Here is a 115343-nt window from a genome sequence, read left to right as displayed (position 1 = left end):
ATTGCAAAACATAAATGGCGTTCGTCCGCAGTTGAATTGCGGGGTTTGTAATACGGGAGATATTCATATTAATGGTTTGGAAGGACCTTATACATTGGTTATGATTGATGGAATGCCAATTGTAAGCAGCCTTTCGACGGTTTATGGTTTATCTGGAATTCCGAATTCTTTAGTGGAACGAATTGAAATCGTAAAAGGTCCGGCTTCGTCTCTTTACGGAAGTGAAGCGGTTGGAGGTTTAATCAATATTATTACCAAGAATCCGACAAATGCACCAGTGTTTTCTGCTGATTATTTTACCACAACTTATTTGGAAAACAATCTTGATTTGGGAATGAAGTTCAATGTTGGCAAAAAAGCGACTTCTCTTTTGGGAATCAATTATTTCAATTACGATCAGGTTATTGATAAGGATAACGACAATTTTACAGATGTAACGCTTTCTGACCGTGTTTCGGTTTTTAATAAATGGAGTTTTCAGCGAAATCATAATCGCCTTTTTACTATTGCAGCACGCGGAATGTATGAAGACCGCTGGGGAGGAGACATTCGTTGGGAGAAAAAATACCGTGGCGGAGATGAAATTTATGGCGAAAGCATTTATACGAAAAGAGCTGAATTAATTGGAAGTTACCAATTGCCATTCGAAGAAAAACTGATGCTTTCGTTTTCAGGAAACGTGCATTATCAGGACAGCCGTTATGGAACAACTTCGTACATCGCCAATCAAAAAATAGGTTTTCTGCAATTGACTTGGGATAAAAAAATAGGTCGAAATGATTTATTAGCAGGAATTGCAAGCCGATATACTTATTATGATGATAACACGCCTGCAACAAATGAAGCTGAAAAAACCTGGCTTCCGGGAATTTTTGTTCAGGACGAAATAACCTTTTCTCCAAAAAGTCAGGTTTTGCTGGGAGCGAGATACGATTATAACTCCATTCATGGTTCAATATTTACGCCGAGATTTGCTTATCGTTTCAAAGCCAATGAAAACACGATTTTCAGGCTGAATGCAGGAACAGGGTTTAGAGTCGTTAATCTTTTTACTGAAGATCACGCCGCTTTGACTGGCTCTAGAGATGTTGTTATAGAAAATGATTTGAAACCCGAGAAATCGGTAAATGTGAATTTGAATTATATTCAGAAGATCAACTTTGGAAACGGAACTTTTATGGGAATAGAAACAACAGCTTTTTATACCAGATTCAGTAATAAGATTATTTCAGATTACGAAACAGATCCAAATAAAATTATTTATGATAATATTGATGGTTACGCAATCAGTCAAGGAATTAGCACCAATGTAGATTTAAACTTTACGAATGGTTTGAAGTTTATTCTTGGAGCAACAGTTTTGGACAATAAAAATGTGGAAGACGGAATTTCAGAAAGACCTTTTTTAACCGAAAGATTCACGGGAACCTGGAGCATTTCATATAAAATAGAGCCTTGGAATTTATTGTTGGATTATACAGGAAATGTTTATAGTCCGATGAAATTGCCTTTACTGAATGAATATGATCCGAGAAATCCAAATTCGCCTTGGTACAGCATTCAGAATATTCAGTTTACCTTTACGGGATGGAAGAACTTTGAATTATATGGCGGAGTTAAAAACTTACTGAACTTTACACCAAAACAAAATAATCCGTTTTTGATTTCAAGAACCAACGATCCTTTTGATAAAAATGTACAATACGATACAAACGGAAAAGTAATGGTTACGCCTGATAATCCGTACGGTTTGACTTTTGACACAACTTATGTTTACGGACAGAATCAAACGATTCGTGGGTTTTTGGGATTGCGATATACTTTGAGGTAAGAATTTATTAGCCACAGATTTTATGGATTAAAACGATTGTTTTTGGATTGTCACCCTGAGCGAAGTCGAAGGGCGCTCCAATAGGACGAGTGCTTCGACTTCGCTCAGCCTGACAAATTCAATACAATCTGTGGCAAAACACAAAAAATAATGAAAAAGCTAATTCTATTCATTTTCTTCTTCGGGATTTCAGCAACAGGTTTTGGTCAGCTGAAAAGCCATTCTTTTGAAGAAATAGATAGCTTACAGCAAATTCAAAAGCGAAAAATCATTGTTTTTATTCATACCGATTGGTGTCAGTTTTGTCAAAGAATGAAAACCACCACTTTCAAAGACAAAGAAATCATGGATAAGCTTAATTCAGATTTCTATTTTATTGATTTTAATGCCGAAGAAAAACGAGATATAATCTTCCATAAACAAACCTTTAAATATCTTCCATCAGGAAATAATGTTGGAGTTCATGAGCTCGCTTTACAGCTTGGAACAACCAATAATCAAATTGTCTATCCAGTTTTGTGTGTTTTGAATGAGAAGAATGAAATAATCTTTCAGTATTCGAGCTATTTGTCTCCAAAAGATTTTCAGTTTTTGCTAGAGAAACTGCTTAAGTCAAAGTAGTATTAAATTGTTTTTTCCCGATAATATTATTCTTCCTGTAATTTTTATTAAAGTTTTTTTTAGAATAATCATTTTTAAAAATGTTTACATCGTACGTTTAATCATTATGATAAAACGTATTGAAAAACAGTTAGTTATGATTTTTTTTTGATTTTATTTTTATAACTTTAAGAGTTTTAGAATAATAAAGAAAAAACAAATTGAGTTTTAGTTTAAAATAAAAAGCATTTTTTTTTAAAGAAACGCAACCAAATCCATTTTTGGTTATCTATAATTTATAGTCAGACTTGTAAGAAATAGGGACAAAACAGAATAGATATGGGGATATTTAAAAACATTAAAACTTATTATAGAAGAAAAAAGATAATCAAGAATCAAATCGATCAATCTATTCCAAACTACGAAACTTATGATTTGGATAAGAGAACGATTGTTTTTTTTGATATTAATCTACCATCATTAGATTTAGATTCTGGTTCTAATAGACTAAGGGAGATTATTATGCTTTTTAAAAATAAAGATTATAATTGTATTATTTGCTCAAAAAATACATTTAGAGATAACCCATATGTTAAAGGGTTTAATGATTTGGGGGTCATTGTTTATGTAGAAACCAGTCAGTATCAGAATTATTTTGATTTTGTAAAAAAAATTCCAAAAGTTGATTTTTTATGGTATCACGGAGCAAGAAGTTTAAAGTATAATTTTAAGAAACTAAGAAAATCTCTTCCAGATGCGATATCTATTTTTGATATGGTTGATATTCATTTTCTTCGTTACAAAAGGGCTATTAAAATTGATCCGACGAGAATTTCACTCACAAAAAATTATATTAGATTCTTCAATATTGAAACCAAACTGGCTCAAAATGCAGATTATGTTGTCACTATTTCTGATATTGAGAAAGAAATTATGGCGAAATATATTGATAATAAAAAACTGATTACCATTTCGAATATTCATTATCAGAAAATTAAAAAAGAAGAAGCGCTGCCTTTTGAAAATCGAAAAGATATATTATTTATAGGCTCAAAACACGAGCCGAATGTCGATGCTGTTTATTATTTATATAATGAAATTATGCCAATTGTCTGGCAGCATAATCCAGAAGCAAGAGTGAATATTGTGGGTAATGTAAATGAAAAGATTAAGAATATTTCTGACCCAAGATTTATCTTTCATGGATATGTTTCAGATATAAACCGTCTTTTTACAGAAAATAAAATAATGATAGCACCTTTACGCTACGGAGCCGGAGTAAAGGGAAAAATAGGGCAGGCTTTTGAATATTATCTGCCCGTTATAACGTCTTCTGTAGGTGCGGAAGGAATGCAATTAACGCATCAAAAAAATGCTTTGATTTGTAATACTACAGAGGAATTCGCATCGTCTATAATGGAGTTGTACCATAATAAAGCTCTTTGGCTTAAATTACAGCAAAGTTCTGAAAAAAGTCTTGAACCGTTTTCTATGCGGGCTTTAGAATCTACTTTTTCAAGAATTGATAACCTTTAGTGAAAATACAGTATCCAACAATTTGTAATTTGCATCAAGACTATGATAACTGTTAAAGAATGAGGTGGCTTCCGTGCTAATTTTGGTATAGAAATCCTCATCGGTTAATAATTTCTTGATGTAATTTGCAAATTCGTCTGGATCATTAGAAACCAAACATCCATTGTTTGTTTTATTTAATAATCCGTCTACACCTCTTTCATTGCAAACTACCGGAAGTCCAAAAGATAAAGCTTCGATTACTTTGATTTTAACACCAGTTCCGCTTAACATCGGACAGATCGCAATTTTAGATTGCTGATATACGGAGTTTAAATCTTCAACAAAAGGAATTTTTTCGACATTGTCAAATTCGCCAATATAACCGCCAATTTTTCCAATCACAGCAATCTTTATTGATTTTGATAATAAAGGATACACAGCATCAAAAAACCATTTTGCAGATTTGATATTGTGTTCATTATTGCTGGCAACATAAACTAAGTCGTATTGAGGTGCGGTTTTAGAACTACTGTTTTGCGGTAATGCATGTGTTACCAAAGTAATTTCTTTATTGATAAATTGGGAGAAAACATATTTTTCTTCAGGCGAGATAACAAAAACGTTATCAAATGAACTTAAGATTTCGATTTCTTTCTGAAAGAATCTGCCTAAACGGAATTTCTTTTCTTTTTGAAATTGAGAAGTTAAAAAATCATGTGTGTCAATCATCAGTTTTGCATTTTTAAGATTCAAACCGTTTTTGACTAATTTTGACCAATAGACATAGGAAATTAAGACAACATCGTATTCATTTGCTTTTAAAATAGCATTAAAAGCATCGTAATGTCCTATTCGGGTTCTGTCAAACAGACCAATTTTTCGAGTAATTTTATTCGGAAGAGACTGGTAGAAGAAGTACTTTAATTTGTTTTTCTTTCTAATAAAAATGGGAAGTAAATAACCATTAGAAATTAGCTTTTCGTTTTTAAGATTATCTATTTCTTCTGAAGTAAATACGGTTGTAGCTACTCCAACAAAATCAACTTCAATTTTTCGATCTTTAAAATATTCCAGCAATGCCAAAGCTCTGGCGTTGTTGCCTTGAGTTTTATGAAGAGGATTTTCAGGATAGAAGTATAAAATTTTCATAGATAAAAATGACTTTTTTTAGAATAAAATAGTTTTAGAAATTAATTGGTTTTGAAGAATTGTTGATCCATTTGCTCAAAATAAGATTCAATACTAAACTTTTTCATGGCTTGTTGGTGAATTTCTTCAGGACTGAATTTGTTTGAATCCTCAATACAATTATCAAAAAAACGGAAAATATCCTCGTTTATTAGTTTTGGAAGTAAATAAGCGCCAGGCTGTTTTTCCTCAACCAATTTAGGTAAAACTCCAACTGCATTTCCTGCAATTGGCTTTCCGCAGGCAAGAGCTTCGATTGTTACCATTCCAAAACTTTCAGAATAGGAAGGATAAAAAATAATATCGGCTTTTGAATAGGCTAATTCATTAATCGTATCAATTGTTAGTCCAACCAAAACCTGAGTTTTGTTGAGGTTTGTAAAAAGCTCTGTGTTTGAAGAATTATTACAGGTAATGAGCAGTTTCCAGTCGTGTTGCATTTCGACAAGTTTTGCCAATTCTTGTAATTCGGCAATACCTTTTCCGTATTCCAATCTTCCGATGTATGCTATTGTTTTAAAATCGGTTGTTTGTTTCTTAATCGGGTAGAAATTATTCCTGTCAATACAATTCGGAACAACGGTGATTTTGTCTTTATTTATACCGTAATATTTTATAAGATCATTCTTGACGTTCGATTCTACGGCTATTATTTTCCTGGCATTTCTGCATGCAATCATTTGTAATTTTGCAACTCTGCTGAATTTGGAATCTTTTCTGCCATAATCCAATTCCATTTTATGAAAACAGCCATGCGAAATAACATAATCCGTAGGATAATAAGCCGTTGGCTCTCCATTGCTGATTACGATTTTATTTGGGCGATAATTTAACCACAGGTATGCAGTGATAAATCGAGCGATATATTTAGCTCTACGTTTTTCAAAGTGTCTGCGATTAAATAATTTCCAGTATAATTTTCCAACAAAGGTGTTTTTTAGGAAATCCTCATCGATGATTTGAGTCTGGATTTCTCTGCTTTTAAGATATTCGTCAAGATAATGAACCATGCGTTCGGCTCCACCGGCATTAGATTTTCCGTTGAGAAATACCAAATAGACTTTGCTCGTTTTTTTCATTTGAAGAAATTCTTTAGAATAAAAACCACTTTTTTTTCTCTTTCTGCCAATTGCTCTGATAAATTACTCCAAGATAAATATTGCGTAATTGCTCAATATTTAGCTGTTTTCTCTCGATTTTATATTGTTTTTTGTAATGATACACTTTAAAAAGACTTCCAATCGGAAGAATATCAATCAATCTGGTTTTCAATAAATATTCGCCATAAATGACACAATCGCTCGGAGAATAACTCTTTTGGTCTATTTGACTAAAAAATGCATCAAAATCTGTATTTAACTCTTTTAGAAATACCTCATTAAAATGTCGCCAAACATTGCAATTCCAAATATAGGGTGAAGGGCCGTAATCCCATTCCTTGCCCTTATTGCCAAAAAACGGACGGGCGTCTCTTAATGCTCTTTTAAAGAAAATAGTTTTAGAATCCATTTTAAGTCTTTCAGTCATTTCCAGTAAATCCTTCGATTCCTGCATGATGGTGTAAGGCGTATTTTCATCAAACATAAAATCGGAAATGTAAAAATCCTTTATAAAAAGAGAATCAGAATCTATGGCAACATAATTTTCGCAAATATTAAGTTTGTGCACATTACATTTTATAATTTGCTGATACCTCCAGCCTTCGGTAATAGTAGTTTTAGTTATATCAGAATCCTTGTAAACAGTATATTTCTCAAAACAATCTGATTTTAAAAGATCAAAATGTTCATCGTTTACAGAAATAACTACAGGTATATTATCTTTATTAAAATCATCGATAGAATCTAAAAGTTTGTAAGCTCTTTCAAAATCAGGTTGATAAGTTTTAATGAAAAGAATTAACTTGTGCATAGCTGAGGGAATGTTTTTAGAAAAAAGAGTAAAATTAATTGATTATTTAAACTAACGTCCAAAAAGAATAATAAATTATTTGCAAGGTTTAAATTAGTTCTGGAAAAACTATGGAAATAATTTTTCATTATTTTTGAGAATGAATTCTTCGCAAATCCAACATTTCGATTACATTTTTACTGGAACTGGACTGGCTTCTTTGATGACGGTCTACAAAATGACTTTATCTGAAAAATTTGCAGACAAATCTATTTTGTTGTTAGATCAGGATTTAAAGAAAATCAACGACAGAACTTGGTGTTTTTGGGAAAAAAAAGAGTCGGTTTGGAATTCTATTGTTTCAAAAAAATGGGATTTTGCTTTGTTTGCCAACGAAAGTTTTAAACGTAATTTGGAGTTGAATCCTTATGAATACAATCAAATTAGAGGAATTGATTTTTATAATTTTGTTTTTGAAGCAATTGCGAAACATCCAAATATTACTTTTTTGAATGAAAAAGTAACGGACATTAACGAACTCGAAACTCACGTTTTTGTTGGAACTGAAGAAAACAGATATACTTCAGATTATCTTTTCAACAGTATTTATACTAAGGCTTTGGCCGAAAGTCAAACGAAATATCCAATTTTGCAACAGCACTTCATCGGTTGGTTTGTAAAATCTGAAAAAGAAGTTTTTAATCCAGAGCAAGCCACATTTATGGATTTTTCGGTAGAACAAAAGGGAAATACCAGATTTATGTATGTTTTGCCAACTTCTAAAACCGAAGCTTTGGTAGAATATACTTTGTTCTCAGAAAAACTGCTTTCCAAAGAAGAATATGAAAGCGAAATTGAACTTTATCTACAAAAACTTGGGGCAAATCAATTTGAAATTCTGGAAAAAGAGCAAGGAAGCATTCCCATGACATGTTATCCTTTTTGGAAAAAGAACACCAAAAGAGTCTTGAATATTGGAACTGCCGGCGGATGGACAAAAGCTAGCACAGGTTATACTTTTAAAAACTCAGATAAAAAATCTTCACAGTTAATTGAATTTCTTCAAAACGAAAATCTCAGAATGAAAGATTTTCATCAAAAAAGCCGATTTTGGTTTTACGATTTATTGCTTTTGGATATTCTCCATAAAAATAATGAATTGGGAAGTTCTATTTTTTCTTCGTTATTCAAGAAAGGAAGTCCTGATTTAATTTTTAAGTTTTTAGACGAAGAAACTAACTTCATTGAAGATTTAAAGGTGATTTTAAAATGTCCAACGATACCTTTTTTAAAGGCTTTATTTCGAGTGATATTTAAGTAAAAAGAGTCTTAATTAAGGCTTTTTATTTTATAACTTTCCTACTTTCGACTAAATCAATAGAACTATAACAAAACTTTATACTTCAAATTAACTAGTTGCGAGTAAACTTCGTAACTTTGCGGTTCAAAAGTAAAATTTAAAAGACAAGAATATGTATCCACTAGACATGGTAAAACCAATGGAAGCTGAATTAACAGCTGCAGGTTTTCAAGATTTACATAGTGCTGAAGCTGTTGAGAATGCTATCAAAGCTGAAGGTACCACTTTAGTTGTTGTAAACTCTGTTTGCGGTTGTGCTGCAAGAAATGCACGTCCGGGAGCAAAAATGAGTTTAGAAGGAGCTAAAAAACCAGATCACCTTATTACAGTTTTCGCTGGTGTTGACAAAGAAGCTGTTGATGCTGCAAGACAACATATGTTTCCTTTTCCTCCATCATCGCCATCTATGGCTTTGTTCAAAAACGGAGAATTGGTTCACATGTTAGAGCGTCACCACATCGAAGGACGTCCAGCTGAATTAATCGCTGAGAATTTGCAAGATGCGTTTAACGAGTTTTGTTAATTTTTTTAAGAGGCTAAGGTTCTGAGATGCTAAGATTCTAAGGTTTTTTTAGGTTCAAAGTGTCAAAGATACAGAGGTACAAAGATTAAAAAAGAGGTGTTTCATTTTGAAACACCTCTTTTTTAATTTATGTATGTTCCGTAGGAACATCTCGTCGGTAGAAAAAATTGTATTGTTGCGATTTACGTTCCGTAGGAACGTCTGGTTTTGACATCGTTTTTAATGAATCCAATAATATCAAACGTTCCTACGGAACGTAAATGTGGACGATCACCATTTTTTTTTCTACCGACGAAACATTCCTACGGAATGATTGCATGATGTGAAAAATCAAAAAAGCCAAGCTTTTATTAAATATGCTGAGAAACCTTAGAACCTCAGCATCTCAGCATCTCAGAACCTTAGAACCTCAAAACTAAAAACTCCACCCTCCGCCAAGCGCTTTATACAACTGAACCATAGAACTCAATTGTTTCTGAGTTAATTGCGAAAGGCTTAATTGCGCTTCAAACAAAGATCTTTGCGCGTCCAAAACTTCAAGGTATGAAACATAACCGTTATAATATCTCGCATTCGATAAATCATAGTTTTTTTGAGCGGCTACGACTTGTCGGTTTCTGGCGGTCCATTCTTCTTTGTACATCGCTGTGTTTTGAAGTGAGTTTTCCACTTCTGCAATAGCAGTTAAATACGTTTTTTGAAAATTGAACTTCATTTCTTCGGCCAATTTTCGGTTGTAATCCACACGGCGTTTGTTTTTTCCAAAATTGAAAATTGGTCCGGTAATTCCGCCGCCAACATTTTGGATATAAGAACCATCATTAAATAAATCATTAACCATAATGTTGGTAAAACCTGCGATTGCCGAAATATTGAAAGACGGATATCGCATCGCCTGCGCAACACCGATTCTTTCAAAAGCCGCTTTATATAAATATTCCTGACGTTTGACATCGGGTCTGTTTTCTAACAAAGCAGAAGGAACTGAATTTGGAAATTCAGTCAAAATCAATAATTCACTATTGGTTTTTCCTCTCGGAATAGCTTGCGGAACTTGTCCAATCAAAACCGAAATAGCATTTTCTAAAGCCGTAATCTGTCTTTTGATTAACGGAATATTCGCTTCGGCAATAGCAACCTGCTGTTCGATTTGTACTTTATCCAATTCGGCAACATAACCGCTTATAAAACGTTCGTTGATTATATCGTATGCTTTTTGTCTTGATTCTAAAGTATGAACAGTGATTTCCAATTGATTGTCAAAGTCACGCAATTCGAAGTAAGAAATAGCAATATTGCTCACGATGTTGGATAAAATTACCTTTCGGGCTTCGTCGGTAGCTAAAAGTTCATTCTGCAATGCTATTTTCTGGTGGCGGTATTTTCCCCAAAAATCCAATTCCCAAGACATATTGGCTAATGCCGCTGAAGGCCATTGAAAAGTCTGCGCAGTATTAACCTGACCAGAATACTGAAAAGATGGATATAAATCGGCTTTTGCCATTCCGAGATTCGCCTGAACTTGTTCTAAACGAGCAATAGCAATTTTAAGATCATAATTGTTCTGGATTCCTTTTTCGATTAAACCAATTAAAACATCATCATTAAAAATCGTTGACCATTTTATAGTCGTAACCGATTTTGTAGTATCAGCAGGTTGGTTGCTATATCGAAACGAATCTGCCTGAGGCTGTTCTGGTTGGGTATATTTTGGTCCGACCATACATCCGTAAGGAAAAACAGCTATCAAAAAGAGCGCTAAAAATATCTTTAGGGTTTTCATTGTTTTTCTGTTTTAGGTTCATCGGTTTCCTCGGTTTTTTTCTTTCCGAATGTTTCAATAAAAACAAACAACACTGGAATTAAACAAACACCTAGAATGGTCGCCACCAGCATTCCGCTGAATACGGTCATTCCCATAACTTTTCTAGCTTGAGCTCCGGCACCAGTTGCAGTCAATAAAGGAACAACTCCCAAAATGAAAGCAAAAGCAGTCATCAAAATAGGGCGGAAGCGCAGTTTTGCGGCATACAAAGCTGCATCTTTTGCAGGCATTCCTTTTTCGTATTCCTCTTTGGCAAATTCTACAATCAGAATCGCATTTTTCGCCGCCAGTCCAATAAGCATTACCAATCCGATCTGGGCAAAAACGTTGTTTACATAATCGGGACTCAGCAAGCGACAGATGTATAGACCAAGAAAAGCTCCAAAAACAGCAAAAGGCGTTCCGAGTAAAACACTGAAAGGCAGTTTCCAGCTTTCATATTGTGCGGCGAGAATTAAAAACACAAAAAGCAATGCCATCAGGAAAACGGTATTTCCTTTTCCTTCGGCTTGTTTTTCCTGATAACTCATGTTCGCCCATTCATACCCCATACCTGCGGGCAACACTTTTTCAGCAGTTTCCTGTAAAGCAGTCATGGCTTGCGCCGAAGTAAATCCGGGAGCAGGAGTACCGCCAATTTCGGCAGCACGGTACAAATTGAAACGAGTTGTAAATTCTGGTCCGCTCACTTTTCGGATTGTGGCTATACTTGTGATCGGAATCATTTTGTTGTCTTTGCTCCGAACAAATATCTTATTGATATCTTCGGGATTTACAGTATAACTTGGATCAGCCTGAAGCAGTACGATATACTGTCGCCCAAATTTGTTGAATTCATTAATATATTGTCCTCCTAAACTAGCTCCAATGGCGAGATTGACATCAGATAAAGAAAGATTGAGTTCGGTTACTTTTTCCCGATCGATGTCCAGACTAATCTGTGGCACATTCGGATTAAATGTCGTTCGAATCGTTCCAATTTCGGGTCTCTTTTTGGCTTCGGCCATAAATTGCTGTGCATTTGCAAAAAGATACTCTGGCGTATTTCCTTCCCGATCCTGAAGCATCATTGAGAATCCGGCGGCATTTCCAATTCCGGTAATAGGCGGAGGGCCAAAGGCAAAGACAGTAGCTTCGGGAATTCCGAAAACCACTTTTCCGTTGACTTCTTTTAGAATTTGAAAAACATCTTGTTCACGTTCTTTCCATTCTTTTAAGGCGACAAAGAAAAATCCGTTATTGGTGGCAACGGAGTTTTTGATTAAACTGAATCCGGCAACCGAAGTATAATATTCAACACCCTGATTCTGCGATAAAATATGTTCTACTTTCTGAATCACTTTTCCTGTTCTTTCTAAAGAAGATGCACCGGGAAGTTCAATATTCACAAACATATATCCCTGATCTTCTTCGGGTACAAAACCGCCCGGAATTTTTCCTCCCAAAAGAATAATCGCCCCAACGACAATTCCGATGAAAATCAAACTTCGGGCAGTTTTTTTAATTAGAAAACCAGAAAATCCAGTGTATCTGTTAGTGAAAGCTCCAAATTTTTTATTAAACCATCCAAAGAATTTTCCGAGCCAGCCTTTTGCTTCCTGATTGGGTTTTAGTAAAAGAGAACATAAAGCCGGACTTAAAGTTAAAGCACTTAATGCAGAGAAAATCACCGATATAGCAATGGTAATTGCAAATTGCTGGTACAATCTTCCCGTGATTCCGGGTGTCAAAGCTACCGGAATAAATACGGCGGTTAATACAATTGCAATCGCAATTACAGGTCCAGAAACTTCTTTCATTGCCTGATTCGTTGCTTCCCGAGGCGACATTCCCTGTTCGATATGATGCATTACGGCTTCAACCACCACAATGGCATCGTCGACGACAATTCCAATCGCAAGAACTAATCCTAAAAGGGAAAGTACATTTATGGAAAATCCGAGTAACGGAAAAAGCATAAAAACCCCAATCAGCGATACGGGAACAGTCAAAAGCGGAATTAAAGTCGCACGCCAGTTTTGGAGAAAGATAAAAACCACGATAATTACCAGAATAATCGCTTCTACCAAAGTATGCATGATTTCGTTGATTCCCTCAGAAATGGCGAGAGTCGTATCTAATGAAACTCGGTATTTTAAATCCTGCGGAAATCTTTTGCTGAGTCTTTCAATCGTATTTTTTACATTTTCGGCAACTTCGAGTGCATTCGAACCTGGCATTTGTTTGATTCCGATTGTTCCGGCAGGATTTCCGTTTAATTTGGCAATCGAAGCATAACTTTCGGTTCCTAAAGTTACCGTTCCAATATCTTTTAAACGAACCTGTTGATTGCTGATATTCGATTTTAAAATAATGTTTTCAAAATCTTCTGGATTGACCAAACGGTCTTTCAGCATTACGTTATAAGTAAACTCATTATTTTCAGTTGCTGGCGGAGCACCAAATTTTCCTCCGGGCGCAATAGCATTTTGATCCTGAATCGATCTTATAATATCAGGAACAGTCAAATTGTATTTCGCCATGATATCGGGCTTGACCCAAATTCGCATTGCATAATTACTTCCTCCGTAAAGGGTAACTTCTCCAACTCCTTTTATACGTGCCAAGGCATCTACAATGTTGATGTTGGCATAATTGGTCAGGAAGTTTCCGTCGAAAGTTTTGTTAGGAGAATACAAAGACAAAATCAGCATGGGCATGGAGAGCGACTTTTTGGTCGTAACTCCCGTCGTCTTAACGTCGTTTGGAAGTTTGTTGGTTGCTTCGTTAACACGGTTCTGTGTCAGCATGGTGGCGTTATCCAGATCGGTTCCCATATCGAAAGTAATATTTAACGTCATACTCCCATCACCTGTGTTGGTAGATTGCATGTAAAGCATGTTTTCAACTCCGTTTACCTTTTGTTCGATTGGCGTGGCGACAGCTTGCTCAACGTTTAGAGCATTTGCACCACGATAACTTGTTGAAACTTGTACCAAAGGCGGTGCAATTTCAGGATATTGGGCGATAGGAGTCGAAAGGACAGAAAGACCTCCAATTAAAACAATGAAAATGGAGAGAACAATAGCTACGATTGGTCTGCGTACAAAGAAATTATCCATAATCTAGTTGTTTAGAGATGATGCAATCTGCTTTTTATCTTTGTCGGCAACATAAGGAACCGGAACAACTGTCGATCCGGGCTGAATAAACTGATTCCCAATAATGGCTACTTTTTCGTCGGGTTTTAAGCCTTTGGTAATAATCCAGTCGACACCAATTTTCTGACCGACTTCGACCATTCGGGTTTGAATAGTATTTTTATTGTCTATGATGGAAACCTGAAAAAGCCCCTGAATTTCAGTTACGGCTTTTTGCGGTACAACGATAGCATCTTTTTGGGTACGAATTAAAACACGGACTTTTGCAAATTGTCCCGAGCGTAAAGTACCGTCGGGATTTGGAAACTGTGCTTCAATAGTTACAGTTCCAGTTGTGGGATCTATTTTGGTGTCGGAGAAATTTAAAGAACCTTTGTATGGATGTGTGCTTCCGTCTGAAAGAATTAAAGAAAGATCGGTAATACGTTCTCCCGCTTTGACTTGTTTTTGGTAACGAAGGTAGTCGGCTTCGCTTACTGTAAACTGAACTCTGACTTTTTCCAGTTTGGAAACGGTATTGAGTTTAGAATCATTTCCAATTCGGGTAATATAGTCTCCCAATCTGGCATTCGAAAGTCCGATAACGCCATCAATCGGAGATTTAATATCACAATAGCTTCGTTCAATCTGCTGATTTCTTAAACTGGCCTGAACGCTGTTTAAGTTAGAACGTGCAGCTTTGTCTTTCGCGACAGCGGCATCCAGTTCCCGTTTACTTACGGCATTCATATCAGCAAGTGGGCGAATTCTTTTTAGTTCTTCTTCTGCGTTTACCAAATTACTTTGTGCGCCAGCCACTTGTCCGCGAACTTGCTCTACTTTGGTATCATATTCTAACGGGTCGATGGTATACAATAGTTGGCCCTTTTTGACTCTTTGGCCTTCTTTAAAATGAATTCCGGTCAGGATACCATCGACTCTGGCGATTAATTCAATGTCTAAATCTCCAAAAGTTTGCCCCGCAAAATCTTTGTAAATGGGGACATCTTCACTTTTGACCGTGACAAACGGAGCCTGCATTGGAGGCGGCGCTTTGGGTTGTTCTTTTTTACAGGAAATAGTAGTTAAGGTTAAAAGGAAGAAGAGGGGAAGGATTGGTTTTGGTAGTTTTAAAGCATTCATAATCACAAATGTTAAAATTGTACCACATAAATTTAAGGAAAATTTGTAACGAATTGATAAACAGTGGTTGTTTTTTGTTAATGCAATAAAGTTGCGATTTTAAATTTAGTAAACAATTAAATTTAAATGAACTTATATCCCTTATATGGTTTCAAAAGTCAGCCATTTTTATTGTTTTTAAAATTGAAAAGAAAGACTTACCTTTGCGCCCGAATTTATTCCATCTTATAGATTCATAATTAATTTATTCTTAACTTAAAACTGTTTATAGCATGCAACTGTATAACACTTTAAGCGCAGAAGAAAGAGCTATCATGATCGATGATGCTGGTAAACAACGACTAACGTTGTCTTTCTATGCGTATGCCAAAATTCAAGATCCACAAAAATTTCGTAACGATTTATTCATTGCCTGGAATGCACTAGATGCATTGGGAAGAATTTATGTTGCTACGGAAGGAATTAATGCTCAGATGAGTGTTCCTGCCGAAAATTTTGAAGCTTTTAGAGAGACTCTGGAAGTTTACGATTTCATGAAAGACATACGATTGAATGTTGCTGTAGAACAAGACGATCATTCCTTTTTAAAATTGACGATCAAAGTGCGTCATAAAATCGTTGCCGACGGTTTAAATGATGATACTTTTGATGTTACTAATATTGGCGTTCACTTAAAGGCCAAAGAATTCAACGAAATCCTTGATGATCCAAATACGATTGTAGTCGATTTTAGAAATCACTACGAAAGTGAAGTTGGACATTTCAAAGGTGCTATTACTCCAGATGTGGAGACTTTCAGAGAGAGTTTACCAATTATCAACGAACAGCTTAAAGATCACAAAGACGATAAAAATCTGGTAATGTACTGTACTGGAGGAATTCGTTGTGAAAAAGCGAGTGCATATTTCAAACACCAAGGTTTCAAAAACGTTTATCAATTAGAAGGCGGAATTATTAATTACGCTAAACAATTGAAAGAAGAAGGTTTGGAAAGTAAATTCATTGGTAAAAACTTCGTATTTGATAATCGTCTGGGCGAAAGAATTACAGATGATATTATTTCGCAATGCCACCAATGCGGAAAACCTTGCGACAATCACACTAATTGTGAAAATGATGGCTGTCATTTATTGTTCATTCAGTGCGATGACTGTAAAGCCGCAATGGAAAATTGCTGTTCTACAGAATGTCTTGAAATCATCCACATGCCTTTGGTAGATCAGGTTCGTTTAAGAACAGGTAAACAAGTTGGAAACAAAGTGTTCAGAAAAGGTAAATCTGAAAACCTTAAATTCAAACATTCAGGTGAATTGCCGGAGACTGCTTTAGCGACAGCACAAAAACCAGCGGATATTCGTCAGAAAATAAAAGTAAAGAAAGTACTTCTTGGAAAAGCCGAGCATTACTATGTAAAAGCGCAAGTTGGACAGTTTACTATCGAAAACCAAGAGTTAAACAGCGGTGATAAAATCTTAATTTCCGGACCAACTACAGGCGATCAGGAAATGGTTTTGAATAGAATCATTGTTAACGGTGCAGAAACTCAAACTGCTAAAATTGGTGATAAAGTTACTTTTGAGGTTCCTTTCAGAATTAGATTGTCTGATAAAGTATATAAGATTTTAGAATAGTTTATCAATTGTGAATCAAGCACAGAAAAGATATGTTTAGGATATTTTTAGTTTTATTTTTTGCATGTTTTTCAGTAAAAGCTCAACAGAATAAATTACCAATTCCGACAAAATCTTTTATAGAGAAGCTTAAGAATAAAGATAATCCCGAAGAGGAGTATTTTACAAAGTATCTCGGCAAAAAATCGGAGCGTATCTTGAAACGATTTAGTGAATCAAAAGATGTTTGCGCTAAAGAATTTGAATTTAAAACAGGAATCAAACTGAAAAGTGATTCCTGTTCTGAAACTGGTTCAGATGTTGAAATCGTTTTTTTAAACTATCCAAAAAGCGAAGTAATTAAATTTGTCGAGTGGTTTTTCAATACAAATGATAATATTTGGAATAAGTCAAAAACCAAATACCAGCCAAAAGAGGAAGAGGCTGGTTGTTATTTTGAAATCAAGGAATCTAAGAGTAAAATAATTCTTAGTTATTACTGTGGTTGCTAAACCATTGAATAGATAGTCTTACAAAAGCGATAAATATTTAATCTATCATTTTTTTGTAGGATTAGTTTTTCAAAATTGTAAATTAGCGGTTTTAAACCCTAATTTACAATGTCGCATTCTTTTTCCAAATTATGGATTCACACCATTTGGGCAACCAAAAATCGTAAAGAATTAATTGATTTTTCGATTGAGAAACGGGTACACAATTATATTCACGATGAATTAATTGAGCTCGGTTGTCCAGTTAGAATCATAAATGGAATGCCTGATCATGTACATGTTTTATTTTTACTAAATCCACAAAAATCTATTTCAGATGTTATTCGTCAAGCGAAAGGAGGTTCTTCTCATTGCATAAATGGAGAAAATCTAATTCCTGAAAAATTTGCTTGGCAAACTGGTTATGCAGCTTTTGCAGTAAGCGAATCACAGTTAGATGCTGTTTATAATTATATAAAAAATCAAAAGCAGCATCACCTCAAAAAGAACGGACAACAGGAATTTGACGAGTTTGTAAAACTACACGGGTTTGAAAATTCAACCAATATATAGACAAAAATACCACAATACAATATAAACATAGCCCACGGTTGAAACGTGGGTACACAATGCAAATCCTTAACGTTGCATAACGATCAACGTTTCCCACGGTTGAAACCGTGGGCTATGTTTGATAAAGATTGCGCAACGATTTACAAGTAATCTTTTAAAATTAAACTATGATATAAATCATAGAAATCTAGTATAGCTCCACATTATTTTTGTCAATTGTTAGATGACTGATTAAAAAATCATTTCATTGAAATAATAGAATCAAAAATGACAATTAACAATACAATTGAACTCATGTCTCCAGCTGGAGACTTTGAGTCACTTCAGGCGGCCTTAGATAATGGCTGTGATTCCGTATATTTTGGAGTTGAACAACTTAACATGCGTGCACGTTCCACAGCCAATTTTACGATTGATGATTTAAAAGAAATTGCCAGTCGATGTGAAGCCAAAAATGTTCGTAGCTATCTTACCTTAAACACGATTATTTACGATCACGATTTATCAGTCGTAAAAACATTATTGACGAAAGCTAAAGAAGCCAATATTACTGCCGTAATTGCTTCTGATCAAGCTGTCATTGCAATGGCAAGATCTATCGGAATGGAAATACATATTTCAACGCAGTTGAATGTGACCAATATCGAAACAATTAAATTCTATAGTTTGTTTGCCGATACAATGGTTTTAAGCCGTGAATTGAGTTTGCGTCAAGTAAAGAAAATCACTGAACAAATTGAAAAAGAACAGATTAAAGGTCCGAACGGAAATTTAGTCGAAATCGAGATTTTTGGTCATGGTGCTTTGTGTATGGCAGTTTCAGGAAAATGTTATTTGAGTTTACATTCGCATAATTCATCTGCAAATCGTGGCGCCTGCAAACAAAACTGTCGAAAAAAATATACGGTTATCGATCAGGAAACTGGTTTTGAAATTGAATTGGACAACGAATATATGATGTCGCCAAAAGATTTGTGCACTTTGGATTTCTTAGATCAGGTTATCGATTCTGGAATTAAAGTTTTAAAAATTGAAGGCCGTGGCCGTGCGCCCGAATATGTAGCAACGGTAACCAAAACCTATCGCAAAGCTATTGATGCGTATTATGATGGTACTTTTTCAAAAGAAAAAACGTCAGAATGGATGAAATCTTTGGAAACCGTTTACAATCGCGGTTTTTGGTCTGGTTATTATCTGGGACAAGAATTGGGAGAATGGAGCGATATTCCAGGGTCTGCAGCGACGCAGAAAAAGGTTTATGTGGGTAAAGGAACACATTATTTTCCAAAAGCTGAGGTTGGACAATTTAAGATTGAAGCTTACGATATTAAAATTGGTGATAAAATCTTAGTTACAGGACCAAGTACAGGTGCTCAGGAAATGATTATTGATGAAATGTTTGTGAACGATATTGCGGGAGAAAAAGCAACAAAAGGTGATGATTGCAGTTTCAAATTACCTTTCAGAATCAGAATGTCTGACAAACTGTATAAAATTGTTGAGGTATAATGGTTGTTATTACTTTACAAAGAGATAAATGCATTGGCTGTAACTATTGCGTTGAAATGAATCCTGTTCATTTTCAAATGTCCAAAAAAGATGGGAAATCGGTTTTGATTCATTCGCAGAATGCAAAAGGCTTTTTTACTTTGAAATCTCCCAATCGTGCCATTGTTGAAAGTTGTGAATTGGCGGCGAAAGCTTGTCCAGTGAAGATTATTACGGTTAAGGAAATTTAATAAAAACAAACCCTATTTTGTAACGAGACAAAGTAGGGTTTTTTATTTTAGTCTTTTGAAAATTCAAACTCATCAAAATCTTTAATTTCAGATAATTTAATTAGTTTGTTTTTCCTGATTTTGGTAACGGTCTTTTTGAATACTTCACCTTCATTTTCTGCATTTTCGTTAATGTTTTCATTGACTACTTTAGTTCGGGTTAAAAAATTTATACTTAAATCAGAATCAACTACAGGGCCGTTACTGCTGCTAGAATCGAAACCAATTAGTTCAAAATCTGAATTTTGATATCTAAAAGTATAATTCCAATAACCGTATCTTCCATGAGCGTAGTTTACATATAAATTTCCATTTTTTATTTCGAAATCAAGTTCGGGAGCATAATAAACACCGCCCTCTTCGTTTTCAGAAGAAAAACAATCGTAATTTTTAACAGCTAATTCATAACCGTTGTTTTTTTGTAATAATGCTATAATTCCTCTTCGGTTTCGATCTAATTCGCCACGGTATTCATGCTGAATTACTTTGTTTTTATCCGTTCCCTTAATAATCAGAATAATGTCTTCTTTTCCATCTTTGTTTAAATCACCTTTGATCGTGTCGAAAGGAACATAATTTTTAGGTATAAAATCTCCTAAATCTTTTTTAAACTCAACCGTTGATTCTTCCACTTCGGGAATGTCTTTTAATTCGGTAACTTCTGTATTTGATTCTTTGTCATTGGTTTTAGAATCTTTACAGCTGAAAATGATGGAAACTAGCAAAATTGTTCCCATTATTGAAAAGTATTTCTTTTTCATAGTTAGAATTTTTTCAAGATTGCATATTAAAGTTTCTCAATTGCAATAATTGATATTAAAAAAATCAGGCAAATCCTGCCTGATTTTTTTGATTAGATTAATTCAGCCTTGGAAATATTAAATCCCGAATTTAGCATCGATGTTATGTTTTTCAGCATAAGCTTTTCCGGCCGCCATCAATTTGTTAAACTTCGCATCAACTTCGGCTTGAGTTGAAGTATCAAAATCAACAATTGCTTTTTGTATTTGTTCTGGAGTAGCTTTTTCATCTTTCATTTTTGCAATTGGCAAATAACCTTCTTTTTGTTTTGCGATTACATAAGAAAATAAGTCTTTTGAAGCCTGAAGAATTTCTTTATTATCATCATCTTCTGGTATTTCTGAAATAGATTTCAATCGAATTTCTAAATTAGATATGTCATATTTAAAAGCGTTCTGGTAAGAAGAAGCGACCATCTTTTTTTGACTTTCATCATACACCTGAGCTTCATTTTGCAGTTTGTCACTGATTTCTTTTCCGCCAAAGCGTGATAATAAATTCGAATTTAGAACGGCTACATCAAAAGTTTTTTCTGGTGAAAAATCATTACAAGAAGTAAAAACTAAGCTTCCGGTGATTAATATTAAAAAGAGAGCTGTGGCATTTAAGATTTTTTTCATTTTGTATTTATTTATTATTTAACCTTTTAAAATTTTACTTTTTTCTAAATCAAATTCTTCCGAAGTCAAAATTCCGGCATCCAAAAGCTCTTTAATATCTAATAAAGCTTTCTTTTTGGCTTCCATCGAATTTCCAGAATCAGATTTTGGTTCTTCTGTTTTAGTCTGAATTGGCGTTACAACTGTCCCAGAAGGGGCGTATTTCAGAATCAATTCTGTGATTTCGTTAAAGCCTTTTACGTTTGAGTAATCAATTGCTTTTTGTTCTTTCACATTTACAATTGAGGCGTTGGCTTTATTGTCAAGAAGATATTTCACGACATCTTTCTTTCCGTTTGCCGCACTGTAATGCAACGGTGTATTTCCAGATTCATCTTGAATATTGATATTTGCTCCGGCTTCAATAAGCAGTTTTACCATGCTGAGGTTTCCTTTTTTGGTTGCCACGTGTAAAAGGCTTTCTCCGCCATAATTGTAACTGTTGTTTAATGTAAAACTCGAATCATTAGAAATATTCGAAGCACTTACAACCCAATCCAAATAATCATTCATAGATGAAGTATCACCAGCGACAGGTTTGCTGTAATTGACATCAACTCCATTTTCTAAAAACAAAGCCACAATTTCCTTTTGATTATTCGCGCAAGCGTACCAAATTGGAGAATAACCATTGTTGTTTGATGTAAATACATCTGCACCTCTTTCGACCAATAATTTTGCTAGCATTCGATTGGTTTCATAACAAGCAATTAAAAGAGCATTTTCACCAGCATGATTCGCGTGATTAACATTGGCGCCATTGTCCAGAAGTAAAGTTACCATTGGTAATGATTTAGTGTAACAAGCGTAAAGCAATGGCGTATTTCCTTGTTTATCGGTTACATTAATATCAGCGCCTTTATCTAAAAGTAATTGAATAATTTCTCTGTTTAATTTTGCTGAAGCCAATAAGAGCGGTGTTTCTCCATTGTTATTCAATAAATTAACGTCAATTCCTGCTTCAAGCAACTTTGTTGCAATTTCGATCTGAGCCGTTTGTACAGTCAAGTGTAACAAGCTGTTACCCAACTTATCATTGATTTCGATTTTGGCTCCGTTTTCTAAAAGATACAAAGCTGTCTGTTTTTGTTTTTGAAGGCAAGCAAAAAATAAAGGCGTTTCTCCAGCATGATCTTCATAATCGATATCGGCACCATCTTCGCATAATATTTTTACAATATCGAGATAACCTCTGTGTGCAGCGTAATGGAGAGCAGTTCTTCCTCTTTCGTCAGTATATTTTACATCTACTTCTTTATTTTGAAGCAGTAATTCAGCTATTTTTCGGTTGCCGTTTTCGCAGGCAATTATAAATGACATTGACATAGAATCTTAGTTTTAAATAGTTTTTAAACACATAGTAACGTAGTTTATTGAAGATTAAAGGAGGTGTTTCACTAATTTAAATTCACATAGTTTGACTATGTGTGAGAAACTGGTTTCTTTCCAACTCCTTTTATTCACAAACAAAAAACCTATGTTTCTATGTGTTTAAATTGTTTTTTTAATAATAAACAGGATAATTTTAAGCTTTCATTAAAAGCTCAACAGTTTTTATTTTCAAATTATCTGTAGAAGCAAGTGTAAGAGCGGTTTCATCCTTATCGTTGGTAATATTTTTGTCTGCTCCGTTTTCAAGAAGTAATTTTACTTTTCTATAAATTTCTTTTGCAGCTTCAGCATCATAATTGACATTGTAAGCACAGACTTTGTGTAAAATGGTATTTCCTTGATTGTCTTGTTCGTTAACGTCAATCGATCCGCTGTCTAGAGCCGATTTTAGAATACCCGATTTTTTCTCAGCAATATAATCGATGCCTGATTTTGGATTTCCGTAATATTGAGCAGCATGATTTAAGTCGGCACCGTCTGATAATAATCTTTGTAAAGAATTCAGATCATTCTCAGAATCAGACATCATTCTGATAAATTCGGTTAGTAAAGTTCTGCCGTCTTTATTGATGCTATTAAAATCGGCTGATGAAGATTCGGCTAAAAGTTCGTACATCGGAATAGAAAACTGCTCGCCGACCGCATAGTAAAAAGAACTATTTTCCTGATTATCTGTTTCGTTCGGATCTGCACCATTTTCAAGTAAAATCGGAATATATTCTTTTTTGTTTCTTTTTACAGCATACATCAGCGGTGTAGTTCCAACCACATTTTTCTCATTGATGTCAACGCCATTTTCAATAAGTATCTTAATATATTCTTTGCCTTTTTCAGCATTCAAAGAATAATTATTCACGATTTTATGAATCAGATTTTCTTGTGAATTGCTTTTGTATTGGGCATTACAGCCAAAATCGTCTATTAGACTTTTAATCACTTCTGGAACAGCTTCTTTTTCGATGCAATATCCCAATAAGGTCTGATCGCTGATTTCATCATTAGCATTGTCAACTTTTGACATTATTTCTTTGAAGAAAGAAAGAGACTCTTCATCATTTTTTATGTTTCGAGAAAGGGAATTGAAAATAGATTTGTCAAAACTGTCCAATTCGTAGATATCAGTTTCAATAAAACCTGCCTTTATTAAGGCTTCAATAAGATCAATTGCTTTTTCGTCTATTAGTTTTGCTGTTATTTGCGAAAAATTGTTTTTAAGATATTGCTCAGAAAACGGTTCACCATTATTAATCGCTTCTCTGGCAGCTTCAAGATTTCCTTGAAAAATGTACTGTTCAATAATGTTTTGTGTGTGCATGTAAAAAATATTAAAGGGTATATAAAAATATTTTACTGTTATTTAGAATTCAAAATTTCGAAAAACAGAAATAGGATTGTAAGATAAAACATAAAAACGAGAAATATATTTCAGAATTAAAATTAAAAATGACAATTTGTGTTAGTAAATTGACAGATTAAGATTTTTGGTAAAAATTTTGAGTTGTTTTTTCAATGAAAAATTGCAATTAAAATATTTTTTGAGTGAATCAATTAGCAGAACAAAGAGCATTTTTTTATTTAACAACCCTTTACAAGTAATCTATAAATAGCCAAATAAAAAAAATACTATCTTTACCGATCAAACGTTTATGAACTTAAGCTGCGTTTTGGCAGCACTACATATATACTTATGGCATGTACAAGTTGTTCAACCTCAGATGGTGGCGCACCAAAAGGTTGTAAAAATAATGGGACTTGCGGCACCGATAGCTGCAATAAATTGACGGTTTTTGACTGGCTTTCGAACATGAATCCGTTTAATGGAGAGGCAATTTTTGATTGTGTTGAAGTTCGTTTTAAAAACGGACGTAAGGAATTTTTTAGAAATTCAGAAAAATTAACTTTAAGCATTGGTGATATTGTTGCAACTGTAGCATCACCAGGTCATGATATTGGTATTGTAACTCTTACAGGCGAATTGGTAAAGATTCAAATGAAGAAAAAAGGAGTGAATTACGAAAGTAATGATGTACCAAAAATTTACAGAAAAGCATCTCAAAAAGATATTGATATTTGGTCTGTTGCCCGTGATCGTGAAGAACCGATGAAAGTTCGTGCACGTGAATTGGCAATTCAGCATAAATTGGAAATGAAAATTTCTGATATTGAATTTCAAGGAGACGGTTCTAAGGCAACATTTTATTACACTGCAAATGATCGTGTAGATTTTAGAATGCTGATTAAGGATTTTGCTAAAGAATTCAGTACCAGAGTCGAAATGAAACAAGTTGGTTTCCGTCAGGAAGCAGCTCGTTTAGGTGGAGTGGGTTCTTGCGGACGCGAACTTTGCTGTTCAACTTGGCTGACTGACTTTAGAAGTGTAAACACTTCTGCTGCACGTTATCAGCAATTGTCATTGAATCCGCAAAAATTAGCGGGTCAATGTGGAAAGTTAAAATGCTGTCTGAACTATGAGTTAGACACTTACATGGATGCTTTAAAGGATTTTCCAGATTATGATACAAAATTAATCACCGAAAAAGGAGATGCTGTTTGCCAAAAACAAGATATTTTCAAAGGTTTGATGTGGTTTGCTTATACAAACAATTTCGCAAACTGGCATGTTTTGAAAATTGATCAGGTAAAAGAAATCATTGCTGAAAATAAACAAAAAAACAAGGTTTCTTCTTTAGAAGATTTTGCTGTTGAGGTAGTTGCAGAACCAGAAAAAGATTTCAATAACGCAATGGGGCAAGAGAGTTTAACTCGTTTTGATCAGCCAAAAAGGAAGAAAAAACCAAATCGCAAGCGTAAAAATGCTGAACCTGCTGGTGTTGCAACTCCGCAAAAACCACAACAGGAAAAAAACAATAATAATCCGAAACCAGCAGGAAATAATAAACCTTCTGGCGCAGGAAATCCAAATCAGCAGAACAAACAAAATAATCCAAACAAGCAAAATAATCCGAACAAGCAAAATCATAAGAATAAGCAAAATCCGAATAAACAAAACAATAATTCGAACAAGCAAAATTCTAATGAAAACAAATCTGCTGAACCTAGAAAACCAATAATTATTACTAAAAATGAGAATAAAAAATAGCGGAATTCTTCTTTTGGTGGCAATACTTCTTTTTTCCTGTGATAAAAAGCGAGTATTTGATGAGTATAAATCTGTTGGAAGTGCTTGGCACAAAGACAGCATCGTAAGCTTTGATTTGCCAGTTTTAGATTCTACAAAAAAGTACAATTTGTTTGTGAATATAAGAGACAACAACAATTATCCGTTTAATAATTTGTTCTTAATTGTTGCCATAGAAACACCAAGCGGATTTACAAAAGTCGACACCTTGCAGTATCAGATGGCGGCACCAGATGGGACTTTGTTAGGAAATGGATTTACTGATATTAAAGAAAGTAAATTGTATTACAAAGAAGATGTGAAGTTTAAAGGAAAATACAAAGTTCATATCAAACAAGCCGTTAGACAATCAGGAAAAATACCTGGAGTTGAAGCTTTAGAAGGAATTACAGACGTTGGTTTTAGAATAGAACAAAAAGATTAGATAAATAGTTATGGCTGCTACTAAGAAAAACAATCAATCAAATAAGGATATTAATTATTATAAAAAGAAATTCTGGCGCGTTTTTGCCTATACGTTATTAGGGATTTTAGCCTTCTTTTTATTTGCTTCATGGGGATTATTTGGTTCTATGCCTTCATTTGAAGACTTAGAAAATCCAGATTCAAACCTCGCAACAGAAATTATTTCATCTGATGGAGTTGTAATTGGTAAGTATTTTAAAACCAATCGTTCACAATTAAAATACTCAGATTTACCTAAAAATTTAGTTGAAGCTTTAGTGGCAACTGAAGATGCGCGATTCTACGAGCATTCAGGAATTGACGGACGTGGAACGCTTAGAGCAGTTTTTAGTTTAGGAACAAATGGTGGAGCAAGTACCTTAACGCAGCAGCTTGCAAAACAATTATTTCACGGTGAAGGTTCAAAATTTCTTCCTTTTAGAATTGTACAAAAAATAAAAGAATGGATTATTGCCATTCGTCTAGAAAGACAATATACCAAAAATGAAATCTTAGCGATGTACTGCAACGTTTACGATTTCGGAAATTATTCTGTTGGAGTGAGTTCTGCTGCTCAAACGTATTTTTCTAAAGATCCTAAAGATTTAACAGTGGATGAATCGGCTATTTTAGTGGGAATGTTCAAAAACTCAGGATTATATAATCCAGTAAGAAATCCAGAAGGTGTAAAGAATCGTCGTAATGTGGTTTTGTCTCAAATGGCAAAAGCTAAAATGATTTCAGAATCTGAAAAAGAAAGATTGCAGCAGCTTCCGATTACTTTAAAGTTTAAATTAGAAAGCCACCGTGAAGGTATGGCAACTTATTTTAGAGAGTATCTTCGTGATTACATGAAAAAATGGGTTACAGAAAATAAAAAACCAGACGGATCGGAATACGATATTTATAAAGATGGTTTGAAAATTTACACTACTATCGATTCTAGAATGCAATCTTATGCAGAGGAAGCAGTTTCTGAACACATGAAAAACCTACAACAGCAGTTTTTTATTGAACAGAAAACCAATAAAAATGCTCCTTTCGTAAATATCACTCAAGCAGAAACAGATCGAATCATCATGCAGGCAATGAAAAATTCAGTGCGCTGGGCTCAGATGAAAGAAATGGATAAAAGTGAAGATGATATTATTGCTTCTTTCAAAGTAAAAACAAAAATGCGCGTCTTTACTTGGAAAGGCGAGCGTGATACCATAATGACTCCATTAGATTCTATTCGTTATTACAAACACTTTTTGCAATCTGGTTTAATGGCTATGGAGCCGCAAACAGGAGCAATTAAAGCTTGGGTTGGAGGAATTAACTATAAATACTTTCAATACGATCACGTAGGACAAGGGGCAAGACAAGTAGGTTCTACTTTCAAACCTTTTGTTTATGCAACGGCAATTGAAGAATTGAATATGTCACCTTGCGATTCTATTCTTGACGGACCATTTATGATTCACAAAGGACGTCACCACGTAACAGAAGATTGGGAACCTAGAAACTCTGATTACCGATACAGAGGAATGGTAACCTTGAAACAAGCTTTAGCAGCTTCGATTAATACGGTTTCGGCTAAATTAATTGATAGAACAAGTCCAGAAGCTGTTGTAGAATTGACTAAAAAATTGGGAGTAAAAACAGAAATTCCAGTTCAGCCTTCAATTGCTTTAGGAGCGGTTGATATTACAGTTGAAGATATGGTTGCGGCATACAGTACATTTGCCAACCAAGGTGTTTATGTAAAACCACAGTTTTTGAGCAGAATTGAAAACAAAAGCGGAGAGGTTATTTACGAACCAATTCCGGAGTCTCATGACGTTTTAAATAAAGATATTGCTTTTGCTGTAATTAAATTACTTCAAGGAGTTACAGAAAGTGGTTCTGGTGTGCGTTTACGTACTCAAGGCGGCGGAAGTGGAGATAATCGTTGGACAGGTTATCCATATATGTTTACAAATCCTATAGCAGGTAAAACGGGTACAACGCAAAATCAATCAGATGGTTGGTTTATGGGAATGGTTCCGAACTTAGTTACAGGAGTATGGGTTGGATGTGAAGATCGTTCGGCTCGTTTCAAAAGTTTAACTTACGGGCAAGGTGCGACTGCAGCTTTACCAGTTTGGGGTTATTTCATGAAGAAATGTTATGCGGACAAAGACCTTCAGATTTCGAAAGGAGAGTTTGAACGTCCTGCAAACCTTTCTATAAAAGTTGATTGCTATCAAAGGCCAGCTGTTGTAAAAGATACCACACAAACCGAACAAAATACAGATGAATTTGCATTGTAACAATGTTGCAATAATTTATATCTAATTAAATTTTATCCCTTTACGACTCTTTTTTAAGATTAGTAAAGGGATTTTTATTTTGGTTTTATTTTTTACGAAATCGTTATAATTTAATCTAAAAATCTTATTTTTATCAAAAATATACAGCAATAAAGATAGTTTGTTATGATAACAAAAAAAGTAAACAGTGTTCAGGAGGCTATTCAGGGAATTGAAAGCAAGATGACAATTATGTTTGGCGGTTTTGGATTGTGTGGAATTCCTGAAAATACAATTGCGGCTTTAGTAAATACATCAATTTCAGATTTAACTTGTATTTCGAATAATGCAGGAGTAGATGATTTTGGTTTAGGATTATTGCTTCAGAAAAAGCAAATCAAAAAAATGATTTCTTCTTATGTGGGAGAAAATGCCGAGTTTGAGCGTCAGATGCTTTCTGGAGAATTAGAAGTTGAATTGACGCCTCAAGGAACTTTAGCAGAACGCTGTCGTGCAGCTCAAGCTGGAATTCCTGCTTTCTTTACACCAGCAGGATATGGAACAGAAGTAGCTGAAGGAAAAGAAGCGCGTGAGTTCAACGGGAAAATGCATATCATGGAAGAAGCTTTTAAAGCTGATTTTGCTATAGTAAAAGCATGGAAAGGTGACGAAGCAGGAAATTTAATCTTTAAAGGAACGGCGAGAAACTTCAATGCGTGTATGGCTGGTGCAGGTAGAATTACAATTGCAGAAGTTGAAGAATTAGTTCCAGTTGGTTCTTTAGATCCAAATCAGATTCATATTCCGGGAATTATGGTGCAGCGTATTTTTCAAGGAGAGAAATTTGAAAAGAGAATTGAACAACGTACAGTAAGAGTTAAAAATTAGATAATTGAGATAATGAGGCAATTAGATAATTTTTTTGAATTATCTAATTATCAAATTCTCTAATTGACACATTAAATTATGGCACTTAGTAAAGAAGATATAGCAAAACGAATTGCAAAAGAGGTAAAAGACCGATATTTCGTAAATCTTGGCATCGGAATTCCAACTTTGGTTGCAAATTACGTTAGAGAAGATATAGCAGTTGAATTCCAAAGTGAAAATGGAGTTCTCGGAATGGGACCTTTTCCTTTTGAGGGCGAAGAAGATGCCGATATTATCAACGCAGGAAAACAAACTATTACGACGCTTCCGGGCGCCAGTTTCTTTGATTCGGCATTTAGTTTCGGAATGATTCGAAGCCAGAAAGTTGATTTAACTATTTTGGGTGCAATGGAAGTTTCAGAAAATGGAGATATTGCCAATTGGAAAATTCCAGGCAAAATGGTAAAAGGAATGGGAGGCGCGATGGATTTGGTGGCTTCCGCCGAAAATATTATCGTAGCAATGATGCATGTGAACAAAGCAGGAGAATCTAAAATCTTAAAAAGATGTACTTTGCCATTAACAGGCGTAGGATGCGTTAAAAAGGTCGTAACGGAGCTTGCGGTTCTCGAAGTAACAGAAAAAGGTTTTAAGCTCTTAGAACGAGCGCCAGGCGTCTCAGTCGATCACATCATCGCATCAACTGAAGCTGATTTGATTATTGAAGGAGAAATTCCTGAGATGTTAATCTAAAAAGTATTGCCACAAAGGCACAAAGACTCAAAGCGAATTTCTAAAATAAATAAAAAAAACCGCCCAATAAGGCGGTTTTTCTATCTAAAAAAACTTTGTGACTTAGCGCCTTCGCGGCAAACAACAAAGAATTATAAATTAAACGAAGCTCCTAAACTAAAAGTAGCTTGATTATTTAACTTATCAAATACTCCATTATCACTGCTGTATTTTGCAATTGGGAATCCGATTTCTGTGAAAACACCAAATCCGTCTGTAAAAAAGTAACGACCACCAACGTGTCCGCCAAAATTACGAAGTCCTAAGCTTAGACCTGGATAAATATCTAATTGTTCTACTCCAATAACACTACTCAAATTAGCATTAATTCTTGCTTTTGCATCAAAGCGATCGCCAAAATCTGGAGTTCTTGTTTGAATTTGGTTGTTCACATAAATATTACGATCATCTGCACCAAGTAAGTAATTAGCAACAAAACCAAATGAGAAATTTTCTCCTAAACCAAAATCTACAGAGCCCTGAATTCCAGAACCACCATCTTGAAGATTAGCACCAACGTTTACTCTCGTGTCACCTTTACCAGTAAAAGCTTTTTGAGCATTGATAAATCCGAATGATACTAAAAACAAGAGTGTAATAACTTTTTTCATAAACTTTAAATATTAATTATTTTGCGGGACAAATTTAATTTTTAAATAAATTAATTCCTACCTTTTTCATTAAAATACAATTCGTTTAATGGCTCACTTTGCCAATATTCCTTGGTATCAACGTTCAAAATTGTAAGTGGACCTCTAAATGCCGCGCCTGTATCTACATTCCAAACACAAGCTTTATTTATCGGAACCGTTTTTCCAATTCTGGTTACAGGCGTATGACCAATATAAACTTCTTTATAAACGGTAAATCTTTTAGGATAGTGTAAGTCGTCTTCTTTTAAATTAGGATCCAAAGCAAGTGCAGACTCCCAAAGTGTTCTGTCCCAATAAAATAATTTCGGAAAATATTCCCATTTTACGCCATTTAAATTGGTGAAACCGGCATGAACAAATAAACGGTTTTGATCATCAAGATAATAATCTTGAAGACTTTCTAAAAATTCTATATGAGTTCTCTTTTTTTCTGGAGATATTTTGGCATATCCTTCAACAGTAGCTTTTCCGCCATGTTTGTACCACATTTCTTCATCAAAATCGTCATTTCGATCTTCTAGCCAATCTAACGCTAGCTGATCGTGATTTCCTCTTATGCAGATGCAGTTTTGTTTGCTTTTTAAATCAATCAAATAGTCAATCACTTCAACAGACTGGCTCCAGCCGTCAACATAATCGCCCAAAAAGATTAGGGTATCTTCGGTAGTAACTTCGGCTCTTTCCAACACTTGTTCCAGTGCAAGTAATCCGCCATGAATGTCACCTATAACAAATGTTCGCATTATTTAATTTTTCGAGTAGAAGAACAAAAATAAAAAGAATTATTGGTTTGCACTCACCTAATTTATATTCTTTAAAAATTGATACTATTTATAACTATTTACAGTGCTTTTTTATTGCTTTCCAATGTAAATTTGCAAAATGTCAGACACACCAACATATCGCAAAATTATTCACATCGATATGGATGCTTTTTACGCATCGGTGGAGCAGATGGATAATCCGGAATTGCGCGGAAAACCTGTGGCAGTTGGAGGTTCAGAAAATAGAGGAGTGGTTTCTGCAGCGAGTTACGAGGCAAGAAAGTTCGGTGTTAGAAGTGCCATCAGCGGTGTTTTGGCTAAAAAATATTGCCCAGAAATTATTTTTGTCAGACCTCGATTTGATCGTTATAAAGAGATTTCATCCAAAATTCATAAAATCTTCAATGAATATACCGATTTAGTTGAGCCTCTTTCGCTTGACGAAGCTTATTTGGATGTTACAAATAATAAAAAAGGGAATCCGAGCGCAAGTTTACTGGCTGAGGAAATTCGATTAAGAATTTTTAATGAAGTTGGTTTGACTGCCTCTGCAGGAATTTCAATCAATAAATTTGTTGCTAAAATTGCCAGCGATTACAATAAGCCAAACGGACAAAAGACTGTTAATCCTGATGAAGTGGAAGCATTTCTAGAAGAATTGCCAATTCGGAAATTTTATGGCGTTGGAAAAGTAACTACAGAAAAAATGTATCAGTTAGGAATTTTTACTGGAACAGATTTGAAAAGCAAATCGTTAGAATTCCTTGAAAAACATTTCGGAAAATCGGGCGCTTTTTATTATAACGTAGTTCGAGGCATTCATAATAGTGAAGTGAAATCTTCTAGAATTACTAAGTCGGTCGCGGCAGAACATACTTTTGATGTCAACTTATCTTCTGAGATTTTTATGTTGGAACAATTGGAAAGAATAGCAGCTTCTTTAGAAAAACGCTTAGAACGCCACAAACTTTCGGGTAAAACAATTACTTTAAAAATTAAATACAGTGATTTTTCTCAGCAGACCAGAAGTAAAACATTGCCTTATTTTATTTCAGATAAAAAATTAATTATGGAGAATATTCAAGAGCTGTTATATCAAGAAAAAATGAAAGATTCGGTTAGATTATTAGGCATTTCATTAAGTAATTTGAATAATGAAATAAAAAAAGCTGTAGTAGTCCAATTAAAATTTACGTTTTGATAACAGATTTACCCGTAAAAAATGAGAGTTACAATATTCAATAACAAGATTTTTCTTCTATCTTTGAGTAAAGTTTTGTCGATTATCTAAAAAGTTTATTATGAAAAATACTAACTCTGACGATTTTTTACAACGAAATTCAGTTCCAATTTTATCTTGGGACTTTCATTATGAGTACGTTAATGAATTGAAAGCATTGACTGTAGATTTGGAAAAACTAAATGAAATTTCGAATCAGTTTATCTGGGATGATAAAAAGCTTAATATTAAAGAAAGAATTAAAGAAGAAGTTGTTGTTATTACTGATTTGGAATTGAAAATAGTTTTCGCGTCAAGCGGAATAAAAAAAATGACTGGTTTTAAAGCAGATGAAATTTTAGGTAAAACGCCAAAAATGTTTCAGGGACCAGCAACCTCCAAAAAGGATTTAAAAGAAATTAAAGAGGCTATAAAAAAGAGGGTTTCTTTTGTGAAAACGCTTGAAAATTATAGAAAAAACGGAAATACATATAAATGTAAAATTGATGCTTCGCCAGTTTATAATCTAAAAGGAGAAATTTCACATTTTATAGCTTTTGAAAAACAGGACTTAAGTGCTTGATTTGCCACAAAGGCGCTAAGACACAAAGTTTTTTATAAAAATAAAACCGCTCAAAAGAGCGGTTTCTTTATTTCTATACTTAAACAAAACTTAGCGTCTTAGCGCCTTTGTGGCAAGAAATTATAGGTTAGCAAAAAAGTCATTTCCTTTATCATCCGTAATGATAAATGCTGGGAAATCTTTTACGGTAATTTTACGAACAGCTTCCATTCCTAATTCTTCAAAGTCAACAACTTCTACTTTTAAGATATTGTCTTGAGCTAAAATAGCAGCTGGACCTCCAATAGAACCTAAATAGAAACCTCCGTATTTGTTGCAAGCATCTGTAACTTGTTTGGTACGGTTTCCTTTAGCGAGCATAATCATACTTCCGCCATTTTTTTGGAATTCATCTACATAAACGTCCATACGTCCCGCAGTTGTTGGTCCAAAACTTCCAGAAGCCATTCCGTCTGGTGTTTTAGCTGGGCCAGCGTAATAAACAGGGTGATTTTTGAAATAATCAGGCATTGGTTTTCCAGCGTCTAATAATTCTTTGATTTTTGCGTGAGCAATATCTCGGGCAACAATTACAGTTCCGTTTAGTTTTAAACGTGTTTTAACTGGATATTGAGACAATTTTGCTAAAATATCGGCCATTGGCTGATCTAAATCAATTTCTACAGGAGCTTCTAAATGTGGAGCAGTTTCTGGTAAAAATTGTTTCGGATTAACTTCTAACTGTTCAACGAAGATTCCGTCTTTAGTAATTTTTCCTTTAATGTTTCTATCTGCAGAACAAGAAACTCCCAATCCAACTGGACAAGAAGCTGCGTGACGTGGTAAACGAATTACACGAACGTCATGCGTAAAGTATTTTCCGCCAAACTGCGCTCCGATTGCGCTTTCCTGACAGATTTTCTGAACACGTTCTTCCCATTCGTGATCACGAAAAGCCTGACCAGCCATGTTTCCTGTAGTTGGAAGATTGTCATAATATCCTGCGGATGCTTTTTTAACAGCACTTAAGTTCGCCTCGGCAGAAGTTCCACCGATTACTAAAGCTAAGTGATATGGAGGACAAGCAGAAGTTCCTAAATCTTTAATTTTGGTGCGGATAAATTCATCTAATGATTTTTCATTCAACAAAGATTTAGTCTGCTGATATAAATAGGTTTTGTTAGCAGATCCTCCTCCTTTTGCCATAAACAAAAAGTCGTAAGAAGTTCCTTTTTTAGCATAAATATCGATTTGAGCAGGAAGATTTGAACCAGAATTCTTTTCTTCGAACATCGAAATTGGAACAATCTGCGAATAACGTAAGTTTCTTTTTTGGTAAGTATTAAAAATTCCTCGGCTTAACCATTCGGCATCATCAACACCCGTAAAGATGCTTTCTCCTTTTTTAGCCATTACAATTGCCGTTCCGGTATCCTGGCAACTTGGTAATTGACCTTCGGCAGCAACCGAAGCATTTTGAAGCAAATTATAAGCAACAAAACGATCATTGTCTGTAGCTTCTGGATCGTCTAGAATTTTTCTTAGTTTTTGTAAATGTGTCGTTCTAAGCATAAAAGACACATCGGTTAAAGCTTCTTCAGCCAGTAACTCTAAACCTTTTGGATCAACAGTTAAAACTTCACGTTCTCCAAATTGCTCCACTTTCACAAAATCTGAGGTGATTTTGCGATACTGCGTATCGTCCTTTAAGATCGGATAAGGATCTTGGTATATAAAATCAATCATTGCTTTGTTTTTTTTTTACAAATTTAGAAATTATTTACCTAAGAAAGAATTTGAATAAGGGGCGTGTATTGATTATTTAATTTATAAAAATATAGTTGGAGTTTTTTTTAGATTAAAAAAACCAAGTAGCCACAAAAATTGCCGTAATTACACAAATCAAATCAACCAAAAGCATTGTACCCAAAGCATAGCGTGTGTTTTTGATATTTACAGATCCAAAATAAACCGCAATTACATAAAACGTACTTTCGGCACTGCATTGAAAAATACTGCTCAATCTTGCCGTTAGAGAATCGGCACCGAAAGTATTCATAGAATCAATTAAGAATCCTCGTGAACCAGCTGAACTGAATGGACGAAGCATCGCAACCGGAAGTGCGTTTGTAATTTCTTTACTCACACCTAAATTTGAAAATACAAAGCCGATTCCGTCGCTGATAATTTCAAACAAACCGCTGTTTCTGAATAAAGAAATGGCAACTAACATTCCTAAAACATAAGGAAAAATCGTAACTCCCGTTTTAACTCCGTTATTTGCACCGACAACAAAAGTGTCAAAAACCGTAGTATTGGCATCTTTGAATTTTTGTTCGTGTCTGAAAGAAAAAATCAGAGTGAAAACGATAATCGTCAATAATATTAAACCAGAAAGATTAGAAGTAAAATAGTTTTTTCCAATTAAATCCAAATGATTGACATACATCAGCAAACCAACAATTGCGGCAATTAATCCCATTAAACCAATCAGAAGCGAAGCGCTTTTAAAATTGATTTTTTGTTTGATTCCAACAATTAAAAAAGCAGCGATTGTTCCGATAAATGAAGTAATAATACATGGAAGCATTACATCGGCTGGATTGCTTGCGTTTGCCGCTGCTCGGTATCCAATAATGGATGTTGCAATTAAAGTCAAGCCAGAAGCATGAAGACACATAAACATAATCTGTGCATCGCTGGCTTTATCCTTGTCGGGATTTATTTCTTGTAAACTTTCCATGGCCTTCAGTCCAAATGGAGTTGCAGCCGAATCTAACCCAAGGAAATTGGCAGCAAAGTTTAAGGTCATGTATGAAATTGAAGGGTGATTTTTAGGAATACTCGGAAACACTTTCACAAAAACAGGACTTAAAGCTTTTGCTAAATTTCCAGATGCTCCAGAAACGATTAGAAGTTCCATCAATCCACAGAAGAATGCTAAATAGGCAATTAACGGAAGAATTAAATCTACTAGAGTACTTTTACAAGTTGGCAACAAACCGTCAGATTTTTGAAGTCCGCTGAAAATTTTTACAGTTTTGTTTTTATAAACGTAAGTCGTGTCGGCATTAAGCGTGTCACGATTGATAATCATCGTTTGGTCTGGAGCTTTCTTGATGCTGTCTTTGATGAAAGCAGGAAGTTCTTCAACATATTTCTCAGAAACTAAAATAGGATCATCTTTTTTTCCATTCAAAACAGAATCAATCGTATATGTATTGGCAGTAAACAAGCTGAATACAATAAAAATAATCGAAGAAATAAAAATCGTTAGCCAAAATCTGCTCAATACCATGAATTCTAATTTTTTGTAAATGTAATTATTTAGCAATAATACGCATAAAGATTTAAGTAACGAAACTGGAAGTAATTGTCAAGAAAGAGACTTTTTTAGTTAAAATTCAGTTTATTCGATAGTAATTTTCATTTCTAGGTATTTTTCAAAATCTTTAATTGCTTCAAACAGAACTTCTTTTTTGTGCTTTTCTGTTTCATTGAAAAACTCCGTCTCAATTTTCACATGATCTTTTTTAAAAGTTCTTTTCCAGATTCCAATCACTTTTCCGTTTTCTAAAATTATAGGTTTGAAAATGCCATTATTGGTGAAAGTTTTAGATTGATGATCTCCCGAAAAAGAAGCTTCGCGTGTTTTGTACGAAATTAAAATCTCATCAAATGCTGGAAGAAAGTGTACGCCTTCGCGAAAGTTATCCTTACTAAAAACCTCTTTTTTAAACCAATACTGTTGATTATCAATAGTGATTTTATTTAATTGCAACTCAATTGCATTAATTGCTTTCTGGCAAATAGTGGGTGCAAATCCCGACCACCAAGAAAAATCGAGCAATGTTGCTGGACCATGACTTTCAAAATAGCGTTGAGCTAGTTTTGCTAATGCCTCTTCTTTTGTTAGACTAGTATTTGGTTTCTTAACTCTTTCTTCTAGTAAAGCATAAGTTATTTGTTTGCCTTTCATTTCTCCATTGCAGACCAAACCGTCCAATTCGGCATTCATCATTATAGCAGCGCCCAAAAAGTTGTCGCTTGCCGTTTTTTTAACGCCAAGTTCCTGCATAATTTCTGGTCGAGTCAGATGATTATTTCCAGTAAGCAATTTTTCAATTGACTTATTCATTTGTCGAAGTTTGTTTTCATTGACGTTAAATTTCTTAGCACCAGAAATAGCCAGTTTTCTTAGTTGAGGCGCCGAAAGTTCTAACATCCAATAAATATCATCTGGAGAAACAAAATGCCAGGTTGGACGTAGAATATGAGTTCTAATAATTTTACCAGAATTAATGGCTTCTTCAATTTCTTTTTCGGTCGAATTACAACGCGAACCAATTGCCCATTTTGCCATTGCATAATCTTGCGCCTGCATGGCACCAAAATGTTTTACAACTTCTTGAGGTGAACACGAATCTTTCTCAAACAACTTTTGAGCAACCATTCGATGATTTGAAATTTCAGAATGAATCATAATCAGAATTATTTTAAACCATGTAAGTTATATAAGTTCATGTAAAAAACTTTGTCTCTTTGCAACTTTGAACCTTTGTCCCTAAGAATTAAACATGAATAATTTCATCCTCGATCAATAAATCTTCTCTGCGTAAGCGAAGGAAAATCTGAGCAACAGCAATAGTATCTTTTTCACAATAGGTTACAATTCTATCGATATCTTTTTCGACATAAAAAACATGAGCAACTTGACTTCCGTCAATATCGCCTTTTGGCGATGGAACTCCAAGAATTTTAGTCAATAGTTTTAAAGAAGTAAAATGCTTATAATCGCCAAATTTCCATAATTCTAAAGTGTCTAAATGCGGAATTTCCCAAGGTTTTTTGCCAAATAAATTCAGTTTGTCTGGAATTGGCATTTGGTTGATAATCATTCTGCGGGCAATAAACGGAATATCAAATTCTTTTGAATTATGTCCACACAATAAATGCTGAGGCTGATTAAAGTGATTATTTATAAGATTGGAAAAGTCTTTTAAAATTTTCTTTTCTTCACCAAAAAATGAAGTCACTCGAAAATTTCGAATGTCTCCTTTAATTGTAAAAAAGCCAACCGAGATACAGATTATTTTTCCAAACTCTGCCCAAATTCCGGCACGTTCGTAAAATTCTTCTGGAGAAAACTCATCTTTTCGCTGGTATTGCGTTTTTAAATCCCAAAGTGACTGCATTTCCGCGTCAAGCGAATTGAAATTTTCTTCTTCAGGAACGGTTTCTATATCAAGAAAGAGAATATTGTTAAGATTTATTTTTTCGATCATATTTTATTTGCCGCGAATTACACGAATCGCACTAATTTTCTATTTTGTATAAATGTACACAAATTTGATTTTTTATAGATAATGAAATATATAATCGAATGATTTTTCTTATTTAAAACTCAAAATGTAAAAATAAAGAAAATTAAAGAGATGAAGAATTTAGTGATAATTTGTGCAATTAGTGGAAAATATTAAAACAAACTTTGTTGTTGAGAGGGGCTTTCGTGTTCTAAAAGCCATTTTTTACGAGATAAACCGCCTGCGTAACCTGTCAACGAGCCGTTTGTTCCAATAACGCGATGACACGGCACGACAATCCATAACGGATTTTTACCATTTGCAGAAGCAACGGCGCGAATAGCTTTTACATCGCCTAATTTCTTAGTTTGATCCATATAGCTAACCGTTTTTCCGAATGGAATTTCTAATAAAGATTTCCAGACTTTTTGTTGAAATTCGGTTCCTTGCGGATTTAGTTTTAGGTTGAAATCGGTTCTTTTGCCTTCAAAATATTCATTTAACTGTAAAACGGCATCTTTTAAAACTTCAGGAATTTCTTTTGAGACTTCGTTTGTACCAACATCAGAAACAGAAATTACCGAAATGCCATTGTCATCTCCAATAATTTTGGTGATTCCTAAAGGGGAGTTGATAAATACTGTTTCCATAGTTTTTTAACCGCAAAGACGCTAAGTTTAGCGCAAAGTTCGCAAAGTATTTTTAATAATTCTCTAACTTGAATTGATAGTTTAAAACTGTTTCGATTTTTTCGCTAGAAATAATCTTTTTGATATTTGACTTTTCTGTGCTGAATTTCGGTTCTGGTAAATTCGTTTCAATTGCTTTTTGTGTATAATATTCCTCTCTTGACGGATGAAAAGGAGCTACGGCATTAAATACTTCATTCCATTTGGATTGATTTATAATTTCTTTAATAATAGAAATACAGTCATATAAATGAATTAAGTTGATTGGAGTATCTGGGTTTTCAAGGTTTTCTTTTCCTGCTAAAAATTTGACAGGATGACGATCCTCTCCAATTAATCCTCCAAAACGCAGAATTGTAGTCTCGAAATTTTTATTGTTTTGAAGTAAAGCTTCTGCTAAAAGCAATTGTTTACCACTTTCTGTTTCTGGATTTGTAATGGTTTCTTCGCTAACAAAATCATTATCATCGCCATAAACCGAAGTTGAACTCACAAAAAGGACTTTTTTAACGGTCGATTTTTCTATAAACGGAATTAGATTTTTGATTTTTTCGACAAAAATTTTCTTTTCTGAATTTGGATCGACAGTTCTCAATTTTGGCGGAATATCGATAATTAAGATTTCGCTTTCTGCTAAAAATTCAACAATGTTTTCAGAACTTCCTTCGACTTCGCTCAGGATGACAAGGAAAGGATTTATTCCAACATTTTCTAAAATAGAAAGTTTGTTTTCTGAAGTTGTTGAACCTTTTACCGAATATCCTTTTTTAATTAGCTTTTTTGCTAAAGGAAATCCAAGCCAGCCGCAACCCAATATGCTTATTTGTTTCATTTTTTTAAGGTTCAGAGGAACAAAGGTACAGAGTTGCAAAGGTTTTTTAATAACAAATTTAAAAGCAATGGCGGCCAAAAATATAAAAGGCAGACTTTCATTGTAAGTCTGTCTTTTATATTTGAAATATTTAAAGTTGTTTTAATTTATTTGAACATTGTTTTTCTCTGCAATCTTCTTGAAAACATCTTCTTTATTCTCCGATTTCATTTTTTGATAAATAGCTCCAATAATTTGTTCAGAGTCTTTTACATAATCTGATTTTGACTCCGTGTAAATTCTGTGAGCCATAAACATATTATCTAGGGCTTTTTCGTCGTCTTTTAGCAAAAAATAGTTTTTTCCAGCTCCAAAATAGCCTTCAGCACTATCAGGATGGTAATCAATCAGTTTCTGATAATAACTTATGGCCGTTTTATAGTCGGATTTAAAAGTATAAACAACACCGATATTCATTAAAGCAAAATGTCCTTCGGGATAAATGTCTAACGATTTTTTATAATACTTTATAGCATTCTCATAATCGTCTAATTGTCTGTAAGAAACCGCTATATCATCAAGTGCAAGAACAAAATTTGGATCTTCTTTTAAGGCCAATTGAAAACTTTCAACTGCCAATTTGAAGTTTTTCTGATCCATAAAATCTTGCCCAATAATGTAAAAGTTTTGTGCGCTCTTATTTTTTGACTTTCCATAGTAAATGTCTTCTTTGTTCTCTATTACCGCTGGAACTAATTTCGGACATTCTTTAGAAACGATTTCTTTAACTCTAAGAATCGTAGTTTGAATTCCATCTACAGTATTAATGGATTCTCGAACTTTAGGATCTTTATCTGTGAAAATCTGTTCGGTCATTGATTTTGTGAGACAATCTCTAAAAATATCATTTGTAATGTTTGAACTTTTCTGCAAACATTCGCATGTTTTTGCCGCAATTTTTTCTTCAATAGTTTGTGAATGAAGTGTCAAAAAGCCTGCAAAACTTAATAAAAGAATGAATTTTTTCTTCATTTTACTTTTTTAAGAGATTAGAATTCAAATACGGAATCTTTATTCTGGTTTTATAGCCGGTTTTATAGTGTCTTTTAATACAGCTAAACTATCTTTTACAACTACAGGCTCAATCGGTTTTGGCGGAGCTGTATATCTTTTTATTTTCTGATGTATTAAAATAGCATCATTAAGAACAAAAGGTGTAGGCATCATCCAATTTTCTCTTGGTTTAACATTCAATAACGGATTACTCATTAAATCAAATGAGCTTTCGATGTAATCCATATCAAAAAGAGATGATTTCTGAATGTAGAAATCCATTACAAGCGGTTCGTTTCCAACAACATAATAGCACAAGATTTTACTGTCTTCTCTTTGTAAACGGTTTCCTTTTTCTCCAGAAGTGGCCACTCCATTTGCTTTAAAGTTATAAAACGTCATTTTTGGATTGGCGTAAATGTCGTATCGATTTACTTTTCTGTTCGGAGTAATTTTGATTTTTAGATATCTATTATTTCCAATAACACTATCTCTTAAAAATTGAACCGTAGGTTTTGGAACATCAACAACAGGCGCAATTGCACTGTATGTAAACGTAGTGTTGTACTTGCTTGCCAACGGAAGTGTATTTAAACCAACTGCTTTCTGATTTTTTTCTCCTAAATACGATTTGGTCCATTCATCTAGATTCGTATCATAGGTTGTCCAAGCGGCAGAATTATTATCTCCGTTTAAAACGTACAACAAACTATTAGATTTTGCTTTGCCATATTCATAACCAGAATTATAGCCTGCGTAGATGAAAAATGAAATTGATGCCATGAAGAAGACTACAATCCAAGCGCCTTTTCGGGCAAATGCTCCAAAGATTGGCAATAATAATCCGAAGAGTAAAACGGTTAAAACGGAGCTTCCAAATAAAATTTTAAGTCCTAAACCAATTGGAAACATTACAATAAATGGTGCAATGATAGCCAAAGCAGGAATGCTGAAAAGTAAATTTACTCCTAAACTGTAATGTTGTGTAAAGACAAATATTCCGAATAGTATAATTCCGAAATAAACAGGAATAATCAAGAAACCAGCACCAGTTAAACTATTAGCTAAATAAGCATTAATAATAATCCAAAGTAACAAAGGCGCTACAAAATGGTTCATTGTAATTTTTGCTTCAGAAAAATGATGGTAGAAAGCAAAACAAATGGCGATACTCAAAGTTACGAAAGCGCCAATATAAGCATGTCCATTATATGTAAATCCGTTTAAAAGATCAGAGTATTGCGGGTAAATTTCCAGAACAAGTTTCCATCCTAAAAAGGTTACTAAACCTGCAATAATTATAGAACCTAAAAGAGGAACAAAACCTTTAAAAACTTCTCTGAAAGAGATAATTCTTTTTACTTTTCCAATAAATAAAAATAAAACTAAGAGTCCAAAAGCGATTAAAGTCATTGGCATTACCCAAGAAAAAGGATAACTGATGAATGAAAACGGAGCACTGAAATAAACATTATCTTCGGTAGATTCTGTTTTAGTTAAATCAATGTTGGTAAGGTATTTTAACAATGGCATCATATAAGTACCTTGATGCGCTAAAGTTGTTTTGTTTAAGTGCTGTACGTCATCCTGCTGCGTGTGATAGTTGAAATGACCGTCAATAAAAGCGAAGTTGAAACCTTGAATATTTCCCTGTTCTCTAAAAACAGTCAAATCGGTATCGTTTGGAAGCATTTTATAAATGCTGTACATCAAAGAATTTGAAACTGGGTAAGAAGTTTTAGCATCTGAAAAAGCTTTAACCATAGCTTCGTTTCCTTTATTGGTTTCCATCAACATATAACTTGGACCAGAAGTTCCGCGAGCTTCAAAATTTAGAACCAAACCAACATCTTTTGCCCAAGGATGCTGATTTACAAACAGAGCAGCGCCATTTAAACCTAATTCTTCAGCATCAGAAAATAATATGATAATGTCATTTTTTTGAGGATGTTTCGAGTATAGAAAAGCACGAACTCCTTCTAAAATAGTGGCAACACCAGAAGCATCGTCACTTGCACCTTTTGAGAAAGAATGCGGAGCGCTGTCATAATGAGAAAGAAGTAAAAGCGCTTTTGTATTATTTGTTCCTTTAATTCGAGCCAAAATATTTTTAGACTTTACTAAAAGACCTCTATCATTTAGAGTAAAACCTTCCTGAACACTTGTTTCCAGACCAATTCTGTTCAATTCTAGTTTTAGATAATTGGCAACCAGCTCGTGATTTGTTGATCCGACATAATGAGGTTTCTGCGCCATTATCTCAACCTGATTTAAGGCTCTTTCGGTCGAAAATTCTGCAAGTGCTTCATCGTCTTTAGAAATTCCTTGCGGCATCATCGTGGCGTATATAATGCCAAGTAAAGCTAAAACACAGGCTATGGCTAGAATTGAGGTTTGGTTTTTTCTCATGGTGAATAAAACTATCTATATTTCTTTTTTAACAAGCATAAAATAATCGTTGTCCAAGGATCGGTAACCTTGATCGTACAAAAAATAATAAGTATTTCCTGTTTTGGTTTGTAATATATTGGTAAAGAACTCAAAATCAAAACCTTTGTTTAACATTTTGTCTCGAGTAGCTTTGGATTTTCCATCTACATTTAGCTCTGCCAAAATACGGTAATTTTTGCGTAACTTGTTGTTTATATTTCGCATGAAATTCGTACTATCTTTATTCATTTTGTTATTAAAGGCATTTCTGCAACTATCAGAGCAGAATTTTTTGTCTTCTCGGCCTACAATTTTAGCGGAGCATTCGGGACATATTTTCATAAAACTATTTTTAATTTATTGAAAATCAGATTTTTTAATGATTATTTGATTAATATCGTAGATTAAAAGTTCAACCTTGTCTATATCGCAATCGGTTAGAATAATATCTCTAAAACCATTTTCCATATTTATTCTTAGTTCATAAGATTTTGCTGGAAAATTCAGACCAAATGTTACTTCAATAAACTTATTTAAGAAGGAAGAATTTTTTATGAGCTCTAAACTTTGAATATTTTCTATGTCAATCGCTCTGTTATCTTTTTTATAATCAGTGTTATTAATTACTAAATGGCCATCAGTAAAATAAATTTCGAATAAAGGATTTTTTCTAATAATAGCCATTTTAGCAATTGTAAATTTTTAAGGGTTCAATTTTTTAATTTCGTACAAATCCGTTCTACGATCCTTTAACGTTTTGACACTACCATGTTCGTGTAATTCTTTTAGTAAATTCAAATCGACATCGACAATTAAAGTCATTTCTGTGTTTGGAGTCGCTTCCGCTTTGATTCCGTTACTTGGAAAAGCAAAATCAGATGGAGTAAACACAGAAGATTGTGCATATTGAATATCCATATTATTCACTTTCGGAAGATTTCCAACGCAACCAGCTATGGCTACATAACATTCATTTTCTATAGCGCGTGCCTGCGAGCAATGTTTTACACGTGTATAACCATTTTGTGTATCGGTCAAAAAAGGAACAAACAAAATATCCATTCCTTCATCTGCTAAAAGTCTAGGAAGTTCTGGGAATTCGACATCATAACAAATTAAAATACCAATTTTACCGCAATCGGTATCAAAAGTTTTAAACTGTGATCCGCCTTTCATTCCCCAATGAATTACTTCGTTTGGCGTAATATGGATTTTAGTGTACATTTCTGAAGTTCCATCTCTTTTGCATAAAAAACCGACATTATAAAGATTTCCTCCTTCTAAATAAGGCATACTTCCGGTAATAATATTGATGTTATATGAAATGGCAAATTCCTGAAAACGCTTTCTAATCGGGTCTGAGTGACGCGCTAATTCTCGAATCGCTTCAGCTTCAGATAAATGATTGTAATCTGCCATTAAAGGCGCAATGAATAATTCTGGAAACAAAGCAAAATCAGAACCATAACCAGAAACGGCATCGATAAAAAATTCTGCTTGTTCGAAAAGTGCTTCAACATTATTCAACGGGCGCATCTGCCACTGAATTAATCCTAGACGAATAATGTTTTTCTTAAGATTAATCAGTTTTGGGCTTTCTTCGTAATAAATATTGTTCCATTCTAATAAAACGGCAAATTCTTTCGATTCTTCATCGCCTTCCAAATAATTTTTGATTACTCTCAAAACATGAAAATCATTGCTCAACTGAAAGGAAAGTACTGGATCGTACAATTCTTTAGTTCTTACCTTTTCGATATAAGCTTTGGGCGACATCTTTTTGGCATGTTCTCTATAACTCGGAATTCTTCCAGCAAAAACAATTGCTTTTAAGTTCAATTGTTCGCAAAGTTCTTTTCTTGCATCATACAAACGACGCCCTAAACGCAAACCGCGATAATTTGGATGGATAAAAACATCTATTCCGTATAAAATTTCAGCATTTGGATTATGAGTAGAGAAAGTATAATCGCCGCTAATCTGCTGATAATTATGTCTTTTTTCTACTAATTTTTCATCAACAATAAGAGATAATGCAGAACCAACCACTTTTCCATCAACCAAAATAACCAATTGTCCTTCCGGAAAAATAGAAAGAAGTCTTTCAATGTCATCAGATCCCCAATATGAATCGGCCATTTCTGGATACGACTCAATCATTGATTTTTTTAACTGTTTATAGTCTTCAATTTCTAAATTTCGTAACTCGACTTTTTTAATTTTTGTCTGCATATAGTAAGATTTATCTCAAATATACAAAAAACAATTTCCAATTACAAACGCTTACAAATAGTTACAGTCGGTAGTAAATAGTTAGTAACCGACTATTATTACTGCCTTTTTTCATCTTTGCCGTGTTGAATTTGAAGAACATTTTCAATTTATAATAACCTAAAAATAATATACGCCATGAAAAACAGAGTGCAATTAATCGGAAATGCAGGGAATAACCCAGAAATTAAGACATTAGAAAACGGAAAAAAATTGGCTCATTTAACAATTGCTACAAATGAGTATTACAAAAATGACAGGGGAGAAAGAGTAGAGAAAACAGAATGGCATCGCGTAACGGCATGGGACAAAACAGCCGAAATCATTGAAAAATATGTAGTGAAGGGGAAAGAAGTAGCAATTGACGGAAAACTAACACACAGAAGTTACGATGACAAAAACGGAGAGAAAAAATATGTAACCGAAGTTGTCGTAAATGAGATTTTACTTTTAAGTAAATAGCGTTCAATATTCCGTTAGGAATATCTCGTTGGTAGAAAAATAACAAGATTTGTGTTTAAATAGTGTCCCGTAGGGACACTTGATTTTTGAAAATGCGATATTCGTTTTATCAATCAAACGTTCCTACGGAACGTATAACTATAAATCATATTTGGTTCTACCGACGAGACATTCCTACGGAATGATATTTTAGCAAAGGATTTTTATAAAATAGAAACTCCGTTAGAATCAGTCGTAAGCACTTCGCTCATATAATCAAAAAAAGGTCTCATATTTACGAAAGCGTCCAAAGCTAGTTCTAAAAATTGCGGACTCAAAACTTCATCATCTGTAAAGCGTTTTATAACCAAAAATTGTTTGTAGCGAAGTAAATCTATCGCCGGATGATCTGCGGCGAAATCTTTTGGTTTTGTTTTGAGTTGTTCGCCTTGCAAAGTTCCAAAATTGCTGATGAAAGATTTAGAATTTAGAATTTGCTGAAAAGTCTCAGGATCTTGAGCAAATTCTGTTCTTATTCGTTTTAAATCGGCTGCATTTGGTCCCCAGAAACCGCCAGCGAAAAAACTATTTCCTTTTTCCAAATGAAAATAGTAACCTCCACGTCTTGCTGCGGTTGCACGAGTGTAACTTCCGCCCCAAAAATGTTTAAATGGAGTTTTGTCTTTCGAAAAACGAATATCACGATAAATTCTATAAACGCTTTTTTTGCCTGAAGTGTTTTCTAGAACATCTGTTTTAGAAAGTTCTTTCAGCAAAGCGCCGGCAAAATTCTCGATATGATTTAATTCGATTAAATATTGCGGTTTATGAGCTTCAAACCAAGGTTTGTTATTGTTCTCTTTTAGTTGAACCAAGAAGTCAAGGCTAGATTTGGGAATTATAATATCGTTTTTCATATTGAAATTTAAAAATCTGTGTAGTTGAGGATGCAATTTAAAACTAAAAAACCCACCAGAGAAATCTGATGGGTTTTTGTATATTTTGTTAAGCAGTTTTTTTGAATAAATCAAACATAGGACAACGTGAACAACGCTTCTTTTCGCTTTTTTTGTATTTCTCACAACAAGAAGATTTACAGTTTTCAATCTTCTTGATTTTATCAAGGATTTCAGAATTTTTCTTTTTCTTTTTATCCTTTTTCTTCTCCTTGTCTTTTTCTTTCTTGCCCAATTTTCCTCTGTATTATAAAAACAGAGACAAATATAAACGAAAAAAGTAATTTTTAAATATTCTAAATAAACTTTAACTTTTTTTATTTTGGATTAATAGCGATTGAGCTAGTAACTGTTAATTGCTGAATATCACGGTCAAACAAGTAAAGTCCGCCTTTGTCTTCACCAATTAAGTTGATTTTATCCAAAATAGATTTAGCTGTAGCTTCTTCTTCAATTTGTTCGGAAACATACCATTGTAAGAAATTATGTGATGCATAATCTTTTTCTTCAAAAGTAATGTGTACCAATTCGTTGATAGATTTGGAAACAAAAAGTTCATGATTGTAAAGTTCTTCAAACATTTCTTTAAAAGTAGAATAACTTATTCTTGGCGCTTTTAAATCTGTAATTTGAGCATGTCCTCCACGTTCATTTACGAATTTTACTAATTTAAGCATGTGCGCACGCTCTTCATCAGATTGTGTGTACATAAATTGAGCGATTCCCTCTAGACCATGTACTTCAGCCCAACAAGCCATAGAAAGGTAAGTTTGAGAAGATTCTGCTTCTATTCTGATTTGCTTATTTAAAGCCGATTCAATATTTTTTGATAGCATAATAGGTGTCTTTTTTGTAAAATTAGAAAAAATAATCCAAACCACTTTTTGAAAACCGCGAAAACATTAAGCATTTCAATTAGTTTTCAATAAATCTAGTTGGGTTTTATGCTATCAAAAGAAAAAGGTTTTGAAAATTGTGCTTTATTCATAATCGGATTTCCATTGTCTTCCATCATAAGACCATCGGTAAATCTTCGCATCACAAATTGTTGGGAAGAACTATCAAAATAGCTTAAAATATAGTAATTGTTTAATCTTAAAACATCGTATAATCTTATGTTTTTACTGTTATTTAAAAAATAAAATAGATTATCAATCGCCAAAGGTCTTGTCTGGTTGTCTTTCGCAAAATTTAATTTTTCATTTAACATGCTATCAAAATAAACTGCTTTACTTAACGCATAAGGGACGCGTGTTCCAAAATCATCTGGAGAATCGAAAGAAAAATAAAAGTCTGCATACTCTCCAAAACCGCTAAAAGTGATAAAACTGTTTTTATTGTTTTTAAAAACAGAAATGCCAGCAGGAAGTCCGTTTATATTTTTTAGGAATTTATCAGTGGTTTTTAATTGACGAGGGTTGTTGTTGTCAATCTGCATGATGAAAGGTGAACCCATAAACGGAATCGTATCATTTTTTGAAAATGAATAATTCTTAATTCCTTTTCCTGAATCAAAGTCTTTAATTTCAAATAAAAGGAATTCTTTATTTGCCTTTACTTGGAATAGTTTATTATCACTATAAAATGAATTCGTTGCTCGGAACGGAGTTTGTTGGGCAGGAAGATCAAAAGTTTTTTCTATTACATCGCCAGTTTTAATATTAAGATCGAAGGCTTGCGTTTTGATCAAAGTATTATCAAATGTCAAAATAATATGATCTTGAATTACATACATTTTGCTAGTGCTTGAAGCCAATTCTATTGGAGTGTAAATATTTGAATCTATTTTCTTTATCGGGAAATACTTGATAAGTGCATTGAAAGAGATTTGTACATTTCTTTCATTTTTAAAAACAAATGATGAAAAATCAAACATTTTAATATCGCATTTTCCATCTTCAAATTTGTAAAGCAGCAGATGCTCGAAATCTTTTTCTTTAGCAAGGACATAAAAAGAATTGTCCGCTTGGAAAGTGCTAATAATATATTCGTGATTTTTTGGGAAATCAAAATTTAAAGACTCCGATGTTTTATCATCTGGATTATAAATCGTAATTAAAATATTTTTATAATCACGAGAACTCCAGTATAAAGATGGTTTTTTACTTTCGCTAATACTGTAGCCAATTAAATCACGACTTGTTTCATGTTTGATAGAGTCTGTAAATTGATTGGTGAGAAATAGAGACGAATTGTATTTTAGAATATTTACATTTTTATTGTCCCAAGTAAAAACATAAACATCCTTAGTTTTTTCATCTTCAGCGCTTAAAATCTGTGTTTTTCCTAAGAAATTCAGATTTAAAGGCAAAGAATTTAATACTGTTTGGCTAAACAAGACTGTTTTAAAAAACAAAAGAAAAAGTAGAAGCAGTTTTTTCATATACCTAAAATCATCAAAATTTATTCCAAATTTCATAACCTATTTACGGTATTAAATTTAAGCAATAAAAAAAATCCTTAAGTTATTTTCTTAAGGACTTTTTGTTGGTAATTTGAAAAAGAGATTATTTTACAATAAAAGTAACTCTTCTTGCTAATCTTCTAGCTTCATCAGAATCTTTTTGAATTGATGTATCTGCACCATTCGCAATAACATTTAAACGAGAAGAAGCGATTCCGGCTTGTTCAAAAATAGTTTTCACATTATTTGCTCTAGCGTTAGAAAGTCTTTCGTTGTATTCTGCTTTTCCAACTTGATCAGCATAACCAACAAGATCTAATTTTGCAGATGGATTTTTTCTTAAATAGTTTAAAACAACATCAATTGCCGCAGTTGAGTTTTCGATTGGAGTTGTTTTGTTGAAATCGAAGTATACACTGTAATACTTGTCATTAATCATTTTTTTGATCAAATCATTATCAACTGGTTGTGCAGCTTGTTTTTCAATTACCACTTCTTTTTGAGCAGGCATTTTTTTGATTTGTTCTTCAAGATCTGCTATTTTGTTTTCTAAAGGCGAAAGATCAACATTATCATTTGAAATTACAGTCCAATCTGCATGTTTTGTGTTTTTTCCTAAGTAAACATTTAATCCGATTGTACCGTTAAAAATTAATCCAGAAAAACCTCTGTTTTCAGCAACATTAGCGCCATCAAAAGTACGATCTTGAGAGGCATTTAAAATTGTAGAAAAATCACCTGTTAAAGCAATTCTGTTTGATAAACGAATTTGTACTGTTACACCAGCAATAAAGTTGCCTACTTCGTCTGCACCTTTAAACTTGTCGCTTCTTAATTGGCCATAACCAAAACCTGCGTGACCTAATAAACCAAATGTATTAGTCCAAGTTTCAAAGTTCATAATGCGTCCTAAATTTGCAACAGCTTGTAAATCTACTCTATAGTATTTTGAATCAAAATCTAAAGAATTGTTTTTTGAAGTAAAACTATTATATCCAAAATCAGCTTTTAAACCAAATTTGTTGTTGAACATGTAACGAACACCAAAATCGCCAACCCAAGGACTTGGAGTGTCTGTAAAATAACCTGATGTTAATGGGCGTTGAGGTTTAGTCAAACCACCAGCTAATTCTATAGACCATTTGTTAAATCCACTATTACTTTCTGTTTGCGCATGTACTCCTGTTAACGCCAGGGCAAATGCAAGAGTCATTACAACTTTTTTCATTGTTATTTGAGATTTTAAATTTGGGTCAAAACAACAATTTATTGTAAGTAAATACTTCCTCTAAAAGTCAAAAAGATATTAAAATAAGCTTATTGGGATATGATGTAGAATTGTACTCTTGTAAGTGTTTGATAATTAGGTTTTTTTAATTGAAACCATCTGTGAATTTACGCAAAATATATTCTTTAGAATTAAGATCATAATACCCTAAAATACTATAGTTACTTAACTTTAGAATTTTTGGGAGAACAATTTCTTTATGGCTATCTATAAATGAATAAATTTTATCGGCAGCAAGAGGTTCCTGATTTTGTGTAGTTGTTTCGAGTTTTTTAGTCCAGACACTTTCAAAAAAAACAGAATAATAAGTGTTTATACCATAATAACTTGGAGGTGTGAAATCATCATAAAAGTCAGGCATGAAACCGAAAGGAGCAGCAATCGACTTTGATTCCATTCCTGTTCCTCCCAAAGTTAAAAAGAGATTTTGTTTGTTTTTAAAAACAGAGATACCAACATCTGTTGTTGCCAATTCTTGAAGAAATTTGCTTGTGTTTTTTAACTCCCTTGGTCTACGATCGTTAATTTGGAGCAATAAAGGAGAGTTTTTAAATTGAATCGTGTCTTTTTTTGAAACTGCAAATGTCTTTAGCGATTCTCCCGATTCATAATCTTTAATATCTAATATAAGCTGTTCTGCATTATTAGCGATTTGATATAATTTGTTTTCATGATAATAAGAATTAGACTTTTTAGGATTTTTTTGAGTCGCAGGTTGTAAAAAAGTTTTCTCTTTTATCTCCAAATTATTCAAATCGATATCAAACAATTGCGTTTTTCTAAGACTTTGGTCTAAAGTCAGAATTAAACGATTAGGAAGCGTATATAATTTACTTTTCGAAGTTACTTTATCTAGCGGATTGTATTCTCCTGAATCCATTTTTTCAATAGGATTTTCTGCTAAAATCTGATTGAATGTTTTTTGCTGTGTTTTTCGATCGCGAAATACAAAAGGAGAGAAGTCGAGATATTTTTCTTCTGCTATTCCATTCTTAAAAATAAAAACAGTTAATCCCTGTCTGATGTTATCCTTCATCAAAAAATAGAAATTATTGTCTTTTTGATAATAAGTCAGCGGTGATTTTTCTTTTAGCGGAATTTGAAATTTTAAAGCACGGCTTGTGTTGGTTTCTAAATAATACTTAATCAGAATAATACTTTTTTCTACAGGAGAAAACCAATACAAAGTTGGATTGCCATCTTCGCTAAAACTGCAGCCAATTAATGATTTGTCTTCTACAAATTGTCGTGATGTTACTATTTTTTGTTTTAGAAATAAAGCACTGTTGTATTTTAGTATTGTAAGGCTATCTGATGCCAAAAAAACAAAGACATCGTGAGTTGTTGTATTTTCGGCATTCAAAATCTCGCTTCTTTCTTTCTTGTTTTTTAAATCTAATGAATAAGAAGATAATACCGTCTGACTTAACAAAACAGTACTAAAAAGTAGAGATAATAAAAGGAAGAATTGTTTCATGTTTTTAAAGCCACAATAATTATTCCATTTTAAATTATTGATTCATAGACTCTTGAAAATAATCAACAAATTGACCAACGTGCATTCCGTCCATCAAACCATGATGTACATAAACGGCCATTGACATGGTTTTTTTTCCTGTTTCGGAAGTCATCATTTTTCCAAAAGAAATTTTCGGACAGCTATCTGGATAGGTAAAACTTCGCGCATGCGTAATGGAACTGAAATTCAACCAAGGAATTGCCGAAAAATGAATCAGATTATCATCATCAAAAGATCTCGTAAAAAGTCCTGTCGTGTTCTGAATTCTCTTTATTTCAGTTAATGCAATTTGTTCGAATGTCTTAAAATCGGGATGATATTCAATTAACGAAAATCCGAAAGTGCCATCTTCACGACCAATTGTTGCAGAAGCATCTACACGATCATTAATGTAAATTTGATTTTCGGAAATTCGATATTTAAAATTTTCAATTGCGTTTACAGCAGTTAAGGTTTTATGCAAGTAGAAAATGAAAAAAGAAGTATTTAAACTTTTTGCGGTTTGATAGGCTTTGGTACAATCGATTTCTACGGTTACACCAAAGAATGGTTCTTCCATTTGTTTGAAATGGGCAAAATGTTCTTTTCTATTCCAGTTTTCTAAGTCTAAAAGTGTTTTCATTATAATAAATTCGGAACAACTTCTGCAATAGTTTCAAATGAACTAAAATGCTCGTGTTCGATAGTATGATTAATTTTTTCGTGTTCCCAAGTAGTGTGAAACGGAATATGAACGGCATAACCGCCAATTCCTAAAACTGGCAAAACATCAGATTTTAATGAATTTCCGATCATCAAAAATTCGTGTGCTTGAATATCTAAACGCCCAATAAGTTTTTCATAATCAATTTCCTGTTTGTCCGACATTACTTCGATATGATGAAAATAATGTCCTAAACCTGAACGATGTAATTTGCTTTGCTGGTCTTTTAAATCGCCTTTTGTAGCCACAACTAATTTATATTTTCCGTGCAATGACTGAAGTGTTTCTTCGACTCCATCTAAAAGTTCGATCGGTTTTTCGAGTAATTCTTTTCCGTATTGAATAATTTTTTCAATGACTTCAACAGGAATTGTTTTGTTCGAAATGTTCATCGCGGCTTCAATCATCGAAAGGATATAACCTTTAATTCCGTAACCGTACAATGGCAAATTGGCAATTTCGATTTTAAATAATTCTTGCGAAATGCCTTGATGTGAAAGATAGTCTTCCATCAAAGCACAAAATTTATGTTCGGTTTCCTGAAAATAAGGTTCGTTTACAAACAAAGTATCATCGGCATCAAATGCGATTACTTTAAGGTTTGGTATTTTAGTTTTATGTAACATAGTTTTTTTGTTTACTTCGTCAGTTCGGCTTTCAGCCTCGGGTCAAGTTTAAGGTTTTCTTTGTTTAAGGTTTTTTCAAATAATTTTAAACACATAGAAACATAGTTTCACTTTGCGTATAAAGGCGTTTCACTAATTAAAATGCACATAGTTCTATGTGTAAAAGCATGCTTTTTTAACAAACTTAAATAGGAACAAAAAAAATCTATGTTTCTATGTGTTTAATTTTTTTAATTACAGTTTGCAAAATTAATCTGTATGTAATCAGTTTAAATCTGTGAAATCTGCGTGAAACCTTTTATTTAATCTTTAGAAAAAATCCTTTTCAAAGAAATCGTTTTATCGTAAAAAGTGATTCGGATTCCGAAAAGGAGAATGATTCCTCCGAAAACCATTTGTAAAGTTATTTTTTCTTCCAAAAACAACCAAGCTAAAATAGAGGTAATTACCGCTTGACTTAATAAACTTAGCGAAACTCTAGTCGCACGCATATGTTGTGTCGCATAACTAATCGAAAGCCAAGCACACAATTGACAAATTACAGCTTGGAGAACGAGAACAAACCAACCCATATCTGAAAAACCAGTAAACGGTTGACCTAAAGAATAACAAAGTATTCCTAAATAAATGCTCGAAGCTGTTAAACTAATTGTCATAAAAGAAAGAACATCAACTTCAGAAAGTACATTTTTGCTGACCAAAAGATAAATAGAATATAAAATTCCAGATAAAACGGCAAATAGAAATGCTTTATCAAAGTTTAAATCGATAAAAAACTCAAAGCCAACTAAAGTTACCATTCCGAATAAAGCGACTAATGTTCCTATCCAGAAATTGGTTGCAGGTTTTGCTTTTAGAAAAAAGAAAGAACCAACACCAACCCAAACTGGAGATAAATTGGTCAATAAAGATGCCTGAGTTGCACTCGATTCCTGAATGGCAATATTCCAAACTGCAACATCAGAAGAAAACAAAACACCACAAAGCACGGCTAAAAGTGCAAATTTTAGTTTTGGAAGTTTAAAGTTTCCGCTGAAAATAACATAAGGCAATAAAAGTAACACAGCAAAAAACATTCGGTAAAATGCCGAAATTAATCCTGGAGTTAAACGTAATTTTACCAAAATTGGGAAAATCGAGATGCAAAGTATACCGCAGATTAAGGCTAATCTTGGTTTGGTGAGTTTCATTTTTTTATTTTTTTGACTTATTGTAAAAAAGAAATTGCGTGAATCAGTTAAAATATAACCGATTCACGCAATTTTATATAGTTTATAAAACTTTAGTTTACGGTTGATCCGTTTGGCGCATCAGCATCTGGATTTACAAAAACCAGTTTTCCTTCTGCATTTGTTGTCATCAAGATCATTCCTTGGCTTTCAACACCACGTAAAGCTCTTGGAGCCAAGTTTGCTAATACAGAAACACGTTTTCCGACAATTTCTTCTGGAGAAAAACTTTCAGCAATTCCAGAAACAATCGTACGAACATCAATTCCTGTATCTACTTTAAGTACTAAAAGTTTGTTTGCTTTTGGCATTTTTTCAGCTTCTAAAATAGTTCCGATACGAATATCCATTTTAGCAAAATCTTCAAACTGAATTAAATCTTTTTGAGGTTCTGCTTGCTTGTTTTCGGCTAGATTAGCTGTTTTTGTTGCTTCCAATTTATCTATTTGTTTTTGTATTTCTTCGTCTTCGATTTTAGCGAAAAGCAATTCTGCTTCGCCAATTTTATGTCCAGCAGGAAGTAAATCTGAAGTTTCAGAAATGTCATTCCAACCTAAAGTTTTATCAAGGAAAATGTCTTTTGCATCGCGGTCTTTCTCTTTCAAGAATTTGCTGAAACCTGCAAAATGTTCTTTAAGATCAGCTAAATTCAATATTTTAGAAAGTTTCGCAGCCGTGAAAGGTAAAAATGGTTCAGCCAAAACGCTCAACGCAGCAGCAATTTGTAACGCCACATACATTTGAGTTTTAACACGCTCCGGATTGTCTTTCATAACTTTCCAAGGCTCTTCGTCTGCCAGGTATTTATTTCCTAAACGAGCCACATTCATCAATTCGCCCAAAGCTTCACGGAATCTGTAACGCTCAACCGAACTTGAAATCACAGCTGGATACGCTTTTAATTCTGCTAAAGTTTGTTCGTCAACTTCTGTAAATTCATTTGGCGTTGGAATAATTCCTTCGTAATATTTGTTGGTTAAAACTACAACACGATTTACGAAGTTTCCGAAAACGGCAACTAGTTCGTTATTATTTCTAGCCTGGAAATCTTTCCAAGTAAAATCGTTATCTTTTGTTTCAGGAGCGTTTGATGTCAACGCATAACGTAAAACATCTTGCTTATCTGGAAATTCTTCTAAATATTCGTGTAACCAAACCGCCCAGTTTTTAGAAGTCGAAAGTTTATTTCCTTCCAAATTCAAAAACTCATTTGCTGGAACGTTATCTGGTAAAATATAGCTTCCTTCTGCTTTTAGCATCGCTGGGAAAATAATACAGTGGAAAACAATATTATCTTTTCCGATAAAGTGAACCAGTTTTGTGTCTTGATCTTTCCAGTATGGTTCCCAATCTTTTCCTTCACGCGCTGCCCATTCTTTTGTAGAAGAAATATAACCAATTGGCGCATCAAACCAAACGTATAGTTTTTTGCCTTCAGCACCTTCAACAGGAACATCAATTCCCCAATCTAGGTCACGCGTTACGGCACGAGGTTCTAAACCTGCATCGATCCAAGATTTTACTTGTCCGTAAACATTGGTTTTCCAGTCATTTTTATGACCTTCCAAAATCCATTCGCGTAAAAAAGCATCGTAACGATCCAAAGGTAAAAACCAGTGTTTAGTTGATTTTAAAACTGGAGTTTCGCCTGTAATTGTCGATTTTGGGTTAATCAAATCTGTTGCGTTCAAAGTAGATCCGCAGTTTTCGCATTGATCTCCGTAAGCACCGTCATTACCGCATTTTGGACAAGTTCCAACTACAAAACGGTCTGCTAAAAACTGATTGGCTTTTGCATCGTACAATTGTTCGGTAACTTCTTCAATAAAATCGCCTTTATCATACAAAGTTCTAAAGAATTCTGAAGCCGTATCATGATGAATTTTAGCAGAAGTTCTAGAGTAATTGTTGAATGAAATTCCGAAATCGGCAAACGATTTACGAATAATTCCATCATATTTATCAATAACTTCCTGCGGTGTAATTCCTTCTTTTTTGGCTTTCATAGAAATTGCAACGCCGTGTTCATCGCTTCCGCAAATAAATGCAACATCTTTTCCTTGCAATCTTAAATATCTAGAATATATATCTGCAGGCACGTAAACCCCCGCCAAATGCCCAATATGTATTGGTCCGTTGGTGTAAGGTAATGCAGCTGTGATCGTATATCTCTTTGGATCTTGTATCATAATTCAATTTTATTGAGTGCAAAAATAAGCAATAGAATTGAGATTTTAATATTACGCTGAGATTCGCTGAGTTTTTAATCTCGCAAAGTCGCGAAGAAGCAACGTTTTTTATCATTTTATGAATTAATTTTCCAAAGGCATCAAGAGTGTCAGGCTGAGCGAAGTCGAAGCCCCATTTGCTGAATCACTTTGTGGGGCTTCGACTTCGTTCAGCCTCACAGTACGGTCATTCTCTTTGAATGTGTTGCAATTCCTCATAAAATAGAACCAGTTTAAACTACGTTTCTGCCTTATAAATGAGAATATATTTCGCAATCTTTGCACCCGAAAAAAAAACAAAATTTATGAGCAAGACTAAATTAATCATCAATAAAAACGGATCTATCAAAATCGAAGGAGATTTTGAAATCATGGATCCAGAAGGAGCACTTTACGGTTTACAAGGAAGACAAGCACTTGGACTTTGCCGTTGCGGATTATCTAAAAACAAACCATTTTGCGATGGAGGACACAGAAACAACTTCGAACACGATTCTGTTGCGTTTGATTTACCTCCGATGAAAACAAACTAAGATTTTACTAGTTTTAAATATTTGAAAACCGCATTCTGTTTGAATGTGGTTTTTTTTTAATGTAAATAATTGTTTTTAAATTAATTAGATTAATTTTAGTTCAATGTAGATAATACTTTTTATTTATGGAAGAACTTACTCATGTCAAATCTGTTATAGGAATCATTTTGGGGTTGAGTTTAACGCACCTTATAAAAGGTTCGGTAATTTTTATCCAGCATCCGGGACGTAAGAAATTTTATTTCGTGCATGCTTTATGGGTATTTTACGTATTCCTGATGCTGATTCATTTTTGGTGGTGGGAGTTTAATTTGAAATTAATTCAGGAATGGTATTTTGCAGATTATTTCTTTATAATCTGCTATATTTTAATTTATTATTTGCTTTGTGCCATTCTTTATCCTGATGATATAGTAGATTATACAGGATATGAGGATTATTTTTATTCCAGAAAAAAATGGTTTTTTACAGTTTTGGCGATAAGTTTTGTGGCCGACATAGTTGATACTGCAATTAAAGGAGGAAATTATTTTTTATATAATGAGAATGAATATTTTGTTCGAATTGCAATTCACATTATTTTATGTTTAATGGCAATAAAAATCAATGATAAAAGGTTTCATATTATTCTAGCTGTGCTTTTTATTGTTTATGAACTCTCTTATATTTTGAGGCTGTTTAATATTGAATAATTGTAATTAATGAATTTAAGGATGAAAATTAAAAATCTTTCGATAGTATTCTTTTTTATTCTTTTAGCAAATAAAGGAATTGCTCAAAACAAAATAAATCTCTTTTCAGAAATCAATTACAATTCGATTCCTGCGGTTAGCTTAAACGAATATAAATCGGTTCAAGATCGCGATAGTCGACTTCAAAATCCGAATATTGCTTTGGGAGTTGGAATTTCTGGTGGCGGTTCGCGAGCGCAGTTTTTTAGCATGGGAGTTCTTTTAGGTTTAGAAGAAATTAAGGAAGAGAATTCGAATCGTAATTTTCTTAATGAAATTGACTATTTCTCTACTGTTTCTGGAGGCTGTTATTCGGCAGGATATTATTTGACAATTCTGAAAAACAAACTGCAATACGATAATTGCACGTTCAACGAATTTTATTTTTCTAAAGCCGATGCTTTCAAATCGGATGTCAATAAATCGGCTACGCTTTTTTCTCTTTTAAATAATAGCAGAAATGAAAAAGGTGAGAAAATCTCGATGGCACAACGATTAGATTTGGAAGTTTTGCAATACGACAGCACCAATCCAGAGAATCAGAATAAGTTTAAAACACAAATGCTGTTGTCCGATTTTTTTATTCCGAAAGAAAGCAAACTAAATCCGCAATTGCCAATGATGGTTGCCAACGGAACTGCCTATAATAATGGTGAACGCTTTCCGTTTATGCCACATATTATTAGAGCTTTAAAAATTAATTCGTCTTTGGCTCCAAATAAAGCGTCACTTTCGCTTGACGAAAATCAAATTAATAATGGTTACGATTTTCCGCTTACGTATGCCATTACGGCAAGTTCTGCTTTTCCAGGCGTTTTGCCTAAAACGAAATTTGGAATCAAAAATCAAGATAAAATTTTGTGCGTGATCGATGGCGGCGCATCTGATAATATGGGTTACGAAACTTTGATTGAATTGCTTCATAGCGACACAAAAGTAAAAGACAAAAACAAAAAAGCGCTTTTTATTGATTGTTTAGGTCAAGGAAAAAAAGCACCTTTTATAAATGATGAAAAAATCAGATTACTTTCTTTGTTAGAAACGGCTTCTTTATATACGGTGCAAACGCGTTATATCACTTTTGAAAAAGATGTTGAAAATGTTTTAGATCGATATAAAATTCCGACTTCAAATTATCAAATCATTGGTTTTACGACTTTACGAGATCATTTATTAAAACTAAAAAAAGACCAAGCTTATGAAGATTTGGTAAAACAGTTAAAAAATACTGACGACGAAGCGGCGAGCTGGCTAAAACTTCATGATGATTTTAAAGCAAAATTGATTGAAAAATTTGGCTTAGACCGTTTTAAAAAAGACAAAACTGGCGAACCACTGCTTTCAAGTTTAGAAAGAGAAACCTTTAAAGATTTTGGTGCCAGCGAGCTTTTAATGCTTTATGAATATACCGCGCATGTAGAAACCAAACTCAAAATTACGCCTGAAGAAAAAGAAATGTTATTGCTTTCTGGGCGTTTTGCGGCGTATTTAAAAACCAATGAATTGAAAGAATTGCTGACGGAGAATAAAGGGTTTTAAATTGAATAAAGTTTTTTACTTGTCATTAAATTAGAAAATGTTTTTACTAAATTATTTTTCTTTTGCAAATTTCAGAGTTATAAATGCTTAGAATGCGTTTCCCTAATTCAAAACTTTCATGACTTGCAGATATTGACGTAGTTAATTCTATTTGATGTGGGTAATTTAAAACGGTTTCAATTATTAAAATTATATTAAATTCATTTGCGCCTCTTACATTTATAAGTTGATAATTTGTGTCAAAGGCCTTTTTTGTTTTTTCTTTACTAGCGTTCAGTACGGCCCAGTCAGAATTGTTATTGGTAATACTTTTTCTTTCTTTCAAATCAAATTTGTCAAAATTTCTTTTTAAAGCTTCACCAATAATTTCATTTGAACTTTCAAAATCAATCACTTCACATATTTCTTGTTCGAAATAAATAGGTATTTTAGGTTTTCTGTATGTTGGCGCAAAAATGATCTGTGAATGCTTCTCAGAAAAGTATATATTTAAATTTTTAATGATTTTTTCTTTCATATTTGCTTTGTTAAATAGTTAATTTCAAGTTTTGCAATAAACTAAAAAAAATAAATTTATTCTTACAAAAATAATTATTTTTTGAAATTTAAAAAAGAAAAAAATATTACTAGCATTTTTTTTGTGTTTATAATCTTGAATTATAATTGCTAATTTTTCCATTCTCAGATTCTTTTATTTTTCTTTTGATAAGAAAAAAAGATACGATGGGAATGATAAAACTGATTAAAAGGATCATTCCAAATAAGTCCAATTTAAATTCTAAAATCTCAAAGCAAGTCGTCAGAATAATAAGTATTGACAAGAAAGTATTGAGAAAAGCTACTGTCGAAAGAAGGAAAACTTTTTGACTATTCGATTTCCAGAATTTTACTAATGAAATTAAAATTGCTAAAACGCCGATTCCGGAAACAGTCCAACAACTGTAGAGAAAAATAAAGAAAGTTGTTAAACCGACAAACCAACCAGGCGATTCAAAATAGTAGGTAAAAAACATAGTTACGCTCCAAATGTTTGTAATAAAAAGGGAAAGAACTAAACTTTTAAGAATGGTGTTTTTCATAATTTTTAAGTGATTTAAAATTATTAATTAGAATTTTTGTTTTGGTTAAAAAATTCATCTTCAAAAACTTAACCAAAAAAATAATTTCTGTCCATTTGTTTTAAATTAAAAAGGTTTTTCTCAATTATTTAGCCAACTTTGCAAAATAAACTTTAAGCAAAAACTCAAATGGAATTCGGAAAAATCATTATTTCAGAAACGGCAGCAAACAGCGAAAACCCGCAAGACGTTGTAAATTCGAATATTTCGGTAATCAATTTAATGCGCGAAGAAAAAATAGACGACGATTTAATTCATGAAGATGCTTTAATGAGTTATTATTTAGATTTTTACGCTTCAAAATATGCCGAAGGAAACTTTTCGCAATTTGTACACGACTCAGGTTGGAACAAAGAACTGAATGAATTGATAGAAGAAGGTTTGGCTTTAATTGGTGCCGAAAAACATTTGGAATTGTTTAAAGAACAATCTCGAAAATTACGTTTGCAGAGTAACATTAAATTAGGGAAATTTCTAAAAGAAAAAGCCGACACGCCAAATGCTTTCCGCGATGTTTTGAATAATAACGCTTATTTTGAATTGGATGAAAATATAACCGAATTAAATGCCGCTTTTTTAAAATCGCATCCAGATACAGAAGTGCTTTCGGTTGAAGAAATGTTCGCTGCTTTAGAAGAATTTGTAGGGCACGAAATTAAAAGAGATTAATTGTTTTTAAAGTAATAAAATCGTTTATAAGGTTTATATTTACTAGGTTTTTAAGAATGTCTTTTCGAAATTTTAATTTTTTCGGAAAGTTTTGTAAGAAAATTATATATTTGAAGATCCCAAATTTTCTAATAGAATAACCTATGAAAAAAACTTTACTTATAAGTAGTGTTTTAATGTTTTTGCTTTCTTGCGGAAAGAGCGAAAAGATTAAAAATGAAATAGAACTTCAAAATCAAGATTTGCTTTCGCAGACCGAAAGTAGTTTAAAAAAGCCTTTTAAAAAACTCATTTTTAAAAAATTGGAGGATTTTCAGGATTCAGAAGAACTGAATTTGGATCTGCTTTCTAAAGTGGCATCCAATCTTAAAATCAAATATTCTGCGATTAAAATTGGCGAAACGAGTTCCATTAATTACGATGATAAAACGGCATTTTTTGTCCTGACGACTGTTGAACACAATAAGAAAAAAGTAATCAAATCTGCAGACGAAGACGAATTGGGAGATTATTTTCAGCGTAAATACTTATTTGTCAACAGAGAAGATGGAAGTATAATTGCTGAAGAATTTGACAATAATCTGGGCTATTATGATAATGAAGCCATTCGATTTTCTAAATCACACATTTTAAAAGACTTGGTTTATCTGAATGAAACTACGCCAGCAGTAGCTTTTTATACAGAAGCCAGCGCGAGCAGCAGAATTGTATTGTATTCTGAACAGAAATTTACTTTGCTGACTTTGAATAATAATGAAATTAATAAAGTTCTTTACGAATATCCTATTTCCTTAACCAACGGCGATTCTAACGGATCAGGAACTTTTCAGATAGAATCATTAGAAACAGGAATGAGTTTTGGGGATCAGAAAACAAATGGATATTATGATCTCATCATCACTAAAAATTTCTCTTATGAAGAAGCAATTGAAAGTGATCCAGAAAATGGTATCGAAGAGCATAGTAATCTTCAAACGAAAAAAGAAGCCGAAAAGCTGAAGTTTAATGGTAGGGAATATGCTTTTCATCGAGATGACAGACATCGTTTTCTAGAATAATTTTTAGCAAATTACAAATCATAACAAAAGCACTTTTATAGTGCTTTTGCTGTTTAAAAGAGATTTCAGTTTTCCTTTTAAACTTTGTCCTTTTGTTAACAAACATTTCCTTAAATTTGCTTCCGTTATAAAAAATACAATAGTTATAAAAATCAAGCTATGTTACAAATTGCATTTATTAGAGAAAATCAAGAGAAAGTAATCAAAGCTTTAGCAAAACGAAATATCGATGCTAAAAGCGTTGTGGAAGAGGTGGTTCAATTAGACGAAAATCGTCGTGCTGCACAAGTGGAATTAGACAATACTTTATCAGAATCTAATAAATTGTCCAAAGATATTGGTGAATTGATGAAAGCTGGAGAGAAAGCTAAAGCAGCAATCTTAAAAGAAAAAACAGTTTCACTAAAAGAAAAAAGCAAAGAACTTGGCGAAAAAGCAGAAGCTTTGGCAGTTGAGTTAACCAATAAATTATACACTTTACCAAACCTTCCGGCTGATATTGTTCCTGAAGGAAAAACGCCAGACGATAACTTAAATGTTTTCCAAGAAGGAGATATTCCAGTTTTACACGAAGGCGCGCAGCCTCACTGGGAATTGGTAAAGAAATATGATATTATCGATTTTGAATTGGGTGTAAAAATTACTGGAGCTGGATTTCCTGTTTACAAAGGAAAAGGAGCAAAGCTTCAACGTGCTTTAATCAATTACTTTTTAGACAAAAATACTGCTGCAGGATATAACGAAGTTCAAGTGCCACATTTGGTAAACGAAGCTTCTGGTTATGGAACAGGTCAATTGCCAGACAAAGAAGGACAAATGTACCACGCTGGAGTTGATGATTTATATTTGATTCCAACGGCTGAGGTTCCGGTAACGAACTTATTCCGTGATGTTATTTTGAACGAAAGCGAATTGCCAGTTTTACAAACAGCTTATACGCCATGTTTCCGTCGTGAAGCAGGTTCTTACGGAGCGCACGTTCGTGGATTAAACCGTTTACACCAATTTGATAAAGTAGAAATCGTTCGTATCGAGCATCCTGATAATTCTTATGCAGCGCTTGACGGAATGGTAGAACATGTAAAAGATATTTTAAAAGAATTAAAATTGCCTTACAGAGTTTTACGTCTTTGCGGTGGCGATATGGGATTCACTTCTGCTTTGACTTACGATTTTGAAGTGTTTTCAACGGCTCAAGATCGTTGGTTAGAAATTAGTTCTGTTTCTAATTTCGAAACTTTCCAAGCAAACCGCTTGAAATTACGTTTCAAAGACAAAGACGGAAAAAATCAACTGGCACATACACTTAACGGAAGTTCATTAGCGCTTCCTAGAGTTTTGGCTGGAATTATTGAAAATTACCAAACTCCAGAAGGAATCGTAATTCCAGAAGTTTTACGTCCTTACTGCGGATTTGATATTATAAATTAATTTAGTTGGCAGTCTCAGTCTCAGTTTTCAGTTTCGACTGTGAACTGTGACTGTGAACTGCGACTGAAAAACTGCGACTAATGAAAAACGGAATTTTAAACTGGAACGTCGATCCCGTTATTTTTTGGATCACAGATACTTTTCCTTTAAAATATTACGGAGCTCTTTTTGCCTGCGGACTTCTTTTGGGTTTCTATATTGTTAGAAATATTTACAAAAAAGAAAATCTTTCGTTGGACAATCTTGATACTTTACTTATCTATGTTATAGTCGGAACCGTTCTTGGTGCCAGACTTGGGCATTGTTTTTTTTACGAACCTGATTATTTCTTCAAACATCCTATAGAAATTCTTCTACCAATTCAGAAGATAAAAGGCGCTTATGAGTTTGTGGGTTATCAAGGTTTGGCAAGTCACGGAGGTTCGATTGGCGTAATTACTGCAATGATTTTATATTGTAGAAGATACAAAGTACAATTTTTTGGACTTTTGGATAAAATGGCAGTTGCAGTTCCTGTAACGGGTGCATTTATCAGAATGGGGAATTTTATGAATTCTGAAATCTACGGAAAACCAACCAACGGAAATTGGGGAGTTGTTTTTCAAAGAGATGATTTAATTCCGAGACATCCGACACAATTATATGAAGCTTTTGCATATATATTGATTTTCGTAATTCTGTTTTATATGTATAAATCGGAGAAAATTAGAAATGCACAAGGATTAATCTTTGGAACTTTCTTAACTTTATTATTTACAGCTCGTTTTATAATTGAATTTTTTAAAGAAAATCAAGAAGCTTTTGAAAACAATATGCTGATTAATATGGGACAGATTTTAAGTATTCCGTTTATATTAATTGGTTTAGGTTTGATTTTTTGGAAAAGTAAAAAAAGTCACAGTTTTCAGTAACAGTTTACAGTAACTGAAAACTAAAAAAAAAGTCACAGTTTACGGTGACAGTTTACAGTTTTGGCAAGACTGAAAACCGCGACTGCGACTGAAAACTAAAAAAAAGTCTCAGTATACAGTAACAGTTTACAGTTCTAGCAAGACTGAAAACCGCGACTGCGACTGAAAACTAAAAAAAAGTCTCACTATACAGTGACAGTTTACAGTTTAAACAAGACTGAAAACTGCGACCGAGACTGAAAACTAAAAATATGAGAAACATATTAATATATATCGCTTTATTATATGCTGGTTTTGCATTTGGGCAAAACGAGCAACTTGCGCAATATTATTATGACAAAGGTGATTTCGAAAAAGCTAAAATCAGTTACGAAGAGCTTTTAAAAAATGCACCATCCAATACACAATATTTTTTGAGAACTGTAGATTGTTATCAGCAATTACAGCAATTTTCAAATGCCGAAAAAGCAATTCAAGAACGTTTTAACCGTTATAAACAAGGCGTTTTTTTGGTTGAATTAGGATATAATTTTCAATTGCAGAAAAACGATTCGAAAGCTAAAAGTTATTATGAACAGGCAATCGAAAAGATTAAAGTTAGTCCAAACGATGTTTATGGAATTGCCAATTCTTTCGAGAAAAAAGTATTGTTAGAATATGCTCTAAAAGCGTATCAAACTGCAATGCAGGTACAGCCGACTTTTAATTTCAATTTCCAAATCGGAATGCTTTATGGTCAGCTCGGAAAAACCGATTTAATGATTGATTTGCTGCTGACAGAATCCTTTACAAATCCGCAAAATACAAACTTGATCCAGACGCAGTTGTCTCGATTTATGAATGGTGAAACGGATAATACCGCTTTTAAAGATGCTATGCGAAAAGCATTAATTCTTAAAACCCAAAAAGATCAGGATGTTTTCTGGAATCATTATTTGAGCTGGTTTTATGTACAGCAAAAAGAATTCGGAAAAGCTTTTATTCAGGAAAAAGCAATTTATAAGCGTGAGCCAGAATCTTTATTAAGTATCGTGAATCTAAGTCAGTTTGCGATGAACGAAGATGACGATGAAACCGCAGTAGAAATTCTGAATTTCATTCTTCAAAACACCAAAGATTTGGATTTATTGATTCAGACCAATGCGAATTTAATGCAGATTAAGATTGATAATTCACAAGAAAAAGATTATCCAGCAATTGATCAAGAATTAAAGCAATTGCTGGCAACTTACGAAATCAATCCTTTTACCTTATCTTTGCAGCTTATTCAAGCCCATTTTCTGGCTTTTAATTTAAAAAAGACAGAAGAAGGAAAAGCGGTAGTCAAAAAGGCTTTGGAATTGAATTTAAACGAATATCAAAAAGCCGATGCTAAAATGGAATTGGCCGACATTCTGCTTTTGGAAGAAAAATATAATCAGGCACTAATTTATTATTCACAGATTCAATTGGATTTAAAGAATGATGTCATGGCGCACGAAGCCAGTTTGAAAGCCGCAAAAACAAGTTATTACAAAGGCGATTTTGAGTGGGCGAATAAACAATTTAAAGAATTAAAAGCTGCCAACACACAGTTAATTGCCAACGATGCTTTAGAATATTTTCTGTTAATTAATGATAATACCGTTGCAGATTCGACTCAAATTGCTTTGAAAGCATTTGCAAAAGGCGATTTTTTAATTTATCAGAATAAAAAACAGGAAGCAATTGCACAGTTTCAGAATATTTTAAAAACCTTCAAAGGTCAGGAAATAGAAGCTGTAACATTACTTCGATTAGGAAAAGTTTACGAAAGCCAGAAAGATTTTGCTTCGGCTTTAAGCCAATATCAGCAAATCATTGACAATCACAGCGACGGAATTTATGTTGACGAAGCGCTGTTTTTCTCAGCAGAAATCTATAACGACGAACTAAAAGATACAGAAAAGGCAAAACCTTTATATGAAAAGGTAATTTTTAATCATCAAGACAGTATTTACTTTGTCGATGCCAGAAAAAAATACCGCGAGTTAAGAGGGGATAAGAATTTATAAAATTCCAAACTCACAAAAAAGAATTAGTAATAGGAGAATCTATTTAAGCTTCTAGAAAAAACTCAGAACCTTAGCACCTTAGAATCTCAGAACCTTAGAAAAAAATGATCATTTACAACGTTACCACCAATATACACGAAAGCGTTCACGACCAATGGTTAAAATGGATGCAGGAAAAACACATACCGGAAATTCTGGCAACCAATAAATTCTCTTCGGCTAGAATAGTAAAAGTTTTGGTTGAAGAAGAAATGGGCGGAATTACTTACTCGACACAATATGTGACAGACAGTAAAGAAACATTGGATAAGTTTTACATCGAAGACGAACCAGAATTTCACAGAGAAGCATTAGGCTTATTTGCAGATAAGATGCTTTCGTTTAGAACAGAGTTAGAAGTTATTTCTGAACACTAATTTTTTAGTTTTCAGTCGCAGTCACAGTTTTTAGTTTCATAACTGAGAGAAAAAAATAAAACTTTGTGGCTTCGAGTCTTAGTGGCAAAAAAAGTTAAATAAGCTTAGTGCCTTTACAACAAAAAGAATACTTTTGCAGCCTCGTGGCAAACAAGAAATGAAATGGAAAAAGTAAAAGCAAAAAAACATTTAGGACAGCACTTTCTTAAAGACGAAAGCATCGCCAAAGCTATTGCAGATACTTTGAGTCTTAAAGGATACGATGAGGTTTTAGAAATAGGGCCAGGGATGGGTGTGCTTACTAAATATTTACTTGAAAAGCCAATTACAACCAGAGTAATCGAAATTGATACAGAATCTGTTGCGTATCTCGATGCCAATTATCCAAAATTAAAAGACAAAATTATTTCAGAAGACTTCCTGAAATACAATATAAATCAAGTTTACGAAAATAAGCAGTTCGCTATTATTGGTAACTTTCCTTATAATATTTCTTCTCAAATTGTTTTTAGAACATTAGAGTTCAGAGATCAGATTCCGGAATTTTCTGGAATGTTCCAGAAGGAAGTTGCGGAACGAATCTGCGAGAAAAAAGGATCAAAAACATACGGAATTTTGTCTGTCCTAGCACAGGCTTTCTATGATACTGAGTATTTGTTTACTGTAGACGAAAATGTTTTTATTCCTCCGCCCAAGGTGAAATCGGGTGTGATGAAAATGACCCGAAAGGAAGATTACAGCCTTCCTTGTGGTGAGAAGCTATTTTTTACGGTTGTAAAGACTGCTTTTCAGCAAAGACGAAAAACATTACGTAACAGTTTGAAAACATTAAATTTATCAGATAAATTGCGAGAAGACACTATCTTTGATAAACGTCCCGAGCAGTTAAGCGTCGATGAATTTATTGCACTAACTCAAAAAATAGAAGCCGATGGAGTTCAAAGTTAGTAAAGAATTTATACATCAGTTAGAAGAACTTATCAATAAGAAAAACGACAACGAACTTGAAGTTTTACTTAATGATTTGCACCACGCCGATATCGCCGAAATCTTAGATGAATTAGATTTTGACGAAGCTACTTATATCTTTAAAGTTTTAGATAGTGATAAAACAGCCGAAATTCTTCTAGAATTAGAAGAAGATCTGCGTGAAAATATCTTAAGCCGACTTTCACCAAAAGAAATTGCTGAAGAGCTTGATGAGCTTGAAACGAATGATGCTGCCGATATTATCGCAGAGCTTTCGCAGGAAATAAAAGCTGAGGTAATCTCGGAATTAGTCGATGTTGAGCATGCTAAAGACATTGTTGATCTTTTGCGTTACGACGAAAACACGGCTGGTGGTTTGATGGGAAAAGAACTTGTAAAAGTGAATGAAAATTGGAACGTTTTAACCTGCGTTAAAGAAATGAGAATTCAGGCAGAAAACGTATCAAGAGTGCATTCTATTTATGTAGTTGATGATGAAAACCGTTTAAAAGGAAGACTTTCACTTAAAGATTTATTGACTTCTTCTACCAAAACACAAATTGGAGAGGTTTATATCCGAAAATTAAACTTTGTAAATGTTGATACAGAAGACGTTGAAGTCGCTCGTATCATGCAGAAATATGACTTAGAAGCGATTCCGGTGGTTGACGAATTAGGTCGTTTGGTAGGAAGAATTACCATCGACGATATCGTAGACGTAATCAAGGAAGAAGCTGATAAAGATTACCAGTTAGCGGCAGGTATTACACAAGACGTTGAATCGAATGACAGCGTTTATGAATTAACTAAAGCGCGTTTACCTTGGCTTTTGATCGGAATGGTGATCGAGATTGTAGCTTCTTTTGTTTTGAAAGGAAACGAAGGAACTTTTCAAAAATATTCTACTTTAATCATTTTTGTGCCGTTATTATCTGCAACCGCAGGAAATATTGGAGTTCAGGCATCTGCAATCGTGGTGCAAGGTTTGGCAAACGGAACGCTGAAAGATTTCAGTCGCGGTTATTTTACCAAAGAGATTACCGTTTCGATGATTTCTGGAAGTATTATTTCGTTGCTTTTGTTAGGTTATCATTCTATAATGTACCAGCAATATTTGGTAGGATTTGCGATTTCAATTTCGATGATTGTCGTGATTCTTTTTGCGGCAACTTTGGGAACTTTAGTACCGCTTTTCCTGAACAAAAATAAAATTGACCCCGCAATTGCTACTGGTCCGTTTATCACAACAACCAACGATGTATTTGGAATTATGCTCTACTTTGGAGTAGCAAACTTAATTCTTGGATTTTAGATTTTTGCCACAAATTAGCAGATAACAGTGATTTAAAATCTCTAAAATCTGCGTAATTTACAGGCGGAAAAAAATGCTGTTTACAGCCACAAATAATTAAAGCCAACCAGAATGAAAGTACACATTATTGGAGGAGGAAACCTTGGGGTTTCTATTGCCTTGGGAATTGCTAAATTCTCGAAAAACAACCAAGTTACTGTCACAAGAAGAAATACAGGAAGTATTCAATATTTATCAGAATACGGAATCACTGTTTCTAACGATAATAAACACAATATTCAAGATGCTGATGTTGTAATTTTGACTATAAAGCCGTATCAAGTTGATACAGTTTTAGCTGAAATTTTGCCAGTTATTCAAAACAAAACCATAGCTTCTGCAGTAAGCGGATTGTCTTTGGAAATGCTTCAAACTAAAACAAATTTTGAATATCCAGTTGTTCGCATCATGCCAAATATTGCGGCACAGTTTGGAGAATCGGCAACTTGTATTTCTTTTCCAGAAAAATACAAGGAAAATGCTTCGCCAATTGTTGATCTTTTCCAAGATTTAGGAACTGCGCCTGTAATCGACGAAAAATTAATGGATGCAGCAACAGTTTTAGGCGCGTGCGGAACAGCGTATGCATTGCGTTATATTCGTGCCTCTATGCAAGCAGGAATCGAAATTGGATTTGATTCTAATACTGCTCTAGCAATTGCGGCTCAAACGGTAAAAGGAGCAGCAAAAATGCTTTTAGAAGAACGAGTACACCCAGAACAATTAATTGACCGTGTAACGACACCACAAGGCTGTACAATTGTCGGTTTAAATGAAATGGAGCACAATGGTTTCAGTTCATCTTTAATTAAAGGAATTAAAACTTCTTTGAAACAGATTAAAGGTTAGGTTTTAAAGAAATTCCAATCCCGAAGTGTCGGGATAAATTCCAAATTCCAATTTTAAAAGTGGGGTTTGGAATTTTTTATTTTAAGTGAACTTCCAGATTAAGTTTGTCATTCCGAGGAACGAGGAATCTCCACAAGTAGCTCGCCAAAGATTGAAATTTGGAATTTTTTTCTTTGAAAGTTACTTTTTAATCAATTGAATATACTTCAACCCACATTCAGAAATCTTTGTATATGAATTCATTGAATTTCCATAGTTCTGAATCGTCAAAGTATCTTTCGTATATAAAGCATCAATTCCAACGGGAATTTCTAATTCTTTTTGGGAAACCGAGTCACTTTCGTTACTTAAATCGCCCTCATATTCATCCCATTTAATTCCTTCTAAAGTAACATATTTTTCTCCAGAATTGTTTTTAGAATAAGTCGCTTTTCCTTTCAAAGTGCGAATACTTGTTTTAAAAGTGTATTGATAATCATTTTTTATTTTTGAAATAATTACCGAAAGATCACAACCATCTGCTTTGTAAGTTCCCTCGATTTCGTCTTTTGAAAGTTGCTCTTTGACAGTGTTTTCGATTTTTGGATCTCCAGCAGCAGGATTACTCTCTGCTTTTTGATTACAAGCTGTCAAAATCAGATAGGTTAAAAATAGAAGTGATAGAATCTTGTTCATAGCTCAAGCAAATCATTGTGTTTTTTATTCAAGACATATTTTAGAAAAAGAAAACCAAAAAGTCCGGCTAAGAAAGAAGCGATCAAAATGGCTATTTTAGAAAAAACAATAACTTCAGGATTTTTAAAAGCTAAAACAGTTATAAAAATTGACATTGTGAAACCAATTCCGCCAAGCATGCCTGCGCCGAGAATATGTGCCCATTTTAGGTTTTTTGGTAGCATACATAAACCAGAAGTAACACCAACCGATGAGAAAAGCAATATTCCTAATGGTTTTCCAACAACAAGTCCGAGGATAATTCCATATGTATTAGAATGATTTAAGCCTTCGTGCCAATTCGATTCTATTGTCAGAGCTGTATTCGCAATTGCAAATAAAGGTAAAATGAAAAAGGCGACTGGCTGATGTAAAAAATGCTGTAATCTGTATGAAGAAGTTTTTTCTCCGCCATCTCCAAACGGAATAACAAATGCCAAAATTACGCCAGTGATGGTAGCATGAACTCCAGAATTAAGCATAAAGTACCACATAATTACACCTCCAATTAGATACGGAATCAGATTGTGAATTTTCATTCGATTCAAAATAAATAAAAGAATCCAGATTCCAAGCGCAATTCCGAGATTTAGAAAAGAAATAGATGTGGTGTAAAAAACAGCAATTACGATAATAGCGCCTAGATCATCAATAACAGCCAAAGCCGTTAAAAACACTTTTAGTGAAGCAGGAACTCGATTTCCTAAAAGGGACAAAATTCCAATTGCAAAGGCAATATCTGTTGCCATCGGAATTCCAGCGCCATTTTGAGTTGTAGTTCCGTAATTTAAAACCAGGAAAATGGCAGCGGGAACCAACATTCCGCCAAAAGCAGCCATTATGGGTAAAGAGGCGTTTTTAAAATTAGACAATTCACCGTGATAAATTTCACGTTCCAGTTCTAATCCAATTAAAAGAAAAAAAATGGTCATCAATCCGTCATTGATCCATTCGGTTATGGTGTGTCCTGAGATTTCTTTTTCCCAAAAAGCAACATAAGGTATTTGAATAGAAGAATTAGCGAGGTATAATGATAAAAGCGTTACAAAAAGCAAGATAACTCCTCCCGATTTTTCGTTTTCAAAAAAGGCTTTAAAGGTTTTGGTTAATTTCATTTGAAAGAATTCTGAAGATTTAGAGTATGGATTTGATGAATCCGAATACTTTCAAAGTTAGAAAAATTCTAAGCAATAAAAAAGGATTTGCAACAAAGGCGCAAAAACGCGAAATTTTGTTTTGGTTGTTTAACTTAATTACGAAATGAGCAATCTGCATAAATTTGAGACAGATGTATGAAAAAAACTTTGCGACTTTGCGACTTCGCGAGATTAAATTAACCGTATTTTTGTTTTTATAAAATTCAAAAAATAATGAGCGTAAAAATTCTTCATATCGACAGCAATAATCCAATTCTTTGGAATCAATTGGAAGAAGCAGGTTTCGAAAACCATGCTGATTTTAAATCTTCAAAAGAAGAAATCGAGGCAAAAATTCAAGATTATAACGGAATTGTAATTCGTAGCCGTTTCAAGATTGACAAGACATTTTTGGATGCTGCAACAAAGTTGCAATTTATTGCGAGAGTCGGTGCAGGTTTGGAAAGTATTGATTGTGAGTACGCTTCTTCAAAGGGAATTCATCTTATTGCTGCTCCAGAAGGCAATCGCAATGCTGTTGCAGAACATTCGCTTGGCGTAATTTTATCTTTATTTAATAATTTAAATCAAGCAGATGCTGAAGTAAAATCAGGACAATGGAATCGAGAAAGCAATCGTGGTCATGAATTGAATCTGAAAACAGTCGGAATTATCGGTTACGGAAATATGGGAAAAGCTTTTGCTAAAAAACTGAGAGGTTTTGATACAGAAGTTCTATGTTACGATATTTTGGATAATGTTGGAGACGAAAATGCCAAACAGGTCTCTTTGGCAGAATTGCAAGAAAAAACAGATGTTTTAAGTCTTCACCTTCCTTGGACACCAGAAACAGATAAAATGGTCAATACGGACTTTATAAATGCCTTTAAAAAGCCGTTTTGGATTATAAATACTTCACGTGGAAAAAATATAGTTACAGCCGATTTGGTTGAGGCTATGAAAACGAAAAAAGTACTTGGTGCAGGTTTGGATGTTTTGGAGTATGAAAAACTTTCTTTTGAAACGCTTTTTCAAGATAAGAATACGCCAGAAGCATTTCAATATTTATTAGAATCTAAAAATGTTTTGCTAACGCCGCATATTGCAGGATGGACTTTTGAAAGTCACGAACGTTTAGCGCAAGTGATAGTAGATAAGATAAAAGCGGTTTATAATGTAAGCTAACAACTTAACTACGACTTCTTTTAATTTTAAATTTTAAAGTGAATTAGTTTTGTGTGGTAATTTTTAATAATATTGTTTAAATTTTTAACAAAATATTTAGAAATAAAATCCCCCAAAAACAAAACTTAACTTATAAATTTAAAATGCTATGATTATTTACGGAAGGAAAACGGTTCAAAGTACTATTAAGTCAGGAAAATTTGATTGTCCAAATTGCAGAAGACAAGAAAGTTATCATTTGAAAAACTATCAGCTTTATTTTCATATTTTCTTTATTCCATTACTTAAGATTAGAGAATTGGGCGATGAACTAAATTGTTTTTTTTGTAACACAACCTATGTTCCAGGATCTGTATTGTCATCACATGAATACGATACTAGAAACAGATTAGGAAACACGTCGAATGAAGAAAATCATTCGATTGGTCTTGTTCCTTGTGATTTTGGAAAAAGAATAGGAGCATTTATTTTGGATGTAGTCATTATTTATGCTGTAAATCTTGCTTTGGCATTTATTCTGCCTGAAGCGAGTTTGTTTGTTATTTTGTTTGCCTTTATTTATTTTATTGCCTGTGATCTTTTATTGAAAGGATCTTCATTAGGAAAATTAGTTCTATCAATAAAAGCTGTTGACTATGAGCAAAATGGAGATATTCTTGCATTTAATATTATTTTGAGAAATTTAATTAAAGGTATGTGTGCTATTTTTCCGGTAATCTATTTGACATCATTGTTGAATGACGATAAAAGAGCCCTTCATGATTTAGCTGCTAGAACAATGGTTGTTGACAAATAAAACAAGATTTGTCTGTGCGGATTTAATCTGAAATTTAACGATTTGTAAAACTATATTATTAACTATAAAGGAAATAAAAATGGAAAATACAAAAAGAGAAGATTGGAATAATCCGCGGTATGATCAGGAAAACAAAAAAGTAATTGCGGGTATTTTTGCCATTTTGTTAGGCTACTTAGGAGTTCATAAGTTTTATTTGGGTTATACCAAAGAAGGAATAATTCAGCTTATTCTGGGGCTTATGTGTGGAATTGGTGCCATAATCGGAATTATTGAAGGAATTATCTATCTGACAAAATCGGATCAGGAATTTTTCCAAACCTATCAAGTTGGCTACAAAGGTTGGTTTTAAATAAAAATAAATCATATTTAAGAATCCCATTCAGAAATGAATGGGATTTTTTTATGTGTAAAAATGTCTTTTTCTATTACAATAAAAACTTATAGTTCCTATTGAAGCTCTGTATAGTAGGTAATCTTGCACTTTGTTAAAAAGAGTAAATGGAGTAACTGAAAAGCCTTAAGAGTAGGGAATTAAAGATTTTTAAAACATGGAAAATAGAGAATTGAATTCAGGAAAAGTAGAGAATAAAAAAGTAACTGCTGGAGTTTTAGGGATATTATTAGGAGCATTTGGAGTACATAAATTTTATTTAGGTTACCAAAAAGAAGGAATTATACAGTTGATTGTTAGTGTTGTTACTTGCGGGATAGGTGGAATGGTTGGATTTGTTGAAGGGATCATTTATTTGACAAAATCTGATGACGAGTTTTATCAAACATATCAGGTTGGGAAAAAACCTTGGTTTTAAATAAAAGTTGTAATTAAGAAACTCTCAACTCTCTAGAATTGAGAGTTTTTTTATTTTAGAAGACTTTGGTGTTTCGCTTGATGAGTATGAACTAAAAAATCCCATTTACTTATTTTTAAGCAAATGGGATTTTTTAGTTTTATATCGAAAAGATAATTAATCTTCTTTCTCAGATAATTTCTTTTCTAGTTCAATCTGAAATTCTTCAATAACCGGTTTCATTGTACTTTCCGGAATATCTGCAATTCTGATATACATTAAGCCGTCGATAGCATTGTTGAAAAGCGGATCAACGTTAAAAGCAACTACACGTGCATTTTGTTTGATGTATTTTTTAATTAAAACAGGCAAACGTAAGTTTCCTGGTTCTAATTCGTCAATGATTTTATCAAACTTATTAAGATCAGATTCTGCTTCGTCGAAGATAAAATCTTTATCGGCATCTTTAAGTTTAACTTTATACGCCTTCTTCGGGTGAATGTATTGCGCAATATATGGATCGTAATAATTTGATTTCATGAACTCAATCATCAATGATTTAGAGAAATCTGAAAACTGATTACTGATACTTACACCTCCAACCAAATATTTGTGTTCTGGGTGGCGAAGAGTTGTATGAATAATACCTTTCCATAAAAGGAATAAAGGCATTGGTTTTTGCTGATATTCTTTCACAATAAATGCACGACCCATTTCGATAGATTTGTGCATCATATCGTGAAGTTCTGGCTCAAATCTGAAAAGATCTGTTAGATAAAAACCTTCAATTCCGTATTTTGGATAAATTTCAGAACCTAATCCCATACGGTAAGCTCCGGCGATTTTTTTAGTTTCATCATCCCATAAAAACATATGGTGATAATATTGATCGTATTCGTCTAAGTCGATAGATTCGTTTGTTCCTTCGCCTACTTCACGGAAAGTAATTTCGCGAAGACGGCCAATTTCGTGCAAAATGTTCGGAATCTGTTTGGCACTTGCAAAGAAGACTTCGTAGTTTTTGCTTTGTAAAAATCTAGAGTCACTGTCTCTTAAAGCTTGAACTTCATCAATCAGTTTTGATTCGCTTGCAGGCGTTACGATTTTTTTTGGTGCTTTAGGTATTTTAAGACTAGCTGTGTCAAGCAGTTTGGTGTCTTTCTCAAACGGATTGGCAAGCATATAAGTTTTCTTTCTCAAGAATTCTGAGTATTCTTCAAAAGATTCAATTTCGTTTTGTTCACTTACAGAAATTGGTTTTCCGATACGAACTTTAATTACACGGTCTTTCTGCGTTAAAAGTTCAGAAGGTAATTTTGCAGTTCTTAAAGTGTCGTCAATTTTAGAAAGCCAGTAGAATAATTTACTGTTTTTAGCATGAAAATAAATTGGAACAACTGGAACTTTTGCTTTTCTGATCAATTTAATTGCGCCCTCTTCCCAAGGTTTATCTACAACTAATTTTCCGTCTTTGTAAGTTGAAACTTCTCCGGCAGGGAAAATTCCCAACGGTTTTCCATCGCTTAAATGACGTAAAGTTTCTTTAATACCAATTACGCTAGATTTTGCATCCTTATGATTTTCAAAAGGATTCACCGGCATAATGTATTTTTTCATCGGAACAATTCTGTGTAACAGGAAATTAGCAATGATTTTGAAATTTGGCTCTCTCTCAAGCATTAATTTCAAAAGCAAAATACCATCAATTCCTCCAAGCGGATGGTTAGAAATAGTGATGTATGCGCCATCTTTCGGCAAACGCTTTAAGTCTTCTTCAGGGATTTCAAATTTGATTTCCATCTCATCCAAAATTCCGTTTAGAAACGCAAGGTCTTCCAAATGTTTATTACGATCGTAAATTTTATTAAGGGTTGATATCTTAAGAACCTTCATAAGAATCCAGCCAGAAAACGTACCGAAAACTCCGTACTTTTCAACATTTATTGCCTTTGCAACTTCTTTCGCGGTAACTAAACCCATGTAGTACTTTTAATTTATTAGAACAGCGAACAAAGATAACAAAAAACTCTACTTTTCATTGTTTCCAAGACAAACTTTGCACTTTTTTATTACATTTGAAATCCTAAAAAAATCACTGATGAAAATTATTTCTTATAATGTAAACGGAATTAGAGCTGCAATAAACAAAGGTTTTATAGAGTGGCTTCAACAAGCAAGTCCTGATGTAATATGTCTTCAGGAAATAAAAGCAACACAGGATCAAATTCCGGTAGACGATATTACTGCAGCGGGTTATCCGTTTCAGTATTACTATCCTGCGACTAAAAAAGGATACAGTGGAGTAGCGATTCTTTCGAAAACAAAACCTAATAATATCGTTTTTGGAACTGGTATTCACCATATGGATTTTGAGGGCAGAAACCTTCGAGCTGACTTTGATGATGTTTCGGTTATGAGTTTATATCTTCCGTCCGGAACGAATATCGAAAGATTGGATCATAAATTTATGTTTATGGATGATTTCCAAAAGTATATAGACGAATTAAAGGTTACGATTCCGAATCTGATTATCTGTGGCGATTATAATATTTGTCATGAAGCGATCGATATTCATGATCCTGTTCGTAATAAAACGGTTTCAGGGTTTCTTCCTGCAGAACGTGCCTGGTTGGATGCTTTTATGAAATCTGGTTTTATTGATAGTTTCCGTCATTTTAATAAGGAACCGCATAATTATTCGTGGTGGAGTTACCGCGCAGGGGCAAGAGGAAATAATAAAGGTTGGCGTATCGATTATAATTTGGTAAGCAATGTATTAGAAAAGAGATTAAAACGAGCTGTTATTCTACCAGATGCTATGCATTCAGATCATTGTCCGGTTTTAGTCGAAATTGAATAATTTTTGGTATTGTTCTTGCTGAAAGAATTTAAGTTTAAAAATTGATATTGCCATTGGCATTGAATCTTGATGTTTAAAATTATTAAACGCCCAAAAAATAAAACCAATTAAAGATGATTAAAAAAGCCTCCATCGGATTGCTAGTATTAGCATTTTCCGCAACATCATGTGTTTCTAAGAAAATTTATAATGACTTAGAAACAAAATACTCTGATTTGAAAAAAGAAAATCGTTCTATTACAGATGAAAACGATAATTTGAAGAAAGCAAAAAATCAATTAGAATTAGATCGTGATAAATTAACCAAAGATCTTGCAAGCACAAAAGATGATTTAGCAAAACAAAAAGCTGATCTTGCCGCAGAGCAGAAAAAATATAAAGTATTACAAGATTCTTACAATGCATTGGAGAAAAATAGTAACGATGCATTAGAGAAAAACTTGGCTAAAAACCGCGAATTATTAGCACAGCTAGAAGCGAAAGGAAAAGCACTTGCAGACGAACAAGCACGTTTGGATAAAACAGCTAATCGTTTGAAAGAATTGGAAGATATGATTGCTGCTAAAGAAGAAGCAATGCGTAAACTAAAAGAAACTTTATCTAAGGCTTTGACAGGTTTTGAAGGTAAAGGTCTAACTGTAGAACATAAAAACGGAAAAGTATATGTTTCTATGGAAAACAAATTACTTTTCAACTCTGGAAGTTGGGCTGTTGGAGCAGAAGGTAAAAGAGCGGTTGTAGAACTTGGAAAAGTTTTAGGCGACAATCCTGATCTTTCTGTTTTAATTGAAGGCCATACAGATGATGATCCTTACGCTGGTTCTGGACCAATTGCAAACAACTGGGACTTATCTACTAAAAGAGCAACGGCAATCGTAGCAATTTTAAGCGAAAATCCAAAAATCAATAAACAAAAATTAACCGCAGCAGGAAGAAGCGAGTTTTCTCCTCTAGCAAGCAACGCTACTCCAGAAGGAAAAGCAAAAAACCGTAGAATCGAGATTATCTTAACTCCTAGATTAGACGAGATCGCGGAGATGCTTAATAGCATTAATTAAGTTGCTAAGGTTCTGAGATACTAAGATGCTAAGATTTAAAAAAGGATTCAAGTTTTACTTGAATCCTTTTTTATTACCAATAAAAAACTTAGAATCTTAGCGTCTTAGTACCTTAGTATCTTTAAAAAAGAATCTTATTCTTTTTTTAACTTTTATGAAATTCTCATTTGTAAAATCCTGTTGTATCTTTGAAGCTTATATTTAAAAAGAAAAAAAACTTAGAATCTTAGCCACTTAGAACCTTAGAATCTCAAAAAGAATGAAATACACTACATTACCCAACACCGATATAAAAGTTAGTAAAATATGCCTTGGAACAATGACTTTCGGGCAACAAAATACAGAAATTGAAGGACATGCTCAAATGGATTACGCTTTAGAAAGAGGAGTAAATTTCTTTGATACAGCCGAAATGTACTCAGTTCCGGCAAGTGAAGCGACTTATGGAAGTACAGAAAAAATTATTGGAACTTGGTTTAAAAAGTCAGGAAATCGAGATAAAGTGATTTTGGCTTCTAAAATTGCTGGACCAAATCCTAATTTTGGATATATGCGTGAGAAATTAGATTTTTCTCCTGCAAGTATCAAATTTGCTGTTGAACAGAGTTTAAAAAGACTTCAAACCGATTATATCGATTTGTACCAAATGCACTGGCCAGAAAGAAAAACCAATAATTTCGGACAGCGTGCTTTTCACGGACATAATGATGTTTGGGAAGATAATTTCAGAGAAATCCTTGAAACTTTCGACGGCTTAATCAAAGAAGGAAAAATCAAACATATCGGAGTTTCTAACGAAAATGCATGGGGAATGATGCGTCTTTTGGAAGAAAGTAAATACAACAATCTGCCAAGAATCAAAACAGTTCAAAATCCGTATTCTTTATTGAATCGTTTATTCGAAGTAAATTCTGCCGAAGTTTCAAAATATGAAAATGTTGGATTATTAGGATATTCGCCTTTAGCATTCGGAGTCTTGACTGGAAAATTTTTAACTGGAGAAGCTCATCCGAAAGCAAGAGTAAACCTTTTCCCGCAGTATAAACGTTACAATAGCGATCAATGTACCGAAGCAACAAAATTGTATCTAGAAATCGCTAAAAAACACGGTTTAACGTTAACCGAACTTTCAATGGGATTTGTATTGCAACAGCCATTCTTAACAAGTGCAATTATCGGTGCAACAACTTTAGAACAATTAAAAGAAAACATCGACACAATTGATGTGGTTCTTTCTAAAGAAATCTTAGCTGAAATTGATGCAGTTCAGGCTATAATTCCTGATCCTGCGCCTTAATTTTTTGCCACGAAGGCGCTAGACTCGAAGGTTTATTTTAATCTCGCAAAGCGCAGAGCCGCAAAGTTTAATCTATTAATTTAATAGCATCCAGCTTTAGCTGGATGAAAATATAAGCGAAAGAAAAGGGCTTTAGCCAAACATACTAGTTTGGCTAAAGCCCTTTTCTTTATCTGATTTTATTCCCCTAGCTGAAGCTAGGGGCTATGAAAAAACTTTGTGGCTCTGCGCTTTGCGAGATTAAAATAAACCTTCGAGTCTTAGTGCCTTCGTGGCAAATCATTACAAATCAAATTCATCCTCAACAGCCAAAGAATCGGTTTTAATAGCTGTAGAATCTGGAGCCTTGATTTTGATTAAAGAACGTGCATTTCCTGAAATGTAAACTGGTAAAATGCCAATTGTATCTTCAGGAACCAAAAGACCTCTTCTGAACATTAAGTTTCTTAAGAATTTCTGGTTTTTAATCGCGTAATCTTTCAAATTTCCTTGATCATTAAATTGATACATGAATTTTCTTGGTTTCGGAATAATCGTTGCCAGATATAAGCATTCGTCAACATTTAAGTCGGCTGGGCTTTTTTGGAAATAAAAATGACTTGCTTCGCCAATTCCATAAACATTCGGTCCCCATTCAATAATATTGAAATAGACTTCCAGCATTCTTTCCTTGCTAACTATTCGGTTGTTTTCTAAAATATAAACTAAAAGAATTTCTTCTAGCTTTCGCGAAAGCGTTTTTTCTCTTGTCAGAAAAACGTTTTTAATCAACTGCATGCTGATCGTACTGGCACCGCGAGAGAATTTTTTAGTTCTAATGTTTTTTAGAATCGATTGTTTGAAAGCTTCATTGATAAATCCGCGATGTGAGAAGAAAGAAGGGTCTTCTGTCGTTAGGACACATTTTCTCAAATACGGAGAAATTTGGTCTAAAGGCGTGTAATTCGGATTGGCATTTCCAACCAAAACAGGTCGTTGTAATACATTCTGAATAATAGCGCGATAAACAAATTCGCCGTTTAATTTATTTAAATCGGCTTCGCCATATTTCGTGATTCGTAAATCTTCTTTGTTGAGTTTACTGTCAAAAACAAGTGTATTGGGTTTGTTTTTGTTGAATTTGAAATCCAATTTATAATCAAAATTCCCAGTTGCTTGCATTCCTTGAAAATGGGTAAATAAACCATCAGGAAGCGAAACGATAAAATCCTGCGCTTTCATTTTCGGAATATCAACTTTCAAAGTATAAACCGTGTCTTTTTCGGTGTCGTAAGAAATGTACGGACGCACTTTTATTTTGTTCAGTTGCATTGTCGAAGTGCTGTCGATAGAAATAAAATTATCTCCTAGTAAAAATCGATAATCAAAACGAGCATTTTTTATAACGACATCTTTGCTGGCAATTTTTGGGTGATTGATTTTAAGATTAACAATAGAAGTGAATCCGTCAATATGCAATTCACTACCACTTTTATCAATATTTTGAAGATTCAGTCGAATAGAATCGAAACTTGCTTTTAAGTTGTAACGCTGATCTAAATACGGAACACGAATCGCGCCAGTATCTAAATTGAAAAATCGGATATCTGCTTTTTGATTTCTCGGATCTGCAAAACCTTTAATGTTCCAACGTTGATCAAAATCTTTTGCCTGAACATGAAGATTGGTTTCGAGCTGTTTGTTGTTTAAAACCAATTTGTTTACATCGATCGAAGTTAGTTTTCCGTTATCGTCGATTTTGAATTTAAAGTTTTTCAAATCCATATCGGTTGGAACTAAATTTAATACTTTCGAAATAATTCGGTAAGCAAACGAAGCATATTTGCGTTTTTCATTTGACTCTGATTCTTCTCGATCTCTTTTTAAGAAAGCATCAAAATTTCGCTTTTTTCCTTTTTTGACTAACTGAATGTAGCCATTGTCAACTTTCAAAGTTCCAATTTGAACATCTCCAATCAATAAATTGCTCAAACTAATACTGGTTTCTACATTTTTTATTTTAACTAATGTATCAGCATTTATTGGAGCCAAAACGACATCGGTTAAATGTATAGTTGATAAGCCATCAAAAGAAGCAGATTCTACAGAAAAATTACTGTTGTATTGAACCGCCATTTTGTGAGTCACTTTTGCAATGGCCTGTTTTAAAAGTGAATCGCGAAAATAGTAAAGCGCAACTAAAATCAAAACCAGTATTATTCCTAGTATTTTTAGCGCTTTGTATATTTTTTGTTTTGGAAAATTCATAGTGGTATTTTTATCAGAAATCAACCAAAAAGAATGCTGGCAACATCTTCAATTTTAGCAACCAATTCGATTTTAATTCCTGTATTTTTTAAAGCAATTTTGTTGTATTTAGAAACAAAGATAGTATCAAAACCTAATTTTTCGGCTTCTTGAATACGTTGGTCAACACGATTTACAGGACGAATTTCTCCAGAAAGTCCAACTTCGCCAGCAAAACAAAAGCCTTTTCCAACCGGAATATCTTCGTTTGAAGATAAAATTGCAGCAACAACAGCTAAATCAATTGCAGGATCATCAACTGAAATTCCTCCCGTAACATTCAAGAAAACGTCTTTCGCGCCTAAGCGGAAACCGGCTCTTTTTTCTAAAACAGCCAAAATCATATTTAGTCTTTTGGCGTTGTAGCCCGTTGTGCTTCTTTGTGGTGTTCCGTAAACTGCCGTACTTACTAAAGATTGTATTTCGATCATCAGCGGACGCATGCCTTCGAGAGTTGTGGCGATTGCAGTTCCAGAAAGTTCTTCGTCTTTGTGTGAAATTAAAATTTCAGAAGGATTGTTTACTTCACGTAATCCGCTTCCTAGCATTTCGTAAATTCCTAATTCTGCGGTAGAACCAAAGCGGTTTTTTAAGGAACGTAAAATTCGGTACACATGATTTCGGTCGCCTTCAAATTGTAAAACAGTATCAACCATGTGTTCCAAGATTTTTGGACCAGCAATGTTTCCATCTTTGGTAATATGTCCAATTAAAATAACGGGTATATTACTTTCTTTAGCAAATTTGATCAATTCGGCAGTGGTTTCTCTAATTTGAGAAATACTTCCAGCTGTCGATTCAATATAATCGGTATGTAAAGTCTGAATCGAGTCAATTATGACAACTTCGGGCTGAATGGTTTCAATCTGTTTAAAGATGTTTTGCGTTTTGGTTTCGGTTAGAATATAACAGTTTTCGCTGTTTGGCGTAATTCTTTCCGCGCGCATTTTGATTTGCTTCTGACTTTCTTCTCCAGAAACATATAAAGTTTTATAAGGTAATTTTAAAGAAACTTGTAGCAAAAGCGTACTTTTTCCGATGCCGGGTTCACCGCCCAAAAGCGTTAAAGATCCAGGGACAAGTCCGCCGCCCAAAACACGGTTTAATTCACTATCAGTCGTGTCCATTCGAACTTCCTGAGCAGAATCAATTTCGTTAATTTTTAAAGGTCTTGGCGCTTTTCCTGTTTGAGCAGATTCGCTTTTCCAGGCAACTTTATCCTGTTTTTGAATGATTTCTTCGGCAATCGTATTCCATTCTTTGCAGGCATTGCATTGTCCTTGCCATTTGGCATATTGGGTTCCGCAGTTCTGACAAAAAAAGGAAGTTTTAACTTTTGACATTATTTACTTTTTTTTTGCAAGGGTATTCATCTCGTCGATTTTCTCATACATCATATCTTTATTCAAGTCACCAATTGGCTCCATTTGAGAAGCGTTTTGGTATTTTTTTGATGCATGCTTCGGATCGCCTTGCTTTTCGTACATTAAACCTAATTCATATTCTCCCAACATGGCTTTTGGATAATTGACATTTCCAATTTCGGCCATCTTTCCTAATTCGCTATAAGCGTTATTTCTTAAAATAATATTTTCAATTACTTTAAAATCACTCATTCTAACAGGAATTTGAACTCCTAAAACTTGTGACATTGTATTGTATTTGTTCTCTAAATATTCTGCATATCCAGATTGAAGAACGGCAATTTTATCATTATATTCTGCAGAATTTATCGGTCTATAAACTTCAAAAATCTGATAAAGCGCACTTGGAATAGAGTGCAGCACTTCTGTATAATGTGTCGTTCCTTTAAAAACTTCGTATTTATAATTTACTAACGGATTATTTGCGATTTTAATATTGCTGTTCAATTTATCTATCGGTTCTTTTATTTTTTTGATATCTCCATCAGCGGCAGATAAATAAAAGAAAATCGGTTCTTTTATTTTGGCAAATTTTTCTGGAATACGAACTTCCATTTTATTTGCCAATTCTGGACTTAGGCAGATATAAGCATTAAAAATGGACTTTTCTTTGTATAAATAAAAATTAGCAAAACCTGCCGTTAAATCATGTCCTGCAATAATTCTAAAAGGAGAAGTTCTATATTTTTTTTCGATGTAAGGAATTAATTCTGCTCCTATGAATTCGAAAAAATTAGCACCTTTTTCAAAAGGAAGTCCAGTGTTTTGGTCGATTGTTGTGTCGTCAAAACGTTCTCCGTCTTTGTTTTGGTGAATTCCGATAATAATCATTTCTGGAATATCATCCCAATAATTACCATAACTTACTGCTCCAGAAAATGGGTCAAACAAATAATCTCCGTCTAATAAATAAAGAACAGGATATTTTTTGTCTTTATTTGCCTCGTAAGAAGCGGGAAGCCCGATGGTAATTCTTCGTTCTTCTCCCAGTTTTTCAGATTTAATGTTATCGAACGTCTTTTGCGCAAACGACGAAAATGAAATAAAAAGAATTAGTAGGTAAACTTTCTTCATGATCTTGGGGTTTCAGTGAATTAAAAAGTATTAAAAATAGTGTAGCAATATACTATTTTATTTGCTTCTTTATAAAGTTGGGTTTTTAAAATTGAAGCAAAGTTTTGTGGCCTAAAATCTTTTCAGATTAGGCAAAAGAAGATTTACTTGTACAAAATGGAATTTTGACAAAGTAAGAGAATTCGATAAGAAAAGGAAAATCTTAGGTTAAAGAATTGTCATTTTCATTAGGGAAAATAATCCACGGTTTGAAGGTTTTAGCTTCTTCAAAATCCAAAGTAGCATAAGAAATGATAATGATGATATCATCTTTTTGTACTTTTCTTGCTGCAGGACCATTCAAAGTAATTTCGCCTGAATTTTTTTCACCTTTAATGGCGTAAGTTTCAAAACGCTCGCCATTATTAATGTTAACAATAGATACCTTTTCGCCTTCAATAATATTTGAAGCTTCCAGTAGAGTTTCATCAATAGTAATGCTGCCAATATAATTTAAATCGGCACCCGTTACTTTAACGCGATGAATTTTTGATTTTATAACTTGAATTTGCATGCTGCAAAGTTAGATTAATTAAATGAAATGGTGTCTATCAGTCTTATAGAATTAACAAATACTGCTATAAATGCACGATAGTTTTTATCATTCTCCTTTTGATTGATAGGTAAAAGTGTTGATTCGTCAGCAATAACAAAATACTCCAATTGAAATTCTTTGTTGTCTTTGAAAGAATTTTCTACAAATTCGATTGTTTCTTGAGGAGAATTGTTCTGAAAAATCTCTTTGGCTTCTGTTAAAGTTTTGTAGATTATAGAAGCATCTTTTCTTTCTTCGGCAGTTAAACGTTCATTGCGAGAACTCATTGCCAGTTGATTTTCTTCTCTAAAAATAGGGCAGCCAACAATATTTACAGGTAAACCAGTTTTTTCGACTAGTTTTTTAACAATTTGAAGTTGCTGAAAATCTTTCTCTCCAAAGTAAGCGTTAGTTGGAGTTACAATCTCAAATAGCCTTTTAACAATAGTTCCGACTCCGTTAAAATGACCAGGTCTGAATTTTCCTTCCATTTGATTTTCTAATCCATCAAAATCAAAGTCTTGCGAAACGGTATTTCCTTCATAAATATCTTCGACAGATGGTGCATATAAAATGATTTTATCACTTAATGTACGCATTTTCTTAACATCTTCTTCGAGAGTTCTAGGATATTTTGCTAAATCTTCTGGATTATTAAATTGTGTTGGATTGACAAAAATGCTTACAACTGTATCGTCGTTTTCTTTTAGCGAACGCTGCATTAAAGCCAAATGTCCTTGGTGTAAAGCGCCCATTGTAGGTACAAATCCGATGGTTGAATTTGCGGTTTTGATAGTTTTAAGATAGGCTATCAACGCTGCTTTACTGTAGAAAATATGCATTGAGGTATTATTAAAATTTAGTGCAAACATAATATATTAGTTATAAACTGCATAAATTTTTGTAATTTTGCGACGTTTTTATTACCAAAATTAAGTAAAATACTATTATGAAAGATAAGAGGATATTATATGTATCATCTGAAGTCGTGCCTTATTTGGCTGAAAATGAGGTTTCTTTAATGTCTTATGACGTTCCGAAAATGATTAATGATCAAGGAGGTCAAATAAGAATTTTCATGCCAAGATATGGGAATATCAATGAAAGAAGACATCAATTGCATGAAGTGATTAGACTTTCTGGAATGAATTTGGTAGTGAATGACTTAGATATGCCATTGATTATTAAGGTAGCATCAATTCCAAAGGAAAGAATTCAGGTTTACTTTATTGACAATGACGAATACTTCAAACGTAAAGCAACTTTCGCTGATGAAGAAGGTGTTTTGTATCCTGATAATGATGAAAGAGCGATTTTCTTTGCTAAGGGTGTCGTAGAAACAGTAAAAAAATTAAACTGGGTTCCGGATATTATTCATGTTCACGGTTGGCTAGCGGCAATGCTTCCAATCTACATGAAACATTATTATAAACACGAAGCATTATTTTCTGAAACTAAAATTATCACCTCTGTTTACGGACAGTCTTTTGATGAAAATTTAGATTTAGAAATGATCAATAAAGTTAAATTTGATGGTGTTCCTCATGAATCAGTATCAGATTTAGAAGTTCCAAATTACGAGAATGTTTTAAAAGCGAGTATATTACATTCTGATGGAGTAATCATTGCGTCTGAAAATGTTTCTCCAAGTTTAACAAAATTTATAGAATCTTCAGGAAAACCTTTTTTACCTTTCGCCGGGAAAGATGGATTTGCTGATGCTTATACCAATTTCTATAGAACATTTGGACTTTAAATTTTTAACTTATTATAAAACAATGATTAACACTTCTTTTATTAAGAGATTTCTTTTAGCTTTAACTGTAGTTTTTTTATACTCTTGCGATAAAGATTTTAATGCAATTGGTGATGGTTTAATTGGAGATGATCATTTTGGGCTTGAACCTGAACAATATGATGTTGTGGCTTTTAATCAAGAAGTAACACCTGTTCAGTCTAATTTTATTCCTACAAATGCTTTGGGTATTTATGATAACCCAGTTTTCGGAACTACAACGGCAAATTTTGTTACACAGGTTGTATTGTCATCTTATGCTCCAACAATTGGAGAATCTCCAGTTATTGAAAATGCGGTTCTTACGATTCCTTATTTTGTTAAAACTAAAACAACAGATGCAGACGGAGCTAGTACTTATGTATTAGATTCTATTTACGGTGATAAAAACGGAAAACTAGATTTAAAGGTTTATGAGTCTGGTATTCAGATGAGAAACAGTTATTTTAATGGAGGTTCTCAATTGACTCAATTTTATTATACTGATCAAAATTCTGAATTCGAAACTAAAAAAGTGGGCAATTTTTTAAATGATAGTATAGCAAGTCCAGTTGAAAATACAGCATTCTTTTTTGATCCTAAAGAAATTGTAACAAAGACAGTTGATGCTACTGATCCGAAAAAAGAAACTACTACGAGAACTGCACCTCAGATGGTTCTGCATCTTAATAAAGAATTTTTCCAACAGAAAATTTTGAATGCACCAGCTTCAAAATTAGCTTCTGACGATGTTTTTCAAGAGTATTTTAGAGGTTTGTATTTTAATGTTGCAAAATCGGGATCAAGTGCCAGCAATATGGCGCTTTTGAATTTTGCTGAAGGAAAAATTACTATTAATTATAAAGCAAAAACGGCTTCTACAACAGATGATGCAAATTTAACGGAGAGAAAACAGATTGTTTTAAATCTTACTACCGGAAGTACTGCGAATCCGGCTAGTACAGCTAATTTTTTACAAAATGTTTGGAAATCGGATTATGCAGCTGCTATAACGACTAACGTAAATAAAACAGAAGGAGACGAAAGACTTTATTTAAAAGGAGGACAGGGTTCTGCTGCTGTTATTCGTCTGACTGGTTTTGCTGCACAATTGGAAACGATTAGAAAAACCAATTGGAAGGTAAATGAAGCAAATCTTGTGTTTTACATAGATGCTGAAAAAATGACTGGTACAGATGAGCCACTTAGATTGTATTTATACGATTTAGATAATAATACAGTTTTAGCTGATTATTCAACAGAACTTGGTGCGGCGTATGGAGGAGTAATTAGCAAAGGCACAGATAAAAGAGGTATAAGTTATAAGTTCAGAATTACAAATCATATTCGTAATCTTATTAAAGATGCTACAGCTACTAACGTTAATTTAGGACTTGTTGTTTCTCAGTCTAATGGAACTGCTGCAGTTGCATCGAATGTGTTAAAAAATAAGGCACAAATTCAAGATGATCCGGTAAAATATTTTTCTCAAGTACCAAGAGGATCAATTATGAGTACTTTAGGTACAATCTTGTATGGAGGTAAAGTTTCAGCTAATACTCCAAACGATAAAAGATTGAGGCTTGAAGTCTACTACACGAAACCAAATTAATAAATATATATGTGTGGAATTGTTGGATATATCGGTCATAGAGAGGCATATCCTATCGTAATCAAGGGGCTGAAGCGTCTTGAGTATCGAGGATATGACAGTGCCGGCGTTATGCTGTATGACGAAGAGTCTGGCGTAAAAGTTTGTAAAACAAAAGGTAAAGTTTCAGATCTTGAAGCTAAAGCTAATGAAGGTTTTACTGTAAATGGAAAAATTGGAATTGGTCATACGCGTTGGGCAACGCATGGTGTGCCAAATGATGTCAATTCACATCCTCATGTTTCGAATTCTGGAGATTTAGTAATTATCCATAACGGAATTATCGAAAATTACGCCCCATTAAAAGAAGAACTTATCAAAAGAGGATATACTTTTAAATCAGATACGGACACTGAAGTACTAGTTAATTTAATAGAAGAAGTTCAAAAGAAAGAAAATATTAAATTAGGTAAAGCGGTTCAGATTGCACTTAACCAAGTTGTAGGTGCTTATGCAATTGCTGTTTTTGATAAAAAGAATCCAAACGAACTTGTTGCGGCTAGGTTAGGAAGCCCGTTAGCAATTGGAGTTGGAGAAGGAGAATATTTTGTTGCTTCTGATGCATCACCATTTATTGAATATACTTCTAATGCAGTGTATTTAGAAGATGGCGAAATGGCGAATATTAGATTGCATAAAGCGATTAAAATCAGAAAAATTAAAGATGACTCTTTAGTAGATCCTTATATTCAAGAACTTCAAATGAATTTGGAGCAGATTGAAAAAGGTGGTTACGACCATTTCATGTTAAAAGAAATCTACGAGCAGCCAAGCGTAATTAAAGATACTTACAGAGGAAGACTTCATGCTAATGAAGGAATTGTTCAAATGGCTGGTGTCGAAGATAATCTAGAGAAATTTTTAAACGCAAAACGTATTCTAATTGTGGCTTGCGGAACTTCTTGGCACGCAGGTTTAGTTGCAGAATATATTTTTGAGGAATTTACCCGTATTCCTGTTGAAGTAGAATATGCTTCTGAATTCAGATATAGAAACCCAATTATCAATAAAGATGATGTTGTTATCGCAATCTCTCAATCTGGAGAAACTGCTGATACAATGGCGGCTATTAAATTAGCTAAAGAGAACGGAGCATTTGTATTTGGAGTTTGTAATGTGGTTGGTTCTTCTATTTCAAGAGAAAGTCACGCAGGTGCTTACACGCACGCTGGACCAGAAATTGGAGTAGCTTCAACAAAAGCGTTTACAACTCAGATTACTGTTTTAACAATGATTGCTTTGAAATTAGGAAAAGCAAAAGGAACGTTGTCGAATACAGATTTTCATACTTATCTTCAAGAATTAGAAATTATTCCTGAGAAAGTTGCTGAAGCATTGGAAACTAATGATAAAGCAAAAGAAATTGCTGCAGCTTTTAAAGATTCGGCAAACTGTCTTTACTTAGGTAGAGGATATAATTTTCCAGTTGCTTTAGAAGGAGCTTTAAAATTAAAGGAGATTTCATATATCCACGCAGAAGGTTATCCAGCTGCTGAGATGAAGCATGGCCCAATTGCTTTGATTGATGAGCAGATGCCTGTTATTGTAATCGCTCCAAAACAAGGACATTACGATAAAATTGTAAGTAATATTCAGGAAATTAAATCTAGAAGTGGAAAAATCATTGCTGTTGTAACAAAAGGTGATATCCAGGTTCGTGAATTGGCAGATTATGTAATTGAAATTCCAGAAACTTCAGATGCATTGTCTCCATTGGTTACTACAATTCCGTTACAATTGCTTTCTTATTACATTGCAGTGATGAGAGGGTGTAATGTTGATCAACCACGTAATTTAGCGAAGTCGGTTACGGTAGAATAAATTCTATTTTTAAAATACAAATATGTTAAAAAAGCGAGATTTAGGTCTCGCTTTTTTTTATTGTCAAAAATTTTTTTCGGGATATGTATTTTTATGAATTTTTCAATTTTTTGATAAAAATTTATATGTATGCATAGTATATTGGTTTTTCTTCTCAATTTCTTTGTTTTTATTCTAAGAAATTGAATTACCAAATAGTTAAAATATTGTAAAATATGATGCTAAAAATTAATTTTATTTAACGTTTTTTTATACATATTAAAATATTTGTGTATTTTGGCTATATACTAACGAAAAAACTAAACCCAAATGAGAGTCTACTTGCTAATTATGTTGTTGTTCTTCAGCGGAGTATCTTTTGCGCAGAATACAATAACAGGTTCGGTTACAGATGGTAACAAACAATCTATTCCAGGTGCTAATGTTGTTATTGTTGGCGAGAATACCGGTGCGTCTACAGATTTTGACGGATCGTTTAAGCTAACGACCAATACAAAATTGCCTTTTTCTGTAAAGGTTTCGGCTATTGGTTTTGAATCGAAAACAATTAATGTTACTACCGCAAATCAAAAATTGAATGTAGTTTTAAAAGATGAGGAAACGAAATTGGATGAAATTGTAGTTTCTGCATCGAGAACCCCTGAAAGGGTTATTGAATCGCCTGTAACTATTGAACGTATGGGACTTCAGGAAATTAAAAATACTACAGCAGCTACTTTTTATGATGGTTTAGAAAATTTAAAAGAGGTAAATTTTAATACAAGTAGTATCTCTTTCAAATCGGTAAATACTAGAGGTTTTGCTACTGTGGCCAATACGCGTTTTATGCAATTGGTAGACGGAATGGATAATTCATCTCCAGCATTAAACTTTGTTTTAGGGAATCTTATTGGTGTTTCGGATATTGATGTTGCTAGTGTAGAGTTGCTTCCAGGAGCTTCTTCTGCTCTTTATGGAGCAAATGCTTTCAACGGAATCATGTTTATGACTAGTAAAAGTCCTTTTACAAATGAAGGAATAAGTGTTTATTATAAATACGGACAAACTAGCCAGAATGCTGCGGGTACAAATGATTATAATGATTTTGGAATTAGAGCAGCAAAAGCTTTTACTAAACATTTTGCAATGAAAGTGAATTTCACCTATATGGAAGCTAGCGAATGGATTGCTAATGATAAAAGAAGTATGACTGCTGGAGGTGATAGCCACGCGGTAAATCAAAATTATGATGGATTAAATATTTATGGTGACGAGGTTACAACATTTATTCCGAATGTAGGGCAAGTTAGTAGAACGGGTTATCGTGAGCAAGATTTGACAGATAATAAGGTTCAGAGTATGAAAGCGGATTTTAGTGCGCACATTAAACCTTGGGATAACGATACAGAATTTATATTGCAATATAAAATAGGTACAGGAAGTACTATTTATCAAGGAGCAAACAGATATGCTTTAAAGGATTTCTTAATGCAGCAAGGTAAATTTGAAGTAAAAGGTAAAAACTTTTTCGGACGAGTTTATTTTACAAGTGAAGATGCTGGAAACTCTTATGATATGAGATTTGCAGCTTGGAACGTAAACAGAGCAGCGAAATCTGATGTAGAATGGTTTACAAACTACGCAACGGCTTATCAATATGCAGGTGCGGTTATGGGAACAAATGCTAATGAATCTGCTGCTATCGCGAGAAACTTTGCAGATTATAATGTATTGCCAGCTCAGATATCATTTATTCCTCAACCAACGGGTTCTCCAAGATTTGAGCCAGGAAGCCCACAGTTTAATCAAGCATTATCAAGCGTTACTGCAAATCCAGATTTGACTCAAGGGGCTAAATTTATTGATCATTCTAAATTATATCATTCAGATGTGAACTATAATTTTAGAGATATTATTAAATGGGCAGAAATTCAAGTTGGTGGTTCTTGGAGAAAATATGTAATGGATTCTGAAGGAACAATCTTTACAGATTATGATGGTCCAATCGAATATAAAGAATATGGTGCTTACGCACAGCTTCAGAAGAAATTCTTAGATGATAGATTGAAGTTTACAGGATCTTTACGTTATGATAAAAGCCAAAATTTCGACGGAAACGTTTCGCCTAGAGTTTCATTTGTATACTCTGCAGGAGCTTCTAAAAATCATAACTTCAGATTATCTTATCAAACAGGATTCCGTAATCCAACTACACAAGATCAATATATTGGCTTAGATTTAGGGCCATTTGCATTAATCGGATCGGCACCTGAAAATTTAGATCGTTTTCAAGAAACAGTAAATGTTAGTGCGGCTGGACAAGCTTTAGGGCAACCAGCAACAGTTAACATGTCAGGACAAAATGCCTATCATAATGCTTATACGGTAGCTTCAGTTCAAGCTTTTGCGGCTTCATCAAATCCAGCTGATCTCCAAGTAGCTAATATTGGTTTGGTGAAACCAGAACAAGTACAAGCTTTTGAGGCAGGTTACCGTACTGTTGTTCAAAATGATTTATCAGTAGATTTAAATGCTTATTATAATATTTATAATGACTTCATGAATACAGCGAGAGTTATTTCTCCTTATTATGGAGCGGTTGGTACGCCAGAATCTTATCAGGCTCTTGCATTTGGAGACAGAAGAGTTTATCAAGTGTATACTAATACAACTGCACGAATTTCTTCTTTTGGTTTTGGAGCTGGTTTGTCTAAAAAAGTATATAAAGATTTTGAAGTAGGCGTTAATTATAACTATTCACAATTTGATTTTAATCAAGCAGATGATCCTGATTTTGTGGCTGGTTTTAATACTCCAAAACATAGAGTTAAAGCATCTTTAGGAAATGCTAAAGTAATTAAAAACTTAGGTTTCAATGTAAACGTAAGATGGAATTCAGAATATTTATGGGAATCTTCTTTTGGAGATGGTATGATTCCGGAAAATACTGTTCTTGATGCTCAGATAAATTATGCACTTCCAAAATGGAAATCTGTTATTAAAGTTGGGGCTACAAACCTTTTCGGATCAGATTATCTTCAGGTTATTGGAGCGGGTATGATTGGTCAAATGTGGTTTGCTTCTTGGACAATTAATCCGTAATGATAATTGATTGATAGGTGAAAGTGGTAATAATTTAAAAGTAATTAAGATGAAAAAAAATATAAAATGGTTGTTTTTGGTTTCTTTAGCCATTATGGCCTCATGTAATAGCGATGATAATGATACGCCAGCAGAAGTTCCAGTAGTTCCTGGTACGGCTGATTTTGCAAAATACATTGCCCTTGGAGATTCTTTCGCGGCAGGTTATAGCGATAATGCTTTATTTAAAAAAGGACAAGAGAACTCATATCCAAATATATTGTCACAGCAATTTGCAGCTGCTGGCGGTGGTGCTTTTGCACAACCTCTTATGAATGATAATATTGGAGGTCTGCTTTTAGGAGGAAATGTAATTGCAGGTACGCGTTTGTATTTTGTTGGACAAACTCAAACGCCAACAAATGTTACCGGAAAACCAACTACTGAAGTTACTGCGCATTTAAGTGGTACATTTGGTAATTTAGGAGTTCCTGGGGCGAAAAGTTATCATTTGTTAGCTGCTAATTACGGTAATGTTGCAGGTGTTGCAACTGGTGCGGCTAATCCTTATTATGCAAGATTTGCAAGTACTTCTTCGGCAACTGTTATAGGTGATGCTGTTGCTCAGAATCCAACTTTCTTCTCTTTGTTTATTGGTGGAAATGATGTTTTAGCATATGCAACTTCGGGGGGAACAGGAAAAGATCAAACAGGAAATCCGAATCCAGCGACTTATGGAGGAAGCGATATTACAGATCCAACAGTTTTTGCAAGTGTCTATACTAATTTAATTACTGCTTTAACAGCAAAAGGAGCAAAAGGGGTGGTGGCAAATTTACCTTATATTACAGCTTTGCCTCATTTTACAACAGTTCCTTATAATCCGCTTACGGCTAAAGTAATTGGAAAAAATAATGAAGCTGTTGGTGTGGCAACAATAAAAGCGCTTAATGCACAATTATATGGTCCGTTAAAACAAGCTTTGACTGCTTTTAACGCTGGAGATAGAATTAATTTACTTTCTGAAACTGGAGCAAGTCCGTTATTGATAAAAGATGAAACTTTGACTAATCTATCTGCACAGCTGACTGCTGCATTTACACCTACATTGGGAGCACAAAACGCAGCTTTTTATGGTGCTGTTTTTGGGCAAGCAAGACAAGCTAAAGCTACAGATTTAGTATTGTTAACAACAAGAGCAGATATTGGAACTGCGCCGACTGCAGCAAACTCTGGAATCGGAATTGCACCGCCAGCACCGTTAAACGCATTTGGAATATCCTATCCTTTACAAGATAAACACGTACTGATTCCGACTGAAATTGCAGAGATTAAAAAAGCGACAGACGCTTATAACACAACAATTCAAGCGGTAGCTACTGAAAAAGGATTGGCATTTGTGGATACAAAAGCGACTTTAACGCAATTGGCAAGTGGCGGAATTCGATTTGGAAATTTTACAATGAGTTCTTCTTTTGCAACTGGAGGAGCATTTTCTCTAGATGGAGTTCATCCAAGTGCAAGAGGTTATGGTTTAATTGCTAATATCTTTATTGATGCCATAAATGCGAAGTATAGTTCGACTTTAAGACATGTTGATTTAGGTATTTATCCAATTCAATATCCAGAGACACTTCCATAATGTTTTGGAAATAGAATAAGAAAGCCGCTCATTTTTAGAATGCAGCGGCTTTTTCTTTTAACTAAAAAATGAATGTTTTGGTTGTTTTTTCGCCAAGTTTTATGAATCAAACAAAATCGTGCTATTTTTTATGAAAAAAAAATTGATTTTATATTTTAAAAAATTATCTTTGCGCTCTGAAAAAAGAGGTATTTTCGATAAACCTAAATAGCTATTTAATAAATACATAAGTAATGTCAAAAGTAATAGGAAAAGTTGCTCAAATCATTGGACCAGTAGTAGACGTAGTTTTCAACGGTAAAGATGTTGAACTTCCAAAAATTTATGATTCACTAGAAGTCGTGAAAAAAGATGGAACAATCTTAGTTCTAGAAGTACAATCTCATATTGGTGAAAACACTGTTCGTACCATTTCTATGGATTCAACAGATGGTTTAAGCAGAGGATATGAAGTAGTTGGAACTGGAAATCCAATCCAAATGCCAATCGGTCCAGACGTATATGGACGTTTATTTAATGTTGTTGGAGATGCCATTGACGGTTTAGGTGATTTACCAAAAACTGGAGAAAACGGTTTGCCAATTCACAGACAAGCTCCAAAATTCGAAGATTTATCAACTTCATCTGAAGTTTTATTTACAGGTATTAAAGTAATCGATTTGATTGAGCCTTACGCAAAAGGAGGTAAAATTGGATTGTTTGGTGGTGCTGGTGTTGGTAAAACAGTATTGATTCAGGAGTTGATCAACAATATCGCAAAAGGTCACGGTGGACTTTCAGTATTCGCTGGAGTAGGTGAAAGAACACGTGAAGGAAATGACTTGCTTCGTGAGATGTTAGAGTCAGGAATTATTAAATACGGTGATGATTTCATGCACTCTATGGAAAATGGAGGATGGGATTTATCTAAAGTAGATATGCCAGGAATGAGAGAGTCTAAAGCTACTTTCGTTTTCGGACAAATGAATGAGCCACCTGGAGCTCGTGCACGTGTGGCACTTTCAGGATTATCTATCGCTGAGTATTTCCGTGATGGAGCTGGATCAGATCAAGGAAAAGACGTATTATTCTTCGTTGATAATATCTTCCGTTTTACACAAGCAGGTTCTGAGGTATCGGCACTTTTAGGACGTATGCCATCTGCGGTAGGTTACCAACCAACATTAGCAACTGAGATGGGTGCAATGCAAGAGCGTATTACATCTACAAACAAAGGATCTATTACATCTGTACAAGCGGTTTACGTTCCTGCGGATGACTTAACTGACCCGGCGCCGGCTACAACTTTCGCGCACTTAGATGCTACAACTGTATTGTCTCGTAAAATTGCTGAGTTAGGTATCTATCCTGCGGTTGATCCGTTAGATTCTACTTCAAGAATCTTGACTCCACACATCTTAGGAGATGAGCACTACAACTGTGCACAAAGAGTTAAAGAAATTCTTCAAAAATACAAACAACTTCAAGATATCATCGCGATCTTAGGTATGGAAGAGTTATCTGAAGAAGATAAACTTGCAGTATCAAGAGCTCGTCGTGTACAACGTTTCTTGTCTCAGCCATTCCACGTAGCAGAGCAATTTACAGGTATCCCAGGTGTATTAGTTGATATTAAAGATACTATCAAAGGATTCAACATGATTATCGATGGTGAGTTAGATCACCTTCCAGAAGCAGCTTTCAACTTGAAAGGTTCTATTCAAGATGCAATCGAAGCTGGAGAGAAAATGTTAGCTGAAGCATAATCAAGCATAGCTTGAAAAATATCAAAAAATAAAAATTCCAAATTCCAAAATTGGGATTTGGAATTTTATAATTTGGAACTTAAAAAAAAGTTATGATTTTAGAAATAGTATCACCAGAAGCTAAATTATTTTCAGGAGAAGTAACTTCAGTTACTTTGCCAGGAGTTGATGGAAGCTTTCAGATTTTAAATCATCACGCGCCTATTGTTTCTATTTTGGAAAAAGGAACAATTAAAATTGCAGCTCCAAGCTTCAGTTTTTCTAAGGAAGCAGCTGATAAATTCACGAAAGTAAATGACCAAACTTATACTTTAGAGATTAAGTCAGGAACTATCGAGATGAAAGACAATAAAATAATTGTATTAGTTGACTAAGACAATTTTAGAATAAACAAAAAAGCCAGGCATTTGTCTGGCTTTTTTTATTTCTTTACTTTTGAAGTATTAAAATCTCTTTATAAAATATTGATATAGTGATAAAAGTTCAGTAAGCTTTTGTCTTTTCCGCTTTATTAGTTTGATAAAGCGCAACTTATTTATGTCAAATTTTATGAAGAATACTTATGAAAAATATATCAAAAATTGCCATTCTTGGCGGTGGTGGGAAAACAGGAAATTATCTTGTAAACCATTTGTTGAATGAAGGATTTCAATTAAAAATTCTACTTAGAAATCCTGAAAAATTCAATATCCAAAATAATAATATTGAAATTATCGAAGGCGATGCACTTCATTTTGAATCTATAAAAATATTATTGAAAGATTGTCAGGCTGTGTTAAGTACTATTGGTCAAAGAAAAGATGAGCCTTTAGTTGCAAATCAAACAACGGAAAATGTTTTGAAGGCAATGAAAGAATATGGAATTGACCGTTATGTTTTGCTAGCTGGGCTTAATATCGATACTCCGTTCGATAAAAAGAGTTCCAAAACGCTTATGGCAACAGATTGGATGAAAAGTAATTTTCCGTTAATTCAAGAAGATCGCCAAAAAGCATATACACTTTTGGAAAAAAGCGACGTGAATTGGACGCAAGTTCGTGTTCCTTTTATCGAGTTTACAGACAATAGTTCTGAAGTAGTAGTAAATGTAGAAGATTGTTTAGGAGATAAAATTTCAGCTGTAGATATTTCAAAGTTTGTGGCTCGAGAAATGATTGAATCTAAATATAAGCGTCAGTCGCCTTTTATTAGTAATTTATAAAAAGGAAATTAAAAAGAGCAGATCAATTCGATCTGCTCTTTTGATAAATATATTAGCTATTCTTCTTCCTTAACAAACTCCATTATATCTCCAGGCTGACATTCGAGTATTTCACAAATGAGCTCTAGAGTTGAAAAACGAATAGCTTTCGCTTTACCTGTTTTTAATATCGAAAGATTTGCTGTTGTAATGCCAATTCGTTCTGCTAATTCGTTTGAACGCATCTTTCTTTTTGCAAGCATTACGTCGAGATTTACAATGATTGGCATAATTATATTGTTAAGTCGTTTTCGTTTTGAAGATTGTATCCGTGCTTTAATAATTTGCCTAAAACTACTAAACTTAATCCAAGAAAAAGAGTTTGTAAATTATATTCAAAAAGGGGAGTTAGATTCATAAAATTATATCCCTGGCCATAGATTGAATTGGTATAATGATAATAATTAATTCTAGTGAAATATTGCATTATAATATAGCAAAAGATCATGTTTAGAACAGGAAAAGCAATAAGTGAATAACCTATTTTTTGAATTCTCTGAGTTAGGACCATATCAAATGCAAAGTTATCTTTTAATTCTTTAAATAAACGCATGCATTGAAAGCTAACAAATAATAGTATAATTAAGTATAGATAGTTTTTAAGTATCAAAATTGATTTTAAAAAATAATCTTTTGGATTAATTATAATTTCTACCGTCGAATCTGTGTTTTGAATATTTAGGTTTTTAAATTCTTTTTTAATATCGACAAAATTTTTATTATAGATTTCAAAAGTGTTTATCTGATATGTTTTTTTTAATGTAGTGTCATTTTTTACTCTATTAAAATGATCATCAAAATGGTCATCAAATTCTTTTATTCCTGATTTAGAAACGTAACCAGCACTTTTGTTTATTTTGCTTTTGTATATAATTACGCTATCGGGAACGTTTAATTGAATTTGGGTATTTATTTTATATCCTTTTGTGTGATGCATATTTGAACGCCAACTTCCTAAAGTGCCATTTGGTATGCATTCAAAAATTAGAACAAATAATAATACGAGTTGCGAAAATCTGAATGTAAGTCGCGAAATAATGTAAAGTATTGTAATTAATCTATTATTGGTTTTCATAAGTTTTAGTTTTTAGTTCGATGTAAATATATAAAAATTATTGATAAACGATAATAAAAATATCTAAAACGATAAATTTTTATTCTTTAACTTTGTTTTTATGGAATTACCAGAAGGTCTAAATAGAAAGATTGAAAATTCTAGACAAGAAGAGCTGTTTAGAAAATTGCCTGTGTTTAATAATTTGATTGATTTTTCTTCAAATGATTACATCGGATTTTCGAAATCAGAGTATATTTTTAAACATGTCCACGCTTATTTGCTGGAAAATGAAATTTTTCAAAATGGATCAACAGGATCTAGGTTAATTTCTGGAAACCATTCGCTTTATTCAATTACAGAAAATTTTATCGCTGAATTTCATGACTCAGAAGCGGCATTAATTTTTAATTCGGGTTACGATGCCAATATTGGCTTTTTTAGCGCTGTACCGCAAGAAAACGACGTTGTTTTGTATGATGAATTGTGTCATGCATCTATAAAGGATGGAATTTCTCTTTCGGCTGCCAAATCGCATTCTTTTATTCATAATGACTTTGAAGATTTAGAACGTCTTATTCTTAAATTTCCAGACACTACTATTTACATTGTAACTGAAACTATTTTTTCGATGGATGGCGATAGTCCGAATTTGGAAGAATTGATTGTGCTTTCAGAAAAATATAATTGCTATTTAATTGTTGATGAAGCGCACAGTTTAGGTGTTTTTGGAAATAAAGGTGAAGGACTCACGCAATATTTGCAATTACATAATAGAATTTTTGCGCGAATTGTAACTTTTGGAAAAGCTTTAGGATGTCAAGGAGCGGCAATTTTAGGAAGCAACGAGCTTAGAAATTACCTGATTAATTTTGCAAATAGCTTTTTGTACACAACTGCTCTCTCGCCTCACGCGGTTGCCACTATTTTGATTTCGTATCAGCAATTGGATAGAGAAAATGATGCTAGAGAAAAACTTCGTCAAAACATCATTTTTTTTAATCAGCAGAAGAATTTATTGGGTTTAAAACCAATGTTCGTTCATAGTAAATCTGCGATACATTCTGCTATTGTTCCTGGAAATGAAAATGTAAAACAGTTAGCTCAATTACTTCAAGATAGAGGATTTGATGTGCAAGCCATTCTTTCACCGAGAGTTCCAGAAGGTCAAGAACGTTTGCGTTTTTGTATTCATAGCTATAATTCTCAAGAAGAAATTAACTTAGTTTTAGAATTACTTCGAGATTTCATTTTTTAGTGCTAATGCTGATTTTTCACTTCCTATTTTTTTTTTTAGAGTGAATTTTTTTTCTTTCGGAATGCCAGTATTTACTGATGTTTTGAAAAAAGTTTAAATTTTTTTGTAACGTTTTGAATGTTTGGTCACTTACGAGTCGTAATCAAATAAACCAAAACAATTATGAAAACACAATCAACATCAATAAGCGAAAAAATTTTCAATTTTATTTTTACTTTTTTAACCTCTGTAGGTTTTGGGTATGCTGTAGCAAATCATTTTATGTTAGGAAAACCTAATAAAGAACTTCTTTTAATCACGCTTTGTTTGTTTGTAGCATCTGCTGCTTCATGGCAACGAAAAAAATATAGTAAATAAACTAAGGAGTTTCAGTCATCAAAAGAGTCAATCAAAATCAATCAAATAATCACTTTAAAACAATCAACAAAATGAAAAATCTAATCAAATCAGTAATAGCAGTAATCGCAATTGTATTTAGTTCTTCTGTTCAAGCGCAGACAAAATCTCCAAAACTTGAAAATTCACTTTTATGGGAAGTTTCAGGAAATGGATTGACAAAACCGTCTTATCTATATGGAACAGTTCATATGATTTGTTCGCCGGATTATTTTCTTTCAGAAAAAACAAAAAAAGCGTTCGATGCATCTAATAAATTAGTTTTAGAAATCAACTTTGCTGATCCGTCAGAAATGGCAGACATGCAGAAAATGGCAATGGGAAAAGAGCCTTTAAGCAAATTATTAAGTCCAGAACATTTGTCTAAATTGGATGAAATTTTAAAAACTAAAACTGGAATGACTGTGCAGCAAGTGGATAATTTTAGTTTAATGACCGTAATGAGTTTAATTTCTATGAAAACTTTCGGATGTGCAGATATAAAGCTGTATGAGATGGAATTTATTGAAATGGCAAAGAAAAGAAATATTCAAATTGGCGGTTTAGAAACAGTAAAATCGCAACTTTCAATTCTTGGAAATGCTTATACAAATGATGAAATGATTCAAATGTTAAGTGAATCAAATCAAAATGAAACGGATAAATTAGTAGCTTCATATAAAAGTGAAAACATTGATGATTTGTATAATAACGTAACCGATAAAAAATTTACAAGCGAAAAAACTAGAAAGATGATTCTAGATCAAAGAAATTTGAACTGGATTAAAGAGATGCCACAGATGATGAAAACAGAAAGTGTATTTTTTGCAGTAGGCGCGGGGCATTTGGGTGGAGAGTTTGGAGTAATTAATTTATTAAGAAAGGCAGGATATATTGTAAAACCAGTAATGAATTAAAACTATTTTGAAAGAAAAAGAGCAAGAGTTTTTAAATCGGATAGAAAGTCATAAAGGTATTCTGTACAAGGTTTCAAAAATGTACATGGATAATTATGACGATCAGCAAGATTTATTTCAGGAAATTGTTTGTCAGCTTTGGAAGTCGTATGAAACATTTCGAAACGAAAGTCAGTTTTCGACCTGGATGTATCGGGTTGCGGTAAATACTGCTATCGTTTTTCTCAGAAAAGAAAAACGAAAGGTTGACAAATATGAAATTGCTTCGGAAAATATTAAAGAAGAGGAAGGCGATTCACATATCAAGGAAAGTCAGCTGGATCATTTTTATAAAGCAGTACAAAAACTCGAAAAAATTGATAAGGCAATTATCTTTTATCAGTTAGAAGGTTTCTCTCATAAAGAAATTGGTGAAAATCTAGGAATTTCAGAAGGAAATGCAAGAGTGAAACTAAACCGAGCAAAAGAAAAATTAAAAGAAATAATTAAAAATCAGGGATATGGATTTTAACGATATACAAAACGCATGGAATAACGAAAAGAATGAAAATGTTGTTCTTCCAGATAATTTAGAAAAAATTAATTCGGCCAATACACCTTTAGATAAGATTAGAAAAAATCTAAAGAATGAGCTTATAATGCAGACAGTAGCAGTTTTATTAATGGCTTTTACGCCTTATGCATATGCTTTTCCAGAAAAATGGATTGCTCCTTTTTACTTAATGTTTAGCATATTTGTTGCCGTTTGTGTGTACTATTTGGTTAAGCTTTATATTTTTTATAAGAGACTAAACAAGATTACATTAAAAACAAAAGATAGTTTGTATGAAACCTATTTTGACGTAAAATTGAATATGGAATTATATAAAACCTTCGGATTTGCTCTGACTCCTTTTATAGTTTTATTTTTAATCGGCTTTTTGTACAATGAGTTTTCAAAAGCCCCTAATTTTCAACTTACAGAATTTACTAATTCACAATTAATAAGTGTTTTTGCTGTAGTTACATTTAGTATCTTATTTATGGGACTGGCTTTAGAATGGTGGGTGCAATATTTTTATGGAAAATACGCTAAGGAAATCAGAAAAGTAATAGACGAATTGAAAGAAGAATAAAAAAGAAAAACCCATCAGTTACGATGGGTTTTTCTTTTTTTAATTAATTAAAGATAATTTTTTTAGAAACTTCTGAGCCGTTTTCTAAAACAACTTTAACTACTAAAACTTGATTACCAGATGGTAAATTTGTTATTTGTAATTCATTCGAATCAACTTTGTTTTTATTGTAAACTAATTGACCTCCGATATTGTAAATCTGCACTTCTTTTATGTTTTCTTGAGTAGCAGTAACCTTTACGATTTTTGATTTTACTGAAATCATAACTGCATTTTCTGCATTTTCAAAATCTCCAGTTCCTAATGTTTTAGAAGTATAACGAAGATTGAAACGATTTGCAAATGTTCCGGCTTCTGTCGTGAATTTATAATTTTCAGTACGTAAGCTTACTGTTTTACCAGTTGTTAGATCTTCTAGATAAACCTCTTGAGTATCAAAAATTCCGTCGGCATGATCAATTGAAATGGTATATTCTCCTGCAGTTGCTGCCTTGTATCCCAAAGGAACAATGTCTTTATTGTCAAAAGGAAGTTCACGTCCTTGAATAGTCATATTGTTCGATTCGTTGATACTGTAAAAATCAGCACTGCTATTAGAACCCAAAGTATTGGCATCATAGTTAATATCAAAGCTATTCGTAGCTCCTTCAATGTATCCAACTAAAATTTGTTTGAATGCACCTAGATCATTAGATAAATTCAACCACAAACGATTTCTCTCTAATTCACCTGAGTCATTAGATTTATAGAATTGTTTGTTCTTATTGGCAATACGCATTGTATTGTTGAAAGTTAAAGTTCCTGTTTTTGGTTTTGCCAAAAATCCTTGTCCTGCTGCGATATATCCTTCAAAAGGCTGTCCGTTTAACGTTGCTCCCGAACTTGTTCCAGTAAATCCTGTTAGATTAAATGCTGCAAAGTCGGCATTGTTGTAATAATATTTTCCATCACTTGGGTTTAATACCGGAGATGAGTTATGAGTCCAAAAATAAAGTGTTCCTAAGTTTGTATTTCCATTAATCAAAGCCGTTGCGCTTATAGCTGAAGGATAAGGATTACCTACTAAATTGAATTTGTTTGCTATCACAACGGGAGCAATATCACCATTATTAGGAATTCCTTTAAATACACCGGTAAATGGTGCAGCTACATTAGTATCATAAGGTTGTGGAGCTCTTATATTATAACCTTTTCCAACTTCCATCGGCATTGTTCCGTTAAGATTAACAGTCCATGATGAATTAGGATCATACCAATAATATTTGTCAAGTAAGGTATTCGGAGACAAAGTAGCCATGGTAAAAGCTGCATTTGTAACAGGCATTGACCAATATGTTGCATCCATACGTCTTACATTTGTCGTTCTTTGAACTTCAAATGACGTCGTCGCATTTCCAGTATACATTGTTTTGCTTGTAGAAGTCTGAAGAAGAGATCCTCCACTTAGTATTGCAAGTTTTCCTGTTCCAAGTACATTTATATCTTCATCAACAGTTAAAGTTCTGTCGCTTGGAATATTAAAAGTAGAACCTGAATTAACTGTACAAGAACAAACCTGAATGTCTGAACCTAAAGTTACGGTTGGCGAACTAATTACAATTGAAGTATTTGAATTAACTGTTTCAGATCCAGTATAAGTTGTCAATACTCTAACAAAATTAACACCAACGTTGGCATTTCCTCCGTCTTCTCTTAAACGAACTTCGATTTTAGAAGTGCTATTTAGAATATATGTAGTTGTACCATTAATGTAAGCAGGAGTATTTGTATATCCAGCTTGTGTAAATATTAGATTGTCGTTTAAATAAATTTGAGTTGCATCATCTGAGTTTGCAAGCTCAATTCTATAAGTTCCACAAGGAAAACCTTGACGTCTGTAAGAAACTGTAAAGTTATCATTTGGTATTGGTGCTCCCTGCCAATTTGTTGCAGAAGAAGGAGATTTGTCTGCATCCCAGTATGTTTTTGAATTTACATTAACATTAGAATCTACATAATATCCTGCATATACCGTGTTGCTTAGATTTAAATCGTTTTTCGTTAAACCATAAACGTTCCAAACATTATTTCCATAAGGAAGTGCTTGGTCGCCTTTTACTGCACCAAATGAAATTGCGACACGTGATGAACCATCTACCTCAAAATATTCTAAAATAAATTGATGATTACCCGTTGTAGTGAAATTATATAAAAATGCGTCTACAGTATAGCTATGCTGATTCCAACGCTCAAGAACTTTAACACCATCGATATAAAGTCTAACTCCATCATCACTACCAATCGTAAAGTTGTATTGACCTATTTCAGCAATATTTGCAGTCATTTTATATCTTACAAAGAATCGGTCTGTTGGCGCTGTATCACAAAAATTTCTTGTAACACCATTTACTGCACCAGTATCAACATTTCTGTCAAAATTTCTTGTGCTTTCTGTAACCGTTCCTAAATAAGTTGTTCCAGTTGGTAGAGTATTATATGCTGGGTTTGGAGCAGTGTTTCCTGTAAAGCTGTAAACATATCCAATCCAAGATTCAGAACCGAAAGAAGTTTGATCTCCTGCTGGTACACATTTTACAACCTCGTCAGCGCCTATGTAAGGTTTTACTCTTGTATCTCCATCAATATCTGTTGTAATGCCTGCAATTGCTACCCCAGTTAAGTTGTTGTTAACTGTAACATCTTGTATATGATAATCTGTTCCTGGTGCAACAAATGTTGGTAGAAAAGTCTGAGAAGCTGAATCTCCTACAGCTGAATTCCAAGCTGCAGGTACAGTTCCGGCTGTAGTAGCTGTATAAAGAGTACTTGATATTCTGTTTAAGAATTTATTAGTGCTACTATTAACATAATAATCATTATTGCTGATTTGTCCTAATGTTCCTCCATTTAGGAATATAGCATATTGCTCATTAGATTGTTGATTTACAAAAATGTTGTTTTTTATATTAATTCCAGAACCTCCCTGAGTGTATAAACAAGAAGCACTATTTGTTCCAGATGGTGCTCCACTTGCGATAAGAGTGTTGTAATATACGTTAGTTGCACTTCCTGAATAAATGAAAATGTTATGAGCTCTGTTATAATAGTTGTAATTATTTGAATCTGCAGTAGTATTATAGACATTACTAATAATATTATTAGTAATGTTTGTAGTTCCAGTTGTTTTTACAAGGATCCCTGCTGAATATTTAGAATTGTTATGTTGTTCATTAGCAATATCAGTAATATAGTTGCTTGAAATAGTTCCTGCACTACTTCCTAACGAAACAACAGCAGCACAATCGTTTCCGTCATTAACAGTATTTCTAATCCCAGAAATTGTATTTCCTGAAATTTCATAATTTAAAGCATTAGATAGATAAATTCCTCTAATTGGCTTTTCTGCAACGGTTGTAGTCCCAATTTTATTTCCTTGTATTTTCCATCCTGTAGGAGAATTTGCTGTAGTAGCATTTCCATTAATGTTAATTCCGTCTTTAACATTGAATGTTTCATTGTTGATAATTGAAATGTTGGAATTAGCACCATTATTCGTGTTCTCAGCTATATTATTATCGCCTCCAAGGCTATTGCTTCCTGAATAAACTCCAGTTAAAAGCGTACTGCCTGAATTACGATTTGCAAAACGCAAATTGCTATTTTTAATGGTAATATTTGTTGAACCAATAGAACCATTACTGGCAATCCAAATAATTGATCTTGCTATATAACCTAGATTATCAGTATTAGTCAAAGTTAAATTTTAGTATTTAAAGTCGAATTACTACCATCAATAATTACGTTGTTAGTGCCATTAAATCTAATAACAGCAGGAATACCAGTTGATGGACTAGCCATTGTCGTTGTAATAGTAATGTTTTTACCAGTGTTTGGTTTAATAGTAAACGTGTTAGTTGTACTTGTGTTTGCAATGATATTGATTGAAAGTAAAGAAGTTAAATTCTGATCTTCATCAAGTAAGAATCTTACAGGTCCACTAACTCCACGTGTATTTATTTGATCAACAGCAAGTGCAAGAGTTCTGAAGTTTGCAAGTGGATTTGCAGAGCTAATGACATAATCACCACTCAATTGTTGCGCAAATCCAAAAAAAGGTAACAATAAAAATAAAAGTAAAGTTTTTTTCATGCTTAAATGTTTTCTATCAGTTTGTTATGCTGGCATAGGACTTTTCAGTCGAAGCAAAGATATATACATCTACGAGCTAGAAATAAGGAGGGTTTTCAATACCTATATATATTCGATGAATTGTTAAAATACTCGACGAAATGCACAAAAAAAATTAACATCTTACGGATATTCTTATAAAACTTCAAAAATAATTATAAGAATAATCGTAAAAAATGATGTTTTTTTAAGGGTGATTTTGAATTTTTGGACTAAAAAACGCGAGTTTAGCAATAAAATGATCAAAATTGGAATAATTTACAACCAGATGTTGTAATGGTTTTTTGTGCGGATTTTAGTATAATCTGAAGTTAGAAATGATGATTGTGAAAGAATTGCAGTTTTATATTTTTAAAGAATTAGCTTACTTCTAATTCTTTTACTTTTTCGTAAACCAAATTACTTTCATAACCTCTTCGAAGCATATAATCGCAAAATTTTTTGCGTTTTTTTAGTGCGTTATTTTCGGATAAATTATTCCAACATCTTTCAGAAAGATTTTCAAATGTTTCAAAATATTCTTCTGCAGAAATTTCTTTCAAAGCTAAATTGATATTTGCTGATGAAATTTGTCTTGCTTTTAGTTCATTAGTGATCCTGATTTTTCCCCAATGTTTAATGCGATGTTTTCCACGAGCAAAACTGCAGGCAAAACGAGTTTCATTCAAAAAATTATCTTCAATAAGCTTGACAATGATAGTGTCAATCTCATCTGAGGTCATTTTTAAACTGTATAATTTCGAAACAACTTCTTCATGACATCGCTCTTGGTAGGCACAAAAGTGTTCTAATTTTTGTAAAGCTTCTTTTATGGTGAAAGCGCATTTCATCGGATTTTTCATGCTTTTTAACGATTAAATTCAAAAATGACAATTTACTTACAAAAAACTTCTAAAATTTGTTAATGTTTGTGAAAAAGAAAGATTGTAAAATGTTGTGTATGTGCCGAATTTAAATAATTTTGTAAGGTAATTTAACAATTGTCTAATCTTGTTGAAAAACAAGATTTTAACTTTTTTAAGTTGATTGAAAATTCACAAGACATTGTTTTTTTTAGATAAAGAATGCCCTTTTTGCTTTTTAGCAATCAAAAACAAATTTAAAATAAATACCACATTGATATGAAACGAAAACTACTTTTGTTTGTTCGCTTTTTATTACAATTTTCTAATAATCTTTTCAATAAGAAATCTCCTGTTCCTAGTTTTTGGCAGATCTGTTTAGCGATGTTTTTTGTTATTAATTTTGGATTTGCACAAACAAATACTTGGGATGGATCTTCAAATACTGATTGGTATGTCGCTGCCAACTGGTCTCGAAATGAAGTGCCTCTTCCGGCACATGACGTTGTTATTCCAAACGTGACAAATAAACCTATCATATCTACTGGAGGAGCAGTTTGCGCCACTTTAAATATTACAAATACTGGTACTGGTAATAATACATTAACAATAAATTCGTCTGGTACTTTGACAACAGGAGCAATAACAATTACTGCTCCTACTCAAAATAGTAGAAATACAGTAATTAATGTTGTTTCAGGTACATTAAATGCTTCAAGTATAACCATGAATACTTCAGGAAGCGATACTAGAGTTAACAGTTTGAGTATTGGTAGTGACGGTATAGTCAATGTTACAAATAACGTAACTATGGGAACAAGTACCCAAAGGAGTAATATTACGTTTTCTAATACTGGTAACGGGTTATTGAATGTTGGAGGAACTATTAGTGGAGGAAGTTTGAGCGCTCCTTCGGGGACGGTGAATTATAATAATAATGGTGCACAAACTGTAGGAGGGCCTTATACATATTATAATTTTACAGTTTCGGGTGGAGGAGATAAAACCTTGAACGCAGCAATAACTGTTGGTAATAATCTTTTGATACAAACGCCAGGAACGAGACTTATTGATGATCAAAAGCAAATTACTGGTAATAATGTTGGAACTCTTACTGCAGAGAACGGGACAGTTTTATTTCTTGGAAGAACTACTGTCGGTGGTACAACATCTACAGTTTTTCCAACTTTGTTTAGTAAAGCTAGGATATTTTTACTGACAGGCAGTACTGTTCAGTATAATGGCTTTGCTGCCCAAACGATTTCGTATGTTCCAGATTATTTTCATCTTGAGTTACAATTTGGAGCGAAATCAACTAGTGGTGCAGGTGTTTTAACAGTTTTAGGTGATTTTGGTACTGGTTCTGATGTGACATTAGCAAGTTGTACTACTTTTAATCTTTCAGGTAATTTCAATCTAAAAGGAGCTGGAGCTTCCGCAACTTTACCTAATGGTAATTTTTATGTTGCCGGTAATTTTAATAGAGATACCGATAACGCTGCATTAAATATAATACCAGGTACAGGTACAGTAATATTTAATGGTACTAGTCCACAACTCATTACAGGAAAGGGGGTTAATAATTTTACATTTTATAACCTTACTATAAATAATTCATCAGGAGTTAGCTGTTCTACAACAACAACTTATGGATTAAATGATGATATTGTAGTAACAAATACTCTTACTATGACAAGTGGTAACTTAACAACTTCTACTTCGAATTTACTTAATGTTACAAGAACTGCAAATAATGCCATCGTTGGTGGTTCTGCGACTTCTTTTATAAATGGTCCTGTAAGATGGACTTTACCCACTAATTCATCTACGAGCACATTTTTATTCCCAGTAGGTAAGGGAGCTGAATATTTGCCATTTTCATTAATATCGCCTTCTACTACATCTATTGCCGGGGCTACTGCTCAAGTAGAGGCATTCGATACAGGCTCACCAGGAGCTACAGATAATACAACTTTAGCAACTTTGAGCACTACCGAATATTGGTCTTTGTTAACCTCGGCAAACTTTACTAATAGTAGGATTGCGGTATCACGTCAAACAGCAATTAGTCCATTAGATGCTCTTGGAGGGCGTATAAATACAGGAGCTAATTATTCTCTAATAGCAGGAACAGCTACTGCTAATGGAGTAACGACTACGGCTAGTATTGGAACAAATAGATTATTTGCTTTGGCTAGAATCAGAGACATAGTTATTACTTCAGTCGCATCTCCATTTTGTGCGGGATCAACTTTTTCTGTTCCTTACACAGTTAGAGGCCCTGCGCCTATTCCAGCTTATTCGGCTTCAAATACTTTCACAGTACAATTATCAGACGCTTCAGGAAGTTTTGCATCACCAACAAGTATTGGGAATACAACATCAACAACATCGGGTTCTATAAATGTCTCAATTCCTACAGGAATTGGGGGAGGAACAGGGTATAAAATGAGAATTGTAAGTTCTAGTCCAGTAATAACAGGGACAGAATATGGCAATGTAACTATAAATGCAATTCAAGCAGCTCCAAGTGTAGCATCTTTTACAGATATTGATTGTGTCAATTCTACAGGAACGATAAGGTTAGGAAATCTTCCATCAGGTGCGTGGACAATTAATCAGACAGGACAAGCTACGGCAACGCTAACTGGTTCTGGAACGCCTTATGATGTAACTGGTCTGGCAGCTGGGAGTTACACTTTCACAGTTCAAACTTCAACAACATGTGCTTCAACTTCAGTTTCGCAACCTATAGCTGATAATTCAACAAGCACATGGAACGGTTCAACTTGGGTTGGAGGTGCTCCCACTAGTTCTAAAAGAATTGTTATTGCTTCAGACTTAGGAACGCCTTTCCCAACTGGAACCCCTGTTGTTAATGGATGTTCATTAACTGTTAATTCAGGCGTAAGTGTTATAGTGCAGACTGGTGTAACATTAGTAATTACTAATGCAGTAACTACAAACGGACAGCTAACATTTAGAAGTGGTTCAAGTTTGATGCAAACAACAAATGTTGGAAACACAGGGCAGATTAATTACGAGAGAACAACAAATGTAAGACGTATGGATGCAACATATTGGTCAATGCCAGTTACAAATGCAGCTTTCACCATGGCGACTTTATCTCCGAATACCCTACTTGATAAATATTATTGGTATGATCCTACTTCAACTTGGACCGTTGATCTTAATGGAGGCATGCCTATGGCGGTTGGAAAAGGTTATAATATAAGGGCTCCACAGTCTTTTGATACTAATACGCCAGCTCCATTTACGGGAGTATTTGTAGGTGTTCCAAATAATGGCCCGATTAACCCTACTGTAGTACAAGATAGATACAATTTAGTGGGTAATCCATACCCTTCTGCAATTAGTGCATCGGCATTGATTAATGGAAATACAAACTTAGGAACACTTTATTTTTGGACTCATAATTCCTCTCCAGTACTAAATCCTCTAGACGGGAAATATTATTATAATGATGCTGATTTTGCCGCATTTAATCTTACTGGAGGTACAGATACAAGTTCGGGAGCAAATCTTAACGGACAACCTTTTCAAGGGTATATCGCAGCAGGACAGGGATTTTTAGCTAGGCCAAAAACGCCAACACTAAGTTTTACTAACTCAATGCGTAGAAGTGGTAATAATACACAATTCTACAAAACTGCCGAATCAGAAGAATCAAATGAAATTGAAAGAAACCGTTTGTGGCTTAATTTCTCTAATGATTTAGGAGCTTTTAAACAGGCTTTAATCGGATATATTGAGGGAGCTACAAATAGCTTTGATATTAACTTTGATGCCAATACTTTAGGTTCTAACACAAGTGCTGATTTTTATAGTATCAACGAATCTAACAACATGACTATTCAAGGACGTGCGCTTCCTTTTGACAATAAAGACATCGTTCCTTTGGGATACAAGGCAGCAACTGCAGGAGAATATACCATTTCAATTGATCATGCAGACGGATTTTTCGATACTCAAGAAGTATATTTAGAAGATTTAACAACTAGTAAAATAATAAACTTACGTACTGAAAACTATAAGTTCACGACAGAAGCTGGAACGTTTGCAAATCGTTTCAATCTTCGATACACTTCTAAAACATTAGGAACAGGAGAGTTCGAAGATTTTGAAAATAGTTTAGTAGTTTCTCTGAAAAATAAAGTTTTAAAAATCACTTCTTCAAAAGAAACGATTAAAGATGTGAACATTTATAACGTGGGAGCGCAATTGTTATATACTAAAACTAATATTAATTCAACAGAATTACAGATTTCAAATCTTAATTCAGGAAGCCAAGTTTTATTAGTAAAAATAACTTTAGAAAATGGACATACTCTAACTAAAAAAATCGTTTATTCTAACTTGTAATTTATAGCATTTAAAAAAAGCCCATCTTAAAAAGATGGGCTTTTTTTGTTTAAAATATCCCTAAATCTAGGTATTGTACTATTGTTTAAGCCTTTATAATTTAGGTTAATTCTTTTGTGTTTTAACTCTAATTATATGATTTTGATTAAAAAAGTACTGTATTTACTAATATTATTTTTTCTCCCTTTACAAAACCTGATTCTAGCCCAGCAAGGAAAGGTCGATACTTCTTTTAATACAATTGATAATGGAGAGTTTGGCGATGGCTTTAACAATGCTGTGCGAACACTTCAAATTCAAAGAGATGGCAATTTAATTGTTGGAGGAGATTATATAAGCCTAAACGGAATTCCTGTTTCCTATCTAACTCGTCTCAACCCAGATGGATCTATTGACGAAAGTTTCAATACAGGAACTGGATTTAATGGAAAAATTTATTCATCTTATTTACAGCCAGACGGCAAAATAATTATTGGAGGAAGTTTTACCGCTTACAATGGAATTAGCGCTGGAAGAATTATCCGCTTAAATCCAGATGGCTCTTATGATAGCAGTTTCAATACTTCAACGGGAGCAACTACAGGAATCATTTATGATATTGCCTTACAATCAGATGGTAAAATTATTATGGTTGGTAGTTTTACAAAATACAACTCAGTAACAGTAAACCGTATAGCGCGTTTATTGCCAAATGGAGCATTAGATTCTTCTTTTCTGACTAATAATGGGTCAGCCCTTAACATTACGCATGTAAAAATTCTGCCTAGTGAAAAAATAGTACTTACAGGAAATTTTACTGTTTTTAATGGCACACCTGCAAATAGAATTATTAGATTAAATAACAACGGAAGTTATGATTCAAGTTTCAACTCTGGAGCTGGTTTCGATGACGATGTAAATGCTATTGCTCTACAAACTAATGGAAAAATTGTTTTGGGAGGAAATTTTACTTCTTATAACTCGAATGTAGTCAATCGGATTATCCGTTTAAATGAAGACGGAACAAAGGATGAAAGTTTTCTGACTGGATCTGGTTTTAGTAAAGAAGGAGTAGAAGTAATTAAAATTAGCCAGTCTGGTGACATTATGATCGGTGGATCTTTCACGGGTTTTTATAACAATAGCCCAGTAAACAGATTAACATATCTTAATTCAGACGGTACACAAAAAGCAGATTTTGATATCGGTTCTGGACCAGCTTCGGCTTCTGTTTTGGCTTTAGAAACTGATGAAGAAAATTCTTGGTATGCTGGCGGATCATTTGCAGTTTTTAATGGACAAAATCAAGGAAGATTGGTAAAAATGAGCAATGACGGAGAAGCTGATACTGCTTATTTATCTTCGGGTATTGGTTTTGACAATTCTGTTTTAACCATTTTACCACTCCCAAATAAGAAAACGATTATTGGAGGCAATTTTAAAAAATTCAATAAAGTTTTAGTGTCTAAGATTACTTGTCTTTTAGAAGATGGTGCAATTGATACTGCTTTTAATGCTGAAAATGTAGGTGCAAATAATCTAGTAAAAACAGCTGTTTTGCAAGAGGATCAAAAGATAATTATTGGTGGAAGTTTTACTAAATATAATGATATTGTCAATAATCGAATCGTAAGGATTTTTCAAGACGGACAAATAGATAACTCTTTTTATTGTGGAGAAGGTTTTAATGGACAAGTTTATGCATTAGCCATTCAATCCGATCAAAAAATAATCGTTGCAGGAGCATTTTCAAAATACATTGGGTCGGCAATTAATGCAAATAAAATAGTAAGATTACTGGCAGATGGCTCAAAAGATTCTAGTTTTAATATTGGTTTGGGTGCAGATGGTATTATTGAATCGGTGGTAGTGCAAACTGACGGTAAGATTCTTGTCGGTGGTCATTTTAAAACATTTAATGGATTGCCCTTTGCTGGATTAGTTCGTTTAAATTCTGATGGAACAATTGATTTAAGTTTTAAAATTAGAGAAGGATTTGATAAATATGTTTATGCGATTGCTTTACAATCTGATCAAAAGATTATTGTTGGAGGATCATTTTTGACGTTTGATGGAATCTCTCAAAAAAGAATTCTTCGTTTGAACATCGACGGAAGCCTAGATACAACATTCGACTCTGGAACAGGATTTAGTAAAGGAGATGTCCGTACCATTTTAATTCAGCCCGATGATAGAATTTTAGTAGGTGGGGCGTTTTCAGGAACCTACAAAAATGTTTCCGCAATGAGATTAATTAGGTTATTGCCGTCAGGGTCTTTTGATGATTCTTTTGCTGTGTCATTAAATAATACTCTTTTTGCAATGAACTTTACAGTAGATTATAGATTGCTAATTGGCGGTATTTTTAACTCAGTTTCTGGAATTTCAAAACATAGAATTGCGCGTTTGAAACTTTGCGTAAATACTACAATTTGGAATGGAAATTCGTGGTCAGCAGGTTTTCCTTCGGCAGGTAAAGATGTGTATTTTAATGAAAATTATCCAAATCTAACAAGTGCCAATATCTGCGCATGTAGCGTTGCTCAAGA

The 115343-nt window shown here is 33.6% G+C and carries 98 protein-coding genes (2 of these 98 cut by a window edge); 52 read left to right on the top strand and 46 right to left on the bottom strand.

The annotated features are described in order from the left end of the window. The 3 genes from HNP35_RS01940 to HNP35_RS01930 all read left to right on the top strand — a co-directional run. Nucleotides 1–1831, top strand: the 3' portion of a protein-coding gene (locus HNP35_RS01940) for a TonB-dependent receptor (protein WP_184158957.1). It extends 422 nt beyond the left edge of the window; the window shows 1831 of its 2253 coding nt (coding positions 423–2253); its start codon lies off the left edge, out of view; it ends in the stop codon at nt 1829–1831. Nucleotides 1832–1981: 150 nt separating this feature from the next. Then, nucleotides 1982–2452 carry a thioredoxin family protein gene (locus HNP35_RS01935; protein ID WP_184158958.1) on the top strand — a complete coding sequence of 157 codons (471 nt, stop codon included), beginning with the start codon at nt 1982–1984 and terminating at the stop codon, nt 2450–2452. Between the two features lie 318 nt (nt 2453–2770). Beyond that, entirely contained in the window at nt 2771–3967 is a 1197-nt protein-coding gene (locus HNP35_RS01930) for a glycosyltransferase (protein ID WP_184158960.1), read from the top strand. Here HNP35_RS01930 and HNP35_RS01925 read toward each other — a convergent pair. Genes HNP35_RS01925 through HNP35_RS01915 form a run of 3 tightly spaced genes read right to left on the bottom strand, consistent with a single transcriptional unit; the run spans nt 3947 to nt 7048 of the window. Further along, nucleotides 3947–5098, bottom strand: coding sequence for a glycosyltransferase (locus HNP35_RS01925; RefSeq protein WP_184158962.1), 1152 nt, complete (start codon nt 5096–5098; stop codon nt 3947–3949). The genes HNP35_RS01930 and HNP35_RS01925 overlap by 21 nt on opposite strands. A 41-nt stretch (nt 5099–5139) precedes the next feature. Then, a complete protein-coding gene (locus tag HNP35_RS01920) occupies nt 5140–6216 on the bottom strand; it encodes a glycosyltransferase family 4 protein (protein ID WP_184158964.1) in 1077 nt (358 codons plus the stop codon). Between the two features lie 13 nt (nt 6217–6229). Continuing rightward, nucleotides 6230–7048, bottom strand: coding sequence for a DUF6492 family protein (locus HNP35_RS01915; protein WP_184158966.1), 819 nt, complete (start codon nt 7046–7048; stop codon nt 6230–6232). Between the two features lie 139 nt (nt 7049–7187). On the opposite strand from HNP35_RS01915, the gene HNP35_RS01910 reads away from it, so the two are divergent. Together HNP35_RS01910 and HNP35_RS01905 are read left to right on the top strand one after the other, a co-directional pair. Beyond that, nucleotides 7188–8348, top strand: a complete 1161-nt coding sequence (locus HNP35_RS01910) for a lycopene cyclase family protein (protein WP_184158968.1) — start codon at nt 7188–7190, stop codon at nt 8346–8348. Between the two features lie 151 nt (nt 8349–8499). Beyond that, nucleotides 8500–8910: a BrxA/BrxB family bacilliredoxin gene (locus tag HNP35_RS01905; protein ID WP_179003802.1), complete on the top strand. Its 411-nt coding sequence runs from the start codon at nt 8500–8502 to the stop codon at nt 8908–8910. Between the two features lie 415 nt (nt 8911–9325). Here the strand turns inward: HNP35_RS01905 and HNP35_RS01900 are convergent, their stop codons facing one another. From HNP35_RS01900 to HNP35_RS01890, 3 genes are read right to left on the bottom strand one after another with little or no spacing between them, the layout of a single operon-like run. Beyond that, entirely contained in the window at nt 9326–10693 is a 1368-nt protein-coding gene (locus tag HNP35_RS01900) for an efflux transporter outer membrane subunit (protein ID WP_184158969.1), read from the bottom strand. Then, the gene (locus HNP35_RS01895) at nt 10690–13836 is read right to left on the bottom strand and encodes an efflux RND transporter permease subunit (RefSeq protein WP_184158971.1); all 3147 of its coding nucleotides are present in this window, start codon (nt 13834–13836) and stop codon (nt 10690–10692) included. The genes HNP35_RS01900 and HNP35_RS01895 overlap by 4 nt, the downstream gene beginning before the upstream one ends. A gap of 3 nt (nt 13837–13839) precedes the next feature. Continuing rightward, entirely contained in the window at nt 13840–14997 is a 1158-nt protein-coding gene (locus HNP35_RS01890; RefSeq protein ID WP_184158973.1) for an efflux RND transporter periplasmic adaptor subunit, read from the bottom strand. Nucleotides 14998–15269: 272 nt separating this feature from the next. Between HNP35_RS01890 and HNP35_RS01885 the strand changes: the two genes are divergently transcribed. From HNP35_RS01885 to HNP35_RS01865, 5 genes are all read left to right on the top strand, one after another. Further along, entirely contained in the window at nt 15270–16628 is a 1359-nt protein-coding gene (locus HNP35_RS01885; RefSeq protein ID WP_184158975.1) for a rhodanese-related sulfurtransferase, read from the top strand. Between the two features lie 32 nt (nt 16629–16660). Continuing rightward, a complete protein-coding gene (locus HNP35_RS01880; RefSeq protein ID WP_184158977.1) occupies nt 16661–17119 on the top strand; it encodes a hypothetical protein in 459 nt (152 codons plus the stop codon). 108 nt (nt 17120–17227) lie between these two features. Further along, nucleotides 17228–17671 carry an IS200/IS605 family transposase gene (gene tnpA / locus HNP35_RS01875; protein ID WP_184158979.1) on the top strand — a complete coding sequence of 148 codons (444 nt, stop codon included), beginning with the start codon at nt 17228–17230 and terminating at the stop codon, nt 17669–17671. Between the two features lie 267 nt (nt 17672–17938). Beyond that, nucleotides 17939–19180, top strand: coding sequence for a peptidase U32 family protein (locus HNP35_RS01870; RefSeq protein WP_184158981.1), 1242 nt, complete (start codon nt 17939–17941; stop codon nt 19178–19180). Continuing rightward, complete coding sequence (locus tag HNP35_RS01865; protein ID WP_184158983.1) at nt 19180–19410, top strand: ferredoxin; 231 nt, start codon at nt 19180–19182, stop codon at nt 19408–19410. The genes HNP35_RS01870 and HNP35_RS01865 overlap by 1 nt, the downstream gene beginning before the upstream one ends. A 47-nt stretch (nt 19411–19457) precedes the next feature. Here the strand turns inward: HNP35_RS01865 and HNP35_RS01860 are convergent, their stop codons facing one another. From HNP35_RS01860 to HNP35_RS01845, 4 genes are all read right to left on the bottom strand, one after another. Beyond that, nucleotides 19458–20210: a hypothetical protein gene (locus HNP35_RS01860; RefSeq protein ID WP_184158985.1), complete on the bottom strand. Its 753-nt coding sequence runs from the start codon at nt 20208–20210 to the stop codon at nt 19458–19460. A gap of 117 nt (nt 20211–20327) precedes the next feature. Continuing rightward, a complete protein-coding gene (locus tag HNP35_RS01855) occupies nt 20328–20870 on the bottom strand; it encodes a hypothetical protein (protein WP_184158986.1) in 543 nt (180 codons plus the stop codon). Nucleotides 20871–20888: 18 nt separating this feature from the next. Continuing rightward, nucleotides 20889–22229 carry an ankyrin repeat domain-containing protein gene (locus HNP35_RS01850; protein WP_246453304.1) on the bottom strand — a complete coding sequence of 447 codons (1341 nt, stop codon included), beginning with the start codon at nt 22227–22229 and terminating at the stop codon, nt 20889–20891. Nucleotides 22230–22434: 205 nt separating this feature from the next. Further along, nucleotides 22435–23616, bottom strand: coding sequence for an ankyrin repeat domain-containing protein (locus tag HNP35_RS01845; RefSeq protein WP_184158990.1), 1182 nt, complete (start codon nt 23614–23616; stop codon nt 22435–22437). Nucleotides 23617–23988: 372 nt separating this feature from the next. Here HNP35_RS01845 and HNP35_RS01840 point away from each other — a divergent pair, with 372 nt between their 5' ends. The 5 genes from HNP35_RS01840 to HNP35_RS01820 all read left to right on the top strand — a co-directional run bounded on the left by HNP35_RS01840 (nt 23989) and on the right by HNP35_RS01820 (nt 29780). Continuing rightward, entirely contained in the window at nt 23989–25401 is a 1413-nt protein-coding gene (locus HNP35_RS01840) for a PSP1 domain-containing protein (protein WP_184158992.1), read from the top strand. Continuing rightward, nucleotides 25385–25864 (top strand): gliding motility lipoprotein GldH, encoded by a 480-nt coding sequence (locus tag HNP35_RS01835; RefSeq protein ID WP_184158994.1) that lies wholly within the window; start codon nt 25385–25387, stop codon nt 25862–25864. The genes HNP35_RS01840 and HNP35_RS01835 overlap by 17 nt, the downstream gene beginning before the upstream one ends. Nucleotides 25865–25874: 10 nt before the next feature. Beyond that, complete coding sequence (locus tag HNP35_RS01830; protein ID WP_184158996.1) at nt 25875–28178, top strand: penicillin-binding protein 1A; 2304 nt, start codon at nt 25875–25877, stop codon at nt 28176–28178. A 165-nt stretch (nt 28179–28343) separates the two neighbouring features. After that, the gene (locus HNP35_RS01825) at nt 28344–29045 is read left to right on the top strand and encodes a CoA transferase subunit A (protein WP_184158998.1); all 702 of its coding nucleotides are present in this window, start codon (nt 28344–28346) and stop codon (nt 29043–29045) included. Nucleotides 29046–29123: 78 nt separating this feature from the next. Continuing rightward, entirely contained in the window at nt 29124–29780 is a 657-nt protein-coding gene (locus HNP35_RS01820; protein WP_184159000.1) for a 3-oxoacid CoA-transferase subunit B, read from the top strand. A 131-nt stretch (nt 29781–29911) separates the two neighbouring features. On the opposite strand, the gene HNP35_RS01815 is transcribed toward HNP35_RS01820, so the two are convergent. Beyond that, entirely contained in the window at nt 29912–30430 is a 519-nt protein-coding gene (locus HNP35_RS01815) for a DUF6646 family protein (protein WP_184159001.1), read from the bottom strand. Between the two features lie 50 nt (nt 30431–30480). Next, the gene (locus tag HNP35_RS01810) at nt 30481–31215 is read right to left on the bottom strand and encodes a metallophosphoesterase family protein (protein WP_184159003.1); all 735 of its coding nucleotides are present in this window, start codon (nt 31213–31215) and stop codon (nt 30481–30483) included. A 139-nt stretch (nt 31216–31354) separates the two neighbouring features. Between HNP35_RS01810 and dinB the strand changes: the two genes are divergently transcribed. Then, a complete protein-coding gene (gene dinB / locus HNP35_RS01805; protein ID WP_184159012.1) occupies nt 31355–32437 on the top strand; it encodes a DNA polymerase IV in 1083 nt (360 codons plus the stop codon). Between the two features lie 100 nt (nt 32438–32537). Beyond that, complete coding sequence (locus HNP35_RS01800; protein WP_184159014.1) at nt 32538–33038, top strand: PAS domain-containing protein; 501 nt, start codon at nt 32538–32540, stop codon at nt 33036–33038. Between the two features lie 120 nt (nt 33039–33158). On the opposite strand, the gene HNP35_RS01795 is transcribed toward HNP35_RS01800, so the two are convergent. The 11 genes from HNP35_RS01795 to HNP35_RS01745 form a co-directional block, all read right to left on the bottom strand. Continuing rightward, on the bottom strand, nt 33159–34763 hold the full coding sequence (locus HNP35_RS01795) for a fumarate hydratase (protein WP_184159016.1): 1605 nt from the start codon (nt 34761–34763) through the stop codon (nt 33159–33161). Between the two features lie 112 nt (nt 34764–34875). Then, a complete protein-coding gene (locus HNP35_RS01790; RefSeq protein WP_184159018.1) occupies nt 34876–36315 on the bottom strand; it encodes a nucleoside recognition domain-containing protein in 1440 nt (479 codons plus the stop codon). Nucleotides 36316–36426: 111 nt separating this feature from the next. Beyond that, nucleotides 36427–37500, bottom strand: a complete 1074-nt coding sequence (locus HNP35_RS01785) for a winged helix DNA-binding domain-containing protein (RefSeq protein ID WP_184159020.1) — start codon at nt 37498–37500, stop codon at nt 36427–36429. 88 nt (nt 37501–37588) lie between these two features. Then, nucleotides 37589–38302, bottom strand: a complete 714-nt coding sequence (locus HNP35_RS01780; RefSeq protein ID WP_184159022.1) for a 3'-5' exonuclease — start codon at nt 38300–38302, stop codon at nt 37589–37591. A gap of 191 nt (nt 38303–38493) precedes the next feature. Then, nucleotides 38494–38970, bottom strand: a complete 477-nt coding sequence (locus HNP35_RS01775) for a methylated-DNA--[protein]-cysteine S-methyltransferase (protein ID WP_184159024.1) — start codon at nt 38968–38970, stop codon at nt 38494–38496. A gap of 52 nt (nt 38971–39022) precedes the next feature. Continuing rightward, nucleotides 39023–39841, bottom strand: a complete 819-nt coding sequence (locus HNP35_RS01770; protein ID WP_184159026.1) for an NAD-dependent epimerase/dehydratase family protein — start codon at nt 39839–39841, stop codon at nt 39023–39025. 141 nt (nt 39842–39982) lie between these two features. Continuing rightward, nucleotides 39983–40852, bottom strand: coding sequence for a tetratricopeptide repeat protein (locus tag HNP35_RS01765; protein WP_184159028.1), 870 nt, complete (start codon nt 40850–40852; stop codon nt 39983–39985). A gap of 39 nt (nt 40853–40891) precedes the next feature. Next, complete coding sequence (locus HNP35_RS01760) at nt 40892–43282, bottom strand: M28 family peptidase (RefSeq protein ID WP_246453302.1); 2391 nt, start codon at nt 43280–43282, stop codon at nt 40892–40894. Nucleotides 43283–43297: 15 nt separating this feature from the next. Beyond that, nucleotides 43298–43645 (bottom strand): hypothetical protein, encoded by a 348-nt coding sequence (locus HNP35_RS01755; protein ID WP_184159030.1) that lies wholly within the window; start codon nt 43643–43645, stop codon nt 43298–43300. Between the two features lie 15 nt (nt 43646–43660). After that, nucleotides 43661–43987 carry a hypothetical protein gene (locus HNP35_RS01750; protein WP_184159032.1) on the bottom strand — a complete coding sequence of 109 codons (327 nt, stop codon included), beginning with the start codon at nt 43985–43987 and terminating at the stop codon, nt 43661–43663. 18 nt (nt 43988–44005) lie between these two features. Next, nucleotides 44006–45535: a bifunctional GNAT family N-acetyltransferase/carbon-nitrogen hydrolase family protein gene (locus tag HNP35_RS01745; protein ID WP_184159034.1), complete on the bottom strand. Its 1530-nt coding sequence runs from the start codon at nt 45533–45535 to the stop codon at nt 44006–44008. Between the two features lie 177 nt (nt 45536–45712). On the opposite strand from HNP35_RS01745, the gene HNP35_RS01740 reads away from it, so the two are divergent. Next, entirely contained in the window at nt 45713–46036 is a 324-nt protein-coding gene (locus HNP35_RS01740) for a single-stranded DNA-binding protein (RefSeq protein WP_184159036.1), read from the top strand. A gap of 203 nt (nt 46037–46239) precedes the next feature. On the opposite strand, the gene HNP35_RS01735 is transcribed toward HNP35_RS01740, so the two are convergent. From HNP35_RS01735 to metG, 9 genes are all read right to left on the bottom strand, one after another. After that, nucleotides 46240–46932 carry a DUF2461 domain-containing protein gene (locus HNP35_RS01735; protein ID WP_184159037.1) on the bottom strand — a complete coding sequence of 231 codons (693 nt, stop codon included), beginning with the start codon at nt 46930–46932 and terminating at the stop codon, nt 46240–46242. A gap of 356 nt (nt 46933–47288) precedes the next feature. Next, nucleotides 47289–47807 (bottom strand): ferritin, encoded by a 519-nt coding sequence (locus HNP35_RS01730; protein ID WP_184159039.1) that lies wholly within the window; start codon nt 47805–47807, stop codon nt 47289–47291. 95 nt (nt 47808–47902) lie between these two features. Beyond that, entirely contained in the window at nt 47903–49390 is a 1488-nt protein-coding gene (locus tag HNP35_RS01725) for a hypothetical protein (RefSeq protein ID WP_246453300.1), read from the bottom strand. 88 nt (nt 49391–49478) lie between these two features. Continuing rightward, complete coding sequence (locus HNP35_RS01720; RefSeq protein ID WP_184159041.1) at nt 49479–50603, bottom strand: OmpA family protein; 1125 nt, start codon at nt 50601–50603, stop codon at nt 49479–49481. A 145-nt stretch (nt 50604–50748) separates the two neighbouring features. Further along, nucleotides 50749–52140 (bottom strand): hypothetical protein, encoded by a 1392-nt coding sequence (locus tag HNP35_RS01715; protein ID WP_184159043.1) that lies wholly within the window; start codon nt 52138–52140, stop codon nt 50749–50751. Between the two features lie 34 nt (nt 52141–52174). Next, the gene (locus HNP35_RS01710) at nt 52175–52804 is read right to left on the bottom strand and encodes a chloramphenicol acetyltransferase (RefSeq protein ID WP_184159045.1); all 630 of its coding nucleotides are present in this window, start codon (nt 52802–52804) and stop codon (nt 52175–52177) included. Then, entirely contained in the window at nt 52804–53511 is a 708-nt protein-coding gene (locus HNP35_RS01705; protein WP_184159047.1) for an HAD family hydrolase, read from the bottom strand. The genes HNP35_RS01710 and HNP35_RS01705 overlap by 1 nt, the downstream gene beginning before the upstream one ends. A 302-nt stretch (nt 53512–53813) precedes the next feature. Next, the gene (locus HNP35_RS01700) at nt 53814–54701 is read right to left on the bottom strand and encodes a DMT family transporter (RefSeq protein WP_184159049.1); all 888 of its coding nucleotides are present in this window, start codon (nt 54699–54701) and stop codon (nt 53814–53816) included. A gap of 92 nt (nt 54702–54793) precedes the next feature. Then, entirely contained in the window at nt 54794–56929 is a 2136-nt protein-coding gene (metG, locus tag HNP35_RS01695; RefSeq protein ID WP_184159059.1) for a methionine--tRNA ligase, read from the bottom strand. A gap of 344 nt (nt 56930–57273) precedes the next feature. Here metG and HNP35_RS01690 point away from each other — a divergent pair, with 344 nt between their 5' ends. From HNP35_RS01690 to HNP35_RS01680, 3 genes are all read left to right on the top strand, one after another. Continuing rightward, nucleotides 57274–57501 carry a CDGSH iron-sulfur domain-containing protein gene (locus tag HNP35_RS01690; RefSeq protein WP_091489718.1) on the top strand — a complete coding sequence of 76 codons (228 nt, stop codon included), beginning with the start codon at nt 57274–57276 and terminating at the stop codon, nt 57499–57501. A 125-nt stretch (nt 57502–57626) separates the two neighbouring features. Then, nucleotides 57627–58193 (top strand): hypothetical protein, encoded by a 567-nt coding sequence (locus tag HNP35_RS01685; RefSeq protein ID WP_184159061.1) that lies wholly within the window; start codon nt 57627–57629, stop codon nt 58191–58193. 21 nt (nt 58194–58214) lie between these two features. Beyond that, on the top strand, nt 58215–59771 hold the full coding sequence (locus HNP35_RS01680) for a patatin-like phospholipase family protein (RefSeq protein WP_184159063.1): 1557 nt from the start codon (nt 58215–58217) through the stop codon (nt 59769–59771). Between the two features lie 46 nt (nt 59772–59817). On the opposite strand, the gene HNP35_RS01675 is transcribed toward HNP35_RS01680, so the two are convergent. Next, a complete protein-coding gene (locus HNP35_RS01675; RefSeq protein WP_184159065.1) occupies nt 59818–60288 on the bottom strand; it encodes a hypothetical protein in 471 nt (156 codons plus the stop codon). 730 nt (nt 60289–61018) lie between these two features. Here HNP35_RS01675 and HNP35_RS01670 point away from each other — a divergent pair. The 9 genes from HNP35_RS01670 (at nt 61019) to proC (ending at nt 70576) form a co-directional block, all read left to right on the top strand. After that, the gene (locus HNP35_RS01670) at nt 61019–61558 is read left to right on the top strand and encodes a DMP19 family protein (protein WP_184159067.1); all 540 of its coding nucleotides are present in this window, start codon (nt 61019–61021) and stop codon (nt 61556–61558) included. 143 nt (nt 61559–61701) lie between these two features. After that, a complete protein-coding gene (locus HNP35_RS01665; protein ID WP_184159069.1) occupies nt 61702–62616 on the top strand; it encodes a hypothetical protein in 915 nt (304 codons plus the stop codon). Between the two features lie 159 nt (nt 62617–62775). Further along, the gene (gene serS, locus HNP35_RS01660; RefSeq protein WP_184159071.1) at nt 62776–64047 is read left to right on the top strand and encodes a serine--tRNA ligase; all 1272 of its coding nucleotides are present in this window, start codon (nt 62776–62778) and stop codon (nt 64045–64047) included. 80 nt (nt 64048–64127) lie between these two features. Continuing rightward, nucleotides 64128–64958 carry a prolipoprotein diacylglyceryl transferase gene (lgt, locus tag HNP35_RS01655; protein WP_184159073.1) on the top strand — a complete coding sequence of 277 codons (831 nt, stop codon included), beginning with the start codon at nt 64128–64130 and terminating at the stop codon, nt 64956–64958. 251 nt (nt 64959–65209) lie between these two features. Then, on the top strand, nt 65210–66991 hold the full coding sequence (locus HNP35_RS01650) for a tetratricopeptide repeat protein (RefSeq protein ID WP_184159075.1): 1782 nt from the start codon (nt 65210–65212) through the stop codon (nt 66989–66991). Between the two features lie 104 nt (nt 66992–67095). Continuing rightward, nucleotides 67096–67407 (top strand): DUF4286 family protein, encoded by a 312-nt coding sequence (locus tag HNP35_RS01645; RefSeq protein WP_091489692.1) that lies wholly within the window; start codon nt 67096–67098, stop codon nt 67405–67407. A gap of 162 nt (nt 67408–67569) precedes the next feature. Continuing rightward, nucleotides 67570–68355 carry a 16S rRNA (adenine(1518)-N(6)/adenine(1519)-N(6))-dimethyltransferase RsmA gene (gene rsmA / locus HNP35_RS01640; protein WP_184159077.1) on the top strand — a complete coding sequence of 262 codons (786 nt, stop codon included), beginning with the start codon at nt 67570–67572 and terminating at the stop codon, nt 68353–68355. Further along, on the top strand, nt 68339–69688 hold the full coding sequence (gene mgtE / locus HNP35_RS01635) for a magnesium transporter (protein WP_184159079.1): 1350 nt from the start codon (nt 68339–68341) through the stop codon (nt 69686–69688). Before rsmA ends, mgtE begins: the two co-directional genes overlap by 17 nt. Nucleotides 69689–69799: 111 nt before the next feature. Next, entirely contained in the window at nt 69800–70576 is a 777-nt protein-coding gene (gene proC, locus HNP35_RS01630) for a pyrroline-5-carboxylate reductase (RefSeq protein ID WP_184159080.1), read from the top strand. Nucleotides 70577–70756: 180 nt separating this feature from the next. Here the strand turns inward: proC and HNP35_RS01625 are convergent, their stop codons facing one another. Together HNP35_RS01625 and nhaA are read right to left on the bottom strand one after the other, a co-directional pair. Then, complete coding sequence (locus HNP35_RS01625) at nt 70757–71251, bottom strand: hypothetical protein (RefSeq protein WP_184159082.1); 495 nt, start codon at nt 71249–71251, stop codon at nt 70757–70759. Beyond that, complete coding sequence (nhaA, locus tag HNP35_RS01620) at nt 71248–72405, bottom strand: Na+/H+ antiporter NhaA (protein ID WP_184159084.1); 1158 nt, start codon at nt 72403–72405, stop codon at nt 71248–71250. The genes HNP35_RS01625 and nhaA overlap by 4 nt, the downstream gene beginning before the upstream one ends. Before the next feature lie 255 nt (nt 72406–72660). Between nhaA and HNP35_RS01615 the strand changes: the two genes are divergently transcribed. From HNP35_RS01615 to HNP35_RS01600, 4 genes are all read left to right on the top strand, one after another. Further along, nucleotides 72661–73611, top strand: coding sequence for a 2-hydroxyacid dehydrogenase (locus HNP35_RS01615; RefSeq protein ID WP_184159086.1), 951 nt, complete (start codon nt 72661–72663; stop codon nt 73609–73611). A 148-nt stretch (nt 73612–73759) separates the two neighbouring features. Continuing rightward, entirely contained in the window at nt 73760–74407 is a 648-nt protein-coding gene (locus HNP35_RS01610) for an RDD family protein (protein WP_184159089.1), read from the top strand. Nucleotides 74408–74486: 79 nt separating this feature from the next. Then, on the top strand, nt 74487–74759 hold the full coding sequence (locus HNP35_RS01605) for a TM2 domain-containing protein (RefSeq protein WP_184159091.1): 273 nt from the start codon (nt 74487–74489) through the stop codon (nt 74757–74759). A gap of 199 nt (nt 74760–74958) precedes the next feature. Next, the gene (locus HNP35_RS01600; RefSeq protein WP_184159093.1) at nt 74959–75219 is read left to right on the top strand and encodes a TM2 domain-containing protein; all 261 of its coding nucleotides are present in this window, start codon (nt 74959–74961) and stop codon (nt 75217–75219) included. A 156-nt stretch (nt 75220–75375) separates the two neighbouring features. Here the strand turns inward: HNP35_RS01600 and HNP35_RS01595 are convergent, their stop codons facing one another. Then, on the bottom strand, nt 75376–77178 hold the full coding sequence (locus HNP35_RS01595) for a GNAT family N-acyltransferase (protein ID WP_184159095.1): 1803 nt from the start codon (nt 77176–77178) through the stop codon (nt 75376–75378). A 118-nt stretch (nt 77179–77296) separates the two neighbouring features. On the opposite strand from HNP35_RS01595, the gene HNP35_RS01590 reads away from it, so the two are divergent. The 3 genes from HNP35_RS01590 (at nt 77297) to HNP35_RS01580 (ending at nt 80413) form a co-directional block, all read left to right on the top strand. Continuing rightward, complete coding sequence (locus HNP35_RS01590; protein ID WP_184159097.1) at nt 77297–78058, top strand: exodeoxyribonuclease III; 762 nt, start codon at nt 77297–77299, stop codon at nt 78056–78058. Between the two features lie 113 nt (nt 78059–78171). Next, nucleotides 78172–79116 carry an OmpA family protein gene (locus HNP35_RS01585; protein ID WP_184159099.1) on the top strand — a complete coding sequence of 315 codons (945 nt, stop codon included), beginning with the start codon at nt 78172–78174 and terminating at the stop codon, nt 79114–79116. 259 nt (nt 79117–79375) lie between these two features. Further along, nucleotides 79376–80413 (top strand): aldo/keto reductase, encoded by a 1038-nt coding sequence (locus tag HNP35_RS01580; protein WP_184159101.1) that lies wholly within the window; start codon nt 79376–79378, stop codon nt 80411–80413. A gap of 282 nt (nt 80414–80695) precedes the next feature. Here the strand turns inward: HNP35_RS01580 and HNP35_RS01575 are convergent, their stop codons facing one another. The 5 genes from HNP35_RS01575 to panC all read right to left on the bottom strand — a co-directional run bounded on the left by HNP35_RS01575 (nt 80696) and on the right by panC (nt 86643). Then, nucleotides 80696–82660, bottom strand: coding sequence for a transglycosylase domain-containing protein (locus HNP35_RS01575; RefSeq protein WP_184159103.1), 1965 nt, complete (start codon nt 82658–82660; stop codon nt 80696–80698). 20 nt (nt 82661–82680) lie between these two features. Next, nucleotides 82681–84042 (bottom strand): DNA repair protein RadA, encoded by a 1362-nt coding sequence (gene radA / locus HNP35_RS01570; protein ID WP_184159105.1) that lies wholly within the window; start codon nt 84040–84042, stop codon nt 82681–82683. Between the two features lie 3 nt (nt 84043–84045). Then, nucleotides 84046–85197: an alpha/beta hydrolase gene (locus HNP35_RS01565; protein ID WP_184159106.1), complete on the bottom strand. Its 1152-nt coding sequence runs from the start codon at nt 85195–85197 to the stop codon at nt 84046–84048. 202 nt (nt 85198–85399) lie between these two features. After that, complete coding sequence (panD, locus tag HNP35_RS01560) at nt 85400–85750, bottom strand: aspartate 1-decarboxylase (RefSeq protein ID WP_008465481.1); 351 nt, start codon at nt 85748–85750, stop codon at nt 85400–85402. Nucleotides 85751–85764: 14 nt separating this feature from the next. Continuing rightward, on the bottom strand, nt 85765–86643 hold the full coding sequence (gene panC / locus HNP35_RS01555) for a pantoate--beta-alanine ligase (RefSeq protein WP_184159108.1): 879 nt from the start codon (nt 86641–86643) through the stop codon (nt 85765–85767). 77 nt (nt 86644–86720) lie between these two features. On the opposite strand from panC, the gene HNP35_RS01550 reads away from it, so the two are divergent. The 8 genes from HNP35_RS01550 (at nt 86721) to HNP35_RS01515 (ending at nt 98665) form a co-directional block, all read left to right on the top strand. Continuing rightward, nucleotides 86721–87527, top strand: coding sequence for a glycogen/starch synthase (locus HNP35_RS01550; protein ID WP_184159110.1), 807 nt, complete (start codon nt 86721–86723; stop codon nt 87525–87527). Between the two features lie 22 nt (nt 87528–87549). Next, complete coding sequence (locus tag HNP35_RS01545) at nt 87550–89157, top strand: DUF4270 domain-containing protein (protein WP_184159112.1); 1608 nt, start codon at nt 87550–87552, stop codon at nt 89155–89157. A gap of 9 nt (nt 89158–89166) precedes the next feature. Continuing rightward, nucleotides 89167–91017 carry a glutamine--fructose-6-phosphate transaminase (isomerizing) gene (glmS, locus tag HNP35_RS01540; RefSeq protein WP_184159114.1) on the top strand — a complete coding sequence of 617 codons (1851 nt, stop codon included), beginning with the start codon at nt 89167–89169 and terminating at the stop codon, nt 91015–91017. Nucleotides 91018–91326: 309 nt separating this feature from the next. Beyond that, entirely contained in the window at nt 91327–94098 is a 2772-nt protein-coding gene (locus tag HNP35_RS01535) for a TonB-dependent receptor (RefSeq protein ID WP_184159116.1), read from the top strand. Nucleotides 94099–94147: 49 nt separating this feature from the next. After that, nucleotides 94148–95719: a G-D-S-L family lipolytic protein gene (locus HNP35_RS01530; RefSeq protein ID WP_184159118.1), complete on the top strand. Its 1572-nt coding sequence runs from the start codon at nt 94148–94150 to the stop codon at nt 95717–95719. A 233-nt stretch (nt 95720–95952) separates the two neighbouring features. Further along, complete coding sequence (atpD, locus tag HNP35_RS01525) at nt 95953–97464, top strand: F0F1 ATP synthase subunit beta (protein ID WP_184159120.1); 1512 nt, start codon at nt 95953–95955, stop codon at nt 97462–97464. A gap of 92 nt (nt 97465–97556) precedes the next feature. Continuing rightward, nucleotides 97557–97838 carry a FoF1 ATP synthase subunit delta/epsilon gene (locus HNP35_RS01520; RefSeq protein ID WP_184159122.1) on the top strand — a complete coding sequence of 94 codons (282 nt, stop codon included), beginning with the start codon at nt 97557–97559 and terminating at the stop codon, nt 97836–97838. Between the two features lie 188 nt (nt 97839–98026). Continuing rightward, nucleotides 98027–98665, top strand: a complete 639-nt coding sequence (locus tag HNP35_RS01515; RefSeq protein ID WP_184159124.1) for an NAD(P)-dependent oxidoreductase — start codon at nt 98027–98029, stop codon at nt 98663–98665. Between the two features lie 56 nt (nt 98666–98721). Here the strand turns inward: HNP35_RS01515 and HNP35_RS01510 are convergent, their stop codons facing one another. Continuing rightward, entirely contained in the window at nt 98722–98934 is a 213-nt protein-coding gene (locus HNP35_RS01510) for a helix-turn-helix domain-containing protein (protein WP_184159126.1), read from the bottom strand. Nucleotides 98935–98936: 2 nt separating this feature from the next. Continuing rightward, complete coding sequence (locus HNP35_RS01505; protein ID WP_184159128.1) at nt 98937–99779, bottom strand: DUF2975 domain-containing protein; 843 nt, start codon at nt 99777–99779, stop codon at nt 98937–98939. Nucleotides 99780–99879: 100 nt separating this feature from the next. Here HNP35_RS01505 and HNP35_RS01500 point away from each other — a divergent pair, with 100 nt between their 5' ends. From HNP35_RS01500 to HNP35_RS01480, 5 genes are all read left to right on the top strand, one after another. Next, nucleotides 99880–101016, top strand: a complete 1137-nt coding sequence (locus HNP35_RS01500; RefSeq protein WP_184159130.1) for an aminotransferase class I/II-fold pyridoxal phosphate-dependent enzyme — start codon at nt 99880–99882, stop codon at nt 101014–101016. Nucleotides 101017–101178: 162 nt separating this feature from the next. Further along, nucleotides 101179–101373 carry a hypothetical protein gene (locus tag HNP35_RS01495; RefSeq protein ID WP_184159132.1) on the top strand — a complete coding sequence of 65 codons (195 nt, stop codon included), beginning with the start codon at nt 101179–101181 and terminating at the stop codon, nt 101371–101373. Nucleotides 101374–101444: 71 nt separating this feature from the next. Continuing rightward, on the top strand, nt 101445–102308 hold the full coding sequence (locus HNP35_RS01490; protein ID WP_184159134.1) for a TraB/GumN family protein: 864 nt from the start codon (nt 101445–101447) through the stop codon (nt 102306–102308). A 79-nt stretch (nt 102309–102387) separates the two neighbouring features. Next, nucleotides 102388–102819, top strand: a complete 432-nt coding sequence (locus HNP35_RS01485) for an RNA polymerase sigma factor (protein ID WP_428993643.1) — start codon at nt 102388–102390, stop codon at nt 102817–102819. Continuing rightward, nucleotides 102809–103423 carry a hypothetical protein gene (locus HNP35_RS01480; RefSeq protein ID WP_184159138.1) on the top strand — a complete coding sequence of 205 codons (615 nt, stop codon included), beginning with the start codon at nt 102809–102811 and terminating at the stop codon, nt 103421–103423. Before HNP35_RS01485 ends, HNP35_RS01480 begins: the two co-directional genes overlap by 11 nt. Nucleotides 103424–103466: 43 nt before the next feature. Here HNP35_RS01480 and HNP35_RS01475 read toward each other — a convergent pair whose 3' ends face one another. From HNP35_RS01475 to HNP35_RS01465, 3 genes are all read right to left on the bottom strand, one after another. Further along, nucleotides 103467–107156 (bottom strand): T9SS sorting signal type C domain-containing protein, encoded by a 3690-nt coding sequence (locus HNP35_RS01475; protein WP_184159141.1) that lies wholly within the window; start codon nt 107154–107156, stop codon nt 103467–103469. A 2-nt stretch (nt 107157–107158) separates the two neighbouring features. Then, on the bottom strand, nt 107159–107551 hold the full coding sequence (locus HNP35_RS01470; RefSeq protein WP_184159143.1) for a hypothetical protein: 393 nt from the start codon (nt 107549–107551) through the stop codon (nt 107159–107161). Nucleotides 107552–107949: 398 nt separating this feature from the next. Continuing rightward, a complete protein-coding gene (locus HNP35_RS01465; protein ID WP_411268042.1) occupies nt 107950–108432 on the bottom strand; it encodes a regulatory protein RecX in 483 nt (160 codons plus the stop codon). Between the two features lie 279 nt (nt 108433–108711). On the opposite strand from HNP35_RS01465, the gene HNP35_RS01460 reads away from it, so the two are divergent. Together HNP35_RS01460 and HNP35_RS01455 are read left to right on the top strand one after the other, a co-directional pair. Beyond that, nucleotides 108712–112815 carry a T9SS sorting signal type C domain-containing protein gene (locus tag HNP35_RS01460; RefSeq protein WP_184159145.1) on the top strand — a complete coding sequence of 1368 codons (4104 nt, stop codon included), beginning with the start codon at nt 108712–108714 and terminating at the stop codon, nt 112813–112815. Between the two features lie 135 nt (nt 112816–112950). Further along, nucleotides 112951–115343 carry the 5' portion of a T9SS sorting signal type C domain-containing protein gene (locus HNP35_RS01455; protein WP_184159147.1) on the top strand. 1471 nt of this gene lie beyond the right edge of the window, so the window shows 2393 of its 3864 coding nt (coding positions 1–2393); the start codon lies at nt 112951–112953; the stop codon falls past the right edge of the window.

It is taken from the genome of Flavobacterium notoginsengisoli, assembly GCF_014207905.1.
GTDB lineage: Bacteria > Bacteroidota > Bacteroidia > Flavobacteriales > Flavobacteriaceae > Flavobacterium > Flavobacterium notoginsengisoli_A.
The sequence above is the reverse complement of the archived record's forward strand: the minus strand, read 5'-3'. Positions and strand labels throughout refer to the sequence as shown.

Bases quoted from the DNA above. Each gene is read 5' to 3' on its own strand.
- HNP35_RS01935 (WP_184158958.1), top strand. From the start codon at position 1,982: ATGAAAAAGCTAATTCTATTCATTTTCTTCTTCGGGATTTCAGCAACA.
- HNP35_RS01930 (WP_184158960.1), top strand. From the start codon at position 2,771: ATGGGGATATTTAAAAACATTAAAACTTATTATAGAAGAAAAAAGATA.
- HNP35_RS01925 (WP_184158962.1), bottom strand. From the start codon at position 5,098: ATGAAAATTTTATACTTCTATCCTGAAAATCCTCTTCATAAAACTCAA.
- HNP35_RS01920 (WP_184158964.1), bottom strand. From the start codon at position 6,216: ATGAAAAAAACGAGCAAAGTCTATTTGGTATTTCTCAACGGAAAATCT.
- HNP35_RS01915 (WP_184158966.1), bottom strand. From the start codon at position 7,048: ATGCACAAGTTAATTCTTTTCATTAAAACTTATCAACCTGATTTTGAA.
- HNP35_RS01910 (WP_184158968.1), top strand. From the start codon at position 7,188: ATGAATTCTTCGCAAATCCAACATTTCGATTACATTTTTACTGGAACT.
- HNP35_RS01905 (WP_179003802.1), top strand. From the start codon at position 8,500: ATGTATCCACTAGACATGGTAAAACCAATGGAAGCTGAATTAACAGCT.
- HNP35_RS01900 (WP_184158969.1), bottom strand. From the start codon at position 10,693: ATGAAAACCCTAAAGATATTTTTAGCGCTCTTTTTGATAGCTGTTTTT.
- HNP35_RS01895 (WP_184158971.1), bottom strand. From the start codon at position 13,836: ATGGATAATTTCTTTGTACGCAGACCAATCGTAGCTATTGTTCTCTCC.
- HNP35_RS01890 (WP_184158973.1), bottom strand. From the start codon at position 14,997: ATGAATGCTTTAAAACTACCAAAACCAATCCTTCCCCTCTTCTTCCTT.
- HNP35_RS01885 (WP_184158975.1), top strand. From the start codon at position 15,270: ATGCAACTGTATAACACTTTAAGCGCAGAAGAAAGAGCTATCATGATC.
- HNP35_RS01880 (WP_184158977.1), top strand. From the start codon at position 16,661: ATGTTTAGGATATTTTTAGTTTTATTTTTTGCATGTTTTTCAGTAAAA.
- tnpA (WP_184158979.1), top strand. From the start codon at position 17,228: ATGTCGCATTCTTTTTCCAAATTATGGATTCACACCATTTGGGCAACC.
- HNP35_RS01870 (WP_184158981.1), top strand. From the start codon at position 17,939: ATGACAATTAACAATACAATTGAACTCATGTCTCCAGCTGGAGACTTT.
- HNP35_RS01865 (WP_184158983.1), top strand. From the start codon at position 19,180: ATGGTTGTTATTACTTTACAAAGAGATAAATGCATTGGCTGTAACTAT.
- HNP35_RS01860 (WP_184158985.1), bottom strand. From the start codon at position 20,210: ATGAAAAAGAAATACTTTTCAATAATGGGAACAATTTTGCTAGTTTCC.
- HNP35_RS01855 (WP_184158986.1), bottom strand. From the start codon at position 20,870: ATGAAAAAAATCTTAAATGCCACAGCTCTCTTTTTAATATTAATCACC.
- HNP35_RS01850 (WP_246453304.1), bottom strand. From the start codon at position 22,229: ATGTCATTTATAATTGCCTGCGAAAACGGCAACCGAAAAATAGCTGAA.
- HNP35_RS01845 (WP_184158990.1), bottom strand. From the start codon at position 23,616: ATGCACACACAAAACATTATTGAACAGTACATTTTTCAAGGAAATCTT.
- HNP35_RS01840 (WP_184158992.1), top strand. From the start codon at position 23,989: ATGGCATGTACAAGTTGTTCAACCTCAGATGGTGGCGCACCAAAAGGT.
- HNP35_RS01835 (WP_184158994.1), top strand. From the start codon at position 25,385: ATGAGAATAAAAAATAGCGGAATTCTTCTTTTGGTGGCAATACTTCTT.
- HNP35_RS01830 (WP_184158996.1), top strand. From the start codon at position 25,875: ATGGCTGCTACTAAGAAAAACAATCAATCAAATAAGGATATTAATTAT.
- HNP35_RS01825 (WP_184158998.1), top strand. From the start codon at position 28,344: ATGATAACAAAAAAAGTAAACAGTGTTCAGGAGGCTATTCAGGGAATT.
- HNP35_RS01820 (WP_184159000.1), top strand. From the start codon at position 29,124: ATGGCACTTAGTAAAGAAGATATAGCAAAACGAATTGCAAAAGAGGTA.
- HNP35_RS01815 (WP_184159001.1), bottom strand. From the start codon at position 30,430: ATGAAAAAAGTTATTACACTCTTGTTTTTAGTATCATTCGGATTTATC.
- HNP35_RS01810 (WP_184159003.1), bottom strand. From the start codon at position 31,215: ATGCGAACATTTGTTATAGGTGACATTCATGGCGGATTACTTGCACTG.
- dinB (WP_184159012.1), top strand. From the start codon at position 31,355: ATGTCAGACACACCAACATATCGCAAAATTATTCACATCGATATGGAT.
- HNP35_RS01800 (WP_184159014.1), top strand. From the start codon at position 32,538: ATGAAAAATACTAACTCTGACGATTTTTTACAACGAAATTCAGTTCCA.
- HNP35_RS01795 (WP_184159016.1), bottom strand. From the start codon at position 34,763: ATGATTGATTTTATATACCAAGATCCTTATCCGATCTTAAAGGACGAT.
- HNP35_RS01790 (WP_184159018.1), bottom strand. From the start codon at position 36,315: ATGGTATTGAGCAGATTTTGGCTAACGATTTTTATTTCTTCGATTATT.
- HNP35_RS01785 (WP_184159020.1), bottom strand. From the start codon at position 37,500: ATGATTCATTCTGAAATTTCAAATCATCGAATGGTTGCTCAAAAGTTG.
- HNP35_RS01780 (WP_184159022.1), bottom strand. From the start codon at position 38,302: ATGATCGAAAAAATAAATCTTAACAATATTCTCTTTCTTGATATAGAA.
- HNP35_RS01775 (WP_184159024.1), bottom strand. From the start codon at position 38,970: ATGGAAACAGTATTTATCAACTCCCCTTTAGGAATCACCAAAATTATT.
- HNP35_RS01770 (WP_184159026.1), bottom strand. From the start codon at position 39,841: ATGAAACAAATAAGCATATTGGGTTGCGGCTGGCTTGGATTTCCTTTA.
- HNP35_RS01765 (WP_184159028.1), bottom strand. From the start codon at position 40,852: ATGAAGAAAAAATTCATTCTTTTATTAAGTTTTGCAGGCTTTTTGACA.
- HNP35_RS01760 (WP_246453302.1), bottom strand. From the start codon at position 43,282: ATGAGAAAAAACCAAACCTCAATTCTAGCCATAGCCTGTGTTTTAGCT.
- HNP35_RS01755 (WP_184159030.1), bottom strand. From the start codon at position 43,645: ATGAAAATATGTCCCGAATGCTCCGCTAAAATTGTAGGCCGAGAAGAC.
- HNP35_RS01750 (WP_184159032.1), bottom strand. From the start codon at position 43,987: ATGGCTATTATTAGAAAAAATCCTTTATTCGAAATTTATTTTACTGAT.
- HNP35_RS01745 (WP_184159034.1), bottom strand. From the start codon at position 45,535: ATGCAGACAAAAATTAAAAAAGTCGAGTTACGAAATTTAGAAATTGAA.
- HNP35_RS01740 (WP_184159036.1), top strand. From the start codon at position 45,713: ATGAAAAACAGAGTGCAATTAATCGGAAATGCAGGGAATAACCCAGAA.
- HNP35_RS01735 (WP_184159037.1), bottom strand. From the start codon at position 46,932: ATGAAAAACGATATTATAATTCCCAAATCTAGCCTTGACTTCTTGGTT.
- HNP35_RS01730 (WP_184159039.1), bottom strand. From the start codon at position 47,807: ATGCTATCAAAAAATATTGAATCGGCTTTAAATAAGCAAATCAGAATA.
- HNP35_RS01725 (WP_246453300.1), bottom strand. From the start codon at position 49,390: ATGAAATTTGGAATAAATTTTGATGATTTTAGGTATATGAAAAAACTG.
- HNP35_RS01720 (WP_184159041.1), bottom strand. From the start codon at position 50,603: ATGAAAAAAGTTGTAATGACTCTTGCATTTGCCCTGGCGTTAACAGGA.
- HNP35_RS01715 (WP_184159043.1), bottom strand. From the start codon at position 52,140: ATGAAACAATTCTTCCTTTTATTATCTCTACTTTTTAGTACTGTTTTG.
- HNP35_RS01710 (WP_184159045.1), bottom strand. From the start codon at position 52,804: ATGAAAACACTTTTAGACTTAGAAAACTGGAATAGAAAAGAACATTTT.
- HNP35_RS01705 (WP_184159047.1), bottom strand. From the start codon at position 53,511: ATGTTACATAAAACTAAAATACCAAACCTTAAAGTAATCGCATTTGAT.
- HNP35_RS01700 (WP_184159049.1), bottom strand. From the start codon at position 54,701: ATGAAACTCACCAAACCAAGATTAGCCTTAATCTGCGGTATACTTTGC.
- metG (WP_184159059.1), bottom strand. From the start codon at position 56,929: ATGATACAAGATCCAAAGAGATATACGATCACAGCTGCATTACCTTAC.
- HNP35_RS01690 (WP_091489718.1), top strand. From the start codon at position 57,274: ATGAGCAAGACTAAATTAATCATCAATAAAAACGGATCTATCAAAATC.
- HNP35_RS01685 (WP_184159061.1), top strand. From the start codon at position 57,627: ATGGAAGAACTTACTCATGTCAAATCTGTTATAGGAATCATTTTGGGG.
- HNP35_RS01680 (WP_184159063.1), top strand. From the start codon at position 58,215: ATGAAAATTAAAAATCTTTCGATAGTATTCTTTTTTATTCTTTTAGCA.
- HNP35_RS01675 (WP_184159065.1), bottom strand. From the start codon at position 60,288: ATGAAAGAAAAAATCATTAAAAATTTAAATATATACTTTTCTGAGAAG.
- HNP35_RS01670 (WP_184159067.1), top strand. From the start codon at position 61,019: ATGGAATTCGGAAAAATCATTATTTCAGAAACGGCAGCAAACAGCGAA.
- HNP35_RS01665 (WP_184159069.1), top strand. From the start codon at position 61,702: ATGAAAAAAACTTTACTTATAAGTAGTGTTTTAATGTTTTTGCTTTCT.
- serS (WP_184159071.1), top strand. From the start codon at position 62,776: ATGTTACAAATTGCATTTATTAGAGAAAATCAAGAGAAAGTAATCAAA.
- lgt (WP_184159073.1), top strand. From the start codon at position 64,128: ATGAAAAACGGAATTTTAAACTGGAACGTCGATCCCGTTATTTTTTGG.
- HNP35_RS01650 (WP_184159075.1), top strand. From the start codon at position 65,210: ATGAGAAACATATTAATATATATCGCTTTATTATATGCTGGTTTTGCA.
- HNP35_RS01645 (WP_091489692.1), top strand. From the start codon at position 67,096: ATGATCATTTACAACGTTACCACCAATATACACGAAAGCGTTCACGAC.
- rsmA (WP_184159077.1), top strand. From the start codon at position 67,570: ATGGAAAAAGTAAAAGCAAAAAAACATTTAGGACAGCACTTTCTTAAA.
- mgtE (WP_184159079.1), top strand. From the start codon at position 68,339: ATGGAGTTCAAAGTTAGTAAAGAATTTATACATCAGTTAGAAGAACTT.
- proC (WP_184159080.1), top strand. From the start codon at position 69,800: ATGAAAGTACACATTATTGGAGGAGGAAACCTTGGGGTTTCTATTGCC.
- HNP35_RS01625 (WP_184159082.1), bottom strand. From the start codon at position 71,251: ATGAACAAGATTCTATCACTTCTATTTTTAACCTATCTGATTTTGACA.
- nhaA (WP_184159084.1), bottom strand. From the start codon at position 72,405: ATGAAATTAACCAAAACCTTTAAAGCCTTTTTTGAAAACGAAAAATCG.
- HNP35_RS01615 (WP_184159086.1), top strand. From the start codon at position 72,661: ATGAGCGTAAAAATTCTTCATATCGACAGCAATAATCCAATTCTTTGG.
- HNP35_RS01610 (WP_184159089.1), top strand. From the start codon at position 73,760: ATGATTATTTACGGAAGGAAAACGGTTCAAAGTACTATTAAGTCAGGA.
- HNP35_RS01605 (WP_184159091.1), top strand. From the start codon at position 74,487: ATGGAAAATACAAAAAGAGAAGATTGGAATAATCCGCGGTATGATCAG.
- HNP35_RS01600 (WP_184159093.1), top strand. From the start codon at position 74,959: ATGGAAAATAGAGAATTGAATTCAGGAAAAGTAGAGAATAAAAAAGTA.
- HNP35_RS01595 (WP_184159095.1), bottom strand. From the start codon at position 77,178: ATGGGTTTAGTTACCGCGAAAGAAGTTGCAAAGGCAATAAATGTTGAA.
- HNP35_RS01590 (WP_184159097.1), top strand. From the start codon at position 77,297: ATGAAAATTATTTCTTATAATGTAAACGGAATTAGAGCTGCAATAAAC.
- HNP35_RS01585 (WP_184159099.1), top strand. From the start codon at position 78,172: ATGATTAAAAAAGCCTCCATCGGATTGCTAGTATTAGCATTTTCCGCA.
- HNP35_RS01580 (WP_184159101.1), top strand. From the start codon at position 79,376: ATGAAATACACTACATTACCCAACACCGATATAAAAGTTAGTAAAATA.
- HNP35_RS01575 (WP_184159103.1), bottom strand. From the start codon at position 82,660: ATGAATTTTCCAAAACAAAAAATATACAAAGCGCTAAAAATACTAGGA.
- radA (WP_184159105.1), bottom strand. From the start codon at position 84,042: ATGTCAAAAGTTAAAACTTCCTTTTTTTGTCAGAACTGCGGAACCCAA.
- HNP35_RS01565 (WP_184159106.1), bottom strand. From the start codon at position 85,197: ATGAAGAAAGTTTACCTACTAATTCTTTTTATTTCATTTTCGTCGTTT.
- panD (WP_008465481.1), bottom strand. From the start codon at position 85,750: ATGCAAATTCAAGTTATAAAATCAAAAATTCATCGCGTTAAAGTAACG.
- panC (WP_184159108.1), bottom strand. From the start codon at position 86,643: ATGTTTGCACTAAATTTTAATAATACCTCAATGCATATTTTCTACAGT.
- HNP35_RS01550 (WP_184159110.1), top strand. From the start codon at position 86,721: ATGAAAGATAAGAGGATATTATATGTATCATCTGAAGTCGTGCCTTAT.
- HNP35_RS01545 (WP_184159112.1), top strand. From the start codon at position 87,550: ATGATTAACACTTCTTTTATTAAGAGATTTCTTTTAGCTTTAACTGTA.
- glmS (WP_184159114.1), top strand. From the start codon at position 89,167: ATGTGTGGAATTGTTGGATATATCGGTCATAGAGAGGCATATCCTATC.
- HNP35_RS01535 (WP_184159116.1), top strand. From the start codon at position 91,327: ATGAGAGTCTACTTGCTAATTATGTTGTTGTTCTTCAGCGGAGTATCT.
- HNP35_RS01530 (WP_184159118.1), top strand. From the start codon at position 94,148: ATGAAAAAAAATATAAAATGGTTGTTTTTGGTTTCTTTAGCCATTATG.
- atpD (WP_184159120.1), top strand. From the start codon at position 95,953: ATGTCAAAAGTAATAGGAAAAGTTGCTCAAATCATTGGACCAGTAGTA.
- HNP35_RS01520 (WP_184159122.1), top strand. From the start codon at position 97,557: ATGATTTTAGAAATAGTATCACCAGAAGCTAAATTATTTTCAGGAGAA.
- HNP35_RS01515 (WP_184159124.1), top strand. From the start codon at position 98,027: ATGAAAAATATATCAAAAATTGCCATTCTTGGCGGTGGTGGGAAAACA.
- HNP35_RS01510 (WP_184159126.1), bottom strand. From the start codon at position 98,934: ATGCCAATCATTGTAAATCTCGACGTAATGCTTGCAAAAAGAAAGATG.
- HNP35_RS01505 (WP_184159128.1), bottom strand. From the start codon at position 99,779: ATGAAAACCAATAATAGATTAATTACAATACTTTACATTATTTCGCGA.
- HNP35_RS01500 (WP_184159130.1), top strand. From the start codon at position 99,880: ATGGAATTACCAGAAGGTCTAAATAGAAAGATTGAAAATTCTAGACAA.
- HNP35_RS01495 (WP_184159132.1), top strand. From the start codon at position 101,179: ATGAAAACACAATCAACATCAATAAGCGAAAAAATTTTCAATTTTATT.
- HNP35_RS01490 (WP_184159134.1), top strand. From the start codon at position 101,445: ATGAAAAATCTAATCAAATCAGTAATAGCAGTAATCGCAATTGTATTT.
- HNP35_RS01485 (WP_428993643.1), top strand. From the start codon at position 102,388: ATGTACATGGATAATTATGACGATCAGCAAGATTTATTTCAGGAAATT.
- HNP35_RS01480 (WP_184159138.1), top strand. From the start codon at position 102,809: ATGGATTTTAACGATATACAAAACGCATGGAATAACGAAAAGAATGAA.
- HNP35_RS01470 (WP_184159143.1), bottom strand. From the start codon at position 107,551: ATGAAAAAAACTTTACTTTTATTTTTATTGTTACCTTTTTTTGGATTT.
- HNP35_RS01465 (WP_411268042.1), bottom strand. From the start codon at position 108,432: ATGAAAAATCCGATGAAATGCGCTTTCACCATAAAAGAAGCTTTACAA.
- HNP35_RS01460 (WP_184159145.1), top strand. From the start codon at position 108,712: ATGAAACGAAAACTACTTTTGTTTGTTCGCTTTTTATTACAATTTTCT.